The 114,830-nt window shown below is 43.0% G+C and carries 118 protein-coding genes, 1 tRNA gene, 1 riboswitch and 1 other annotated feature (2 of these 121 running past the window's edge); of the genes, 85 read left to right on the top strand and 34 right to left on the bottom strand.

The window, feature by feature from the left end; genetic code table 11:
* The 6 genes from IGJ25_RS12390 to IGJ25_RS12365 form a co-directional block, all read right to left on the bottom strand.
* Window positions 1–412, bottom strand: partial view of an IS3 family transposase gene (locus IGJ25_RS12390; protein WP_413118969.1) — the 5' portion only. It extends 464 nt beyond the left edge of the window; only the first 412 of its 876 coding nucleotides appear in the window; the start codon lies at window positions 410–412; the stop codon falls past the left edge of the window.
* Entirely contained in the window at window positions 382–948 is a 567-nt protein-coding gene (locus tag IGJ25_RS12385; RefSeq protein ID WP_016249835.1) for a helix-turn-helix domain-containing protein, read from the bottom strand. Before IGJ25_RS12385 ends, IGJ25_RS12390 begins: the two co-directional genes overlap by 31 nt.
* Before the next feature lie 92 nt (window positions 949–1,040).
* Window positions 1,041–1,847: an ABC transporter ATP-binding protein gene (locus tag IGJ25_RS12380; protein ID WP_015510090.1), complete on the bottom strand. Its 807-nt coding sequence runs from the start codon at window positions 1,845–1,847 to the stop codon at window positions 1,041–1,043.
* Entirely contained in the window at window positions 1,847–2,767 is a 921-nt protein-coding gene (locus IGJ25_RS12375; RefSeq protein WP_005229245.1) for an ABC transporter permease, read from the bottom strand. The genes IGJ25_RS12380 and IGJ25_RS12375 overlap by 1 nt, the downstream gene beginning before the upstream one ends.
* 29 nt (window positions 2,768–2,796) lie before the next feature.
* The gene (locus IGJ25_RS12370) at window positions 2,797–3,774 is read right to left on the bottom strand and encodes an ABC transporter substrate-binding protein (RefSeq protein ID WP_010749214.1); all 978 of its coding nucleotides are present in this window, start codon (window positions 3,772–3,774) and stop codon (window positions 2,797–2,799) included.
* 498 nt (window positions 3,775–4,272) lie between these two features.
* Entirely contained in the window at window positions 4,273–5,433 is a 1,161-nt protein-coding gene (locus tag IGJ25_RS12365; RefSeq protein WP_438779331.1) for a hydroxymethylglutaryl-CoA synthase, read from the bottom strand.
* A gap of 192 nt (window positions 5,434–5,625) precedes the next feature.
* On the opposite strand from IGJ25_RS12365, the gene IGJ25_RS12360 reads away from it, so the two are divergent.
* A complete protein-coding gene (locus IGJ25_RS12360; RefSeq protein ID WP_225001222.1) occupies window positions 5,626–8,100 on the top strand; it encodes a hydroxymethylglutaryl-CoA reductase, degradative in 2,475 nt (824 codons plus the stop codon).
* Between the two features lie 38 nt (window positions 8,101–8,138).
* Here IGJ25_RS12360 and IGJ25_RS12355 read toward each other — a convergent pair whose 3' ends face one another.
* From IGJ25_RS12355 to IGJ25_RS12345, 3 genes are all read right to left on the bottom strand, one after another.
* Window positions 8,139–8,858, bottom strand: a complete 720-nt coding sequence (locus IGJ25_RS12355; RefSeq protein WP_225001223.1) for a hypothetical protein — start codon at window positions 8,856–8,858, stop codon at window positions 8,139–8,141.
* A gap of 114 nt (window positions 8,859–8,972) precedes the next feature.
* Entirely contained in the window at window positions 8,973–9,254 is a 282-nt protein-coding gene (locus tag IGJ25_RS12350) for a hypothetical protein (RefSeq protein WP_015510084.1), read from the bottom strand.
* Between the two features lie 26 nt (window positions 9,255–9,280).
* The gene (locus IGJ25_RS12345) at window positions 9,281–10,126 is read right to left on the bottom strand and encodes an aldo/keto reductase (protein ID WP_375352071.1); all 846 of its coding nucleotides are present in this window, start codon (window positions 10,124–10,126) and stop codon (window positions 9,281–9,283) included.
* A 163-nt stretch (window positions 10,127–10,289) separates the two neighbouring features.
* Here IGJ25_RS12345 and IGJ25_RS12340 point away from each other — a divergent pair, with 163 nt between their 5' ends.
* Window positions 10,290–11,294, top strand: coding sequence for a nucleoid-associated protein (locus IGJ25_RS12340; protein ID WP_005229284.1), 1,005 nt, complete (start codon window positions 10,290–10,292; stop codon window positions 11,292–11,294).
* 195 nt (window positions 11,295–11,489) lie between these two features.
* On the opposite strand, the gene IGJ25_RS12335 is transcribed toward IGJ25_RS12340, so the two are convergent.
* Complete coding sequence (locus IGJ25_RS12335; protein WP_015510082.1) at window positions 11,490–11,849, bottom strand: YxeA family protein; 360 nt, start codon at window positions 11,847–11,849, stop codon at window positions 11,490–11,492.
* Between the two features lie 246 nt (window positions 11,850–12,095).
* On the opposite strand from IGJ25_RS12335, the gene tuf reads away from it, so the two are divergent.
* The 14 genes from tuf to IGJ25_RS12265 all read left to right on the top strand — a co-directional run bounded on the left by tuf (window position 12,096) and on the right by IGJ25_RS12265 (window position 26,179).
* On the top strand, window positions 12,096–13,283 hold the full coding sequence (gene tuf / locus IGJ25_RS12330) for an elongation factor Tu (protein WP_005229289.1): 1,188 nt from the start codon (window positions 12,096–12,098) through the stop codon (window positions 13,281–13,283).
* A 212-nt stretch (window positions 13,284–13,495) separates the two neighbouring features.
* Window positions 13,496–14,125: a lysozyme family protein gene (locus tag IGJ25_RS12325; RefSeq protein WP_225001225.1), complete on the top strand. Its 630-nt coding sequence runs from the start codon at window positions 13,496–13,498 to the stop codon at window positions 14,123–14,125.
* A gap of 158 nt (window positions 14,126–14,283) precedes the next feature.
* Window positions 14,284–16,119 (top strand): DNA primase, encoded by a 1,836-nt coding sequence (gene dnaG / locus IGJ25_RS12320; RefSeq protein ID WP_438779330.1) that lies wholly within the window; start codon window positions 14,284–14,286, stop codon window positions 16,117–16,119.
* Window positions 16,120–16,142: 23 nt separating this feature from the next.
* The gene (gene rpoD, locus IGJ25_RS12315; protein WP_005229298.1) at window positions 16,143–17,249 is read left to right on the top strand and encodes an RNA polymerase sigma factor RpoD; all 1,107 of its coding nucleotides are present in this window, start codon (window positions 16,143–16,145) and stop codon (window positions 17,247–17,249) included.
* A gap of 308 nt (window positions 17,250–17,557) precedes the next feature.
* Window positions 17,558–19,453, top strand: coding sequence for a cell division site-positioning protein MapZ family protein (locus tag IGJ25_RS12310; protein WP_225001227.1), 1,896 nt, complete (start codon window positions 17,558–17,560; stop codon window positions 19,451–19,453).
* 118 nt (window positions 19,454–19,571) lie between these two features.
* Entirely contained in the window at window positions 19,572–20,279 is a 708-nt protein-coding gene (locus IGJ25_RS12305) for an AzlC family ABC transporter permease (RefSeq protein ID WP_225001228.1), read from the top strand.
* Window positions 20,272–20,589 (top strand): AzlD domain-containing protein, encoded by a 318-nt coding sequence (locus tag IGJ25_RS12300; RefSeq protein ID WP_010749225.1) that lies wholly within the window; start codon window positions 20,272–20,274, stop codon window positions 20,587–20,589. The genes IGJ25_RS12305 and IGJ25_RS12300 overlap by 8 nt, the downstream gene beginning before the upstream one ends.
* A 34-nt stretch (window positions 20,590–20,623) precedes the next feature.
* Window positions 20,624–21,487, top strand: a complete 864-nt coding sequence (locus IGJ25_RS12295) for a CvfB family protein (RefSeq protein ID WP_081116293.1) — start codon at window positions 20,624–20,626, stop codon at window positions 21,485–21,487.
* 109 nt (window positions 21,488–21,596) lie between these two features.
* Window positions 21,597–22,046 carry a ferric iron uptake transcriptional regulator gene (fur, locus tag IGJ25_RS12290; RefSeq protein ID WP_015510076.1) on the top strand — a complete coding sequence of 150 codons (450 nt, stop codon included), beginning with the start codon at window positions 21,597–21,599 and terminating at the stop codon, window positions 22,044–22,046.
* A gap of 234 nt (window positions 22,047–22,280) precedes the next feature.
* Window positions 22,281–23,171, top strand: a complete 891-nt coding sequence (gene xerD / locus IGJ25_RS12285; protein WP_015510075.1) for a site-specific tyrosine recombinase XerD — start codon at window positions 22,281–22,283, stop codon at window positions 23,169–23,171.
* A gap of 14 nt (window positions 23,172–23,185) precedes the next feature.
* Complete coding sequence (locus tag IGJ25_RS12280) at window positions 23,186–23,935, top strand: segregation/condensation protein A (protein WP_005229314.1); 750 nt, start codon at window positions 23,186–23,188, stop codon at window positions 23,933–23,935.
* The gene (gene scpB, locus IGJ25_RS12275) at window positions 23,928–24,512 is read left to right on the top strand and encodes an SMC-Scp complex subunit ScpB (RefSeq protein WP_005229316.1); all 585 of its coding nucleotides are present in this window, start codon (window positions 23,928–23,930) and stop codon (window positions 24,510–24,512) included. Before IGJ25_RS12280 ends, scpB begins: the two co-directional genes overlap by 8 nt.
* A 2-nt stretch (window positions 24,513–24,514) precedes the next feature.
* A complete protein-coding gene (locus tag IGJ25_RS12270) occupies window positions 24,515–25,231 on the top strand; it encodes a pseudouridine synthase (RefSeq protein ID WP_081116291.1) in 717 nt (238 codons plus the stop codon).
* A 79-nt stretch (window positions 25,232–25,310) separates the two neighbouring features.
* A riboswitch (FMN riboswitch) is annotated at window positions 25,311–25,435 on the top strand.
* A gap of 150 nt (window positions 25,436–25,585) precedes the next feature.
* Window positions 25,586–26,179 (top strand): ECF transporter S component, encoded by a 594-nt coding sequence (locus tag IGJ25_RS12265; RefSeq protein ID WP_010749232.1) that lies wholly within the window; start codon window positions 25,586–25,588, stop codon window positions 26,177–26,179.
* Window positions 26,180–26,238: 59 nt separating this feature from the next.
* On the opposite strand, the gene IGJ25_RS12260 is transcribed toward IGJ25_RS12265, so the two are convergent.
* Window positions 26,239–26,454 (bottom strand): ferredoxin, encoded by a 216-nt coding sequence (locus IGJ25_RS12260; protein ID WP_005229322.1) that lies wholly within the window; start codon window positions 26,452–26,454, stop codon window positions 26,239–26,241.
* Between the two features lie 26 nt (window positions 26,455–26,480).
* Between IGJ25_RS12260 and IGJ25_RS12255 the strand changes: the two genes are divergently transcribed.
* The 15 genes from IGJ25_RS12255 to IGJ25_RS12185 all read left to right on the top strand — a co-directional run bounded on the left by IGJ25_RS12255 (window position 26,481) and on the right by IGJ25_RS12185 (window position 43,521).
* The gene (locus IGJ25_RS12255; RefSeq protein ID WP_081116290.1) at window positions 26,481–27,476 is read left to right on the top strand and encodes a helix-turn-helix domain-containing protein; all 996 of its coding nucleotides are present in this window, start codon (window positions 26,481–26,483) and stop codon (window positions 27,474–27,476) included.
* Window positions 27,470–28,852 (top strand): RecQ family ATP-dependent DNA helicase, encoded by a 1,383-nt coding sequence (locus tag IGJ25_RS12250; protein ID WP_010749234.1) that lies wholly within the window; start codon window positions 27,470–27,472, stop codon window positions 28,850–28,852. Before IGJ25_RS12255 ends, IGJ25_RS12250 begins: the two co-directional genes overlap by 7 nt.
* A 72-nt stretch (window positions 28,853–28,924) precedes the next feature.
* Window positions 28,925–29,548, top strand: a complete 624-nt coding sequence (locus IGJ25_RS12245; RefSeq protein ID WP_015510072.1) for a LysM peptidoglycan-binding domain-containing protein — start codon at window positions 28,925–28,927, stop codon at window positions 29,546–29,548.
* A 105-nt stretch (window positions 29,549–29,653) separates the two neighbouring features.
* Complete coding sequence (gene cmk, locus IGJ25_RS12240) at window positions 29,654–30,325, top strand: (d)CMP kinase (protein ID WP_225001229.1); 672 nt, start codon at window positions 29,654–29,656, stop codon at window positions 30,323–30,325.
* Between the two features lie 212 nt (window positions 30,326–30,537).
* Window positions 30,538–31,752 (top strand): 30S ribosomal protein S1, encoded by a 1,215-nt coding sequence (gene rpsA, locus IGJ25_RS12235; protein ID WP_438779329.1) that lies wholly within the window; start codon window positions 30,538–30,540, stop codon window positions 31,750–31,752.
* A 163-nt stretch (window positions 31,753–31,915) separates the two neighbouring features.
* Window positions 31,916–33,226, top strand: a complete 1,311-nt coding sequence (der, locus tag IGJ25_RS12230; protein ID WP_081116288.1) for a ribosome biogenesis GTPase Der — start codon at window positions 31,916–31,918, stop codon at window positions 33,224–33,226.
* Between the two features lie 233 nt (window positions 33,227–33,459).
* Window positions 33,460–33,735: an HU family DNA-binding protein gene (locus IGJ25_RS12225; protein ID WP_003126821.1), complete on the top strand. Its 276-nt coding sequence runs from the start codon at window positions 33,460–33,462 to the stop codon at window positions 33,733–33,735.
* A 568-nt stretch (window positions 33,736–34,303) separates the two neighbouring features.
* A complete protein-coding gene (gene ilvD / locus IGJ25_RS12220; RefSeq protein WP_015510070.1) occupies window positions 34,304–35,992 on the top strand; it encodes a dihydroxy-acid dehydratase in 1,689 nt (562 codons plus the stop codon).
* Window positions 35,993–35,994: 2 nt separating this feature from the next.
* The gene (gene ilvB / locus IGJ25_RS12215; RefSeq protein WP_081116287.1) at window positions 35,995–37,695 is read left to right on the top strand and encodes a biosynthetic-type acetolactate synthase large subunit; all 1,701 of its coding nucleotides are present in this window, start codon (window positions 35,995–35,997) and stop codon (window positions 37,693–37,695) included.
* A 4-nt stretch (window positions 37,696–37,699) separates the two neighbouring features.
* The gene (ilvN, locus tag IGJ25_RS12210) at window positions 37,700–38,176 is read left to right on the top strand and encodes an acetolactate synthase small subunit (RefSeq protein WP_005229349.1); all 477 of its coding nucleotides are present in this window, start codon (window positions 37,700–37,702) and stop codon (window positions 38,174–38,176) included.
* 50 nt (window positions 38,177–38,226) lie between these two features.
* Entirely contained in the window at window positions 38,227–39,216 is a 990-nt protein-coding gene (gene ilvC / locus IGJ25_RS12205) for a ketol-acid reductoisomerase (RefSeq protein WP_081116286.1), read from the top strand.
* Window positions 39,217–39,227: 11 nt separating this feature from the next.
* Complete coding sequence (ilvA, locus tag IGJ25_RS12200; RefSeq protein ID WP_081116285.1) at window positions 39,228–40,481, top strand: threonine ammonia-lyase IlvA; 1,254 nt, start codon at window positions 39,228–39,230, stop codon at window positions 40,479–40,481.
* Between the two features lie 163 nt (window positions 40,482–40,644).
* A complete protein-coding gene (locus IGJ25_RS12195) occupies window positions 40,645–41,694 on the top strand; it encodes a hypothetical protein (protein ID WP_081116284.1) in 1,050 nt (349 codons plus the stop codon).
* Window positions 41,695–42,954, top strand: coding sequence for a tetratricopeptide repeat protein (locus IGJ25_RS12190; RefSeq protein ID WP_005229356.1), 1,260 nt, complete (start codon window positions 41,695–41,697; stop codon window positions 42,952–42,954).
* A 9-nt stretch (window positions 42,955–42,963) separates the two neighbouring features.
* On the top strand, window positions 42,964–43,521 hold the full coding sequence (locus tag IGJ25_RS12185) for a YpiB family protein (protein ID WP_005229358.1): 558 nt from the start codon (window positions 42,964–42,966) through the stop codon (window positions 43,519–43,521).
* A 44-nt stretch (window positions 43,522–43,565) separates the two neighbouring features.
* Here the strand turns inward: IGJ25_RS12185 and IGJ25_RS12180 are convergent, their stop codons facing one another.
* A complete protein-coding gene (locus tag IGJ25_RS12180; protein WP_081116283.1) occupies window positions 43,566–44,471 on the bottom strand; it encodes a YitT family protein in 906 nt (301 codons plus the stop codon).
* A gap of 137 nt (window positions 44,472–44,608) precedes the next feature.
* On the opposite strand from IGJ25_RS12180, the gene IGJ25_RS12175 reads away from it, so the two are divergent.
* From IGJ25_RS12175 to IGJ25_RS12160, 4 genes are all read left to right on the top strand, one after another.
* Window positions 44,609–44,959: a nucleotide pyrophosphohydrolase gene (locus IGJ25_RS12175; RefSeq protein WP_005231912.1), complete on the top strand. Its 351-nt coding sequence runs from the start codon at window positions 44,609–44,611 to the stop codon at window positions 44,957–44,959.
* Window positions 44,946–46,160, top strand: a complete 1,215-nt coding sequence (locus IGJ25_RS12170) for a CCA tRNA nucleotidyltransferase (protein ID WP_156236081.1) — start codon at window positions 44,946–44,948, stop codon at window positions 46,158–46,160. Before IGJ25_RS12175 ends, IGJ25_RS12170 begins: the two co-directional genes overlap by 14 nt.
* A gap of 7 nt (window positions 46,161–46,167) precedes the next feature.
* Window positions 46,168–46,536 (top strand): thioesterase family protein, encoded by a 369-nt coding sequence (locus IGJ25_RS12165; RefSeq protein ID WP_005229366.1) that lies wholly within the window; start codon window positions 46,168–46,170, stop codon window positions 46,534–46,536.
* A 67-nt stretch (window positions 46,537–46,603) separates the two neighbouring features.
* Entirely contained in the window at window positions 46,604–47,062 is a 459-nt protein-coding gene (locus IGJ25_RS12160) for a hypothetical protein (protein ID WP_005229368.1), read from the top strand.
* A 34-nt stretch (window positions 47,063–47,096) separates the two neighbouring features.
* Here IGJ25_RS12160 and IGJ25_RS12155 read toward each other — a convergent pair whose 3' ends face one another.
* From IGJ25_RS12155 to IGJ25_RS12120, 8 genes are all read right to left on the bottom strand, one after another.
* A complete protein-coding gene (locus tag IGJ25_RS12155) occupies window positions 47,097–47,372 on the bottom strand; it encodes a hypothetical protein (protein WP_005229370.1) in 276 nt (91 codons plus the stop codon).
* Window positions 47,373–47,515: 143 nt separating this feature from the next.
* On the bottom strand, window positions 47,516–48,910 hold the full coding sequence (locus IGJ25_RS12150; protein ID WP_225001231.1) for a Y-family DNA polymerase: 1,395 nt from the start codon (window positions 48,908–48,910) through the stop codon (window positions 47,516–47,518).
* 254 nt (window positions 48,911–49,164) lie between these two features.
* A complete protein-coding gene (locus IGJ25_RS12145; RefSeq protein ID WP_081116279.1) occupies window positions 49,165–49,551 on the bottom strand; it encodes a VOC family protein in 387 nt (128 codons plus the stop codon).
* A gap of 64 nt (window positions 49,552–49,615) precedes the next feature.
* Window positions 49,616–50,026 carry a FosX/FosE/FosI family fosfomycin resistance hydrolase gene (gene fosX, locus IGJ25_RS12140; protein ID WP_060792282.1) on the bottom strand — a complete coding sequence of 137 codons (411 nt, stop codon included), beginning with the start codon at window positions 50,024–50,026 and terminating at the stop codon, window positions 49,616–49,618.
* Window positions 50,027–50,096: 70 nt separating this feature from the next.
* The gene (locus IGJ25_RS12135; RefSeq protein WP_081116278.1) at window positions 50,097–50,348 is read right to left on the bottom strand and encodes a hypothetical protein; all 252 of its coding nucleotides are present in this window, start codon (window positions 50,346–50,348) and stop codon (window positions 50,097–50,099) included.
* Window positions 50,349–50,667: 319 nt separating this feature from the next.
* Entirely contained in the window at window positions 50,668–50,871 is a 204-nt protein-coding gene (locus tag IGJ25_RS12130) for a hypothetical protein (RefSeq protein ID WP_081116277.1), read from the bottom strand.
* Window positions 50,872–51,141: 270 nt separating this feature from the next.
* A complete protein-coding gene (gene rpmG / locus IGJ25_RS12125) occupies window positions 51,142–51,291 on the bottom strand; it encodes a 50S ribosomal protein L33 (protein ID WP_005229384.1) in 150 nt (49 codons plus the stop codon).
* 137 nt (window positions 51,292–51,428) lie between these two features.
* Window positions 51,429–52,388: an ABC transporter substrate-binding protein gene (locus IGJ25_RS12120; protein ID WP_081116276.1), complete on the bottom strand. Its 960-nt coding sequence runs from the start codon at window positions 52,386–52,388 to the stop codon at window positions 51,429–51,431.
* 202 nt (window positions 52,389–52,590) lie between these two features.
* Between IGJ25_RS12120 and IGJ25_RS12115 the strand changes: the two genes are divergently transcribed.
* The 9 genes from IGJ25_RS12115 (at window position 52,591) to IGJ25_RS12075 (ending at window position 58,848) form a co-directional block, all read left to right on the top strand.
* Complete coding sequence (locus tag IGJ25_RS12115) at window positions 52,591–53,382, top strand: ABC transporter ATP-binding protein (protein ID WP_015510060.1); 792 nt, start codon at window positions 52,591–52,593, stop codon at window positions 53,380–53,382.
* A complete protein-coding gene (locus IGJ25_RS12110) occupies window positions 53,379–54,359 on the top strand; it encodes a FecCD family ABC transporter permease (RefSeq protein WP_081116275.1) in 981 nt (326 codons plus the stop codon). The genes IGJ25_RS12115 and IGJ25_RS12110 overlap by 4 nt, the downstream gene beginning before the upstream one ends.
* A complete protein-coding gene (locus IGJ25_RS12105) occupies window positions 54,359–55,336 on the top strand; it encodes a FecCD family ABC transporter permease (protein WP_225001232.1) in 978 nt (325 codons plus the stop codon). The genes IGJ25_RS12110 and IGJ25_RS12105 overlap by 1 nt, the downstream gene beginning before the upstream one ends.
* A 90-nt stretch (window positions 55,337–55,426) precedes the next feature.
* Window positions 55,427–55,966 carry a 5-formyltetrahydrofolate cyclo-ligase gene (locus IGJ25_RS12100; protein ID WP_010749307.1) on the top strand — a complete coding sequence of 180 codons (540 nt, stop codon included), beginning with the start codon at window positions 55,427–55,429 and terminating at the stop codon, window positions 55,964–55,966.
* Between the two features lie 12 nt (window positions 55,967–55,978).
* Window positions 55,979–56,647, top strand: coding sequence for a rhomboid family intramembrane serine protease (locus IGJ25_RS12095; RefSeq protein ID WP_005229393.1), 669 nt, complete (start codon window positions 55,979–55,981; stop codon window positions 56,645–56,647).
* A 30-nt stretch (window positions 56,648–56,677) separates the two neighbouring features.
* Window positions 56,678–56,887 (top strand): YqgQ family protein, encoded by a 210-nt coding sequence (locus tag IGJ25_RS12090; protein ID WP_005229394.1) that lies wholly within the window; start codon window positions 56,678–56,680, stop codon window positions 56,885–56,887.
* Window positions 56,887–57,858 (top strand): ROK family glucokinase, encoded by a 972-nt coding sequence (locus tag IGJ25_RS12085; RefSeq protein ID WP_005229395.1) that lies wholly within the window; start codon window positions 56,887–56,889, stop codon window positions 57,856–57,858. The genes IGJ25_RS12090 and IGJ25_RS12085 overlap by 1 nt, the downstream gene beginning before the upstream one ends.
* Before the next feature lie 83 nt (window positions 57,859–57,941).
* Window positions 57,942–58,343: a rhodanese-like domain-containing protein gene (locus IGJ25_RS12080; RefSeq protein ID WP_005229396.1), complete on the top strand. Its 402-nt coding sequence runs from the start codon at window positions 57,942–57,944 to the stop codon at window positions 58,341–58,343.
* Window positions 58,344–58,491: 148 nt separating this feature from the next.
* Window positions 58,492–58,848, top strand: a complete 357-nt coding sequence (locus tag IGJ25_RS12075; RefSeq protein ID WP_010749308.1) for a DUF488 domain-containing protein — start codon at window positions 58,492–58,494, stop codon at window positions 58,846–58,848.
* 56 nt (window positions 58,849–58,904) lie between these two features.
* On the opposite strand, the gene IGJ25_RS12070 is transcribed toward IGJ25_RS12075, so the two are convergent.
* A complete protein-coding gene (locus tag IGJ25_RS12070; protein ID WP_017144401.1) occupies window positions 58,905–59,072 on the bottom strand; it encodes a DUF3042 family protein in 168 nt (55 codons plus the stop codon).
* Window positions 59,073–59,222: 150 nt separating this feature from the next.
* Here IGJ25_RS12070 and IGJ25_RS12065 point away from each other — a divergent pair, with 150 nt between their 5' ends.
* The 10 genes from IGJ25_RS12065 (at window position 59,223) to argS (ending at window position 70,157) form a co-directional block, all read left to right on the top strand.
* The gene (locus tag IGJ25_RS12065; protein WP_010749309.1) at window positions 59,223–60,380 is read left to right on the top strand and encodes a galactokinase; all 1,158 of its coding nucleotides are present in this window, start codon (window positions 59,223–59,225) and stop codon (window positions 60,378–60,380) included.
* A gap of 41 nt (window positions 60,381–60,421) precedes the next feature.
* Window positions 60,422–61,420: a UDP-glucose 4-epimerase GalE gene (galE, locus tag IGJ25_RS12060; RefSeq protein WP_005229400.1), complete on the top strand. Its 999-nt coding sequence runs from the start codon at window positions 60,422–60,424 to the stop codon at window positions 61,418–61,420.
* Window positions 61,421–61,423: 3 nt separating this feature from the next.
* A complete protein-coding gene (galT, locus tag IGJ25_RS12055; RefSeq protein ID WP_225001233.1) occupies window positions 61,424–62,908 on the top strand; it encodes a UDP-glucose--hexose-1-phosphate uridylyltransferase in 1,485 nt (494 codons plus the stop codon).
* A gap of 32 nt (window positions 62,909–62,940) precedes the next feature.
* Window positions 62,941–63,921, top strand: a complete 981-nt coding sequence (locus IGJ25_RS12050) for a LacI family DNA-binding transcriptional regulator (protein WP_060792273.1) — start codon at window positions 62,941–62,943, stop codon at window positions 63,919–63,921.
* A gap of 263 nt (window positions 63,922–64,184) precedes the next feature.
* Complete coding sequence (gene tsaB / locus IGJ25_RS12045; protein ID WP_231472623.1) at window positions 64,185–64,910, top strand: tRNA (adenosine(37)-N6)-threonylcarbamoyltransferase complex dimerization subunit type 1 TsaB; 726 nt, start codon at window positions 64,185–64,187, stop codon at window positions 64,908–64,910.
* A complete protein-coding gene (rimI, locus tag IGJ25_RS12040) occupies window positions 64,894–65,436 on the top strand; it encodes a ribosomal protein S18-alanine N-acetyltransferase (RefSeq protein ID WP_225001235.1) in 543 nt (180 codons plus the stop codon). Before tsaB ends, rimI (IGJ25_RS12040) begins: the two co-directional genes overlap by 17 nt.
* Window positions 65,429–65,902: a ribosomal protein S18-alanine N-acetyltransferase gene (gene rimI / locus IGJ25_RS12035; protein WP_225001236.1), complete on the top strand. Its 474-nt coding sequence runs from the start codon at window positions 65,429–65,431 to the stop codon at window positions 65,900–65,902. Before rimI (IGJ25_RS12040) ends, rimI (IGJ25_RS12035) begins: the two co-directional genes overlap by 8 nt.
* Window positions 65,895–66,914, top strand: coding sequence for a tRNA (adenosine(37)-N6)-threonylcarbamoyltransferase complex transferase subunit TsaD (gene tsaD, locus IGJ25_RS12030; protein WP_225001237.1), 1,020 nt, complete (start codon window positions 65,895–65,897; stop codon window positions 66,912–66,914). Before rimI (IGJ25_RS12035) ends, tsaD begins: the two co-directional genes overlap by 8 nt.
* A gap of 137 nt (window positions 66,915–67,051) precedes the next feature.
* On the top strand, window positions 67,052–68,065 hold the full coding sequence (gene argF, locus IGJ25_RS12025; protein ID WP_225001238.1) for an ornithine carbamoyltransferase: 1,014 nt from the start codon (window positions 67,052–67,054) through the stop codon (window positions 68,063–68,065).
* Window positions 68,066–68,144: 79 nt separating this feature from the next.
* Window positions 68,145–68,338: a binding site (T-box leader), on the top strand.
* Window positions 68,339–68,465: 127 nt separating this feature from the next.
* Window positions 68,466–70,157 (top strand): arginine--tRNA ligase, encoded by a 1,692-nt coding sequence (gene argS, locus IGJ25_RS12020; RefSeq protein ID WP_005229423.1) that lies wholly within the window; start codon window positions 68,466–68,468, stop codon window positions 70,155–70,157.
* Between the two features lie 82 nt (window positions 70,158–70,239).
* Here the strand turns inward: argS and IGJ25_RS12015 are convergent, their stop codons facing one another.
* Entirely contained in the window at window positions 70,240–70,710 is a 471-nt protein-coding gene (locus IGJ25_RS12015; RefSeq protein WP_005229424.1) for an arginine repressor, read from the bottom strand.
* 303 nt (window positions 70,711–71,013) lie between these two features.
* Between IGJ25_RS12015 and rpsB the strand changes: the two genes are divergently transcribed.
* From rpsB to IGJ25_RS11970, 9 genes are all read left to right on the top strand, one after another.
* Window positions 71,014–71,802, top strand: a complete 789-nt coding sequence (rpsB, locus tag IGJ25_RS12010) for a 30S ribosomal protein S2 (protein WP_005229426.1) — start codon at window positions 71,014–71,016, stop codon at window positions 71,800–71,802.
* Window positions 71,803–71,912: 110 nt separating this feature from the next.
* Window positions 71,913–72,794 (top strand): translation elongation factor Ts, encoded by an 882-nt coding sequence (tsf, locus tag IGJ25_RS12005; protein WP_005229432.1) that lies wholly within the window; start codon window positions 71,913–71,915, stop codon window positions 72,792–72,794.
* 147 nt (window positions 72,795–72,941) lie between these two features.
* On the top strand, window positions 72,942–73,664 hold the full coding sequence (pyrH, locus tag IGJ25_RS12000; protein WP_005229433.1) for a UMP kinase: 723 nt from the start codon (window positions 72,942–72,944) through the stop codon (window positions 73,662–73,664).
* A gap of 1 nt (window position 73,665) precedes the next feature.
* A complete protein-coding gene (gene frr / locus IGJ25_RS11995; RefSeq protein ID WP_005229434.1) occupies window positions 73,666–74,223 on the top strand; it encodes a ribosome recycling factor in 558 nt (185 codons plus the stop codon).
* 191 nt (window positions 74,224–74,414) lie between these two features.
* The gene (locus IGJ25_RS11990; RefSeq protein WP_225001239.1) at window positions 74,415–75,215 is read left to right on the top strand and encodes an isoprenyl transferase; all 801 of its coding nucleotides are present in this window, start codon (window positions 74,415–74,417) and stop codon (window positions 75,213–75,215) included.
* Complete coding sequence (locus IGJ25_RS11985) at window positions 75,212–76,018, top strand: phosphatidate cytidylyltransferase (protein ID WP_010749318.1); 807 nt, start codon at window positions 75,212–75,214, stop codon at window positions 76,016–76,018. Before IGJ25_RS11990 ends, IGJ25_RS11985 begins: the two co-directional genes overlap by 4 nt.
* A gap of 149 nt (window positions 76,019–76,167) precedes the next feature.
* A complete protein-coding gene (gene rseP, locus IGJ25_RS11980; protein WP_225001240.1) occupies window positions 76,168–77,436 on the top strand; it encodes an RIP metalloprotease RseP in 1,269 nt (422 codons plus the stop codon).
* Between the two features lie 68 nt (window positions 77,437–77,504).
* On the top strand, window positions 77,505–79,214 hold the full coding sequence (locus IGJ25_RS11975) for a proline--tRNA ligase (RefSeq protein ID WP_225001241.1): 1,710 nt from the start codon (window positions 77,505–77,507) through the stop codon (window positions 79,212–79,214).
* A gap of 118 nt (window positions 79,215–79,332) precedes the next feature.
* On the top strand, window positions 79,333–83,682 hold the full coding sequence (locus IGJ25_RS11970) for a PolC-type DNA polymerase III (RefSeq protein ID WP_438779328.1): 4,350 nt from the start codon (window positions 79,333–79,335) through the stop codon (window positions 83,680–83,682).
* A 126-nt stretch (window positions 83,683–83,808) separates the two neighbouring features.
* Here the strand turns inward: IGJ25_RS11970 and IGJ25_RS11965 are convergent, their stop codons facing one another.
* The 5 genes from IGJ25_RS11965 to IGJ25_RS11945 form a co-directional block, all read right to left on the bottom strand.
* The gene (locus IGJ25_RS11965; RefSeq protein ID WP_413118969.1) at window positions 83,809–84,684 is read right to left on the bottom strand and encodes an IS3 family transposase; all 876 of its coding nucleotides are present in this window, start codon (window positions 84,682–84,684) and stop codon (window positions 83,809–83,811) included.
* Window positions 84,654–85,220, bottom strand: a complete 567-nt coding sequence (locus tag IGJ25_RS11960) for a helix-turn-helix domain-containing protein (protein WP_016249835.1) — start codon at window positions 85,218–85,220, stop codon at window positions 84,654–84,656. The genes IGJ25_RS11965 and IGJ25_RS11960 overlap by 31 nt, the downstream gene beginning before the upstream one ends.
* Window positions 85,221–85,515: 295 nt before the next feature.
* Window positions 85,516–86,457, bottom strand: a complete 942-nt coding sequence (locus IGJ25_RS11955; RefSeq protein ID WP_225001434.1) for an AEC family transporter — start codon at window positions 86,455–86,457, stop codon at window positions 85,516–85,518.
* Between the two features lie 106 nt (window positions 86,458–86,563).
* Window positions 86,564–87,493 carry a membrane protein insertase YidC gene (gene yidC, locus IGJ25_RS11950; protein WP_010749323.1) on the bottom strand — a complete coding sequence of 310 codons (930 nt, stop codon included), beginning with the start codon at window positions 87,491–87,493 and terminating at the stop codon, window positions 86,564–86,566.
* Window positions 87,494–87,617: 124 nt separating this feature from the next.
* Window positions 87,618–87,896: an acylphosphatase gene (locus tag IGJ25_RS11945; RefSeq protein WP_010749324.1), complete on the bottom strand. Its 279-nt coding sequence runs from the start codon at window positions 87,894–87,896 to the stop codon at window positions 87,618–87,620.
* 95 nt (window positions 87,897–87,991) lie between these two features.
* On the opposite strand from IGJ25_RS11945, the gene IGJ25_RS11940 reads away from it, so the two are divergent.
* Both IGJ25_RS11940 and IGJ25_RS11935 read left to right on the top strand, forming a co-directional pair.
* A complete protein-coding gene (locus IGJ25_RS11940; protein WP_225001435.1) occupies window positions 87,992–88,753 on the top strand; it encodes a TrmH family RNA methyltransferase in 762 nt (253 codons plus the stop codon).
* 123 nt (window positions 88,754–88,876) lie between these two features.
* The gene (locus tag IGJ25_RS11935) at window positions 88,877–89,386 is read left to right on the top strand and encodes an HD domain-containing protein (protein WP_438779327.1); all 510 of its coding nucleotides are present in this window, start codon (window positions 88,877–88,879) and stop codon (window positions 89,384–89,386) included.
* Between the two features lie 48 nt (window positions 89,387–89,434).
* On the opposite strand, the gene IGJ25_RS11930 is transcribed toward IGJ25_RS11935, so the two are convergent.
* Window positions 89,435–90,634 carry a YdcF family protein gene (locus IGJ25_RS11930; protein WP_225001437.1) on the bottom strand — a complete coding sequence of 400 codons (1,200 nt, stop codon included), beginning with the start codon at window positions 90,632–90,634 and terminating at the stop codon, window positions 89,435–89,437.
* Between the two features lie 124 nt (window positions 90,635–90,758).
* Between IGJ25_RS11930 and IGJ25_RS11925 the strand changes: the two genes are divergently transcribed.
* Complete coding sequence (locus tag IGJ25_RS11925; RefSeq protein WP_225001438.1) at window positions 90,759–91,271, top strand: GyrI-like domain-containing protein; 513 nt, start codon at window positions 90,759–90,761, stop codon at window positions 91,269–91,271.
* A gap of 52 nt (window positions 91,272–91,323) precedes the next feature.
* Here the strand turns inward: IGJ25_RS11925 and IGJ25_RS11920 are convergent, their stop codons facing one another.
* The 3 genes from IGJ25_RS11920 to IGJ25_RS11910 all read right to left on the bottom strand — a co-directional run bounded on the left by IGJ25_RS11920 (window position 91,324) and on the right by IGJ25_RS11910 (window position 93,627).
* Window positions 91,324–92,658 carry a serine hydrolase gene (locus IGJ25_RS11920; protein WP_438779326.1) on the bottom strand — a complete coding sequence of 445 codons (1,335 nt, stop codon included), beginning with the start codon at window positions 92,656–92,658 and terminating at the stop codon, window positions 91,324–91,326.
* Window positions 92,659–92,903: 245 nt separating this feature from the next.
* Window positions 92,904–93,068, bottom strand: a complete 165-nt coding sequence (locus IGJ25_RS11915) for a hypothetical protein (RefSeq protein ID WP_005229460.1) — start codon at window positions 93,066–93,068, stop codon at window positions 92,904–92,906.
* 214 nt (window positions 93,069–93,282) lie between these two features.
* The gene (locus IGJ25_RS11910) at window positions 93,283–93,627 is read right to left on the bottom strand and encodes a DUF4828 domain-containing protein (RefSeq protein WP_005229462.1); all 345 of its coding nucleotides are present in this window, start codon (window positions 93,625–93,627) and stop codon (window positions 93,283–93,285) included.
* 183 nt (window positions 93,628–93,810) lie between these two features.
* On the opposite strand from IGJ25_RS11910, the gene sfsA reads away from it, so the two are divergent.
* From sfsA to IGJ25_RS11855, 11 genes are all read left to right on the top strand, one after another.
* Complete coding sequence (gene sfsA, locus IGJ25_RS11905; protein WP_128432506.1) at window positions 93,811–94,536, top strand: DNA/RNA nuclease SfsA; 726 nt, start codon at window positions 93,811–93,813, stop codon at window positions 94,534–94,536.
* Window positions 94,537–94,554: 18 nt separating this feature from the next.
* The gene (locus IGJ25_RS11900) at window positions 94,555–95,556 is read left to right on the top strand and encodes a Gfo/Idh/MocA family protein (RefSeq protein WP_081116266.1); all 1,002 of its coding nucleotides are present in this window, start codon (window positions 94,555–94,557) and stop codon (window positions 95,554–95,556) included.
* A gap of 14 nt (window positions 95,557–95,570) precedes the next feature.
* Window positions 95,571–96,845 carry a DEAD/DEAH box helicase gene (locus tag IGJ25_RS11895; RefSeq protein WP_438779325.1) on the top strand — a complete coding sequence of 425 codons (1,275 nt, stop codon included), beginning with the start codon at window positions 95,571–95,573 and terminating at the stop codon, window positions 96,843–96,845.
* A 66-nt stretch (window positions 96,846–96,911) separates the two neighbouring features.
* A complete protein-coding gene (locus IGJ25_RS11890) occupies window positions 96,912–99,626 on the top strand; it encodes a sigma 54-interacting transcriptional regulator (RefSeq protein ID WP_225001441.1) in 2,715 nt (904 codons plus the stop codon).
* Between the two features lie 134 nt (window positions 99,627–99,760).
* Entirely contained in the window at window positions 99,761–100,078 is a 318-nt protein-coding gene (locus IGJ25_RS11885) for a PTS sugar transporter subunit IIB (protein ID WP_005229471.1), read from the top strand.
* Between the two features lie 37 nt (window positions 100,079–100,115).
* Window positions 100,116–100,433: a PTS lactose/cellobiose transporter subunit IIA gene (locus IGJ25_RS11880; RefSeq protein WP_005229473.1), complete on the top strand. Its 318-nt coding sequence runs from the start codon at window positions 100,116–100,118 to the stop codon at window positions 100,431–100,433.
* Between the two features lie 81 nt (window positions 100,434–100,514).
* Window positions 100,515–101,951, top strand: coding sequence for a PTS sugar transporter subunit IIC (locus IGJ25_RS11875; protein WP_010749334.1), 1,437 nt, complete (start codon window positions 100,515–100,517; stop codon window positions 101,949–101,951).
* Window positions 101,952–102,038: 87 nt separating this feature from the next.
* On the top strand, window positions 102,039–102,260 hold the full coding sequence (locus IGJ25_RS11870; RefSeq protein WP_010749335.1) for a hypothetical protein: 222 nt from the start codon (window positions 102,039–102,041) through the stop codon (window positions 102,258–102,260).
* A gap of 42 nt (window positions 102,261–102,302) precedes the next feature.
* Window positions 102,303–102,488 (top strand): DUF3188 domain-containing protein, encoded by a 186-nt coding sequence (locus tag IGJ25_RS11865; RefSeq protein ID WP_010749336.1) that lies wholly within the window; start codon window positions 102,303–102,305, stop codon window positions 102,486–102,488.
* Entirely contained in the window at window positions 102,488–102,901 is a 414-nt protein-coding gene (locus IGJ25_RS11860; protein ID WP_015510041.1) for a DUF3284 domain-containing protein, read from the top strand. The genes IGJ25_RS11865 and IGJ25_RS11860 overlap by 1 nt, the downstream gene beginning before the upstream one ends.
* Before the next feature lie 60 nt (window positions 102,902–102,961).
* Window positions 102,962–104,143, top strand: coding sequence for a GNAT family N-acetyltransferase (locus tag IGJ25_RS11855; RefSeq protein ID WP_142965312.1), 1,182 nt, complete (start codon window positions 102,962–102,964; stop codon window positions 104,141–104,143).
* Between the two features lie 76 nt (window positions 104,144–104,219).
* Here the strand turns inward: IGJ25_RS11855 and IGJ25_RS11850 are convergent.
* Window positions 104,220–104,291: transfer RNA gene (locus IGJ25_RS11850), tRNA-Arg, on the bottom strand.
* A 69-nt stretch (window positions 104,292–104,360) separates the two neighbouring features.
* Here IGJ25_RS11850 and IGJ25_RS11845 point away from each other — a divergent pair.
* Window positions 104,361–105,293, top strand: a complete 933-nt coding sequence (locus IGJ25_RS11845; protein ID WP_010749339.1) for a DUF7916 family protein — start codon at window positions 104,361–104,363, stop codon at window positions 105,291–105,293.
* A 206-nt stretch (window positions 105,294–105,499) separates the two neighbouring features.
* Here the strand turns inward: IGJ25_RS11845 and IGJ25_RS11840 are convergent, their stop codons facing one another.
* Window positions 105,500–106,687 (bottom strand): IS110 family transposase, encoded by a 1,188-nt coding sequence (locus IGJ25_RS11840; protein ID WP_438779324.1) that lies wholly within the window; start codon window positions 106,685–106,687, stop codon window positions 105,500–105,502.
* A gap of 322 nt (window positions 106,688–107,009) precedes the next feature.
* Between IGJ25_RS11840 and IGJ25_RS11835 the strand changes: the two genes are divergently transcribed.
* The 4 genes from IGJ25_RS11835 to IGJ25_RS11820 all read left to right on the top strand — a co-directional run bounded on the left by IGJ25_RS11835 (window position 107,010) and on the right by IGJ25_RS11820 (window position 110,156).
* The gene (locus IGJ25_RS11835; protein WP_225001423.1) at window positions 107,010–107,705 is read left to right on the top strand and encodes a ThuA domain-containing protein; all 696 of its coding nucleotides are present in this window, start codon (window positions 107,010–107,012) and stop codon (window positions 107,703–107,705) included.
* 107 nt (window positions 107,706–107,812) lie between these two features.
* Entirely contained in the window at window positions 107,813–108,937 is a 1,125-nt protein-coding gene (locus IGJ25_RS11830) for a baeRF6 domain-containing protein (RefSeq protein WP_225001422.1), read from the top strand.
* Between the two features lie 276 nt (window positions 108,938–109,213).
* Complete coding sequence (locus IGJ25_RS11825; protein ID WP_003126918.1) at window positions 109,214–109,414, top strand: cold-shock protein; 201 nt, start codon at window positions 109,214–109,216, stop codon at window positions 109,412–109,414.
* 109 nt (window positions 109,415–109,523) lie between these two features.
* Window positions 109,524–110,156: an HD domain-containing protein gene (locus IGJ25_RS11820; RefSeq protein WP_225001421.1), complete on the top strand. Its 633-nt coding sequence runs from the start codon at window positions 109,524–109,526 to the stop codon at window positions 110,154–110,156.
* 98 nt (window positions 110,157–110,254) lie between these two features.
* Here IGJ25_RS11820 and IGJ25_RS11815 read toward each other — a convergent pair whose 3' ends face one another.
* Window positions 110,255–111,025: an SDR family oxidoreductase gene (locus IGJ25_RS11815; RefSeq protein WP_231472629.1), complete on the bottom strand. Its 771-nt coding sequence runs from the start codon at window positions 111,023–111,025 to the stop codon at window positions 110,255–110,257.
* Between the two features lie 212 nt (window positions 111,026–111,237).
* Here IGJ25_RS11815 and IGJ25_RS11810 point away from each other — a divergent pair, with 212 nt between their 5' ends.
* The 3 genes in view from IGJ25_RS11810 to IGJ25_RS11800 are tightly spaced (at most 50 nt apart) and all read left to right on the top strand, a layout consistent with a single transcriptional unit that may run on beyond the window.
* The gene (locus tag IGJ25_RS11810) at window positions 111,238–113,994 is read left to right on the top strand and encodes a helicase C-terminal domain-containing protein (RefSeq protein WP_225001419.1); all 2,757 of its coding nucleotides are present in this window, start codon (window positions 111,238–111,240) and stop codon (window positions 113,992–113,994) included.
* 48 nt (window positions 113,995–114,042) lie between these two features.
* On the top strand, window positions 114,043–114,543 hold the full coding sequence (locus IGJ25_RS11805) for a cell wall elongation regulator TseB-like domain-containing protein (RefSeq protein WP_015510034.1): 501 nt from the start codon (window positions 114,043–114,045) through the stop codon (window positions 114,541–114,543).
* A 50-nt stretch (window positions 114,544–114,593) separates the two neighbouring features.
* On the top strand, window positions 114,594–114,830 hold the beginning of the coding sequence (locus IGJ25_RS11800) for a pyridoxal phosphate-dependent aminotransferase (protein WP_225001418.1). The gene runs 957 nt beyond the window's last position; only the first 237 of its 1,194 coding nucleotides appear in the window; it begins with the start codon at window positions 114,594–114,596; the stop codon falls past the right edge of the window.

Here is a 114,830-nt window from a genome sequence, read left to right as displayed (position 1 = left end):
TGTCTACTTCATAATACTTAAACTCTGTGGTATCAGTTGTAATTTTTTGGTGACAGATATTTGTATAAAACCGACGATGAATACGATTTTTGGCGACAGTACCAACCTTCCCACGATAAGAATTGTACCGTCGAGATTTTCGAGTGTAAGACTTTACTTCGATACCTAGTTTTTTTATCAGACGTTGAATCTTCTTTTTATTGACATGAATCCCTTGATTCTCTAATTCTTTTTTTAGTCGCAGACAGCCATAGTCTTTATGCTCTTTGCGAATTTCAAGCATTTTTTCTTCAATTTCTTGGTCTGGGTTTGGTCTGTCAAACCGTTTCTGCCAATACATATAGGTTGCTTTAGGAAATTTCAATGTTTCAAGAAGCTCAACTAGTTTGAATGATCCTCGGAGGCTGGCGATGATTCGTGCGATTGATTCTTGCGTCTTTGCTGGGCTTCCTGTTTTCGCAGCTTCCTCAACTCTTTTAAAAAGGCATTCTCAATTTGAAGGGATCGGACTTGCTTTTCTAATGCCTTGATACGATCGCGTTCTTCAGTTGTTGTATTTTCTTTTTTGTTTTCTTTTTTTCTAGTCAAAGTAAGTGGTCGCCCTTTCTCTTTTGAGAGCCCCTCAATACCTGCTTCTCTGAAATTACGCATCCAATTGGCAATAAGCGCAGGGTTGTTCATTTCTAAAGTGCTAGCAACTTCTCGATAGGACATCTCACTTGTTTGATATAACTCTAGCGCATTTAACTTAAATTGAACAGAATATTTCTGATTTTGATGCTTTCTCAATAGACCTTCCTCTCCGTATTCACGATAGGCATTCACCCAATTACTTACTTGAGACTTGCTTGAAATACCGTATTTGTTGGCAAGATACCGATATCCGCCCACGCCACTAAGATATTCTTTAACGATTTTTAGTTTTAATTCAAAAGGATATTTTGCCATACAAATAACGACCCCCAAAAGTTAGATTATTTTGGTCTAACTTTTGGGGGTCGCTTCAAAAGGAGATTCTTTCTACGTGCCTTTTTTGCTTATTAAGAGCGTAAGAGCAGTTGGTCATCTTTCAACTCAGCACCACTATTTTGATGGAACATTTCCATCAATTCAGGGACCGTCAAATGCTGCTTTTGCTCACCGGCAATGTCTACGACGATCTTGCCTTGATGAAGCATGATCAGGCGATTGCCATAACGAATGGCATCTTCCATGTCATGAGTGACCATGAAAGCCGTCAACTGTTGGGACCGAATCAACTGATCGGTCAATGCCATGACCGTCAATGAGGTCTTAGGATCAAGGGCTGCGGTATGCTCATCTAATAAAATCAATTTAGGCTGCTGCAACGTTGCCATCAAGAGGGTGATAGCTTGCCGCTGTCCGCCTGATAGCAAACCGATCTCAGCAGAAAGGCGATTTTCTAAGCCTAAGTTTAAGCTGGCTAACTTCTCTTGGAAAAACGCGCGGTTTTTCGCTTTGACGCCTGTCGCAAATCCGCGGACTTGGCCGCGTTTGTAAGCCAATGCTAAATTTTCTTCAACGGTCAAACGAACCGCGGTCCCCATACGTGGATCTTGAAAGACCCGACTAATATCTTTTGACCGTTTGGTCACGGATAAACGGGTAATGTCTTTCCCATCTAAGGTGATTTTTCCTTGTTCTGTTGGGATCGTTCCTGCGATACTGTTTAAGAGGGTCGATTTTCCAGCACCATTCCCACCGATGATCGTAATAAAATCACCGGTATTCATCGTCAGGTCAATGCCTCGCAAGACATGGTTTTCATTGATCGTTCCTTTTTCAAAGGTTTGGTGTAGATTCTCGATTGTTAAGACTGAAGTCATTAGGATTGGCCTCCTTTGGTTTTTGGCAGCATCTTTTTAAGTCCTAGTTTTGAACGAAGCTGCGGTAAGGAGAGGCAGATGACTAAGACGATTGCAGATGCCAATTTGATATCGTTGGCCTCGACATTGAATTCGAATACGACGGCCAAGATAAAGCGATAAACGATTGCCCCGATCACGATGGTGATCAATCGCAAAAGCAAAGATTTATTGGCAAATAAAACTTCTGCAATAATGATCGATGCTAAACCGATCACGATCGTACCGATCCCTGAGTTCAAATCAGCGAAGCCATTGTTTTGGGCTAAGAGGGCACCAGAGAGGGCGATACAGCCATTAGAGATCATATAGCCGATAATCTTCATGTTATCAGTGTTGATGCCGTTGGCCTCGCTCATAGCTAAATTATCGCCCGTCGCTCGCAATGCTAAGCCGATCTCTGTACGGAAAAAGAGGAACAAGCACAAAATGACGATTGCCGCGAAGAGAAAGCCTGCAAGAATCACGGCATTGTTTTTGGTCAGTCCCATGGCTTGAAATTGGGTGAAGACCGTGTCTTGCCCCAGCAAGGCGATGTTGGGAGCACCCATCACACGATTTGTGATGGAATACAGTCCAGTCATCGTGATGATCCCCGCCAATAAGGCAGGGATTTTTAGTTTTGTGTGCAGCAGGCCAGATACTAAGCCGGCTACCATGCCGCCGCCAAAGCCCATCAGACTCGCTAAAATAGGCGAGAGACCATTCGTAATACTGATTGCTGCGATCCCAGCGCCTAAAGGGAAACTCCCTTCAGCAGTTAAATCAGCGATATCTAAAATACGAAAGGTTAAAAATACACCAATCGCCAGCAATGCCCAAAGGATCCCTTGAGAGGTGGCAGATTGTAGTAAGAGCAAGAATGTGTCGACTAAATTCATATGATTTCCTCAAATCTAAGTTAGTATGGTTATTCTGGTGCAGTGATGCTGGCAGGATCAATCCCTAAAGCAGCAGCCATCTCTTCATTGACGACTAACTCTAAATTATCCGCTGTTTCAACGGGCGTCGTTGCTGGCTCTGCATCGCCATCCAAAATTTTCGCTGCTAGTTTCCCTGTTTGAATGCCAAGGGATTTATAATCAATACCGTAAGTTGCTAGGGCACCATCATCGACTTGTTCTACGGAACCAGCGACGATCGGTGTTTTGGTTTCTTTGGCCACTTCGCCGACGATTGCAGCAGCAGAGGCAAAGGTATTATCTGTTGGAACATAAATGCCGTCAACATCTTTTGCAAGGCTGGTGGTTACTTGTTGCACATCATTGGTTGTATTGGCGGTCAATACTTTTACATCAACGCCCGCAGCTTTTAAGGCTTCTTCTGCCAAGTCAGCTTGGATTTTTGAATTGGCTTCACCTGCGTTATACATAATGCCGATCGTTTTGGCATCAGGCACGATGCTTAACAGCAAGTTGATCTGTTGCTCAATCGGCACCATGTCTGAAGTACCGGTGATGTTGCGACCAGGTTCTTCATTTGAATCGGCCAATTTCGCTCCAACTAAGTCAGTGACGGCAGTAACTACGATTGGGGTGTCGGTGGTTTCATTTGCTAAAGATACAGCAGCAGGGGTGGCAATGCCTAATAAAAGATCTGGTGAGGCATTCACTAGGCGTTCGCTCATACTTTTTAAATTGTCTTGACTGTTTTGCGCATTTTGGTATTCGATCGTTAGGTTTTCACCTTCCGTGTAGCCCGCTTCTGCTAAGCCTTCTTTGAACCCTTCGTAGGCTGCATTCAAGGAGCCATGTTCGACCAATTGTAAGACACCGACTGTTTTTGTTCCGTCGTTTTCTTCCGAAGTGTTGCTTGATTCTCCGCAAGCTGCCAATGCCAGTAGGGAAGCTGTCAGTAACCCAGTCGTGATCCATTTTTTCATTTTCATTGTAATTCCTCCTATGATCGTCTCTTTTTTTATGGGGGTTTACCTGAACAAAAAAATCCATTCAGACAATCGTCTAAATGGATTCGATCCTATACCAAGCGTAATCGTCTATTGGCAACCATTTAGAAGATTTTCTACATGGCTGCAAGTTCAAGTTAAAATGCTTTAGCCATCATAGATACAAACAAAACTCGTTTTTGGTTTGCATCCATAATGTGATATGAATACAAACTATCTAAAGTAGCTAAAGTAAAAGGTATTCAGTTGTGGGGATACGGTCGTGTTTAACATAAAAAGTTCCTCCAAACTTGAATTGATTTTAGTATAGACAAAAAAAAGCGTACTGTCAAATGTTTTTCCTGAATTATCTGAAAATTTTTGAATAACATGCAGAAAATGTTTGGAAAACAAGTTTTGTTTCAATCATTTTCAAAGAAAGAAAAAAACTTTGTTCCTTCAAGCTTTTTAGCTAAAAAAGAAGCAAAGTTTTTTTCAGGGTCATTCGTTTTCTTCTTTATAATAACGAATGGTATTTTTGATTTCACGAATACTATAAAGCAGATCATCTTCGAAGGATTGATCTTGATCGATATCGATCGTCTCATTGAACATCGCTTCGTATTCAGCGATCGTTAGTTTTTGACGGTCATCGAGCAACGCTTGGTGGGCCGCTTGCGCCAACTGTTTTTCATAGCCAGGTACCAACAAGCCGCTGAAAAATTCAGCAACCGCTCCAGATCCGTAGCTAAATAATCCGATTCGATCATTTGCTTGCAGGCTAGAGGAATTTTCCAATAAAGAGATCAAGCCCAGATACAGTGAACCAGTATACAAGTTGCCGGTACGACGACTGTAAACGATTGATTCTTCATAGCGAGCCATCAGGCGTTTTTGTTCTGTTTCATCTTTTTCGGCAAAAACAGCCAACAAGGCTTTTTTACCCATTTTTGTATAAGGGATATGGAAGCTCAAAGCCGCATAATCTTTTGCTGTCCGCTGATTTTTTTCGCAATGGGCTTGCCAAACTTGTTTGAAAGAATCGATATAAACGGCATTTGACAAATGACCATCTACCATTGGATATTGATGTCCTACTGGACGCCAAAAATCATAAATATCTTGCGTCAACATCAAATTATCATTTTCAAGCTGCAAAATTGCTGGATCCGCCGAGATCAACATAGCAACAGCTCCCACACCTTGAGTGGGCTCGCCACCAGAAGCTAAGCCATAACGGGCGATATCTGAAGCCACGACCAAAACTTTGCTTTGTGGATTGGCTTGTACATGGGCTTTGGCAAATTGTAAGCCCGCCGTTGCGCCGTAACACGCCTCTTTGATTTCAAAGGACCGTGCAAATGGCTGGATACCTAATAGGCGATGCAAAACCACTGCCGAAGCTTTTGATTCATCGATGCCAGATTCTGTTCCGACGATCACCATATCAATTGCTTGTAAATCTTCTTTCGAAAGGATATCTTTTGCCGCGTGCATGGCAAAGGTGACGATATCTTGTGTTTTTTTATTGACCGCCATTTGATCTTGACCGATCCCGATCGTAAATTTATTCGGGTCTACCTCTCGGGCGTGAGCTAGATCAACCATATCTATAAAATAGGGGGGGACAAAAAAATTTATTTTATCAATACCAACGTTCATTCCGTCGCTCCTTTATGTTCTACATACTTAGTAGGCTACACGTTCTAAGGTATCATATTTTTTGAAAAAAATGAAAAAGAATTGATTAGAATTTAAACTTTATTAAAGAAAGTAGAAAAGGGTGCGACAACCGAATGTGGGGTATTCTTTTTTGGAGAATTTAATGATATATTTCAAGAGGAGGTGACGTACGTGGAAGAAGTTGTCATTATCGACGCACTAAGAACGCCAATTGGCAAATACCATGGGTCATTAAAAGAATATACAGCGGTAGAATTAGGAACAGTCGCTGCAAAAGCCTTGTTGGCAAGAAACCAACAAGCAAAAGAACATATCGCACAAGTGATTATCGGAAATGTGCTACAAGCAGGCAGTGGTCAAAATCCAGGACGCCAAGTTTCCTTGCAAAGTGGACTTTCCTCAGATATTCCAGCCTCAACGATCAACGAAGTATGTGGTTCGGGAATGAAAGCGATTCTAATGGGGATGGAGCAAATTCAATTGAACAAGGCATCCGTCGTATTGACTGGTGGGATTGAAAGTATGACGAATGCGCCGCTCTTTAGTTATTATAACAAGGCGGAAGATCAGTATTCAGCCCCGGTGTCAACAATGATGCATGACGGATTAACAGATGCATTCAGTAGCAAGCCAATGGGACTGACGGCTGAGACGGTAGCAGAAAGATACGGGATCACTCGCAAAGAGCAAGATGAGTTTGCCTACCACTCACAAATGAAAGCTGCCAAAGCGCAAGCAGCAAAGAAATTTGATCAAGAGATCGTGCCGTTGACTGAAAAATCGGCGACCGTTCTTCAGGACGAAGGCATTCGCGCCGCTACGACAGTCGAAAAATTAGCTGAATTAAAAACAGTTTTCAAAAAAGACGGTACGGTGACTGCTGGGAACGCCTCAACCATCAATGATGGGGCGGCCATGGTCTTGATCGCGTCAAAAAGCTATTGTGAAGAGCATCAGATTCCTTATCTGGCAGTGATCAAAGAGATCGTCGAAGTCGGTTTCGCCCCAGAGATCATGGGAATCTCACCAATCAAAGCAATCGATACGTTACTGAAAAAGCAAGCACTGACGATTGAAGATATCGGTATTTTTGAGATCAATGAAGCCTTTGCAGCTTCTTCGATCGTAGTAGAACGTGAACTTGGTTTGGATCCGAAGAAAGTCAACCGTTACGGCGGGGGCATTTCACTGGGACATGCCATTGGAGCGACTGGCGCGCGGATCGCAACGACCGTCGCTTATCAGCTAAAAGACACCCAAGAGCGCTATGGAATCGCCTCTTTGTGTGTCGGTGGCGGATTAGGGCTAGCGATGCTGTTAGAAAATCCTTCGGCGACAGCAAGTCAAACGAATTTTGATGAAGAGTCGGCATCAGAAAAAACAGAAAAAAAAAAGTTTTACGCCCTCGCGCCTAATGAACGATTAGCCTTTCTTGAAGCACAAGGAGCGATCACAGCAGCAGAATCCTTGGTTTTTCAAGAAATGACGCTAAACAAGGAAACTGCTAATCACTTGATCGAAAACCAAATCAGTGAAGTAGAGATCCCGTTAGGCGTAGGGCTGAACCTGCAGGTGAATGGCAAAGCATACAATGTCCCGTTAGCCACAGAAGAACCCTCGGTGATCGCAGCGATGAGCAATGGAGCAAAAATGGCTGGGCCCATTACAACGACCAGTCAAGAACGTTTGCTTCGAGGCCAGATCGTCTTTATGGATGTTCAGGATCCGGAAGCGATTTTGGCAAAAGTTGAATCCGAGCAAGCAACGATCTTTGCAGTGGCGAATGAGACGTATCCTTCCATCGTGAAACGCGGCGGTGGATTGCGAAGAGTGATCGGTCGGAACTTCTCGCCAGCAGAATCTGACTTAGCAACCGCTTATGTGTCGATCGATTTAATGGTTGATGTCAAAGATGCGATGGGCGCCAATATCATCAATTCGATTTTAGAAGGAGTGGCAGAGCTTTTTCGAAAATGGTTCCCAGAAGAAGAAATTCTCTTTAGTATTTTAAGCAATCTCGCTACGGAATCGTTAGTAACAGCCACTTGCTCGGTACCTTTTGACAAATTGAGCAAGACCGGAAATGGCAGACAAGTTGCCGGAAAAATTGTTCATGCAGCTGATTTTGCCAAGATCGATCCATATCGTGCCGCTACCCATAACAAAGGGATCATGAATGGCGTTGAAGCGCTGATTTTGGCTACCGGAAACGACACTCGCGCCGTTTCTGCCGCTTGTCATGGCTATGCTGCCCGTAATGGCCGCATGCAAGGGTTGACTTCCTGGACCATCATAGAAGACCGTTTGATTGGTAGTATCACACTGCCGTTGGCGATCGCCACAGTCGGGGGTGCCACAAAAATATTGCCAAAAGCCCAAGCTGCGTTGGCATTGACTGGTGTTGAAACGGCGAGTGAGTTAGCTTCGCTGGCGGCAAGTGTCGGGTTGGTTCAGAATCTGGCAGCGTTGCGAGCATTGGTTTCAGAAGGTATCCAGCAAGGCCATATGAGTATGCAAGCCCGTTCATTAGCTATTTCAGTTGGAGCAAAAGGAAACGAGATTGAACAGCTTGCAGCTAAGCTGCGAGCTGCGACTCAAATGAACCAAGAGCAAGCCCGTAAATTTTTAACCGAAATACGCAATTAAAAAAGGTTCTCTAGGCATTTGTCTAGAGAACCTTTTGTTTATCGTTTCGAAATCGCCGTGTGGGCATACGCCTCGATCAATGGAATGACTTCTAATTTTACTTTGTATTTGCGCTCTAGCGCAGTTTCGATGGTAAAAGTATCACTTTCTGTTTCAGAAATCGTTGCTAGAACACGATCTTCTTTCGGGGAAGCTTCGATCACGATCGTTTCTCCTGAAGATTGTTTGGCAGAAAATTTAGGGAATGCTGCAATTTTTTCAGCAAATGCTGAAAAAGTCATTGTGTCGTCAGCAGTATCAGCCATTGTTTCAGTTGCTTTTTCTACTTCTTTAGTTGATGCAGAGGTAGTCGGTGCAGCCGCTTCAGATGGTGCTGATTCTTCCTTCACTTTCGCTGGTTCTTTTGCAGGAGCGGGTGCCGCACTTTCTTGCGTATTGGTCGGCAACCAGTAAGCAGCGATCTCATCGACTAAGTTATCGCTGAAACGATCAAGCAAACCAGCTTCTAGCCGTTGGATTCGTTTCACAACGATCTTGAAATTTTCATCTAAAGGAACAGCGATTTTTTGCTCTTTTGGCGTTTCCTTCAACAATTCAATCAATAATTCCTCTTGGTTTTTAGGATTGATATACACAGTCGTCGGAAGGTCAAACTTATCTGCTGTTTTGCGCTCGATCGCTGTAAACAACTGTTGTCGAGCTGTTTCATAAGACGGGCGGAATTGTTGTTTCAATTTTGCTAATTGTTTCTTTTTCATAATCTTCTCCTCTCGATCACTATCGATTATAAGGAAAATTTGCAGAAAAGAACAGTGATTCTCATGAAAAAATACAAAAAAATTTATATACTTCCTGAAAAAACACCAACGCTGCTAAAAAAGCGGCGCTGGTGTTTCTACTAGATCATTGATTTGATGGTACTTAGGCATCAGGACCAAAAGGTCATTTTCTCCAGTGGCGACTAAGTAGTTTTCCCAAAGAAAAAAGCGTGGTTCCCCAGTAAGTTTCTCGGTCAGCATCTGCTGATAGTCGCTGGTCGTCCATTGACGTGCTGGAAAGTGTTGGACTTTGTCTGGCCAAACGAGAAAAACAAAATCAGCATGTAAGGCTTTTTGAACAGCAGGGGAGAGGTGATTCAAATCAGTTTTTTTCATAGGCTTCTCCTTTATAGAGAGTGAAATTAAAACCCTGTCGTATCTGGATTGGTCGCTTTCCCAACCACACCATCTAATTGATCGATCGTTTTCATGTCCTCTTCAGATAGCTCAAAATCAAAGACGTGAATGTTTTCTTCGATCCGACTTGGTGTGACTGATTTTGGTAATGGCAAGAAACCATGTTGTAAAGACCAGCGTAATGCAACTTGAGCGATTGATTTTTGATGCTTTTCAGCTAATGCTTTCATTTCTGGTACATCAAAGATCTTCCCAGTACCTAATGGGCTGTATGCTTCAAGCAATACATCGTGTTCTTGGCAATAAGTCACGACTTCTTCTTGTAACTCGCCAGGTGCAAGGAAAATTTGATTGACCATTGGGAAGATAGTCGCTGTTTTTTTCAATTCTTCAAAATGATGTGGTAAGAAGTTGCTGACGCCGATCGCTTTGATTTTACCTGCTTGATACAACTCTTCAAAAGCACGCCATGTTTCTGCGTTCGCTGTTTGCCAATTGTCGCGAAAAGCCACTGGATTTGGCCAATGGATCAAGAAAAGATCGATATAGTCTGTTTGTAATTTTTCTAAAGATTCTTCAAAAGAGGACATCACAAGATCATAAGAATGGTTCGCATTCCATAATTTTGTAGTCAAGAAAAGCTCTTCGCGGGGAATGCCGCTTTCTTTGATCGCTTGACCAACACTGGCTTCATTTTTATAGCCTTGTGCTGTATCAATATGGCGGTAACCTACGTCCAGTGCTTTTTTGACTGATGCTACGGCAACGTCGCCGTCTGGTGTTTGCCATGTGCCAAAGCCTAGCTCAGGGATGGTCACATTGTTTGATAACGTATAGCTGTTCATGTTCATTCCTCCGTTTTCTGTGATACTTCTAGTTTAGCAGACGAGGCAGGAATTTCCAATGATTGCACCTTTTAAAAAGAAAGCGAATGTTGAAGGAAAATGCCGATTCGCTCTTGTCAGTTCGCCTATTTATTTTGTACACTAGACAAATGGATAAGGAGCGTAACCAATGGATATTTATTTGAAACATGCGATTTTACACATTGTGGACCGTCAAACAGGCGATCCAGTTTTTTCTCAAGTTGAACTTGATTTAACAACGGAATACATTCGTGATTATTTGACGAAGAAAATACAGAAACTTGCTACACCGCAAACCAAAACAGGTCGTTTACTCGAAACTTCAACGATCGCTCAATTGGTCAAACAAGCACCAGACGACTTTATCGCAGCCAGTGAAGCGATCGTGCAACGCTGGTATGAAGCGTACAAGGAAAGTGAAGATGCGCCAAGTGCGGATGCGTTTGTCGTCTTATATGAATTAGATACAAGAATGCAGCTGGCTTTTTTGAAGGTCAATTATCAAGATGGCTATACGCATTTTATTGATAATGGGGAGGCTGGGATCGAAAATAATTTGATTTTGCATCGTGCCTTACTAGCAGGTAAAACCCAAAAGGCAGATGAAGGGATCACGATCGATGTGGAGAGCTTAGACTTTGAACTGATTGAAAAGAAATATAGCTTTTCAGGTGAAAAATACGCCTACTTTTCAACAAAAGTCATTGATGCCGAACCGATCCCATCTTTAGAAGAAAATGTCAAAGTCATCAAAAAAGTAGCCGAAAAAATTGGTCAGAAATTTGAAACACCCACCTATAACGTCGTTGCCGATTTGAAAGAAGCGGTCTACGATACGATCGAAGAGTCTGGTCATATCGATGTGAGTGAAGTGGCGCAAAAAGTTTTTAAAGACAACATTACTGCTCAGCTTTCATTTCAAGAAGAAGTGGTTGAAAAAGGATTCGTCAATCAAGCACCGATGATGCGGGATGTTCGTGAAATCTCGGAGAAAAAATTTGGTAAGCAAAAACTAAAATTATCGAATGGAATCGAATTGATCGTTCCTTTGGATGTTTACCGAGATCCGAATTTGATCGAATTTATCAATAATCCCGATGGCACGATTTCCGTAACGATCAAAAATGTAGAAGAAGTGATCAATCGGATGTAACAAGAGCTGTTTCTAAGCAGACGATGGCAGAACAAGTACAAAAAAGCGGCTCTTTGTCAATAATGAAAATGGAGCTGAAGAATCAATTCTGATTCATCAGGCCCATAATTAATAGAGCACAAAAAGCAGGGCGTCCTCATTTAGAAAGAGGACGCCCTGCTTTTTTACAGACGCTTGCTTGATCGACAGCAGCAATTATTGAGGGGTCAACTTTTCGAGAGCCGCTTGAGGAACGTCTTCTTCAGAAACTTCTTCCCAGCTTATAACGCCTTTGTTTGGATTGACCAATAGTTTCAAATAGGCGCCTTCTTTCAAAGGAGCGGAACGATGTTCATTCATTTTGACCGTTTTGACGTCACCAGAGGCGCTGTAGGCTGTTTGTGTATAACGATAGATGTTTTCAACGACCCCCTCGTCACTGACCTCGGTATCGTGTTCCCCCGCATCGTTGATAACTGTATAGTAGTCACTTCCACCATAGTAATAATCATAAGTAAGGAAGCAGCCGCCAAGGAAAATTGCTGTAAAAACCAGCGCTGCAATGATTTTCTTCACATTTCTCACCTCATCTTCTATTATTCATAAAAACTAGGCTTGCGTCCAATGGATCACAAAAAGCAAAGAAATTCTTAGGGATTAGTTGCCGAGACCTCTTGCTTGACTTTGACTAATTTTGACCTATAATAAGGGTAGATTTAAACTTACAAAAAATAAGTTAATCCTTATCTCTTTGGAAGCGTAAATCGCAAAAATATGATTCGAGTCAACCAACGACTCAACTTTCTCTAGGAGGGAAACAATATGGCAAAACAACATTATGATCGTAGCAAACCCCATGTCAACATCGGAACGATTGGACACGTCGACCATGGGAAAACCACCTTGACTGCTGCAATTACGACAGTTCTTGGGAAAAAAGGGCTTGCCAATCCGCAAGATTACGCAAGTATCGACGCGGCTCCTGAGGAACGCGAACGTGGTATCACAATCAATACTGCTCATGTGGAATATGAAACGGAAAAACGGCACTATGCCCATATCGATGCACCGGGACACGCGGATTATGTGAAAAATATGATTACAGGGGCTGCTCAAATGGACGGCGCAATCTTGGTCGTATCAGCGACAGATGGCCCAATGCCACAAACACGGGAGCATATTTTGCTTTCTCGTCAAGTGGGTGTGAAACATTTGATCGTCTTTTTGAATAAGACGGACCTTGTCGATGATGACGAGTTGATCGATTTAGTTGAAATGGAAGTCAGAGAATTGCTGACTGAATATGATTTTCCTGGCGACGACATTCCTGTGATCAAGGGCTCTGCGTTAAAAGCCTTGGAAGGTGACCCAGATGCTGAAGCAGCGATCTTAACGCTGATGGATACAGTAGATGAATATATCCCAACGCCTGAACGAGATACTGACAAACCATTGTTGTTACCGATCGAAGATGTCTTTTCGATCACAGGACGGGGAACCGTTGCTTCTGGTCGGATCGATCGCGGCATGGTAAAAGTCGGGGATGAAGTAGAAATCGTCGGAATCAAACCTGAAACACAAAAAGCAGTCGTGACAGGGGTAGAAATGTTCCGCAAAACGATGGACTTCGGAGAAGCTGGCGATAACGTAGGGGTATTGTTACGGGGCATCACCCGTGATGAAATTGAACGTGGCCAAGTGTTAGCAAAACCAGGTTCTATCACACCGCATACGAAATTCCAAGCGGAAGTCTATGTGTTGACAAAAGAAGAAGGCGGTCGCCATACCCCATTCTTTAATAACTATCGCCCACAATTTTACTTCCGTACAACGGACGTAACTGGGAATATCGTTTTACCAGAAGGAACGGAAATGGTGATGCCTGGTGACAACGTAACGATCGATGTGGAATTGATCCATCCGATCGCTGTAGAAAATGGAACGACCTTCTCGATTCGTGAAGGTGGACGAACAGTCGGTTCTGGTATTGTTACCACGATCGAAAAATAATGATGAGTGAAACAGTGCTTCCTTTTGAAGAAGCGCTGTTTCCTTTTTCTTGTCGAAAGATCGCCAATCCCTCGGTCAGCTTAGGATTGCTTGTTTTTTTCTAAATAATCTTGTGATTTTATTAAGGATTTTTTAGGAGAGAAAAAATTCTAGTCAGCCCGTTCATTTCATAGTACGATAGATTCTGACTTAGAAAAGATGGGATGTATTTGATGAGAAAAATTCGACGTTTCCTAGGATTTATACTGAAGCTGGCCCTCGTGCTGCTGCTGATCGGGGCAGGGGTTTGGGTCTATCGAAACTACACGGCATTGAAAGCTGTCTATGCGTATGAAGAAGCAATCGCGCAACAGACGCAAGCCCACGACATCTCTGAATATCAGTCATTAGCCATGAGCATCATGCTGACGGAGTCAAAAGGACAAGGCAACGACCCGATGCAAAGTTCTGAAAGTGTTTATGGAAAACAAAATCAGTTCGATACGCCAGAACAAAGCATCGAACAAGGTGTTTCCTATTTAGCTGAGTTGATTGAAAAAGCCGAGCAAATGAACTGTGATCTTTGGACCGCCGTACAGGCGTATAATTTTGGTACAGATTATATTGATTATGTCGCTGGCCGAGGGGGAGTGAACACCTTAGAGTTAGCAGAAACATATTCCAGAGAGGTTTTATCTCCATTGTTAGGCAATGATACGGAACAAACCTATCGTTACTGGGGCATCCAATCCGTATTTTATAATGGTGGTCACCTGTATCATAACGGCGGCAATTTATTCTACGCTGATTTAATAAAAATGAATCAATGGAAGATCAATGTTACGGCGCGTTTCTTTTCATAAGCGTTGTAAAATAAGTGAAACAAAAAAGCTTGAAATACAAATAAAATATGGTAAAATCATTATGAGTGATTCTGTCTAATTATTCTTCGCACTGATATCTATTAGTGCGTTTTTTTACCTAGTAAACCGATGAATACTTACCAAATGGAGGTGAGTGGATGGCACGAATTCCTCAAACGGTCATTGACGACATTCGCGAACGTAGCAATATCGTCGATATCGTGGGACAGTATGTCCAGTTAAAGAAGTCTGGAAAAAATTATTTTGGTTTGTGTCCGTTCCATAATGAAAAATCACCTTCTTTTTCCGTTGCAGAGGACAAACAAATTTTTCATTGCTTTGGTTGTGGTCGTGGTGGAAATGTGTATGGTTTCTTACAGGAGCTTGAAGGGATCAGTTTTCCAGAAGCAGTCGTCAAAGTAGCAGAAATGAACGATATTCCTCTTGATCCGCAATATCAGCAGTCTGAAGGCATCAATGAAGCGACCTCACAAACGAGTCAATTGGTTGCGTTACATGAAAAAGCCGCCGAAGTCTATCATCACATGTTGGTGAATACGGCTGCTGGACAAGAAGCACTTGATTATTTATTAGATCGTGGATTGACGATGGCACTGATCGAAGAGTTCAATATTGGCTTTGCACCGAATGAACGCTCGTTTTTGGAGAAAGTTTTTTTGAATGAAAAAGCCAAAGCAGAGTTTTTTCCTGATACAGGACTCTTTGTTCAGCGCAACGATGGCTCACTGGCGGATCGCTTTTACCAGCGAATCATGTTTCCGATCCGCAATCCTCAGGGGAAAACGATTGGTTTTTCTGGTCGGTGGTTAGCAAGCGAAAAAGTCGGTGATCAAGACCAACCAAAATATTTAAATAGTCCTGAAACGATTCTTTTCAATAAACGCGAGGTTCTTTTCAACTTTGACAAAGCGCGACGAGCGATGCGTAAAGATGGCCAAGTGTATTTATTTGAAGGATTTATGGACGTGATCGCCGCTTGGCAAGCAGGGATCGAAAATGGGATCGCCTCGATGGGGACCAGCCTGACCAATCAGCAGATCGCCCACATCGAGCGAGTGGCACAAGAAGTGATTCTTTGTTACGATGGAGATAGTGCAGGGGTTGAAGCCACGAACCGTGGGATCGATCTTTTGCAAAACAATAGCCGCTTGAAATTATCTGTGGTTCGAGTGCCGGAACGGATGGACCCAGATGACTATTTGCGCAAATATGGGACAGAAGCTTTTTATAAATTAGCTGTACATGGGAAAGAAACCGTCTTTGCTTTCAAAATGGATTACCATCGAGCGAATCGAAATTTGGCCAATGAGAAAGAGCAGCTAGATTATGTCCAAGTCGTTTTAAATGAATTACAGCGGGTAGATTCTTTGTTGGAGCAAGACCGTTATTTGACTCAGCTGTCCACAGAGTTCAACTTGAGCCGTGAGACCTTGCAGCAGCAGCTCAAGCAAAACCGGCAAGAGCAGCAGCTGCGGCAAGATGCACCGCCGCCAGCGCCAACAACCAATCCTATGGTCTTCACGCCGCCTACGCGGCAGCAGCCCAAAACACAGGTAGAAAAAGCACAAGAATTATTATTGTACCGTTTGTTTCATGACAGTACGTTAAACCATCGCTTTCGAGCGAGTGGCATATCCTTTATCCATGATCGTTACCAACAGCTTTATCTGCTGTTTGATGCGTATATGGAAACAGAAGAACACTTTGTTTTAGCAAAGTTCTTAGATTTTTTAAAAGAAGATTCAATGAAAAAAATGGTGATCGATATTGCAGATCTTAAAGCTTCTGAGGAAGGGACTGAACAAGAATTTCAGGACATTCTGCAGGTATTTCAAAAGTCGGGCATTGCTGAAGAAATCAATCAAAAACGAATCCAGCAGCAAGAAGCAAGACAAAAAGGAAACCAGCAATTAGAACTTGAACTTGCGATCGAAATCATTGATTTGACCAAACGGTTGAAACAAGCTAAATAGCGAACTGAAAGGGGCTTTCTTTCATGGCAGAAGAAACAAAAAAAACGTATGACAAAGCAGTTGCCGAATACATCCGAGAAAACAAAACAAAGGGGCAAGTTGTTTACGATGACATTACGAATCGTTTAGCAACGCCGTATACTTTGGATGCTGATGCAATGGACAAATTAATTCAAAAACTGGAGGATTCAGGCATCAGTGTCGTGGATGAAAATGGAGAGCCTTCAGTCCATAGTCTAAAGAGCAATGAAAAACGACAAGAAACACAACCTCAAGAAGATCTGTCTGCACCAACTGGTGTGAAAATCAATGACCCCGTTCGGATGTACTTGAAAGAAATCGGTCGTGTGCCGTTATTGACCGCAGAAGAAGAAGTGGCTCTCGCACTGAAAATCGAAGAAGGCGACCAAGAGGCAAAACAGCGTTTGGCAGAAGCCAACCTACGTTTGGTCGTTAGTATTGCCAAACGTTATGTGGGTCGAGGAATGCAATTCCTTGATTTGATCCAAGAAGGAAACATGGGCTTGATGAAAGCCGTTGAGAAATTCGACTACCGCAAAGGGTTCAAATTCTCGACGTATGCGACCTGGTGGATCCGTCAAGCGATCACCCGTGCGATCGCTGACCAAGCGCGAACCATTCGTATTCCTGTGCATATGGTGGAAACCATCAACAAATTGATCCGTATTCAACGGCAATTGCTGCAAGACTTAGGGCGCGAACCGACACCAGAAGAAATCGGCGCAGAAATGGATCTGCCGACGGAAAAAGTTCGTGAAATCTTGAAGATCGCTCAAGAACCTGTTTCATTAGAAACACCGATCGGCGAAGAAGACGATTCTCATCTAGGTGATTTTATTGAAGACCAAGATGCCACAAGTCCAGCAGAGCATGCGGCTTATGAGCTGTTGAAAGAGCAGTTAGAAGATGTACTGGATACGTTGACTGATCGTGAAGAAAACGTGCTGCGCTTGCGTTTCGGAATCGATGATGGTCGTACTCGGACATTAGAAGAAGTCGGCAAAGTCTTTGGGGTAACGAGAGAACGGATTCGTCAGATTGAAGCAAAAGCATTACGGAAACTACGCCATCCATCTCGTTCAAAACAATTGAAAGATTTCTTAGAATAATCAAGGTTTATCGACTTTCCAAAGGAACCCTTTGGAAAGTCTTTTTTATTCAGATTCTGTCCTCTCGACACAAGATTGGTAAAGAACTTAATAAAAACGTAACCAAGCAAGTGTTGGCTAATTGCCAAGAATGTGATAAATTTAATTTTGTGCATCTGCATCAAAACGTAACAAACAACGAAGTGTCAAAAAAGTCCCATTATTTGCTGGTCTAAAAAAAGAAGCAGTAGGTACAGCAAGCGTCTGATAAAAGAGGCAACTGCTTTATAAAAGGAAATGCAAAAAACAAAAGGAGTCAGTTTGAATCAATGAAGAAGACATGTCCTGAATGTGGATTTCAAGCAATAGAAGAAACACCCGTTTGTCCCAATTGCGGGTTCCAATGGAACCAGGCAAAGGAGAATGAACTGGAACCAACATCTGACTCTTCCGTTACGCCAGAAGAGCCCCAGAATAAAAATGATGATATTCGCTGGTCAGACTTTAAAAACGTCCCAATCGGAAAAATGGAGGAGCACTTAGGTGATCGGCCATCCTCAAATGAAGAAACGATCGACCTCGCGCAGCAAGGGACTCTTTCCGATGAGCAACACGTACCCCCCACATCAGCCTCTAAGAAAGAAGCTGAGGAAAAAACGGAAGTAGAAAGCTCTAGCGCAACGCAAGAGCAAACGACATCAGCCAGTGAGGAAGCAAGTGAAACCGATGCATTAAGTACGGAGGAACAGCATGACGCTGATATTTTGGCTGCTTATATCCGCCAACACAAACTTGATGAAGAAGAAAAAGCCGCTGCTCTAGAAGCAGAAGCCGACGCTGATGATTTGTCTGCTACTGAAGAAGAAAGTCAGGAACAAGCCAGTGAGGAACCTCTACTGATAAGCGAAGATGAACCAGTGACGGATCCAGTCATTAAAGAAGCGAAGAAGCAGCCAGAACCAGTGATCGATCCAATTCCTGAGCCGATCACCGCAGCGGATGAAGCACCGAAAAAGGCGACTACTGAAGAAAAAACGTCGACGCCTAGCGAAAAAAAGAAGAGTCCTCGCAAAGCACTCTATATTACAGCGGCTTGTTTATTAGTGGCAGCTGGTGGCGGTTGGGCGTACTACTATCAACAGCAGCAACAAGAAACTGCCCGCCAAACGCAACTGGCGCAAGAAAACCGTACACTCGATCAAATTGAAAATGAGCTGAATGATTTTTATACAAATGATGAACGAGTGTTCATTAAAAGCGACAAGACAGCAGAACAGCTGACGGCTGTGACGAATCAGTTGGCAGAGTTTCAAGACCATGAACGGTACGATGCCTTGTCACAAGAAGCAGCGACGATCGCTGACAAACTAGCAGCTTTGACCGAAATCAACAGCTATTTTAGCAGTCCTGCCGTTGTGGAGGATCAGTTGGAAGAAGTTTCATTGAAAGAAGCAGCTGCTGTCACAATGGCGAAGCGCGAGAACGGGGATGCCTTTGATGAGTTGATCAATCAAGCCATCGACATGGGACAAAAAGAGTTCAGCGCGAACGAGGAAGTTCAAAATGCAGTGAAGAGCATGGTGGCTTTAAGTGGTGATGGTGAAGCACCTGCAAGTGTCACCCGTGAGAACTACAATGCCTTGATGAAAAAAGTCCAAGCTTTACCGATCGATTCATTGGTGGAAAGTCTCACTGCTGATCTGCGCAAAGTCGATACTGCGTTGACGAAGCGTGAAACCGCTACGCAAGAAGCAGCGGCACAACAACAAGCGGCCCAAGAAGCAGCACAAGCGGCGGCTTCTGAGAACAACGCTTCCGCTTCAAGCGGCGGTTCTACAAGCGCTGCGACGCCTGCACAAAGCACGTCTGAAGAAGAGTATGTGCTTTCGCCAAATACGCCAACAAATACCAATAATCAGCCAATTATTCCAGCCCGTCAAAGTGATTTGAATGATGTAAACAATAGCGCTTGGGTGTGGGCAGATGGTGTCCAAGAAAAAATCATTGCCACAGCGATTGCCCGTGGTTACGTGGTTGATGGTGGTTATACTTTTGAACGCGTGCGGATCGTCAACGGCGAAGGCTATTACAATTTTTATGCGACAAATGCCCAAGGCAGCTTGCTTAAAGGAACGGATGATTCAGCGTTCCCGCTATACTTATTTACGGTAAACGCCAAAACTGGCTATTTCAGAGGCAATGGGAACGATCACACCGTTCGCTAAGTCTCCTGAGTCACTAGAAAACTTTCAGAGTTATTACATGCACATGTGAAAAATACTTGTTTCCCCTCCCTGTTTTCGATATGATGAAAGATAATCGTTCAAACAGGGAGGGTTTTTTGTGCAGAAAATAGAAAGATATGATCGCTTTGAAGATGGGGTCATTGCTTGTGTACCAACGATTCTTGGGTACTTAGGGATTGGTTTTGCGATGGGGGTCGTAGGAAAAGGTGTTGGGTTGTCGATTCTTGAAATTATTTTAATGTCTATTATTGTCTATGCAGGCAGTGCTCAATTTATTATTTGTGCATTACTCGCGATTCAAGCACCTTTCATGACGATCGTCGCAACCGTCTTTTTAGTGAATTTACGACATTTCTTAATGAGCTTATCAGTGGCTTCCTATTTTAAAAAGACTCCTTTGCTTTCTGCTATTGGGATTGGGACGCTTTTGACTGATGAGTCCTATGGTGTTTTGACGACGGCACTGCAACAAGACAAACCAGTCACAGCGAAATGGACCCATGGGTTGAACGTGATGGCGTATTTGAGTTGGATCTTCGCAACCTTTTTGGGCGGACTATTAGGCTCGTTTATTCCAGATCCAGAAGCGTTAGGCTTAGATTTTGCCTTGGAAGCCATGTTTGTTGGTCTTTTTTTATTTCAAGTAGAGCGACCCCTCAAGAAGAAAACCCAGCAAACGCTCTTAGTACTCGGGGCAGTTGTGGGGACATTGATTTTATTTATGCGTTTTTCTACTGCTGAGATCGCGGTAATTGCTGCGACCTTGGCAGGATGTTTGGTTGGGACGGTGACACATCATGACTAATTTTGTTATACTAATGCTAGCATGTGGGTTGGTTACTTGGATTCCGCGGATCGTTCCTTTTTTATTTTCTAAAAAGCTCGTATTTCCGAAACCTTTCACCATCTTTTTGAGTTACTTGCCGTTGTGTATTTTGGCGGCATTGTTGGTTCAAAATTTGCTGATCTTTCGAGAAGGGCAATTTCCCATCTTGAAAGTCAAAGAAACTGTTGCCTGTATCCCAGCATTGTTGGTGGGGTATTATACAAAAGATTTGATGAAGATCGTTATCACAGGCGTTATTGCTATGGCACTGCTGCGTTTCTTTTTCTAGCAACGGGCAGTTTTTATGAAGAAGGAGAGAATAGATGAAAGACTTATTAGCATCCGTATTTAGCGGATTGATCATTGATGAAAATGAACAGAATTATTTTGTTCAAAAAGGCGGGGTTACCTTCCGACTAGCCAAGGAAGAAGGCGAACATCATTTAGGTGAAGCCGTCGAAGGGTTTGGCTATCAAAACCAAAAGCAAGAAAATGTACTCACTACGAATATTCCGAAAAGCCGCAAAGGGCATTATGCCTTTGGTACAGTCACAGGAAGCCGTCGCGACTTAGGCGTTTTCGTCGATATCGGTTTAAAAGACAAGGACATGGTGGTTTCATTAGATGAATTGCCAACAATGCGGGAACTTTGGCCCAAAAAAGGCGATCGTTTGATGGTCAGCTTGCGCGTCGACGACAAAGAGCGTATATGGGCTTCGTTAGCAGATGAGAAAATCTTCAAGGCACTGAGTAAGAATGGTACGGAACAGATGAAGAATCAAGATGTTACAGGTACCGTGTATCGCTTAAAACTAGCGGGAACCTACTTATTGACGGATGATTTTTATATTGGCTTCGTCCACCCATCAGAGCGCTATCAAGAGCCGCGTCTTGGGGAAGTTGTCAAAGGACGAGTGATTGGGATTCGTCCAGATGGCGTCTTGAACCTTTCGTTGAAACCAAGAGCCCACGAGGCGATTTCAAATGATGCCGCCATGGTCCTAACCTTTTTAGAACGAGCACCAGAAAATAAAATTCCTTTTACCGATAAATCAGCACCAGAAGAGATTTTACAAACGTTTGGTATTAGTAAAGGCCAATTTAAACGGGCGTTAGGAACCTTGATGAAACAGCGTTTGATTGAGCAAAAAGATGGCTTTACGATTCTTGTTAAAAAACCTAATTGAGAATACTTGTTTCTTTTGCTGTTCTAATTTATAATGATTACAATGTTTGTCTTGGGTGATTCTCACTCAAATTAGAATCGTTATAAATTAGCGGCATACGGAGGCAACTATGAACACAACAGCAGCGTTAAAAAAGACCAAGAAACAATTGCACGAGTCGGGGTTCAAATTAACTCCTCAGCGAGAAGCGACGTTGTTGGTCTTATTAGAAAATGAGAAAGATCATTTATCCGCCGAAGAGATTTTCTTCTTTGTGCGCAAAAAAAATTCTGAGATTGGCTTAGCAACCGTCTATCGAACATTGGAGATTTTGACGGATTTGAAAATCGTCGATAAAGTCAGTTTTAATGACGGTGTCGCTCGTTATGACCTACGTAAAGAAGGCGCCAAACATTTCCATCATCACTTGTTGTGTTTGGAATGCGGCAATATCGAAGAGGTTGAAGAGGATCTGTTGGGCACAGTCGAAGAGATCGTCGAACAAAAGTACCATTTTTTAGTAAAGGATCATCGGTTGACATTTCATGGTGTCTGCCAAAAATGCCAAAACAAAGCCTAGTGTCTGTAGCTGGGTAATTTGAAAAAAATTTGTTATCACCCGAATGATAGTCAGATGGTTTCGATAGGAAGAGTGCTCTTTTTTCCAATTTGAAAGAAACCAAAAAATCTGCTATGATTCGGGTGTTTCCTTGGGAAAAAGATACGGGTAGATGCCTCTTTTTTTGTTGGCAAGCTACTATCTAAACGAGCCAGAATTTGATATGATAAAAAAGCTGAAAGTAGAGGAAGCCCCATGAACGAACAAATTATTGATTATCTTCATTATTTGACCATTGAGCGCGGGCTATCCCAAAATACCCGTGCCAGCTACCAGCGGGATCTGCAACAGTATCTTGCGTTTTTACAAAAAAAACAAGTGACGCAGTGGCAACAGATCGACCGAGTGATCGTTTTGTCTTTTTTGCAAAGTTTGCAAGAGGCGGGAAAATCCTCGGCAACCGTGATTCGGATGGTTTCCAGTTTGCGAAGATTCCATCAATATTTGCGTCAAGAACGGTTGACAGATCATGATCCGATGCAGCATATTGATTCGCCGAAAAAACAGCAGAAGCTACCTGACACTTTGAGTTTGCAGGAAGTGGAGCGCTTGATCGAAACACCAGATACTCGAGCGGTGTTGGGCATTCGCGATCGAGCGATTTTGGAAGTGATGTATGCGACAGGTTTGCGCGTCAGCGAGTTGATCGGTTTGAAATTGAATGATTTGCATTTAAGTATGGGCTTGTTGCAAACAACCGGGAAAGGCGACAAAGAACGGATCGTCCCATTAGGGGATTTAGCGATTCAATGGATCGAAACGTATCTCAGCGATGCACGTCCGTATTTGACGAGAAAAACACCGGATGAAAGCCACCTGTTTGTAAACAACCATGGCACGCAGCTGTCTCGTCAAGGAATCTGGAAAAATTTAAAAGCCTTGGTTCGACAAGCTGGGATCACCAAAAATGTGACTCCCCATACGTTGCGCCATAGTTTTGCGACCCATCTATTAGAAAACGGGGCAGATCTGCGAACGGTTCAAGAGCTGTTAGGACACGCAGATATCTCGACCACTCAGATTTACACGCATATAACGAAGAAACGGATGACGGAAGTGTACAAGCAGCACTTTCCGCGCGCCTAGAAATCGAGGATGGAATGGAAGAAATCAAAATAAAATTAGCTGTCTTTGAAGGACCGTTGGATTTGCTGCTTCATTTGATCAAAAAACTGGAAATCGATGTTTATGACATTCCAGTTGCAACCATCACCGAACAATACATGCAGTATATCCATGCCATGAAAATTTTAGAATTAGAAGTCGCTGGTGAATATTTAGTCATGGCGGCAACTCTGATGGCGATCAAAAGCCAGATGCTGTTACCGAAACAAGAGCTGATTGCTGAAGTGGAAGAGTACGAAGAAGATCCACGGGATATGCTGGTGGCACAGCTGCTAGAATACCGCAAATTTAAGTATGCAGCCGAGCAGCTTTCCGAAAAAGCGGAAGAGCGCAGTTTGTATTATACGAAAGATCCGATGGACGTCGATGAATACAAAGAGGAAGAAGATCAGTTAAGAGCCAATCAATTCAATACGATCGATCTCTTTTTGGCTTTTCAAAAAATGATCGAGAAAAAGAAAAATCGCCAAGTACTAGAAACAAAAATTTCTCCTGATGAAAGCACCATCGATGAAAAGATGGCGGCGATTCAGCTGGAGATGCAGCATGTCAGTGCCAAAAAAGGCCGCAGCTTTGATTCGTTTTTTACGACCTACAATAAAACAGAAGTTGTGGTAACTTTTATGGCACTGTTAGAATTAATGAAAAAAGGAACGATTCGAGTAGAGCAAACAGACAATTATGCGTCGATTCTGCTCTATCCAACAGGTAAAGAAGATGAGTAAATATAGTGAATTAGAAGCGATCTTATTCGTCGTCGGTGATGAGGGGATCGGACTTGAAGAATTGAGTTACTTAGTCAAAAGCAATACTGCCAGTGTCTATCAGCATTTGCAGGAACTAAATCAGCAATATGAAGAAAATGAACATACTGCGTTGCATATTCTTGAAGTGGGCAATCATTTTATTTTGACCACCAAGAAACAATTTGCCCCTTTATTGAAGAAATATGCTGAATCACCGATGGGCAGCTCGTTGTCGCAGGCCGCTTTAGAAACGTTGTCGATCATTGCTTACAAGCAGCCGATCACTCGGATGGAAGTAGAAGAGATCCGCGGCGTCCAATCTAGCGGATCGGTTCAAAAATTGGTGGCAAAACGACTGATTGAAGAAAAAGGCCGCGTTGACGGACCAGGACGAGCGATCCTATATGGTACGACGGAATACTTTATGGATTATTTTGGCTTAAAAAGTTTGGCTGAATTACCCGATATCCAATCCATGGAAGATGAACTTGAAGAAGATGCACCGTTTGATCTTTTTTACGACCGCTACAAACAAGCAGAAACAGAAGGAGAATGAAGATGGAACGTTTGCAAAAAGTGATTGCCCATGCTGGCATCACCTCAAGAAGAAAAGCTGAAGGATTGATAACCGAAGGCCGAGTGCGTGTCAACGGGCAAGTGATCAAAGAATTAGGGGTCCAAGTTAGCTCAAAAGATGTTGTTGAAGTCGATGGTGTACCAATCGAACAAGAACAACACGTCTATTATCTATTCTACAAACCTCGTGGTGTGATCTCAGCTGTAACGGATGATAAAAAGCGCAAAGTCGTTTTGGATTATTTTGCTGAAGTTCCTGAACGGGTGTATCCCGTCGGGCGCTTGGACTATGATACCTCTGGTTTGTTATTGCTGACAAATGATGGGGAATTGTCACAGACACTGATGCATCCGAAACACGAAGTCGACAAAGTGTACGTTGCCAAAGTCAAAGGGATTGCGGATAAAAAGCAGCTGCTCCCATTGACAAAAGGGATTCGGATCGAAGGCCGTAAGACGGCACCTGCTCGCTTTGAGATCTTGTCGACAGATCAAACGACGCAATCTAGTATTGTGCAATTGACGATCCATGAAGGACGCAACCATCAAGTCAAAAATATGTTAAAAGCAGTTGGTTTGCCTGTGCAAAAATTAAAACGGGAAAATTATGGTCCGTTAGATTTGAAAGGTCTTCGTCCAGGGGAATATCGAGAATTGTCGAAGAAGGAAGTCAGTCAGCTGAAAAATAGTGCAAAATAGTTGAAAAGTATCTGAAAACGTAACTATTGTTAATTTTTAGATTTTGTGTATAATAGGACATGTAATAAATAGAATAAAGGTTCGTCTTCAGGGGCAGGGTGCAATTCCCGACCGGTGGTTATAGTCCACGACCTATTTCTTCGGAAATAGCTGAATCGGTGAAATTCCGATACCGACAGTACAGTCTGGATAAAGAAGATAGAGCGTATTTGATTTGCTTATGGCTATTTCGAATGCCCTCTTTTTTCCCTGTGGAAAAAAGAGGGCATTTTTTGTCTGGCGCCGACAAGAAAGCCGAGGAAATTTAATAGGTTCGTTTGAAGAGGAATCCTGAACTTAGGAGGATTTATACTGATGAACAACAAAACAAGAAAAATGGTGACAATCGCCATGTGTGCTGCTATGGGAACAATTTTGCAATTTATCGCTTTTCCGATTTTCCCAGCATTCAGCTTTTTAAAGATCGATTTTAGTGATATTCCCGTGATGATCATGATGTTTTTATTTGGTCCTTGGAGTGGGGTATTGACTGCTTTCATTCGTTCGGTGCTGCATTTGTTCTTATCTGGTTTTTCACCTGCTGATATGGTGGGGGATACGGCAAGCTTTTTAGCATCATGTGCCTTTACTTTGCCAATGTACTACTTTTTCCGCAAAGGTATTCACACCAAAAACAAAATGGTTGGTGTCATCAGCGGTATCTTGTCGGTAACGATTTTTATGAGTGTGGCGAACCTATTTGTGATCACACCGCTTTACCTGCGCTTTTTCGGGGTCACAGCCGATCAATTTTTAGGAATGTCTTTGCCGCAATATGTGGCGATCGGGATCTTACCTTTCAATTTGGTAAAAGGCGCAATCGTCAGTGCCGTCTTTTTAGCACTTCACGCCAAACTGTTGCCATGGTTGGCTCGTAAGCAGCCCCATCATTCTGCTATAGGAAAATAAAAAAATGAGCCGACTTGCTGTTGCAGACGAAAGGTCTGTCAATGGCAAGTCGGCTTTTTTTATTTTTCCATGATAATCGCACGGGTAGGGCATTTGCGATAAGCAGTTTTGACTTTTTCTTGTTGGTCTTCTATGATAAACTGTTGCCGAGCATTCGGTTCTTGGGCAAATAAAACGATCCCGTCTTCATCATAATCGAAGATCTCGGGGGCATAGATCGCACATAGGCCACAAGCAATGCAGCGCTCAGGAATAATTTTACAGCGTTGTGACATTTTTTAGTCCTTTCTGGAGGGGAAATATGGATTCTTTTATTTTAGCGCTGTTTTCTGATACTGACAAGCTGCGCCCATCAACACTTTATCAAATTCTCATTGGTAAGCGTACTAGCTCTGTCTTGAGTTATGCCTTTTTTTATGATCGCTTAGGTCTCTTTCAATCGTTGCCCCAGTTGAATGAGAAAGCGTATCAACAGACGCTCGCTGACTTGATCCAACGAGGGGCTCTAAGTCGAGATTCAGATGGTCTGCTGCTCAAAACGACCGCTAGAAACAGCCAGCAGCCAGGTGAACGATTGTTGCGTTATGCGAATTACTTTCGTTATGGACGAACGACGGAGGAGGCTTGGCGTTTTGTTCGGCTGCTGGTTCAAGCAGCTGCGTATCAAGGCGTGACCAATCAGTATATTCCCGTTGAAAACACGCCACTCTATACAGAACCTGTCCGTCAGCTGATCCGTCACAATCCTGACATCAAAAAGTGCCTGTATCAAGAGCTATCAGCAATTTTTGACCAGCTTCCCGCAGAAATGGCAGATTTTTTAGCGGGCACCTTATCTGGTCCAGATATTCTAGGGCAGGCGTTTTTTCAGCTTTTACCAGAAAATGTTCAAAGTAAGCCTTGGGACACTCTTTATGTAGGAGCTTCGATCCATCAATTTTTAACCTTGATCGAAAAAACGCCCCAGACGATCCTGTTTCGAGGCTTGTCGCCTTTTCTAAAGAGAAATTTAAACCAAAGTATGGTGGAAAGCCGAGCATTGTTTTTGCGAGGCGATTCTGTCGAGCAGATTATGGAAAAAAGAAGGATCAAACGAGGAACTGTTAATGATCATTTGATTGAGTGGGCATTGCTTGATCCAACGTTTCCTTTTCAGCGCTTTGATACAGCGTTGTTGAAAAAGCTGCCAGAAGCTTCTTGGAAAAATAGCTATCAAGAATTACAGGCGCTTCTTACGACTGATTTTTTGACGATTCGTTTGTTACAGATTGCTCAGAAGCGGGGGATTCGATGTTAGAAGATGCACTGAATCAGTATTTTGGTTTCAAAACATTCCGCCAAGGACAAAAAGAAGTCATCGAAAGTGTTTTAGCACAGCAAGATACGTTAGCGATTCTGCCTACTGGGAATGGCAAAAGTCTGTGCTATCAGCTGCCAGGGTACCTAGTAGACGGGATCGTGATCATTATCTCGCCGTTAGTCTCTTTGATGGAAGATCAAGTCTACGGCTTACAAAAGCAAGGGGAAAAACGCGCGATTGCGTTTAATAGTCAATTGGACCTTGCCGATCGCCAGTATGTGATGCAGCATTTGCAGAAGTACAAGTTTTTGTTTTTAAGTCCAGAAATGATCGTACAAGAAGCTGTTTTGCATCAATTGGAACAGGTTAAGATCGCCATGCTCGTGGTGGATGAAGCCCATTGTGTTTCGCAATGGGGCATTGATTTTCGACCAGAGTACTTGCAGCTTGGTGAAGTAAAGAAACGCTTGAAGGCACCCGTTACGTTAGCCTTGACGGCTACTGCAACAGCACAAGTGGAAGCAGACATACGGCAAGTATTATTAGCAAAGAACGCCAATGTCTACCGTTATTCGATGAACCGCAGCAATATCGGCTTGTTCGTAGAGCAAACGACAGACAAAGATGCGGCATTAGCAGACTATCTCAGCCGCTTAGGCGGGGCTGGGATCATCTACTGTTCCACAAGAAGCAAAGTCGAAGAAGTCTATAACAAACTGCGTCAGCGCTATTTGGTAGGCTATTATCATGGTGGTCTCGCGAGTGATCAAAGAAAAACGTTGCAGCAGCAGTTTTCTCAGAATAAATTAAAATTACTCGTTGCTACCAATGCGTTTGGGATGGGGATCAATAAGGAAGATATTCGCTTTGTGATCCATTATGATCTACCTGATTCGTTAGAGAATTACAGTCAAGAAATCGGGCGAGCTGGTCGTGATGGCAAACAAAGCAATGCGATTTTGCTTTATCAGGAACATGATGAGCAGATCCATTACTTCTTTCAGCGAGAAAATAAAGAAGAACGCCTTGCTTTAGAACGAATGGTTCAGGAGAAGAGGAAAGAACCCTTGACACCGTTGCAAGAAAAGTGGCAGCAAAAAATGAAAGAGTTGGGGACTTCCTTTTGGCTGGAAACATTGAAACGCAATGAACAGCAAAAACAAGAACAATTACAGAAAATGTTGGCTTATATTCATTTTACAGGTTGTCGCCGGCAATTTTTACTGGCGCATTTCGGAGAGGAAGCCCAGGAGAATCCTTATTGTTGCGACAATGACGGGATCGAAATAGCGGGTGAAGAACAGCTGCCCGAGAAAAAGGAAGCCCATCATTGGCAGGAACGTTTAATAAAAATTTTTAAAGATATTAATTGAATCGTATTTTGTAGGACAGTTTTTATTTACCTATGGTATAATACATCGGAAGGAAACTAGGAGGGAATACGAGTGAGCAAGAAAGACAATGACTACAATTCAGAAAATCAAGAACCGTGGGAACAACCAATCTATGATACAGAATACGATGATTCTGCATCAAGATCCCAACAAAGAAAACAAAAGCGTGGGAATTCACTCTTTTTGACGATCGTTTTAGTTTTGCTTTTCTTGATCGTGGCAATTCCGGTTGGTGCCGGTATTTGGGTATTGAACCATAACAATGATGCCCCAACCACAGCAAGTTCGAGCAGTACTGTAGAAAGTACGACAGAGTCTTCAACAACCGAATCATCAACGACGGAATCATCCACTACGGAATCGACAAGTGAAACGAGTTCGTCAACAAGTGAATCAAGTTCTTCATCAAGTAGCAGTAGTTCTGCACCAGCTTCAACGACGCCATCAAGTAGTGAACCGGCGCAACAAGAAAACAATGCGGGACAAGAGAATACGCAAACTGATCAAGGTCAAGGCGCAACTGGTACCGAGGAATACACGACAGTCCAAGCTGGCGAAGGTCCTGAACAAGTGGCAGCCCGTACAGGCATCTCAGTTGAAACCCTATATCAATTAAATGGGATTGATCCAAACAACTACATGCTTTACCCTGGCGACACCTTACGAATTAAATAAAAAACCGCTTTGGCGGTTTTTTTTCTTGAAAGAAAGAAGCCAAGGTGGGCGATAAGCAGAAACGATGAAGGAATACACATCGTTGGGAAACGAGGAGTAAGAAAAATGAAAAAAATCAACATCGCTATTGATGGTCCTGCGTCATCTGGGAAAAGCACAGTGGCAAAAATCATCGCGAATGACCTGGGATTTATTTATACGGATACTGGTGCCATGTATCGAAGCATCACGTATTTAGCTTTAAAAACGGGCTGTTCACTTGAAGATGAAGCGGCGGTCGCTGCTTTGATCGATCAATACCCCATCACTTTTGAACCGACTGAACACGGTCAAGAGGTCTTTGCAGGAGGAGAGCAAGTCACCGAAGCGATCCGTCAGCCAGAAGTAACCAACGCAGTTTCGAAGGTGTCGGCATACCCTGCGATCCGCGAAAAACTCGTCCAACAACAGCAGATGATCGCTAAAGATGGCGGTGTCGTGATGGATGGCCGCGATATTGGTACGGCGGTTTTACCACAAGCAGAAGTCAAGATTTTTCTGGTAGCAAGTGTGGAAGAACGCGCACAGCGCCGTTTTAAAGAAAATCAGCAAAAAGGGATCAAAACCGATTATGAGACGTTGAAAGAAGAGATCCAGCAAAGAGATTATCTGGATTCTCACAGAGAAGTCTCCCCTTTGAAACAAGCGGAGGATGCGGTTCGAATCGATACGTCTGGTTTAACGATCGAGCAAGTCGTCGAAGCAATCAAAAAAACCATCAAAGAAAAAATTGATTAACAAAAACAATGGGTGTTCCCCATTGTTTTTTTATTTTTCGAAACCAAAAGATGAAAGTGAGTAAGAAAACAGAGGTGAAAAGACTTTTTTAACGAAAAAACCGTAGTTTTTTAGGAAAATAAGAGAAATCGCTTTATTTTTTTTTCATTCTATTTTAAACTAAAAGATGTAGTGCAATTATTGCAGAATTGTTGGTTAGGAGGACATGAGAGATGACAGAATTTGAAAATAATCAGGTTGAGAGTGGAAATGAATCAATGGAAGCCGCTTTAGACAATTTCCAAGAAGTAAAAGTTGGAGATATCGTTAAAGGTGAGGTATTGGCCATTGAGGATAAACAAGCGATCGTAGGGATCGAAGGCGCCGGCGTTGAAGGCGTTGTTCCTGCAAAAGAATTATCAACTTTACCTGTTGAAGACATCAACGAAGCAGTCAAAGTTGGGGATGTCTTAGAATTGGTTGTGATTTCAGCAATTGGTAAAGACAAAGAAAACGGCAGCTATCTCCTTTCTAAACGTCGCTTAGACGCGAAAAAAGTTTGGGAAGATATCGAAAAAGATTTCCAAGAAGGAAAAATCATTGAAGCACCAGTCACCAACGTCGTTAAGGGCGGGTTAGTGGTTGATGTAGGTGTTCGTGGGTTTGTCCCAGCATCAATGGTCGAAGACCATTTTGTTGCGGATTTCGAAGATTACAAAGGGAAAACATTGACCTTCAAAATCGTTGAGATCGAGCCTTCAGAAAACCGTTTGATCCTTTCTCATAAAGCAGTTGTCGAAGCAGAAAAAGCAAAACAAAAAGAAGCTTTATTAGCTGATTTATATGAAGGACAAGAAGTAGAAGGAAAAGTAGCGCGTTTGACCGACTTTGGTGCCTTCGTAGACCTTGGCGGCATCGATGGACTTGTCCATGTCTCTGAAATTTCTCATGGACATGTTGGCAAACCGAGTGATGTTTTATCTGTTGGCGATACCGTCAATGTCCGGATCTTATCTGTTGATGCAGACAAAGAACGTGTGTCACTTTCGATCAAAGACACATTGCCTGGACCTTGGACCAATATTGAAGAGCAAGCGGCTGTTGGCAGTGTCTTGACGGGGACTGTTAAACGCTTGACAAGCTTCGGTGCGTTTGTGGAAGTCTTCCCAGGTGTTGAAGGGCTGATCCATATTTCACAAATCTCCCATAAACACATTGCGACACCACATGAAGTCTTACAAGAAGGCGATGAAGTGCAAGTGAAAGTGCTCGAATTGAACCCTTCAGAACACCGAATCGCATTAAGTATCAAAGCATTAGAAAAAGCCGAAAATACCAATGAAACACAAGAAGTTTCAGAGGACGACTATCAATTGCCAGAAGAATCAACTGGGTTTACCATGGGTGATATCTTAGGCGATGCCTTAAAAGACAGCGACGAAGAGTAATTGTATGCCATCAGCTTATAACGATTCGATGTTTGAATTTGTTATAAGCTGGTTTTTTGTTTGCCAGGAAAGCTTGCAACTTTCCATGGCTTTAGGTAAACTAAGTAAGATTGAATACAAGAAGCAGCGTACAAGGACTGCTTTTTTAAATGGAGGGTAAAAAATGACAAATCCAACAATAGCGATCGTTGGACGTCCGAATGTGGGGAAATCGACCATTTTCAACCGGATAGCTGGAGAACGAATTTCGATCGTTGAGGATACTCCAGGAGTGACCAGAGATCGTATTTATGCCACTGGTGAATGGCTAGGCCGTGAGTTTAGCGTAATCGATACAGGTGGGATCGATTTAAGTGATGAGCCGTTTATGGATCAAATCAAGCATCAAGCAGAAATCGCCATCGATGAAGCAGATGTCATTGTTTTTATTACGAGTGCTCGTGAAGGAGTAACAGATGCTGATGAGCTTGTGGCTCGTTTGTTATACAAAAGCAACAAACCCGTGATTTTAGCGGTCAACAAAGTTGATAATCCCGAGATGCGTACCGACATCTATGAATTTTATGGTTTGGGTCTAGGCGATCCATACCCAATCTCAGGAAGTCATGGATTAGGGATCGGGGATGTTCTTGATGAAGCAGTCAAACACTTTACCAATGAAGCGGAAGAAGAAGACGATTCTATCATCAAGTTTAGTTTGATCGGTCGACCAAACGTCGGGAAATCCTCTTTGATCAATGCGATTCTAGGGGAAGAGCGAGTGATCGTTTCAGATATCGAAGGAACGACTCGTGATGCGATCGATACCCATTTTACCAGCGAAAGCGGTCAAGAATTTACCATGATCGATACCGCCGGCATGCGTAAAAAAGGGAAGGTCTACGAATCTACTGAAAAATACAGTGTGATGCGGGCGATGCGGGCCATTGAACGTTCAGACGTCGTCTTGATGGTCTTGAACGCCGAAGAAGGGATTCGCGAGCAAGACAAACGGATCGCTGGCTATGCCCATGAAGCAGGCCGTGGAATCATTATCGTTGTCAATAAATGGGATACATTGAAAAAAGAAACGAATACGATGCGTGATTTTGAAGAAGAAATCAGAGATGAATTCCAATATTTGGATTATGCACCAATCATTTTCGTTTCCGCAGTGACGAAACAGCGCTTGAATAAGTTGCCGCAGTTGATCGAAGAAGTCAGCATGAATCAAAACATGCGTATTCCATCTGCGTTGTTGAATGACGTCATTATGGATGCGGTGGCGATCAATCCAACACCAACAGACAAAGGCAAACGTTTGAAGATTTTTTATGCGACGCAAGTGGCTGTCAAACCGCCAACTTTTGTTATTTTTGTCAACGAAGAAGAACTGATGCATTTCTCTTATGCACGTTTCTTAGAAAATCAAATCCGCAAGGCATTCACTTTTGAAGGAACGCCGATTCGGATCATTCCTCGCAGAAGAAAATAGAGATTTTATCATACTTTGTTTCTTTTTACAAAGAAATCTGTCCTTTTCTAGAAAAATGGGAAAAAACCAAAAAAAACCCCCTAAAAACGTTAAAATCCTTGATATTACAAGGTTCTTATGATAACGTTATATCAGAATATTGATGGTAATCAATATTTGACAAAAACCTTGGACCACTCAAGATTTTTGTTGATGCATGACATCAAAAAAAATATCAGGAGGTGAAACTATCCATGGCAAATAAAGCAGAATTAATCGAAAAAGTTGCAGCAGCTACTGACTTAACTAAGAAAGACGCAACTGCAGCAGTAGACGCTGTATTCTCAACAATTCAAGACGCTTTAGCTAACGGTGAAAAAGTTCAATTGATCGGCTTTGGTAACTTTGAAGTTCGTTCTCGTGCAGAACGCAAAGGACGCAACCCACAAACTGGTGAAGAAATCAAGATCCCTGCTAGCAAAGTACCTGCATTCAAACCAGGTAAAGCTCTTAAAGACGCAGTGAAATAATTGAGTCTTGTAGAAACCCTTGAGTAATCAAGGGTTTTTTCTTTTGTCTAACTAGGGACTGCCACCATGCAGGCGGATCGAATGGGAAAAGAAACGGTTATTATTGTCAGAAAATTCAAAAATATTTTTTGTTTTTCTTTTGGTCTAAAAAAAAACAAGGGTTGCGGGCACACTTTAATTCTCAAGCAAGAATAAAGGTGTTTTAAAAGTCATTTTTATCAAAAGAAGCAAGCGATTAAATGACATCTAATGTGAGAAAGGGTTCCTTGGAATTGTCATTATTGAAAAAAAATTCAGAAAATTCGTTGACAAGTGTTTTTGCAAAGGGTATATTGGTAAACAATTACAAGAACGTTACTATTTCTAATGAAGGAGCCATTTTCTATGCGCAATTTTAATCAATATTTATTAGTCATTATTATTGATACCAGGACTTAGAACACGGAAGCAAAAATTATCCGTTTGTTTGAGTCCTATTTGCGTAAGTAAAATGGGATTCTGGCAAAGCATCCCAGTTTTTTATAACCGGGATGCTTTTTTTTATTCCAAAATGCAGGAGATGATGAGTGTGAGAAGTGATCAGATTAAAAAAGGGATCGATGCAGCGCCAGCTAGGAGTCTGCTCTATGCCACAGGACAAGTAAAAAATATCCATGACATGAACAAGCCATTTATTGCGATATGTAATTCCTATATCGATATTGTGCCTGGACATGTGCATTTACGGGAGTTAGCAGATATCGCTAAGGAAGCGATTCGTGAAGCTGGCGGCATCCCTTTTGAGTTCAATACGATCGGTGTGGATGATGGCATTGCGATGGGCCATATTGGCATGCGTTATTCGCTACCCAGCCGAGAATTGATCGCTGATTCCGCAGAAACCGTGATCAATGCTCACTGGTTTGACGGCGTATTTTATATCCCGAATTGCGACAAGATCACTCCTGGCATGATTTTAGCAGCGATGCGGACGAACGTACCGGGGATCTTTTGTTCTGGCGGTCCAATGAAAGCCGGTATTGATCCACGGGGCCACCAGATAACCTTGTCTTCCATGTTTGAAGCCGTGGGGACTTACAAGACTGGCAACATGACGAAAGAAGACTTTGAATTTATGGAGCAAAATGCCTGTCCGACTTGTGGTTCCTGTGCAGGGATGTTTACTGCCAATTCAATGAACTGTCTCCTAGAGATCTTAGGATTGGCAATGCCAGGCAATGGTACGATCCTCGCCGTGTCTGAAGAACGACGAGAACTAGTTAGACAAGCCGCCTTTAAGTTGATGGATCTTGTTGAAAAACAAGTGAAACCTCGAGACATCGTGACCAAAGAAGCTATTGATGATGCCTTCGCTTTAGACATGGCGATGGGGGGTTCCACCAACACAGTGCTACATACCTTAGCGATCGCCAATGAAGCTGAGATCGACTATGACTTAAGACGGGTCAATGAAATCGCTAAAAGAGTGCCTTATCTCTCAAAAATCGCGCCATCATCAGCCTATTCGATGCACGATGTTCATGAAGCTGGCGGCGTTTCGGCAATCATAAGGGAGCTTTGTGATATCGAGGGAGCGATTCATCCTGATCGACCGACTGTCACAGGCAAGACGTTACGAGAAAATGTCGCTGAAGCGAAGATCCACAACGAAGAAGTTATTCATCCCAAAGAAAACCCGTATAGTCCTGTGGGTGGTCTATCGATCTTGTACGGTAATATCGCCCCAGAAGGCAGTGTTATCAAGGTCGGTGGGGTCGATCCAAGTGTCCAAGTGTTCAAAGGCAAAGCGATCTGTTTTGATTCACATGATGAAGCAGTTGCTGCCATCGACAATCATACCGTACAAAAAGGACATGTTGTAGTGATCCGCTATGAGGGACCAAAAGGAGGACCAGGTATGCCAGAAATGCTGGCGCCTACCTCAAGCATCGTTGGACGTGGGTTAGGCAAAGATGTCGCCTTGATCACCGATGGTCGCTTTTCAGGAGCGACCCGAGGAATCGCCGTTGGCCATATTTCGCCAGAAGCCGCTGCAGGGGGTCCATTAGGCCTTGTCAACGATGGCGATGAAATCATTATCGATTTACCAAATCGAACGCTGAATCTACAAGTATCCGATGAAGAGCTTGCCCAGCGTGCGCAAGAACGACCGAAGTTTCGTTCAAAAGTGAAAAAAGGATGGCTTGCACGTTATACCGCTTTAGTGACTTCTGCCAATACGGGCGGGATTATGCGAGTACCTGATGAGGAGGAGTAGCAATGGAAAATATCGAGTATCAAGCATCGCATCTAAGGACTGGCGCACAAGTATTAGTGGACAGCTTACAAGAGCAAGGCGTCGAAATGATCTTTGGCTATCCGGGCGGCGCCGTCCTGCCGTTATATGATCAATTATATGATGCAGCGATTCCGAATATTTTGACGCGTCACGAGCAAGGCGCGATCCACGCCGCTGAAGGCTATGCCAAAGCTACTGGCAATGCTGGGGTCGTTTTAGTGACTAGCGGACCAGGTGCTACAAATGTCGTCACGGGCATTGCCGATGCTATGAGTGATTCCGTACCATTGGTAGTTATCACAGGGCAAGTGGCGGTACCAGGAATTGGCAAAGATGCCTTCCAAGAGGCGGATATTCTGGGTATCACGTTGCCGATCACGAAGCACAACTACCAAGTCCGCTGTGTCGATGAGCTGCCAAAAGTGATCGCTGAAGCCTTTCATATCGCTTCCACAGGGCGAAAAGGACCGGTTGTCATCGACCTTCCGAAAGATATTACCTTACAAGAAACCGCTGAAACCTGCTCATTGCCGATCACAAGGAAAAGTTATCAGCCGACGGCAGAGCCATCCCGTCTGCAAATCGAAAAACTGATGCAAGTCTTGGAAAAAGCTCAGCGACCAGTGGTATTGGCGGGTGCAGGCGTGATCGCTGCCGAAGCTGCGGCTGAACTAAATGCATTTATTGCCAAGTACAAGTTGCCGGCAGTGACAACGTTGCTTGGCTTAGGCTTACTGCCAAGTGATCATCAATTTTTCTTAGGCATGGGCGGTATGCATGGCACCTATGCGGCGAACATGGCTTTATCAGAAGCCGATTTGATTATCAATATCGGCTCTCGCTTCGATGATCGCTTAGCAACGGCCGGCAGTCAGTTCGGCAAGCAGGCCATCGTTGCTCATATCGATATTGACCCAGTGGAGATCGGCAAGATCGTAGAAACAAAGATCCCAATCGTCGGCGATGCCAAGGCTGCTTTGCAGCAAATGCTGCGGTACCCACCAACAAGAGGAACCTGGACGACTTGGTTGGATCTATGCCAAAAACGGAAAAAGGAAAAACCTTATCGCTATGATCGCACTCAGACACAAGAGATCAAACCACAAAAAGTCATCGAAGAAGTAGGGCGTTTGACCAAAGGAGAGGCTTACGTCATCACCGATGTTGGTCAGCATCAAATGTGGGTCGCGCAGTATTATCCTTTTCGCTTTCCTAAACAATTGATCACCAGTGGCGGACTAGGGACGATGGGCTATGGCATCCCTGCAGGAATCGGCGTTCAATTTGCTCATCCAGAAAAAATGGTCGTGGTGTTCGTTGGTGATGGTGGATTTCAAATGACGAACCAAGAATTTGCGATTTTGAATGAGTATGGCTTGAATGTCAAATTTGTGTTATTGAACAACTGCTCTTTAGGAATGGTTCGCCAATGGCAAGAAACATTCCATGGCAAGCGGCGCTCTGCCTCCGTTTTTGCGCAGCAGCCTGATTTTGTCAAACTGGCACAGGCTTATGGCATTGAAGGCTGTCGGATCGATGCCCCAGAGCAACTGGTTGATCAATTGGCAGCAGCTTTTTCTCAAGCAGGGCCGCAGCTTATCGAAGTAATGGTCTCGCCATCTGAGCATGTGCTGCCGATGATCCCACCGGGGAAAGCCAATCATGAAATGATGGGGGTCTAAGGGGATGAAACGGGTATTAGCAGCAATCGTCCATAATGAAGCAGGTGTTTTGAGCCGTATCACGAGTGTCTTGAACCGTCGTCAAGTCAATATCGAGAGTATCTCTGTCGGTACGACAGAACGACCAGAGTTTTCACGTATGACGATCATTGTCAACGTGAACGATTTGGCAGAAACAGAACAAGTGACTAAGCATCTGAACAAGCAGATCGATGTCTTGAAGGTTTCTGATATTACAGAAGTTCCTCATATCGAACGGGAGCTGGTGCTGATCAAAGTCAATGCGCCAACCACAAGCCGTTCGGAGATCCAAGCAGTGATCGATCCATTTCGAGCACACATTGTCGATGTGGCACTAAAAACAATCGTTGTGCAAGTTGCTGGCGATACGAAAAAGGTAGAAGCGTGCATCGAGGTTTTACGTCCATACGGCATCAAACAATTGGCACGGACGGGTGTCACTGGCTTTACAAGAGGGTAAGTGCAATTTTGAATTGCTTAAAATAAAGAAAGAATTCGGAGGAAACAAGTATGGTAAAAGTATATTACAACGAGGAAGTTACAGATAATTTAGGAGACAAGAAGATTGCAATCGTCGGTTACGGCTCTCAAGGGCACGCTCATGCGCAAAATTTACGGGACACAGGTCATGAAGTCTTTATCGGCATTCGTGAAGGAAAATCAGCGGAAGCCGCAAGAAACGATGGATTTGATGTTTTCCCAGTAGCTGAAGCCGTTCAAAAAGCGGATGTAGTCATGATCTTGGCACCCGATGAGATCCAAGGATCGTTGTATAAAAATGAGATCGAACCGAATCTTTCAGCGGGCAATGCATTGGCATTTGCTCATGGTTTCAATATTCATTTTGATGTGATCGCGCCACCAAAAGAGGTGGATGTTTTTCTAGTTGCGCCAAAAGGACCAGGTCATTTGGTGCGTCGAACCTTTACCGAAGGGTTTGCGGTACCAGCCTTGTTTGCAGTTTATCAAGATGCGACTGGCAACGCACAAGCAACGGCTTTATCCTATGCAAAAGGCATTGGTGCCACACGGGTCGGCGTTTTGGAAACGACCTTTAAAGAAGAGACCGAAACCGATCTTTTCGGTGAGCAAGCCGTACTTTGTGGCGGTTTGACCAGTATGATCGAAGCGGGCTTTGAAACATTGGTAGAAGCGGGGTACCAACCGGAATTGGCTTATTTTGAAGTTTGTCATGAATTGAAACTGATCGTTGACTTGATTTATGAAGGAGGCTTCAAAAAAATGCGCCATTCGATCTCGAATACGGCTGAGTATGGTGACTACGTTTCTGGTGCTCGGGTGATCACTGCACAAGCCAAAGAAAACATGAAAGCCGTATTGACAGACATCCAAAACGGCCAATTTGCGAAAGGATTCATTGAAGACAATCAAAACGGCTTCCCTGAATTCCATAAAATGCGTGAGGAAAACGGCAATCATCAAATTGAAAAAGTCGGCAGCGAGTTACGGAAAATGATGCCGTTTGTTGCGAAAGATTAGGAGGGACGCGTTTGTTGGTGACAGTTTCTGCAATCGAACAAGCCTACGAGCGACTGCGGGGAGCAGTTAGTCATACGCCGCTGCAGTATGATCGCTTTTTATCTGAGAAGTATCAAGCGACGGTCTTGTTGAAGCGAGAGGACTTGCAAAAAGTCCGCTCCTTCAAATTACGCGGTGCCTACTATGCGATCACCCAGGCAGATCCTGAACTGACTCGTCGTGGCGTCGTCTGTGCCAGTGCCGGGAACCATGCGCAAGGTGTTGCTTATACCTGTCAAGAACAGCAGATCCGAGCGGTTATTTTCATGCCGACAACGACGCCACAGCAAAAAATCGCGCAAGTCCTCTTTTTCGGTGGAGATTATGTCAAAATCGAATTGGTGGGAGATACGTTTGATGCGGCAGCCCAAGCGGCTAAACACTTTGCAAAAGAACAGCAAATGGCTTTCATTGCTCCCTTTGACGATCCTAATATTATCGCAGGACAAGGAACCGTTGCTGTGGAGATGCTGGCGGATGCTGAAAAAAAACAAGTAACGATCGATCTGGTCGTGGCAGCGATTGGCGGGGGCGGCTTGATCAGCGGAACCGCAGCCTATTTGAAAGAAAAGCAACCGAAGATAAAAATTGTTGGAGCAGAACCTGTAGGGGCAGCCTCGATGCAAGCCGCCTTTGATCATCAAGGACCAGTGGCACTGGAGCATATTGAAACCTTTGTGGATGGTGCAGCGGTCAAACAAGTCGGAGCTCAAACCTATGCCCATGCCAAACGCTACGTGGATCAATTGGTAGCTGTGGAAGAAGGCGCAATCTGTCAAACGATTCTGGAATTGTACAGCAAGCAAGCGATCGTCGCTGAACCAGCTGGTGCCTTGAGTGTGGCAGCTTTGGATCTGATCAAAGAGCAAATCAAAGGCAAAACAGTCGTCTGTATTGTGAGTGGCGGTAACAATGATAGTTCCCGTATGGCAGAGATCGAAGAGAAATCACTGATATATCAAGGATTGAAACATTATTTTATCGTCAATTTCCCACAACGTCCCGGTGCGTTGAAGGAATTTGTTAGCCATGTATTAGGTCCCGATGATGATATCACTAGGTTTGAATATACAAAAAAAATCAATCGTGGAACAGGACCAGTAATGCTGGGAATCTTGTTGAAACACAAAAAAGATCTCCCCGCATTACTGTCACGAATTGAACAGTTTGACCAAAACTATATCAACCTTCAGCAAAATCAATCACTCTACTCACTTTTGGTTTAAGAAAAAACATGATTTTCCTTTGGAAGAAGAGGAAATCATGTTTTTTGCTTTTTATCGGATCATTGAACCAATCACAGGAAAATACTTCCTAATCATTAGCGATTTAGTAGGTGTTTAAGCGGCTTCTTGTTATAATAGGAAGTAGTAGCAAAGGAGTGAGCCGATGGAAGCTGTTTTTTTCCGAAATGAACAAGAAACCCAAATTTCTTATGGTGAAACACTAGCATCGGTCATGAGAGAACAGTCGATCGAGCCGCAGCAGGTGATCATTTTGACGAATCAGCGCTATTATGACCGCTTTTCAGAAAAATTGACCCGCCTGTTTTTGCCACGAGAGGTCAATTGGTATATTTGTACCAATCAAATGTATTGCAACAACTTTAGTGAATTTAAAGCTGCAATGGATTTCTTCGGCCGCTTTTCAAAACAGGAGCCGCAGCTGATCGTCGGTTTTGGCAATGAAGGCGTGTTGGCATTGAGCAGTTTTATCCACGCGACGTCGGTTCTGACGACACAGCTTTGGCTGATTCCCGTTTCCTTGCGGGCCTTAGCTAAAAGTGTGAAAGAAACAGCGATCGTTGTGAAAAAGCCAGATATCCCGATGCTGGAAAATCCTAATACACCCGAATTTGTTATTTACGATCAGACGATCGCAGAAAAACAGATCGATGGGAAATTGGTCGATTTTTTGACACTGATTCGTTGTGGCGTGCTTGCCGATAGTGAGTTTTTAAAAGAGCTTTATCGAACCTATCCCAGTCATCAGGCGTTGATGAGACATTCGTTGGCTGCGTATACCGATCGGTTGATCCAACTATACCAGCAATCAGGCAGCGAATTGGAGGAGTTTGGCCAACTCTTTGCTGATGCTGCTTATCGAACGGAAAATGGGCACTTGCTGTCTGATGCGATGAAATTATTCTTTGGCTTTTTGTTTCATTTTATGTGGACCGTCCAGCAGCAGCAATTGACTGTCGATCTGCCCGTGTTCTGCCAATGGCTTGCCCGATTAGGCTTTCCCATCGAATTGCCCGAGTCTTTTTCATTAAGCGAATATTTCAGTCATGTACTAGAATTGCAGCAAAAAGAAAAAAAACTGTTATTTTTGGCAAAAGTTGGTACAATAGGGGGCAGAACGAAAATCGAGGAAAAAGATCTCGTCCAGACGATGGAGACTTATCAGCGATTAATCAATGAGATTCGAGGGGTTTAAATGGAAACATATAGTGAAAAAATGTTAAAAGCATTAGCCGCGGAAGAACTGGCTGAAGCACAATTAAATTTTACCGAAGCTCTGCAAAAAGATGATGATGAGACATTAGGCGCTTTAGGTGATGAACTATTGCAGATCGGCTTTTTGGAAGAGGCGAAAACGTTATTTGAAACCTTGCAGCAACGACATCCTGATAATGAAGCTTTGCTGCTTCCTTTAGCAGAAATTGCGATGGAAGAAGACCAGATCGAAACGGCTTTTGCCTATATTGATCAAATACCACCGACCAGTGAAGCGTATTTGCAAGCCTTGCTATTGAGTGCGGATCTTTACCAATTGATCGGTATCCCTGAAGTTAGTGAAGCCAAACTAAAAGAAGCGCAAAGCATTGTGCCAGATGAACCTTTGATACGGTTTGCCTTAGCTGAGTTAGCCTTTTCGACTGATCGCTATCAAGAAGCCGTTGACCTTTATCAAGGTTTGCTGGAAGAAGAAATCACGGATATTTCGGGGATCTCGATCGTTGAACGGACTGGTACATCATTGAGTATGGCGGGCAAGTTTGAAGAGGCATTGGAATATTTTGAAGCAAGCCTAGAAGACGAACAGACCGATGAGCGTCTTTTTCAAACAGCTTTAGTCTATTTGCAGCTAAAAGAAAATGAACAAGCGATTCGCTACTTGCAGCAGTTGCGGGTCATGAATCCGCAATACCGTGCCTTGTATCTTTATCTTGCAGAAGCATTGCAAGAAGAAGAGCAGCTGGAAGAAGCGCAGCGTGTGATCGAAGAAGGGATTCATGAAGATCCATATCAAGTGGATTTCTATCATTTTGCTGCCGAGAATGCTTACCGACTTCATGACAGTGAAGCAGCAGAATCATTTTTACTAAAAGCATTGGAGACTGGTGACAAAGAAGATGATACGTTACTGACCTTAAGTAATTTATACTTGAATGAAGAGCGTTGGCAAGAAGCGATCTTGACCATCGAACGAATGGAAGACAATGAGCAGCCGCATGCCCTTTGGAATTTGGCGCAAGCGTATAATGCGCTGGAAGATTTTGACAAAGCAGCAAACTATTACGAAGAAGCCAATGCTGATTTGCACCATGAGCCAGCATTTATGAAAGAATATGGCATTTTCTTACGTGAAGAAGGGCGTTTACCTGAAGCACTTCATTTGCTGCAACATTATTTGGCGCATGAGCCAGGTGATTTAGAAGTACAGTCGATCGTGGAGGACTTATTAGAAAGATAGGTGAGAGAAATGAACATCAATGTACAAGAAAAGAAAAAGTTTCTTAATTGGTTAGTTTCGACCGTTTCCTTCAGCCGCCGAGAAGTCTCTTGGGTGTTAAACTATCTGGCGAACCATGAAGCGATCTTGACCAATGTTCATTTTGTAGAAGGGGCAGCCGCAGCCAAACGGGGCTTGAGTGTCCGCAGTACAGAAATTGGGGGCGAACCGTTTGTCTTGAGCATCGAAGGGCAGACCTTTTATGACATTGATCAGATTTTTCATGAGATTCGCATGAATTGGAAACAACCCTTGTATCTTGAATGTCTCTTCCCAGATTCTTGGTCGCAATCCTTTTATTTAGCAGTTTTAGAAGACAATCCTTATGAACGTTGGAACGACCACTTGGATCAAGAAATGACCCAACATGTTACCCAGTATCTTGAAAAAGAAGAAACAAAAACCAAAATCGATACCTTGTATCGGCAAATCGATCTAGCCTTGGAAAATGGGGATCGTGATGCCTTCTTAGAACTTTCGGATGAAGTAAATCGACACTTGCTCCAGCAAAAAGAAGAAAGCCGGTAACAAGCAAAAAGCAGCCCTTTAACCGGGGCTGCTTTTTTCAGTCTTTATTTTGTTTTAGAAACAGCGGTTTTGCGCTGTAAGAACCGCGACTTAGGTCTTAAGTAGGTAAAGCCTTCACCTTCGACTTCATGGACATTGATGACAGAAACAAACGCTTGCGGATCAAAGTCATGAACGATGCGCTTGACTTCAGAAATCTCCCGCCCGCTGACCACCATATAAATGATTTGTTTCGCCACTCTTGAGTAAGCCCCTTCGCCCTGTAAAAACGTGACGCCTCGTTCTAATTCATCCATTAAAACAGGAGCCATCTCTTCGCTGTGATTGCTGATCACTAAGATCCCTTTGGCTGAATAGCCGCCATCTAGGATCGAATCGATCACGCGCGTGAAGACATAAGAAAAAATCAAGGTATACATCATGCGGTTCAAATCTATATAAGTCAAAGAAAGCAACAGGACGAACACATCAAAGATCAAAAGCGAACGACCGATCGTCACCCCAAAGTTTTTCTCTAAAATACGTGCCAATACATCGACTCCGCCAGTCGTTCCCCCGACCTTGTAGACGATCCCACTACCGATCCCTGCAATCAAACCAGCCAAGAGCGCAACGATCAGCAGATCGTGCTGCAGATCGATCAACAGGGGAACACTCTGCCAAAATGCCAACCAAAAAGACAAACCAAAAGTTCCTAATATCGTATACACTAATGAGCGTCGACCAAGAATTTTGCCACCGATCAAAATGATCGGAATATTTAAGATCAGTGTACTGATGGCAGGATTGATTCCCCATAAGGCTCGCAGGATCAAGGTGATCCCCGTCACACCGCCTTCTGCTAAGTCATTTGGGATATTTAGATAGACTAGACCGAAGCCATAGATACTTGTACCAAAAATAATCAAAACAATATCGCGAATCGTTCGCCATGAAAAAAATGCCCGCATCCTGTTTCCTCCGTTATTCAACTTCCACAAGTATCAATGTAGCACGAAATCATTGAATGCACAACAAATCCTGAAGGGGGCTCTATCTAGGCAGGCAGCCATTCTTTTGGTAAGATAAACGAGAAAGGGTGGAGAAAATGACAGAAAAACGTTCTTTGGCATCGATGCAAGAAGAAGTCGATGCGTATATTCAGCAATTCAAAACTGGCTATTTCAGCCCCCTCGCCCAAATGGCTCGTTTGACCGAAGAAGTCGGCGAATTGGCGCGAGAAGTGAATCACTATTACGGGGAAAAAAATAAAAAAAGCGATGAAGTTGAAAAAACAGTGGCAGAAGAACTCGGTGATGTACTCTTTGTGACGATGATCATGGCCAATTCACTAGACATCGACCTGACTGAAGTGTTTGAGGAAAATATGGCAAAATTCAATCAGCGGGATGCGTATCGTTTTGAAAGAAAAGATGGGAAAGTAAATGAAACTGACTAAACTACCAAAAGAATTTGCAGAAGCTGCACCGCTTTTAAAAAAAATCGAAGCCGCAGGCTATGAAGCATACTTTGTCGGCGGCAGCGTGCGAGACACGATCTTAGGCCAGCCGATCCATGATGTCGATATTGCTACCAGTGCATTTCCAGCCGAAATCAAGGCGCTTTTTCCTCGAACCATTGACATTGGCATCGAGCATGGGACGGTGTTGGTTTTGTGGGAGCAGGCGCAGTATGAGATCACTACGTTTCGAACGGAAGCAGCCTATCAAGATTACCGCAGACCCGACAAAGTGGATTTTGTCCGTTCCCTGAAAGAAGATCTAAAACGGCGGGACTTTACCATCAATGCGTTGGCACTTCAAGAAGATGGTGTCATCATTGATCTTTTCGATGGTCTGGCAGATATCGATAATCAGATTTTACGAGCAGTGGGTCACCCCCAGGAACGTTTCCATGAGGACGCCCTACGAATGATGCGGGGGCTGCGTTTTGTCAGTCAATTGGGCTTTGTTTTAGAAACAGAAACATTGGCTGCTATCCATGCGAATCATGCCTTGTTGGGAAAAATCTCTGTTGAACGGATCATGATTGAATTCGTGAAATTGCTGTTAGGCAATCATCGGAACCAAGCACTACGGGCGCTAGTAGAAACCGAATGCTATATCTATTGCCCAGGCTTGCGGGGATACGGTGAGGCGTTACTGCGGATGGCAGACCTGCCAGCGATCCCATTAGAAAACGAAACGGCGGCCTGGGTTTTGCTCATTGACCAAATGGGTTTAGCGCCAGAGGCAGTCCGCAGCTTTTTAAAAGCTTGGAAATGTTCTAATGACTGCATCCGCCAAGTACACACGGCTTATCAAGCACTGCTCGCGCGTCGAAACGGCGAATGGAATGACCTAGTGTTGTATCAGTTCGGTCTAGAAGCAACCTGTTTAGCCGAAGGATTATTGCGTTATGACAATCAGCCCAACGATCCAGCAAAAATCAGTCAGCGCTATCAGCAGCTGCCGATCCATTCACTGAAGGAGTTGGCGATCAATGGACGTGATTTACTACAAACGATCGATCGTTCTTCTGGTCCGTGGCTCAAAGAAGTCTTGACCGCTGCCGAAGCTGCAGTCATCACACGAAAAATCCCTAATGAAAAAGAAGCACTATTAGCGTTTGTCCAAGCGTATTTAGCAAAGGAGGGATAACTGAAAAATGGAAAGCAAAAAAGAATTTATCGTGGGACAGCAAGACACTGCGGCTGTTTTGGGTTCTGGGGGATTAGACGTTTTAGCAACCCCACGATTGGTAGCAATGGTGGAAAACACCTGTTGGGAAGCCCTTGAGCCTACTTTAGATAAAGGGTTTACTACCGTCGGTACAAAGTTTTCGATCAATCATTTGAAGCCTTCACCAGTTGGAGCGACAATCACAGTTCTTGTGCAGTGGGAAAAAGAACAGGGGCTCCAATTTCATTATCAGGTAATAGACGCGAAACAACAGATCATTGCCAATGGGACGCATCAACGAGCAGCAGTGGAAATCTCTCGGTTCATGAAAAAAGTCAACGAAAAACAAAGTTAATTTGTGTCCCGATGGCGACTATGTGTTAGAATTAAAGTGTATTACTAATAAAAAGGAGCGTTTTGTCATGGCTAGAGAAATGAAAGCTTTAAAATTTTATTTCCGTAATGGAGAAACATGGACGATTGAGCGCCGTTACATCGGTGACTTGTGGATCAAACAAATCACGACCAGTTTTGGCCGCATCCACGGAAGCGAATTTGTTGAGATTCATCCATGTGCTGGGTTCAAAATTGAAATCTTCCAAGAAGGCGATCATGTGGCAACGCATGACATCAACTTAGGTGGGCTTGAATTAGGGATGTTTGCCCGTGCGTTGAAATATGAAGATATCGAACGGATGGAAATTCTTTACCGTAACGGTACACCGGATCTTGTGTATTTCCCATATAAGGACAAAGATACGGAAGGATTGGATAACGTATACCAATCAACAAAAATCAGTGAGAAAACGAAGAGCCTTTATATCGTGATCGACCCGAACCAGACAGTCGATGATGTTTATAAAGAACATTTCGAAGAATAAGAAAAACGCAGAACCAGTTGGTTCTGCGTTTTTTTTAGAATGATTCTTGGAACATATCCGTATACTTTTTTAATAAAAGATAATCTTCGGCATATTCATCTTTTAAAACGATCGTATCGCCAAAGAAACTCTTACGCGCATGTTGGATGATACGATGCTGAATATCTTTTTCTAAAAGGTAATCGATCTCAGACTGTTTCAGGTTTTGTGCAGCAGTCGCCCGATTCTTTTCTAAATATTGCAGCAAATCGTACTCAAGGTGTCCCGCACCGTTGATGACTCGTTTGTATTCGATTTTGTCAATTTTCATCTGCTCACACTCCTTGCTATTAAAGTACCTTAGAAAAGAACAAAGGGGGAGGTGGGCGAATCGAAATTACATAAATCTTTAAAAAATGGACCGTTTGTTAATGTTATCTTAAGATTTGTCAGCAAAAAGGAAAGAAAAACGAATCAAGTGCCAGTATTTTTCGAACCATCAGCAAATGGTTCTTTTTCCTTTTGCTGATGGACGGGTCCTATATTAGCGATCCCATCTAGACCACCGGCATGTCCGCCGACTAATTTGCTGCGAGCAATGGCGCGAGCGCCTTCCATTCGGCTTGTGGCATGAACGATCGAAGTGAAGCCATATTTCTCACGAATCTTATCGATGATCAAATCTAATTTACGCTGGCGCAACTGCGCTTCTGCTTGCTCAAAAAGATCCAGCTGGACATTTTCTGTATAAACCAATTTTGAATAGGTAATACCAATGTGGCGAACGACTTGCCCCGTATAAAATTTTCGAAAGAGAAACAGGCAATGAGCCACAAGTTTGCGGGTATTGTCAGTTGGCGGGATCTTCATTTGTCGGGAAAAACCAGAGGCAGTTTCACTAAAGGCTACGCCGATGTAAACATTGATACAAGCGGTCTGACAATGATGACGGCGAATCCGAGCGGCAACTTGTTCCGCCATTTCCTTGATGACGATCTCGATTTCTTCTTGTAAATAATAATTGCGATGTAGGACTTGGCTATTGCCGTAGCTTTTTTCCATCACTTGTGGTGTCGGTTCAGATAAAATCGTGCGATCAATGCCATGGGCGTGATGATAGAGCTGCTCGCCAATGATCCCCATGCGACTGCGTAAAAGATCAGGACTGGCGTGAGCCAATTGCTCGATCGTTTCAATCCCCATCAAGTGAAGTCGTTTTTCTGTGCGCCGACCGATCCCCCAAAACTCTGTCATAGGGGCGATCTGCCAAACTTTTGTCGGTACATCGTCATAGGTCCATTCAGCGATCAAGGAACGATTGTGTTTGGATTCGTTATCTAAAGCTAGTTTTGCTAACAATGGATTGTCGCCAATGCCGATGGTGACATACAATTTCGTTGTTTCGTAAATGTCTTTTTGAATTTGCTGGGCAATCAACCAACGTTTTTCTTCGCGAGAGATCGTTTTATCGGGAATGAAAAGATCCAATGTACGGGTCAGATCCATCATCGTTTCGTCGATCGAATAGAGCAGCAAGTCGTCTTGTCCAACATATTTGCGAAAGACATTATTGACTTTGGTGTTTTCTTTGATATAAAAACTCATACGCGGTGATGCTTTGTACAAATCGGGATGTGTCGGCAGGTTGTCATTGCGAGTCACATTTGAAATTCCCAATACCGATTTTGCCTTTGGGGAAGCTGCTAAGACTAAGCCGTTACCAGTATTGTCAGAATGTGACATGACGACCAGCATCGCTTGGATAGGATCTAATCCACGAGAGATGCATTCTACAGAAGCATAAAAACTTTTGACATCAATAAATAAGATATCGCGTTTTGGCTCGAGCGCATAATTAAAACCACCCATTTTTATCACTCCTTACCGAAATTATACGAACGTTTGTTCTTTTTTGTCAAGCGAACAGGAGCGGATGAGGGGGATTTGTTTTTTTATAGAGAAGTTATTTTTGTTTTATAATGATGGGAAACGTTGGTTTATAAGGAATACATTCATTTCAGATTATCAGAATTCGATTGGACATACATACGGGGTTTTGTCTTTTTACCCGAAAAACGGATAAAAAAACAGCCGATCCATTGGACCGACTGTCGTAGCTTAAATCAATTTTCGGCAGGTAGAGTTGCAAACAAACTTAAGAGATTGCCGTCTATGTCTTTGACAATGGCATAGCGTTGTCCCCAAAAGGCAGACCAAGGTTCTTTGAAAGACTGATACCCAGCAGCAACGACTTTTGCATGAAGGGCATCAACTTCTTCAGGAGAATCACATAAAAAGGCTAATTCAATCGTATCACCCACAGTCATTGGTGCATGTCCGTAGATCCCAGCAACCATCTTGCGGCTATTCAAGGAGATGCGAACCCCGTCGTTTGCTAATTCCATATAATCTTCTGAGTGCTGACCTAATGGCGTGAAGCCAAGTACTTGATAAAAAGCCAGTGCCTGTTCCATGTTTTTTGTGATAATACCGACCATATCTAGTTTCATTGTTTTCTTCCTTTCATGTGGGCGTTCTTTACATAACAGTCAATGCAGTTGCTAGTAATGATGATCACCTCGTTTCTGTCAGACGGTAATGGTGCAACCGTTCAGCCAACGTACCAGTGTGTAGTTCAAACAAATGGTTGTCATCGTCATAAAAATAAATAGAAGCACCTTCGCCTTTGATGCGGGAACGATCTTTTTCGATCTTCAATCCTAGTCCTTGGATGCGCGTAATCAAGGAATCGATTTGAGCTTGATCGATTTTAAAGGCAATATGGTTATACGTTTTCGGCAGCTTCTGGGAGGCATCCTCCATAACAGCAAGCCATAAGCCATCGATCAAAAAGAATTTTTCTGGGAAGTAAGAATGGGCCTGATCTTGACTATCATAAACTTCCTCTGCATCAAACAATGTTTCCAGCATCGTTGTCGTCTTTGCTAAATTCTGTACGATCAACGTGATATGGGAAATCTCCATCGCATCAACACTCCTTTGCTATGACGAAATAGGGGAAAGAGAAACAATCAGTATCAAAAGAAGCATTATGTTAGTGATTGTGAAATACCAAGAGGAAGAGCAGAACATAAAACAGTGTATCTGTTGCGCAAGGAATAAGTTTCTTCGTGTATTTTGTCCAAAAGAAGACATTTATTAAGAAGAGGACAATCACCGTCGGTAGGCTAAAGGTCCAAGCAGGGTGTTTGATGAAAATGAAAAGCATATTTCCAATAAGAGCAAAAAGAAAAGCGCCATAAAACAGACGATAGTTACTAGGTAGATACGCAAAATTGCCAAGCATGGGTTCACCTCCTATAGGCAGTATAGCATGAAAGGGTCGATCGGAGATCAAAGTATACAGAAAAGGTGGCAACGGGAGAGAGCGGCTTCATATTATGGTTATTGCCAAAATCATCTCGCGCATAATCGCGGGAGAGATACTGCAAAAAATTTCGGAAAATAAAGCTGCCGCTTAATCGCCCCTGAAATCTTTGTTGCTGCTCATGCGTTCTCCTGATGCTTATTCAAAAAAGCAGCAGTGCATTCACTAAGTGAATTTGGCTACTGCCTGCTTTTTTTATGATGGACAAAGAGAGACAATAAAACGATGAAAAGAATAGTTATTCGATGTGTTCCAGGAGAAGCTTTTCTGAGCAATTTAGGCAAAGGATCGGCGCGTTTATCAGTGCTAATTCTTTTCTGGGTTTTAGTTGGTAAGCAGAAGCTTTCGGCGGAAACGGCCATTTTGTCCAAACGACTTCCCCTGTGTCGATCACTTTTTTGCAATGGTTGCAACGAAACTCTTTTTCTTCTTTGATAAACATTTAGTTTCTCCTTTTTTATATACATTATACATTAAAATTTATTTTTGTGACTTTACAAAGAAATGGCCTAAAAGTCCAAAGAAGAGAAGTCAAGAAGTAGCTAAAACAAAGAGCAATCAAGGAGACGATGCAATTACTATCTAAGTTTGAAAGAACAAGGGCTAATAGAAAGGGAGTTCCATTCAAAACTATCACCTCAAAGCTAGTTTTTACAAAAAAGAAGTTCGCAAACGCCTTGGTTATCAGCGTTTGCGAACTTCTTAAATAGTATTATTTTGTTTCGCGGTGTAAAGTAACTTTTCTTTCACGTGGGCAATATTTTTTCTTTTCCAAACGATCAGGATTGTTACGTTTGTTTTTGTTTGATAAGTAGTTGCGTTCTTTACAAGAAGTGCACTCTAATGTGATGTTTACGCGCATGATTTTCCCCCCTAACGATACAAGAATCCTCTAAGAAATCTCTCAGACTAAAATATAATAGCATGTTTTGTGCGGGAATGCTAGCTTTTTCCTGAAATTTGTTAAGTAGTTTTACTTGACGAATTACTTGAAACGCATTAGTCCAATTTGCTCTGGATATCTTCGATCATTTTGGTATAGGCGATAGGACCGTTGTAGAGCCAGCTTGATTCAGGACCGAATTCCCATAAATGATTGTTTTTGACTGCATCAAGATTTTGCCAGACTTGTTCGCTGAAAAAATCAGCGCCTTTATCACTATTCACTAAAATCAAGTAATCGGCATCCAATTCTGCTAATTTTTCCAGAGAAACGGCAGACCAGTCAGCAGTGGCACTTTCACTGATTTCCGAAACCAGTGAGGGAACTTCAAAACCGAGTTCGTGATACAGCAGCTGACCGCTTGATTTTGTTTCTGAAACCATGAAGACAGAGTTATTGACCACCCATAATACAGCGATCGACTTGCCTTGGATTTGATCAGCATACGTTTCCTTGGTAGCAGCGACTAATTCATCATAATCAGCTTCTACTTGGGCAGCTTGCTCTTCTTTGTGTAACACCTTTGCGATATCTGTCAGACGTTCCCGCCAGGTCACGTCTTCGCCATTTGTGACCACATAGGTCGGCGCGATTTTACTGTACTGATCATATTTGTCGCCTTCCACCATGGAATTGCTATCCATCAGCAGCAGGTCTGGCTCAAAGCTCAAGACATCTTCAAAGGGCAGATCGTAGTTGATCCTTGGAACCTCCGCTAGTTTGTCTTGCAAGTATGCTTGATCACTGTCATTACCGACGGTCCATTGAGCAACCGGTGTTACCCCTAAAGCGACCAAATAATCTTCCAAATAACTACCGATCACCCGTTGTGGGTTTTCGGGAACAGTGACTTCATTTCCCATCGCATCGGTAAAGGTTGTTGCTATTTCTGAAGAAGTAGTGGCTGATCCACTGCTATCCGTTGAGTCATTATTCGTGCTGCAAGCACCCAGTAGGGTAAGGGAGCAGGCAGCTAGCAGGGTAAGCCAAGTACTTCTTTTTGACCATTGTTTCATAGAAACACTTCCTCCTTTGTTACATGTTGAGCACTTATTATTTTAATTGAGAATAGTTCTCATTTGCTGATAGCTATTATCACGAAGAAACGCTCCTTTGTCAATCTTATTTTTTTATTTCCTTTTTTTAGAACTATTGACGAATAGTAGGATTACATTCATAATTGATAAGCATTATCAATCATTTATTTTGGGGACGAATATGGCGAAATTACGAACAGTTGACTTGAGTGTCGGCTATCAAAAACAAAAAATTGTGCAAAATCTAACAATTGAGATGCCAGAAGGGAAAATCATCGGCTTGATTGGTCCGAACGGCAGTGGGAAATCGACGTTTTTAAAGGCACTTGCCCGAATTTTACAGCCATTGTCTGGTGAGGTCCTCTTAGATGCACAAAACCTGCAAAACATCAAAACTAAAGAAGTAGCGAAAAAGATTGCGCTGCTCTCACAAGTTAGCGATTCATCGATTGGCTTGACGATTCGCGAAATTGTTTCTTATGGTCGTTTTCCCTATCAAAAAGGACTAAATAGTTTATCGGAACAAGATCTTGCGGCGATCGACTGGTCCTTGCAGGCAACGGGTTTGACAGCACTAGCAGATGAAACGATCAGCACGCTGTCAGGGGGACAAAAACAGCGCGTTTGGATTGCCATGGCACTTGCGCAAGATACGGATATCGTGATTTTAGATGAACCAACGACCTTTTTAGATCCAGCGCATCAATTAGAAATTTTGCTCTTATTACAGCAAATCAATAAAACCTACGGAAAAACGATCATTATGTCGATTCATGACCTGAATCATGCCTCACGTTTTTCTGATTATATTTATGCATTAAAAGGTGGAGAACTGTTGGTTTCTGGTACACCAGAAACAGTGCTGACCAAAGAGTGGCTGCAGCGTTTGTTTGAGATCGATGCCATGTTAGGTACCTTTCCTAATAGCACAAAGCCATTGGTCTTGACCTATGAGTTAGGAGCCCAAGCATGAAAAAGTTTCCTTGGTTGCTGCTGCTTTTTAGCGGCTGCTTTATTATCTGTTTCTTTTTGGCGATCACCCAAGGCGCTACAGACCTTTCCTTTGAAACGATCTGGGATGCTATCTTTGCTTTTGATTATGAGAATCAGCTGCATCAAATCTTGCGCAATATTCGATTGCCCCGTGTGTTGGCTGCTTTTCTAGTAGGAAGTTGTTTTGCTGTTACGGGAGCTATCATGCAGGGAATTACGAAAAACGCTCTGGCAGATGGCGGTCTTTTAGGTGTCAACAGTGGGGCTGCGATGGGATTAGCGATCGCATTTATCCTATTTCCTAGTGTGCAACCGAGTCAAGCGGCGCTATTTTCCTTTTTTGGTGCCTTTGCGGCAACTGCGCTGCTTTTTTTACTGACTCGCTATGCCAAATTGGGTATGTCACCTACAGGCTTGATTTTGGCTGGTGTGGCATTAAGTTCTTTTTTCTCAGCCATCAGCCAGACCCTGTCACTGCAATTTGATTTAAATCAAGAGCTAGCCTTTTGGTTTATCGGTGGTGCCGCAAATGTGACTTGGCAGCAACTGCGTTTTGTGGGCCCCATCTATCTGATTGCCATCGTTTTTGTGCTACGTCTAGGAAAAGCGTTGAATCTGTTAGCGCTAGGAGATGACACCGTCATTTCATTAGGCAAGCACCCGCATCTGATTCGGGCATCTGCCTTACTGTTAGTCGTAGTTTTGGCGGGAATGGCGGTTTCGCTTGTTGGACCGGTCAGTTTTGTCGGCTTAATGGTTCCTCATGTCGTGCGGGGAATGGTGGGCAAAAACTATCAACTGATTTTGCCTTTGACGATCCTTGTAGGGGGAACACTGGTGATGGCCGCTGATCTGGCTGGCCGCCTGATCAATCCGCCCTTTGAGACACCCTTTGGGATACTGATGGCATTGATTGGTGTGCCTTTTCTATTGATCAAGATACGGAGGGAAGGCTGATGAAAAAAACACTCTCTGTTTTTTTCCTACTGCTGATGGTCGCTTTTCTAGGAAGTGTCATGGTGGGAAAAACAATTTTATCCTTTCAGGCATTAGGGGCAATCTTTCAAGGAACGGCATCTTCGAGTCAAGTACTGACGTTTACTGAGTTTCGACTACCACGGGCTTGTCTATCGCTGATCGCTGGTGGTGCCTTTGGTTTTTCTGGGTTTGTCTTGCAAGGAGTAACGAGAAATGAGTTGGCTGATGCAAGTATCGTAGGAATCAACAATGGGGCAGGGCTCTTTGTGATGATCTACTTAGGTTTTTATACCCAAGGATCTCAGCTTTTGCCTGTCGTTGGGATCATCGGTGGTTTATTAGGTGCTGTACTGGTCTATTTGATTGCCTATAAGCACCGCCAATTGTTATCGATGGAGCGAGTACTGCTGGCGGGAATCGCCGTCAATGCAGGGCTGGCGGCGGTTACCTTACTCTTTACGGTGGAATTATCAAAAGACCGCTATCGCTTTGTAACAGCGTGGCTTTCTGGTTCGATTTGGGGAACTTCTTGGCAGCAAATCACCAGCCTGCTTCCTTGGGTCATCGTATTGTCTGCCGCAGCTTTCTGGACCGTACCAAGGCTTAACTTACTTGGCTTTGGCGAGGAGCAGGCAATTAGCTTAGGGGTTTCTTTGACCCGTTTGCGGACGTGGTTTTTAGTGATCGCGGTTGGTTTAGCTGCCAGTACGGTTGGCTATACTGGTAATTTAGCCTTTGTGGGCTTATTGGCGCCTCATATCGCTAAGGGACTCATCGGCAGAGAATCTCGCAGTGCCTTTTTCTTAGCGGGAATGATCGGCAGTCTGCTAGTCTTAGTCAGTGATACGATCGGTCGTTTGCTATTGACAAGCGGCGAGATCCCAGCTGGTATCATCATTTCTATCGTAGGGGCACCATACTTTGTCTTTTTGCTGATCCGACGTAAAGAAGGATGAGCAACTAGTCATGAACTTGTCAAGAAAACTGCGATTCTAGTTTGCTATTTGGACACAGTTTTTGGTACTATTTCTGAGAGGAGTGATCCAATGGAAAAACCAGTCATTAGAGAGCACATGATCCAAACATTAAAACAAATGCCAATCAAACAAAAGCAGCAGAAAGAAACGCTGATTTTGCAGTTGCTGTTTTCTTCTCAGATTTGGCAAACAGCTGAGTCAGTAGGTGTGATCCGTTCGTTGCCATTTGAATTTGATACAGCGGCTATTTTTGCTAAAGGATTTGAACAAAACAAACGAATCGCAGTGCCGAAAGCACAACAGAAAAAATTGCAGTTTTATCATGTGGAGCCGACAACACGTTATGAAGCGTCGGCATTTGGAGTTGAAGAGCCGATCAGTGAGCAAGAAGCCCATCACTTGGATTTGCTGATTGTTCCCGGTTTGGCGTTTTCTAAAAACGGCTATCGCATCGGCTTTGGCGGTGGCTATTATGATCGTTTCTTGTCAGCTTTCGATGGCAAGACCGTTTCTTTGGTCTTCGGAGAGCAATTCAACGATCAATGGACACCAGATGTATTCGACATCCCAATCGATAAAATCTATACGGATTCTCTTATTCGCACGTAAAGGAGCACGTCAATGAATTCTCAAATGAAAAGATGGCTGAATCAGCCGGTCTTCACGTATCTGTTTTTAGCTATCCAAACAATTGTGTTTATCTTAGGTTATTTTAGTCCCTCTATTCAATCAGGCGGGGTGATGTTTGGTCCGTTTGTCGTTTATTTAAATGAATATTGGCGTTTCGTTACCCCGATCTTTCTACATTTCGGTTTGGCTCATTTTGCGATCAATTCTGTGATTCTGTATTATATGGGGCAGCAAGTAGAAGCCATCTATGGTCATAGCCGTTTTTTTGCCTTGTATTTGCTAAGCGGCATCATGGGCAATACCATGAGTTTTGCCTTCAACCAAATAGGGGTTCAATCAGCAGGCGCTAGTACTTCTTTATTCGGACTTTTCGGGGCATTTTTGATTTTAGGTTGGCATTTTAGAAATGATTACCGCATCCAAGCAATGGTACGGCAATTTGCCCTATTCGTTGGATTGAACCTGGTTTTTGGGGTGTTTGATCAAACGATCGATATGTGGGGACACATTGGGGGGATCCTCGGTGGGTTATTGTTAGGGAATCTTTTGGCATTGCCAAAGAACTATGGAAAATATTCGATCCACACCAGAATCCTCTCTGGCGTACTCTTTGTTTTCTTATTGGCTATTTTTGTGATATATGGTTTTAAAAAATATTAATTACTTGTATAATAAGCAGGAAGTGGTTAAATGGAAACGTTATATGACGTACAACAATTACTGAAACAATTTGGTGTTTACGTATATGTCGGCAAGCGGATCTACGATATAGAACTGATGCAAATCGAGCTGAAAAACTTTTATGACAGTCGCTTGATAGATCGGGATGTATATCTGACTGCCCGGCGAATTCTTACGCGGGAGCATCGAATTGAAGAAAGCCGGGAGGAAAACAAGTGATGGACAAAAAAATCATCGGAATTGATTTAGGCGGAACAACGGTGAAATTCGCTATTTTAACGAGCGAAGGCGAGATTCAGCAAAAATGGAGTATTGACACCAATATTCTTGATGAAGGCTCACATATTGTGCCAGAAATCGTGGCATCGATCAATCATCGCCTAGAATTATATGGCTTACAGCCAGAAGCATTTATCGGTATTGGTATGGGGACACCAGGAAGTGTCGATCGTGACAAAGGAACCGTTATCGGTGCCTACAATCTGAACTGGAAAACACTTCAGCCAGTCAAAGAACTGATTGAAAAAGGCACAAAAATCCCCTTTGCCATCGATAACGATGCCAATGTAGCAGCTTTAGGTGAGCGCTGGAAAGGGGCAGGGGATAACAATCCTGATGTCATCTTTATCACATTAGGTACAGGTGTTGGCGGCGGTATCATCATGGAAGGGCAATTGCTTCATGGGGTTGCTGGTTGTGCTGGAGAAATCGGTCATATCACTGTTGATCCTGAAGGGTTTGAATGTACTTGCGGCAAACGTGGTTGTTTAGAAACGGTTTCTAGTGCGACGGGTGTTGTGCGAGTTGCTCGACAGTTGGCAGAAGAATATGCTGGCGATTCGGCATTGAAACAGCAGCTGGACAATGGGGAAGATGTTTCAAGTAAAGATATTTTTGAAGCGGCTCAAGCAAACGATCCATTTGGCTTGATGGTCGTTGATAAAGTGTGCTTCTACCTTGGGTTGGCATGCGGAAACTTAGGAAACACATTAAATCCATCGAGTATCGTTTTAGGTGGAGGCGTATCAGCAGCCGGTGAATTTTTACGTGAACGGGTTGCTGCCTACTTTGCTCAGTTTACCTTCCCACAGGTAACGGAAAGTACCGAAATCAAATTGGCAGAACTTGGGAATGATGCCGGTGTGATCGGGGCAGCATCATTAGCTTTGCAATTTGCAGCAAAAGCTTAGATGCCAAGCTGCTAGGCAATGATACATTCAAGCAGCATAAATCAAAAAAAGAATGATTGTTACAATAGAGAGGAATAGAAGAAATGACACCAATTATGTGGCTAAACTTGGTTTTGGGATTAATCATCTTAGCAATCGCTTTGAACTGGGCGTATTTTCAAATCATGGGACGCCGTTCAGCAACGATCATCTCAGAAGATGAATTCAAAGCAGGAATGAAGAAAGCCCAAGTGATCGATGTTCGGGAAAAAAATGAGTTTGACAGTGGACATATTTTAGGGGCGCGTAATATTCCTTTTACTGTTTTGACGAATTCCTTCAGCGCATTTCGTAAAGATCAACCGATCTACTTATATGACACGCGTAAATCGTTGAGTATTCGCGCAGCGAATAAATTACGTAAAGAAGGCTTTACCAATGTCTATATCCTAAAAGAAGGATATGAAGGCTGGAGCGGCAAGACGAAAAAGAAAAATAGTTTATAAAATAGAGAACTCAAGGCAAAAGAACACAAGCAAATTTGAATGAGTGACGAAACACCAAACGGAGTGTTTCAAGTAAGTCATTGTTCAATTTACATTGTGGGCTTTTGCCTTTATTTGAACTTAGGTCTATTAATAAGGAGAGTGTGCGTTGATCAAGCGAAAAAGAATTTATGAAGCGGCGGAAACGACAGATGGCTATCGGGTATTGGTGGATCGCATCTGGCCTAGAGGGATGAAAAAGGAAACAGCTCAGATCGATCTATGGCTCAAAGCAGTCGCACCAAGTACTGAATTGCGCAAATGGTTTGGGCATGATCCTGAACGTTTTGATGCGTTTAAAGACCGCTATCTACAAGAATTAGAGAAAGCGCCCGCTAAAGATGCCTTGGCACAGTTAAACGCGTTGGTTGCTGAACAAGAGACCGTGACCTTACTATACGGAGCGAAAAATGAAGAACAAAATCAAGCCGTGATTTTGCAGGACTTATTGGAGAAGGAAGAATGATTACCTAAAAGAGCCGCCAGCCTATTGAAGGCTGACGGCTCTTTTGTAGCTAATGATTAACGGGCAACGCTTTTACGCATCGCACGTTTCCGTTTTTCATCATGATCCGCTTGTTGTTCATCAATTGGATCAATCACTTGTTTCTTGACCGTCATAACAACACTTGCAGCTGCAGCAACCGTTGCGACTGTTCCTACTAAAAATCCTGAAAGAAATCGTTTCATCATTAAACACCTCGCCTTTAGTTATAGGTTCATTATGAATGAAAACGGAAAAAATATCAAAAAAAATCACTTTTGGGACTGAAAACGCTTGAAATAATTTAGTAAATATTTTACAATAAGTTTACTAAAAAGAAAGTGGGAGTGAGAGAAATGGAGCAATTGCAACAGATATTTATTGATAAATTTGGAACAGAAGGCACAGGCATGTATTTTGCACCAGGGAGAATCAACTTGATCGGTGAACACACGGATTACAATGGCGGTTATGTTTTCCCGGCGGCGATCACATTAGGGACGTATGCAGTAGCACGAAAACGTGAAGACCAGTTGATCCAACTCTATTCAGAGAACTTTCCAGAAAAAGGCGTGATCTCCTTTTCGTTAGATGAGCTGGATTACCGAAAAGAAGATGATTGGACAAACTATCCGAAAGGAGTCGTTCGTTTCCTAAAAGAAGCGGGGCAAGTGATCGATCGAGGCTTTGACATCGCTTTTTATGGCAACATTCCGAATGGCGCAGGTCTTTCTTCTTCGGCATCGATTGAATTGCTGACGGGGGTTTGTCTAAAAGATCTCTTTGATTTAACCCTGACGACCTTGGACTTAGTTAAAATCGGCAAGAAAGTCGAAAATGAGTTTATTGGCGTTAACTCAGGGATCATGGATCAATTTGCGATCGGAATGGGTCAAAAAGACCATGCATTGCTTTTAGATACGAACACGTTAAATTATGAAGTCGTACCAGCGGCATTTGGCGATTATGTCGTAGCGATCATGAATACCAATAAGCGACGCGAATTGGCTGATTCTAAATACAATGAACGACGTGCAGAATGTGAAGAAGCATTGGCTCGTTTGCAAAAATCATTAGCCATTGATTCATTGGGCGCATTAGACGAAGCAACCTTTTTTGCAAATACAGCATTGATCGATGATCCACGCTTGATCAAACGGGCGAAACATGCGGTGACGGAAAACCAACGGACATTGAAAGCAAAAGCTGCTTTGACTGCTGGTGATCTTGAAGAATTCGGCCAGTTATTAAATGCCTCCCATGCTTCATTGCGAGATGATTATGAAGTGACAGGGCATGAACTAGATACACTAGTCGCAGCCGCTCAAGCGCACCCTGCTGTTCTAGGTGCGCGGATGACGGGTGCGGGCTTTGGCGGGTGCGGGATCGCATTGGTCAAAGCAAGTGAATGGGCTGATTTCGAAGCGTCAGTCAAAGCAGCCTATTTAGCAGAAATCGGCTACGCAACCGACATTTATCAAGCAAGTATTGATGATGGTGCACGAAAACTGTAGAATAAGAAACGATGAAGGAATGAAGAAAGAAGGCTGAAAATATGGCGATTTTAGTATTAGGAGGAGCCGGCTATATCGGTTCTCATGCAGTCGATCAATTGATCGAACAAGGAAAACAAGTCGTTGTCGTTGACAATTTGCTGACAGGACATCGCCAAGCGATCCATCCAGCAGCAACCTTTTATGAAGGAGATATTCGCGACAAAGCATTTTTACAATCGGTATTTGAAAAAGAAACGATCGATGGCGTGATTCACTTTGCTGCCAGCTCTTTGGTGGGAGAATCTGTGGAAAAACCATTGAAGTATTTCAACAATAATGTGTATGGGATGCAGGTCCTCTTAGAAGTGATGAAGGAACATCAAGTGAAACATATCGTCTTTTCCTCTACAGCAGCAACTTATGGGGAACCTGACCATAGTCCAATCACGGAAGAAACCCCAACAAATCCTAAAAATCCATATGGCGAAAGCAAGTTGATCATGGAAAAAATGATGCGTTGGTGCGATGAAGCTTATGGAATGAAGTATGTCGCATTGCGTTATTTCAATGTGGCTGGCGCGAAGTCGGATGCTTCTATTGGTGAAGACCATGATCCAGAAACACACTTAGTACCGATCATCTTGCAAGCTGCTTTAGGACAACGTAAAGAGGTAGCGATTTTTGGGGAGGATTACGATACTCCAGATGGTACTTGTGTTCGCGATTATGTCCATGTCGAAGATCTGATTGCTGCTCACCTGTTGGCATTAGAATATTTACAAAAAGGCAATGAGAGCAATGTTTTCAATTTAGGCAGCAATCATGGGTACTCTGTGAAAGAAATGGTGGAAGCTGCTCGCAATGTAACGAAAAAAGAGATTCCAGCCAGAGTGGCGCCTCGCCGTGCCGGTGATCCAAGTACCTTAGTGGCATCGAGTGAAAAAGCACGAAAGGTTTTAGGCTGGAAACCAGTCTATACCGACGTCGAAGCAATCATCGAGACTGCTTGGAATTGGCATGTCAGCCATCCAAATGGGTATCAAGGGCAGGAGGAATAACCAATGACGATCAGCCAAACAATCAGCGATTTCGTCACTTTAGCAATCAAGGCTGGCGGCTGGATGGAAATGGATCGTATTTATTTGCAAAACCGAATACTAGCCATGATCGGGGAAGCTGTTTTTGAGCCCAGCGAAATTCGTTCTGTCGATCGTTCCTCCATTGATTTGATGGACGAGCTGGTGGCATGCGCTTTGAGCAATCAGCAAATTGGCGATTCTCACGCAGAAAGAGAAATCTTTGAAGCACAGTTGATGGACTTTTTGACGCCACCGCCTTCAGTAGTCAATGCTTTTTTTGCGCAGCATTATGCCAATGATCCTAAAGAAGCGACGGATTATTTCTTTGAGCTGTGCCGTCAAAATGATTACATCAAGACTCGGGCCATCGCAAAGAATATCGTGTTCCCAGTTGATACCGAATATGGGGAGATCGAGATCACGATCAATTTATCAAAACCTGAAAAAGATCCCAAGCAAATAGCTAAAGAAGGAGCTGCTGCTTCTGTAGATTATCCGAAATGTATGTTGTGTTTGGAAAATGAAGGCTACCAAGGACGAGTCAATTATCCAGCGCGGACCAACCATCGGATCATCCGTATGAATTTGGATAATGAAGCATGGGGCTTTCAATATTCACCCTATGCCTACTACAATGAGCATTCGATTTTTCTCTCTTTAGACCATCGTCCTATGAAAATCAATTTGCAAACCTTCGCTCGCTTGTTGCAGATCATTGAAGTGATGCCGCATTATTTTGTCGGGTCCAATGCCGATCTGCCGATCGTTGGGGGTTCGATCTTGTCTCATGACCATTATCAAGGGGGACGGCACACGTTTGCCATGGCAAAAGCGCCGATCGAGCAACGCTTTTCTTTAACTGGTTTTCCTGATGTCGCTGCGGGGATCGTGAAGTGGCCAATGTCGGTGATACGACTACAAGCGAAAAACAAACAAAAATTAGCCGCCGCTTGCCAATATGTGTTAGCCCAATGGCAACAGTACTCAGATCCAAGTGTTTCGATCAATGCCTTTTCAGAAGATGGAACGCCTCATCATACGGTGACACCGATCGCACGCAAGCAAGGAGAGCTGTTTGAAATGGACTTAGTCTTGCGGGATAATAATGTTTCCAAAGAACATCCTGACGGCATTTTTCATCCGCATCAAGAAGTGCAGCATATCAAAAAAGAAAATATCGGATTGATTGAAGTCATGGGCTTGGCAGTTCTCCCGCCGCGTTTAGCTTCGGAACTAGAAGAAGTGACTGCTTATCTATTGGATCAGCCCAATCAAATCGCGGCATACCATATTCCTTGGGCAGATGCGATCAAAACCCAGCACCCAGAATGCAATGCCGAAAACGTGTCGCAGATTTTACGTAATGCATTAGGGGAAGTCTTTACACAAGTATTGACGCATGCAGGCGTCTTCAAGCGAGACCAGACAGGGCAAGCGGCCTTTGCTCGCTTTATAGCTACTTTATAAAAAAGTTCCCCGCAAAAAAAGGAGGCTGGAAGATGGCAACGATTAAAGATATTGCACAACAGGCTGGCGTCTCGCCAGCCACTGTATCACGGGTGCTGAATTACGATTCAGAATTATCGGTCAGTTCTGAAACCAAAGAGAAAATTTTTAAAGCCGCAGAAGCACTCAATTACACAAAACATAAAAAAAAGAGTCAGCCAGAAACCAGTAGTATGCGCTTGATCCAATGGTTTGATACCGAGGAAGAATTAGCGGATCTTTACTACTTAGCGATCCGTATCGGGATTGAAAACAAAACCGAAGAATTAGGGATTCGTTTGCTGAAAGAACCCTACGAAGGATTGACTGATACCGCAGTCGATGGAACGATTGCACTAGGGAAATTCGATGATCACCAGATTCGACAATTGAAAAAAAGCCAATCCAATTTGTTGATGGTCGATTTTGACGCATTGGCTCAGGGCGTCAATTCTCTGGTAGTGGACTTTCAACAAGCGGTGGATTTAGTGATCGATGACTTTATTGCAAAAGGCCACCAAAGGATCGGCTTGTTATCAGGCGTTGAGTTTACCAAGGATCATCACCAAGAAATCGAAGACCCTCGGCGCCGGATTTTTGAGGAACGGCTCCGTCGGTTGAAGCTGCACCACCCGCAGTATCATCTCAGCGCACCGTTTACAGTAGAGGGCGGTTATGAGGCGATGAAAGAGTATTTGCAGCAAAACAAAGAGTTGCCAAGTGCTTTATTTGCTTCCAGTGATGCCTTAGCGATTGGCGCTATGCGTGCTTTGCAAGAAAAAAACATCAAGATTCCTGAGGAGATTGCAATTATCGGCTTCAACGATGTCAGTGTTGCAAAGTACGTCTTTCCGACGCTGTCAACCATCAAAGTTCATACGGAATGGCTGGGGGAGCTGGCAGTGACGACCTTACTGGATATCATTACGAATGCAGCTCCCGTACCTCGCAAAGTTACGATCGCAACGGAACTGATTACGCGCCAATCTTCTTAGCAACCAGTTGAATCACCGAAGGATGTCGGTACACACGTCAACTGAGTTTTAATGAATTAACAAAAAATGAATATCGCCTTACCCGAACCTTTAAACAGCCTCGTCGGTTTGCAGCTGCAGCCGCGCTTGCTTTTTTCAACGGTTCGGGTATTGTTGTCCTATTGCTTTTTTTCTAAACGCAGGCATCTTTTGGGAGACTTGGTTGGGCATTTGATTAGAATATGGTAGAATATGAGAGAGTTTTTTGAATGGGGAGAAGATAGATGAAAACATTAGCGATTGATACCTCAAACCAAACACTGGCGGTTGCAGTGGTTGATGGTCAAGAAGTGCTGGGACAAAGCCAGACGATGGCGATCAAAAACCACAGCACAGCATTGATGCCTGCCATTGATGGATTGATGCAAGCGGTGGGGATGGCACCTAAAGAGCTGGAACAAATCGTTGTTGCGAAAGGTCCTGGTTCGTATACGGGTTTGCGAATCGGCGTCACAACAGCAAAAACGCTGGCGCAAACATTGAACATCCCGCTGATTGGTGTTTCTAGTTTGAAAGCAGTCGCTGCCAATTGCGTGGGCGTATCTCAAGTGATCGTCCCGTTGTTTGACGCTCGCCGTCAAAATGTCTACGCAGGTGCCTACCAATGGCATAATGGGACCTTAGAAACAAGGATCAAAGACCAACATATCTCACTGTCTGAATTATTGACCCAGCTAAAAGCAGTCGATGGTCAAGAAGTGCTATTTGTCGGCGCTGATACCGTCAAATTTAAGGACATGATCGAGGCGGAACTGCCGACAGCCCATATCAATCAAGTGTTGTTATGGAATTACCCGAGTGGCGTTGTTTTAGCTGCTATTGCGAAAGAAGAAGCGCCGGTGGGTTCGATCCATGATTTTGTACCAGACTATTTAAAATTAGTTGAAGCCGAAGAAAAATGGTTAGCCTCGCATGAACCGGGAGTGGATGCCTATGTTGAAAAAATTTAAAACGATGACGGGAAAGTTGGCTCTTTTCCGTCAGATTAAATATCCAGAGCGTAAAAAAGAGATACGAGGGGAAACGTACGTTGTTCGTGAATTAGTCGGTGATGACATTAAAGAGCTGCTGCAGGTGGAGCGTCTCGTGTATGCTGGGGAACTGCCTTGGACCAAGAGCGCCTTTTTGTCAGAGCTTTATTCACGGGTCAAACATCTTTATTTGGGCATCTTGCATAATGAGCGGATGATTGGGTTTATCGGGGTGCGGATTTTAGGCGCTGATGCCCATATCACCAATATCGCGATCATTCCTGATTATCAAGGAAAAGGGATCGGTTCTTTCTTGCTAGGAGAAATTGAACGTTATGCGAGGAAAAACAAATGCGACCGTTTGACATTAGAAGTTCGCCTGGGCAATCGTGATGCGCAACGTTTGTATCGGACCCTCGGGTTTGTTTCACAGGCGATCAAAACGGCGTACTACACCGAAGGCAATGAAGACGCATTGGATATGGTGAAATTTTTAAATGACTAACGAACAAGCAGATCAAACGATCCCGACACCGCAAATGCTCTGGTCATTGGCAGATCAGAGCTATCCCTTTGGCTCGCCTTGGAATGTGCAGCAATTTCAACAAGATTTGCAAAACAGCAACAGTCGCTATTTGTTCCGTTATGGAAAAACCAATCAAGAGCTGATTGGGTTTCTCTGTTTTCAGCAAGTGCTGGATGAAGCAGAGCTGTTTAATGTAGCGGTTTTACCAGCGTATCAAGGTCGTGGTTTGGCGAAAGAATTGTTGAAACAAATGGAATCGCTCGTGGAACAAACCGATGGTCGGCGCATCTATCTTGAAGTGCGTGTGTCGAATTTGCAAGCACAAGCTCTTTATGTACGTATGGGCTATACAGTCATCGGTCGTAGAAAAAAATATTACAGTCATCCAGAAGAGGATGCGTTGATTATGGAAAAGAAAGTAGGCGGACAAAAATCAAATGAATGAATTGATTTTAGCCATTGAAAGCAGTTGTGATGAAACCAGTGTGGCAGTGATTAAAAACGGCGACACCATTTTAAGTAACATTGTTGCTTCGCAGATCAAGAGCCACCAGCGCTTCGGCGGTGTCGTACCAGAAGTCGCTAGTCGTCACCATGTCGAACAGATTACTTTATGTATCGAAGAAGCATTGACACAGGCCGACACCCAACCTGAAGAGTTGTCAGCTGTTGCTGTTACCTATGGTCCAGGGTTGGTTGGGGCACTGTTGATTGGGCTTTCTGCAGCAAAAGCCTTTGCCTGGGCCCGCAGCTTACCGCTGATTCCGGTCAATCACATGGCAGGACATATTTATGCAGCTCGCCTAGTGAAGCCATTGGTTTTTCCTTTAATGGCATTATTGGTCAGCGGTGGCCACACCGAATTGGTGTATATGGCAGAAGATGGCTCTTTTGAGATCATCGGTGAAACGAGAGATGATGCCGCTGGTGAAGCCTATGACAAAGTCGGTCGTATTCTGGGGTTGCCGTATCCTAGTGGGAAAGAAATTGATCGCCTGGCGCATCTAGGCAGTGATACGTATCACTTTCCTCGAGCAATGATACAAGAAGATAATTTTGATTTTAGTTTCAGTGGCTTAAAGAGTTCCTTTATCAATTTTGTGCATAATGCACAGCAAAGAGAGGAAGCATTGTCAGTAGAAAATCTAGCAGCTAGTTTCCAAGCCAGCGTTGTCGAAGTATTGGTTCACAAAACAGTGCGGGCATGCCAAGTCTATCCAGTAAACCAGCTGATCGTCGCTGGCGGGGTCGCCGCGAATCAAGGGTTGCGTGACGCTTTACAAAAAGCGATGCAGGAATTGCCGAAAGTGGAATTGTTGATTCCACCGTTGCGTCTTTGCGGAGATAATGCGGCCATGATTGGTGCCTATGCCCATGTTGCGTTGAAAAAGCAGCGCTTAGCAGATCTTTCATTGAATGCTGATCCAAGTGTCAGCTTTGCCCATACGATTTCTTAAGATGATTGCACCTAAGATCCGTTCTTAGGTGTATTTTTTTAGTTTCTTTATGAGCAAACAGAAGATTCCGTTGTATTTTATTTCATTATTTGATATCATAATGTATAATTATTAGTTAATTGGAGGGCGGGTATGCAATGACATCGGTTTTTAAAGGACGCAGTTTTTTAGCAGAAAAGGATTTTACAAAAGAAGAACTACAATATCTGATTGATTTTTCCCAGCACTTGAAAGGGATGAAGGCCAACAATCAACCACATCGCTACTTAGAAGGAAAAAATATTGCACTTTTGTTTGAAAAGAATTCGACACGGACGCGAGCAGCCTTTACGGTTGCAGCGGTGGATCTGGGGGCACATCCGGAATTTTTAGGGGCCAATGATATTCAGTTGGGGTCTAAAGAATCCGTTGAAGATACCGCCAAAGTATTCGGCCGTATGTTTGACGGGATCGAGTTTCGCGGCTTTAGCCAACAGGTTGTCGAAGATCTGGCCAGCTATTCAGGCGTACCTGTTTGGAATGGCTTAACGGATGAATGGCATCCAACGCAAATGATCGCTGACTTTTTAACCATTCAAGAAAACTTCGGTGAACTGACTGGCTTGACCATCGCATACTGTGGGGATGGGCGCAACAATGTCGCCAATTCTTTGTTAGTGACGAGTGCGATTTTAGGGGTCAATATTCATGTCGTCACCCCGAAGGCCTTGCAGCCAGAAGCAACCATCATCGCGCAGGCACAAGCCTATGCCCAGCACTCTGGCGCAAAGATCATGGTGACTGATGATGTGGATCAAGGTGTTCTAGGCGCTGATGTCGTGTATACCGATGTTTGGGTATCAATGGGTGAAGAAGAAAAATTCCAAGAACGGATCGAACAGCTGCTGCCGTATCAAGTCAACCAATCGTTGATGAAAAAAACCCAAAACGATCAAGTGATTTTTATGCATTGTTTGCCAGCATTTCATGATGATCAGACTACGTATGGCAAAAAAGCAGCGCAGGCGTATGGAATTTCTGAGATGGAAGTCACTGATGAGGTCTTTCGCAGTAAGTATGCCCGTCAATTTGATCAAGCCGAAAATCGTTTGCACTCAATCAAAGCGATCATGGCAGTGACTGCTGGAGATCTATTTATTCCTAAAGTATAAAATAATTTTTTTTGAAAATGCCAAAATCTCGCTAGCCAAACAAACATTTCTTTGCTATACTTTCTGGGAAGTAAATAGCCTTGATTTGATGAAACAAGAGAAGTAGCGATTCGAGTATCAGTTAGCGAGTTCGGGGTGGTGGAAGCCGAATTGATCAGATTGTGAAACGCACTTGTGAGAATTTGCCAAGCAAACGGAATTCTGCCGTTATCAGAAAAAAGTGGGTCCGAAAAGGACAATCAGAGTGGTACCGCGGGAAATCTCGTCTCTAGTGCATGTTATGCGCTAGAGGCTTTTTTGTTTTTATCAATCATTTCTTGCGTTAAAAACATACAGCTGTTTGCTTGCTTCAAACAACTTTTCATCAAAACATGGGCTCAGTCATTATAGGAGGGATACTATGAATAACAAAGAAATCGTCGCACAAGCCATCCATCAAGTAGTAAAAGAAGATCTATCGATCGAACAAGTTCAGCAATTACTGGAAAATCCAAAGTCAGCCGACCATGGGGATGTGGCATTCCCAGCCTTCTCGCTAGCAAAAGTCTATCGGAAAGCGCCGCAGCAAATTGCCGCAGACTTAGCAGAAAAAATCGATCAAGCGTCTTTTGAAAAAATTGAAGTGGTCGGTCCATATTTAAACTTCTTTATGGATAAAAAAGCAATCTCTGCCCACGTCTTAGAGATGGTTCTCAAAGAAAAAAATCATTTTGGCGATCAAACCATCGGCAATCAGCAAGCAGTACCCATCGATATGTCTTCACCAAATATTGCCAAACCCATCTCAATGGGGCATTTGCGTTCCACTGTGATCGGTAACTCGATCGGCTTTATTTTAGAAAAAATCGGTTACCAGCCAATTCGCATCAACCATTTAGGCGACTGGGGCACACAATTTGGGAAATTGATCGTGGCCTATAAAAAATGGGGGTCAGAAGAAGCGGTCAAAGCGGAACCAATCAACGAACTGTTGCGTTTGTATGTTGATTTTCATGAAGCTGCCGAGACAGATAAACAATTAGAAGATGATGCGAGAGCTTGGTTCAAGAAACTAGAAGATGGTGACCAAGAAGCAATGGATTTATGGCAATGGTTCCGTGATGAATCATTAAAAGAATTCAATAAAATCTATGATATGTTGGAAGTTTCCTTTGATTCATTGAATGGCGAAGCTTTCTATAATGATAAAATGACAGAAGTCGTGGAATTATTAGAGGAAAAACACTTGCTGAAAGAAGACCAAGGGGCAGAAATCGTTGATTTGGCTGCGTATGACTTAAATCCAGCCTTGATCCGCAAATCCGATGGTGCGACTCTTTACATCACCCGGGACATGGCTGCGGCGCTATACCGCAAACGGACCTACAATTTTGCCAAATCATTGTACGTGGTAGGAAATGAGCAAAGTTATCACTTCAAGCAATTAAAAGCTGTTTTGAAGGAAATGGGCTTTGAGTGGGCAGATGATATGACCCACGTACCATTTGGGTTGATCACCAAAGATGGGAAAAAATTATCTACGAGAAAAGGGAAGATCGTTCTTTTAGAAGAAGTATTGAATGAAGCGATCGATTCAGCGAAAGAACAAATCACTGAAAAGAACCCAACCCTTGAAAACAAAGAAGAAGTTGCAAAACAAGTCGGTGTCGGGGCAGTCGTTTTCCACGATTTGAAAAATGACCGTTTGAATAATTTCGACTTTACGCTAGAAGAAGTTGTCCGTTTTGAAGGAGAGACCGGACCCTATGTGCAATATTCTCATGCCCGTGCGATGAGCATTCTTGAAAAAGCCGACTTTGATCCTGCTGCTGTCAGCAGTTTGTCATTGGCAGATACTGAGAGCTGGGAAGTCATCAAATTGATTCAGCGCTACCCAGAAACCGTGCTGCAAGCAGCAGAAAAATATGAACCATCCGTCATTGCTAAACATGCCATCAAATTGGCACAGGCCTTTAATAAGTATTACGCCAATGTGAAAATCTTGGCTGAAGATGCGGAAAAAGACGCACGTCTGGCTCTAGTTTATGCAGTAACGACCTTATTAAAAGAAGATTTACGGTTGCTTGGTTTACATGCACCCGACAAAATGTAACAAAAAAAACTGTGTCCTTGTTTCGACAAGGACACAGCTTTTTTGTAGTAAAAATACAGATAGGTCACATTTGTTCGGTGTCTTATAAGACCGCGTGGTTTCTGATAAATTGATAAAAAGTTTCGGCATCTTCGTCGCTGCGGGAAATCACCGCTACTGTATCAAAGCCCGCCAACGAGCAAACTTTTTCTGGCATAGTCACTTCATCGATCGCAGCCGAAAGCAAAGGCGCATTGTCCGCAACGGTATGGATCAACGTCATAAATTGCACACGATCTACTTTAGTGACAACGTCTTCGATCATCTGTATCAATCGCTGCTCTTCTTCTTTTTCATCTTCTGACGATTGCATTCCTTGAAAAATGACAAACTTCGTCTGACCTGTTTCATCGGGCACTTTCACGATTTTCAAATCACGAATATCGCGAGAGATGGTCGCTTGCGTGGCGGAGACGCCTTGGGCTTCCAATTGCTGCAATAATTCTTCTTGCGTGCGTACAGTATGTTCAGTAATAATTTGTCTAATAAGTAAATGGCGATCAGCTTTTCGCATAGGTAAACTCCTTTAAGCATGATTGATTAAGTCAGCCTTATCATAGCAGATAAAGCCGAAAAAACCTAGATATAATAAGAAAAGAATTAGAATGTTAAAAAAAAGCTGGAGCACGTATCGTAGTTTTTTCATTTGAATCAGTTGCATTTCTTTTTTAGCTACTGTATACTGTTTAAGGCGTGAGTTTTTCACGTCAATCCCACATCTTGTTCCATCTGCGAAGCGGTGCTGATCGATTCAGTTCTTCAAGGAGTAAAAGAGCAAGAGAGGAAAACAAAAAAACCAAATTGGAGGAAACACAACATGGCAGTAATCTCAATGAAACAATTACTAGAAGCCGGCGTACACTTTGGTCACCAAACTCGTCGCTGGAACCCAAAAATGAAGAAATATATCTTCACAGAAAGAAACGGCATCTACATCATTGATTTGCAAAAAACAGTGAAATTAGTAGACGCAGCTTACGACTACATGAAAAATGTTGCTGAAGAAGGCGGCGTTGCATTGTTCGTAGGTACTAAAAAACAAGCACAAGAAGCAATCAAAGAAGAAGCAATCCGTTCAGGTCAATACTATGTTAACCATCGTTGGTTAGGTGGAACTTTGACAAACTGGGAAACAATCCAAAAACGTGTTGCTCGTTTGAAACAAATCAACAAAATGGAAGAAGATGGCACATTTGCTGTTCTTCCTAAAAAAGAAGTCGTTGGCTTGAACAAAGAGCGCGAACGTCTTGAAAAATTCTTAGGCGGTATCGCTGATATGCCAAGAATTCCAGATGTAATGTACGTTGTTGACCCACGTAAAGAACGTATCGCGATCCAAGAAGCACGCAAATTAAATATCCCGATCGTAGCGATGGTCGATACAAACTGTGATCCAGACGAAATCGATGTTGTTATCCCATCAAACGATGATGCTATTCGTGCCGTTAAATTGATCACTGCGAAAATGGCAGATGCTTTCATCGAAGGTAACCAAGGCGAAGACCAAGTAGCAGAAGAAGATTTTGCTGCTGAATCAACAGAAAACGCAACTTCAATCGAAGAAATCGTTGATGTTGTCGAAGGCGACAACGCATCAGCTGAATAATAAATGATGGAGCTGTTTCAAAGGCTAGGCGCCAAGCCTCACTCTCCTTTGAAACAGCTTTTTTTAAAGACAAGCAATCTTATTTAAAAACATTTAGGAGGAAACAAAAAATGGCAGAAGTAACAGCTAAATTAGTAAAAGAATTACGCGATATGACTGGTGTAGGAATGATGGACGCAAAACGTGCATTAGTTGAAGTAGAAGGCGACATCGAAAAAGCCGTAGACTTATTACGTGAAAAAGGTATGGCAAAAGCTGCGAAGAAAAACGACCGTATTGCTGCTGAAGGTTTAGCATCTGTAGCGATCAACGGCAACACAGCAGCAATCGTTGAAGTGAACTCAGAAACTGACTTCGTTTCTAAAAACGAAATGTTCCAAGACTTAGTAAAAGAAATCGCTGAAGTAATCGCAGCAAACAAACCAGCTGATATGGATGCTGCTTTAAAATTAGAAACTTCTAAAGGCACAATGGATGCTGCGTTGATCGAAGCAACACAAGTAATCGGAGAAAAAATCAGCTTCCGTCGTTTTGAAGTTGTTGAAAAAGATGACAATGCTGCTTTCGGCGGTTACCTACACATGGGCGGACGTATTGCTGTATTGACTGTTCTTGAAGGAACAACTGACGAATCAGTTGCGAAAGATGTTGCAATGCACGTTGCAGCGATCAACCCTCGCTACGTGAACGAAGCACAAATCTCTCAAGAAGAATTGGATCATGAAAAACAAGTCTTGACAGAACAAGCATTGAACGAAGGCAAACCAGCGAACATCGTTGAAAAAATGGTTGAAGGACGCTTGAAGAAATTTAAAGCAGAAATCGCTTTGGTTGACCAACCATTCGTTAAAGACCCAGATATGACAGTTGAAAAATATGTTGCATCAAAAGGCGCAACTGTGAAATCTTTTGTCCGCTTTGAAGTCGGCGAAGGTATCGAGAAACGCGAAGACAACTTCGTTGAAGAAGTAATGAGCCAAGTGAAAAAATAATTCTGTTCCTCGAACAGATGGGAACGCATGGAAGTGCGCTCCCTTTTTTTAAGCAAAAACGGTTTTTGAAGAAATAGTGTAGATAATTTTCAACGAAAGAGCACCAATATGCTACAATAGTATTGGAGAATGTACGGAGGAATCATGATGGGCAAACCAAAATATCAACGTGTTGTATTAAAATTAAGTGGTGAAGCATTAGCGGGTGACGAAGGCTTTGGGATCAAACCACCGACGATCCAAGAGATCGTTAAAGAGATCAAGGAAGTCCACGAATTAGGCGTACAGATGGCGATCGTGGTCGGCGGCGGGAACATTTGGCGTGGACAAATCGGCGCGCAAATGGGGATGGAAAGAGCACAAGCTGATTACATGGGCATGTTAGCGACTGTGATGAATGCTTTAGCATTACAAGACACGCTAGAAAATGCTGGTGTACCAACGCGTGTCCAAACTTCGATCGAAATGCGTCAAATCGCAGAGCCTTATATTCGTCGCAGAGCAGAACGTCACTTAGAAAAAGGGCGGGTCGTCATTTTTGCAGGCGGAACCGGAAACCCTTATTTCTCAACTGATACGACCGCAGCCTTACGGGCAGCTGAAATCAACGCTGATGTCATTTTGATGGCGAAAAACAATGTTGATGGCGTCTACTCAGCAGATCCTAAAACGGACCAAAGTGCTGTGAAATTTGAAGAATTGACTCATTTAGAAGTCATTTCTAAAGGATTGCAAGTAATGGATTCAACCGCAAGTTCATTAAGTATGGACAACGATATTCCATTAGTCGTATTCAACTTGAATGAGCATGGAAACATTCGCCGCGCCATTTTAGGTGAACATATTGGAACGACAGTAAGGGGGAAATAACATGGCTGACAAAATTTTAACAGAAGCAAAAGACAAAATGAAAAAAGCAGCAGAAAACTTGCAGCGGGAATTAGGACAAATCCGTGCTGGCCGCGCGAATGCGAGCATCTTAGACCGCGTAATGGTTACTTACTATGGTGTACCAACACCCTTGAACCAAATGGCTTCAATTACGATTCCAGAAGCAAGAATTTTGATGATCACACCTTTTGACAAAACAATGATCCAAGAAGTAGAAAAAGCTATCATGCAAAGTGATATTGGTATCACACCTGCCAATGACGGAACAGTCATTCGTTTGGTGATTCCTCAATTAACGGAAGAACGTCGTAAAGAATTAGCCAAAGACGTGAAAAAAGAAGCTGAAAATGCGAAAATCGCGGTCCGTAACATTCGCCGTGATGCGATGGAAGCTTACAAGAAACAAGAAAAAGCTGGCGATATTACAGAAGATGATTTGCGTGAATCTGAAAAAGAAGTGCAAACTGCTACAGATAACAGCATCAAAGAAATCGATGCGATCGCAGCTGAAAAAGAGCAAGAGCTACTTGAGGTTTAAAAGGAATGACGAAGAGTCGCTTCAGCGGCTCTTTTTTTATGGGCGAAAGTGGCGTATGTACTTGAATATCACGACTGTTTTTTTGTTTTTTCTTAATATGGAAATCTTTTCTTGGTTTTCATAGGCAAGAAATCTGATTATTGTTATAATGTAAAAGATGAATTTCAAGAATTGGAAGAGGAGCGAATACGATGCTGCGTTTTTTTCCACAAAAAGACAAATATATCAAAGAAGCGGCTGAACATGAATTTGATCCATCACTGCCGATTCCCCAACACATCGCGATCATTATGGATGGCAATGGCAGATGGGCGCAAAATCGGCGCTTGCCAAGAGTAGCTGGTCACAAAGAAGGCATGGAGACGGTAAAAAAGATCACGAAACATGCTTCACACCTTGGTGTGAAAGTATTGACTCTTTATGCGTTTTCAACAGAGAATTGGAAACGGCCAAACGAAGAAGTGGACTTTTTGATGCAACTGCCCGTCGACTTTTTCGATACGTTTGTTCCTGAGCTGATCAAAGAAAATGTTCAAGTCAAAGTGATGGGGTTCACGGAATCTTTACCCGAACACACACAAGAAGCGGTCAAGCGAGCGATTGGCCAAACCAAAGATAATACCGGGATGATCTTGAATTTTGCTTTAAATTACGGCAGCCGCGCAGAAATTTTGACTGCTGTCCAAGCCCTTTATGAAGAGCTTGCAGCTTCGGAGGAAGCCCTGCCCAAGCTCACGGAAGACATGCTGGCGACACATTTGATGACTGGTTTTTTGCCAAACGCGTTACGTGATCCTGAATTGGTGATTCGCACGAGTGGCGAAGAACGTATCAGCAACTTCTTGTTATGGCAGATTGCTTACAGCGAATTATTCTTTACGAAAGCGCTCTGGCCTGATTTCGATGCTGCTTTACTAGAAGATGCGATCGGGAGCTTTCAACAACGAAACCGGCGTTTTGGCGGTTTGAAAACGAAGGAGGAAGAAGAGTGAGACAACGTGTAATCACTGCGGTCGTCGCATTAGCCTTTTTCCTGCCAATTATTTACGTTGGCGGCATTGCCGTCGAATTGCTGGCAGCAGCGATGGCAGGGATCGGTGTTTATGAATTATTTCGGATGAAAGGACTAGCTGTTTTCAGTTTTGAAGGAATTCTTTCAATCATCGGTGCGGTGATTTTAGTTTTACCTCAAGAACGCTGGTTTTTCTTTTTGCCAGAGGGCACAGATAAAAGTGCCTTGTATTATGTAATCGTCCTTTTATTACTAGGGATCGCGGTTATTTCTAAAAATACGTATACTATCGATGAAGCTGGGTTTCCAGTGATCGTCAGCTTATATACTGGTGTCGGGTTTGAACGTTTCTTGACGGCACGTTCAGCAACAGATGGCTTAGTCGTTTTAGTTTTCGGTCTGTTTATCGTGTGGGCAACGGATATTGGGGCTTACATGGTGGGACGGCGTTACGGACAACGAAAATTATGGCCAGAGATTTCCCCTAATAAAACGATCGAAGGGGCCCTAGGCGGGATTGCTGCTGCGGTGGTCGTAGCCGGTTTGTATCTACTGGCATTTCCAGGGAAAGATTATTTTGGGCATGGTAGTGCCATCATGATCTTATTGACGGTCCTCTTTTCGATCGCTGGTCAATTCGGGGATTTAGTGGAATCGGCAATCAAACGTCATTATGGCGTGAAGGATTCAGGCAATCTTTTGCCAGGACATGGCGGGATCTTGGATCGCTTCGATAGCATGCTGTTTGTGTTTCCAATCATGTATTTATTCGGTGTTTTTTAGAAATTATTTAGAAGTGCAGGCTTGGCTTGCGCTTCTTTTTTTAAATTCTTGTTACAACGGGAATGTGAGTTCCTCAACGGGAATCGGTGTGATAAAATAAGGAAAGGCTGCCCTGAATGAGAGGGATGCTGTGAAAGAGAGGAACGAGCATGAAAACGATACTTGTATTTATCATTATCTTTTCCGTAGTGGTAGTGATTCACGAGTTTGGACACTACTTCTTTGCAAAACGGGCAGGTATTTTAGTAAGAGAGTTTGCCATCGGTATGGGGCCTAAATTGTTCGCGCATCAAGCGAAAGATGGGACGACCTACACGATTCGGATGCTGCCATTAGGCGGGTATGTCCAAATGGCGGGCTGGGGTGAAGATGAAACAGAATTAACACCAGGTATGCCAGTCTCCTTGGTTCAAGATGCAACTGGCAAAGTTATCAAAATCAATACGAGCAAAAAGATCCAATTGCCGCAAGCGATCCCTATGGAAGTGACCGACTTTGACTTGGAGGAAAAGTTGACGATCACAGGGTTCATCAACGGCAATGAACAAGAAGCGGTTATGTACGCTGTGGATCATGACGCAACGATCATTCATGAAGATGGCGTTGAAGTTCGGATCGCACCAAAAGACGTTCAATTTCAGTCCGCAAAGCTTTGGCAGCGAATGTTGACGAATTTTGCCGGACCGATGAACAACTTTATTTTATCCTTGGTCTTATTCACTGGGTTGGTGTTTGCACAAGGTGGTGTTGCGAATCAAGATGCAACCATCGTGACAGGAATCGAAGCAGGAACACCGGCAGCTGAAGCAGGGCTGCAAAATGGCGATGTAATCTTAGCTGTCGAAGGTGTCGATGTTTCTAACTGGTCAGAATTAACGACTGAGATCCAAAAGTACCCAGATACTCAGATTGCTCTAGCAGTCAAACGAGGATCAGAAACACTTGATTTGACGGCAACTCCTGCGAGTCAAGAATCAGGGGAGACCACGATCGGTTTCTTAGGGATCACCGCTTCCTTAAAAACTGGGATCGGAGATATCTTACTGGGTGGCTTGCAAACGACCATTGACAATTCACTGGTGATTTTTAGAGCAGTCGGCAACTTGATTGCCCAACCAGATATCAATAAATTGGGTGGACCGGTAGCGATTTTCCAACTGTCTTCTCAAGCTGCATCGCAAGGGGTAACAACGGTGATCGCGATGATGGCGATGATTTCTATCAACTTGGGGATCTTTAATTTATTACCGATTCCTGGATTGGATGGCGGTAAGCTGGTTTTAAATATTTTAGAAGGTTTGCGAGGCAAGCCAATCAGCCAAGAAAAAGAAGGCATCATTACCCTGATTGGGTTTGGGTTTTTGATGCTGCTGATGGTTCTCGTTACCTGGAATGATATCCAACGTTTCTTCTTTTAAAATAATACGCACAAGCAAATCAATTGTTGATCGGGTGAACATGATTTTTTGTAGGAAAGGAGAAAAAAATGAAACAGTCAAAATGTTTGATTCCGACATTGCGGGAAACCCCCAGCGATGCGGAAACGTTAAGTCATCAACTGTTAGTTAGGGCAGGGTATATTCGACAAGTGGCGGCAGGCATTTATGTTTACTTGCCGCTAGCACAAAGGGTGTTAGAAAAGATCAAGCGGGTCATCCGTGAAGAATTGGCACAAATCGATGCCGTAGAGATGGCGATGCCTTCTTTGCTTCCATATGAGCCATGGAAGGAGTCAGGACGTGCCTCATTGTATGGTGAGTCCTTGTATCGATTAACCGATCGAAACGAACGAGAGATTGTTTTAGGACCTACTCATGAAGAGCCGTTTACGACATTGATCAAAAACGAGATCACGTCTTATAAACGGCTGCCATTGAGCTTGTATCAGATCCAAACGAAATATCGGGACGAACAGCGGCCGCGCTTTGGATTGATCCGCAGCCGCGAATTTATCATGCAAGATGGCTATTCCTTTCATGCCGATGAAGCCAGCTTAGATCAAACCTATAATCGTTACGAAATGGCTTATCATGCAATATTGAAACGCTGTGGGATCGAGTATCGGGCAGTGGTCGGGGACAATGGCTTGATGGGTGGCAGAGATTCGAAAGAATTTTTGGCATTGTCGGGGATCGGCGAAGAGCTGATCTGCTACTCGACCGAAAGCGATTATGTCGCCAATTGGAAATTAGCAACCAGTCAATACATCGCCAAAAAATCACACGAGACCTATTTAGAATTACAAAAAGTCGTTCAGGATGAGCCTTTAACGTTAGGGGAGTTGGCGCAGGCATACGAAACAGACTTGCAAAAAATCGTTCAAGTATCTTTATTACTCGTTGACGAGCAAGTCATTATGGTGTTATTACGTGGCGATCACAGCCTCAATGAAACAAAGGTCAAGCATTACTTAGCCGCTGATCACGTGAAGGTGCTGACTGTTGAGGAAGCGGAGTCTTATCTGACGAGTGAGACGCAGCTGCGCAGTCCCATTGCGCTTGCTGATTCGATCCAGTTGTACGCCGATCAGCATGTCCAAGATATGGCGAATCTGATCGTTCCAGCGGCAGAAAAACAAAGCTATTATCTCAATGCGAATGTGGGGCGTGATTTTCAACCATTAGCCTTTGCCGATTTTCGCTTAGTTCAAGAAGGTGATCCTTCTCCAGATGGAAAAGGAACCTTAACCTTTACGCGAGGAATCGAAGTTGGGCATATCTTCAAGTTAGGAACCAAGTACAGTGAGGCGCAAGAAGCGACGGTTGTCGATGAAAACGGCGATGAGCAACCAATCATCATGGGCTGTTATGGGCTGGGGGTTTCCCGTCTGCTTTCAACGATCGTCGAACAATACGGCAATGAGTTTGGGATCGATTGGCCCCAAGAAATTGCGCCATTTGATGTGCATATCATTCAAACGTCGATTGAAGATAGCTATCAAAATGCCTTAAGTGAAGAAGTAGAAGAAATGATGAACCAAGTCGGCTATCAAGTGCTGGTAGATGACCGCAATGAACGTGCAGGGGTCAAATTTGCAGATGCCGATTTGATTGGCTGTCCGATTCGCTTGACTATCGGTAAAAAAGCCGTAGAAGGCATCGTGGAGATCAAAATCAAGCATACTGGTGCGACCGTTGAAGTGAGAAAAGAAGAAGTCGCTTCGACCCTGACGATTTTGTTAGCCAATCAGGAATAAACAGGAACGAACAAGAATGAATAGCAGATCGAGAGAGGAAATCCTTTCTCGATTTTTTAATGAAAATGAGGGCAAAAAGAGGTATACTAGTGAGTACTGAGAAAAGGAGGATCTTCAATTGTCAAAAGAAAGAGAGACCTTTGAGATATTATTAGACCAAATTGCAGCTGCCCCAAATCTTCGGCAGCATCCGTTGATGCAGACTGCCCAAATCAAACAAGTGACCGTGCATCGACAATCAAAAGCGTGGACGTTTTATTTCCAATTTGAACGTTTATTACCGGTGATGGTGTATCAGTCCTTTAAACAACATATTGAATTGGCGTTTAAAGAGATTGCGGAAGTTCGTATCATCATTGAAGCTCAAGATGGTTCCTTTGATGAGCAATTCATTCAAGAATATTGGCCATTAGCGTTAGCCAATCAAAATTGTGATCGACCATTGGTTCATCAAGTGATCAAAAACCAAATGCCTGTGCTGCAAGAGAACAAAGTGATTTTGCCAGTCAACAATGATGCGGTCATCACGATTTTGCAGCAGCAGTACTTGCCGATCATTGAGGAAAATTATAGTACCTTCGGCTTTCAAAAATTTCGGATCTTGCCGCAGCTAGACCAAGAGCAAGCGGAGGCGGCCTTAAAAGAACTTGAAGCACGCAAGGAAGAGCAAACAGCAGCGTTCCAACAACAAGCTGCTGAGAACTTAATGGCGCACGAGCAACGCAAAAAAGAAGTCAAAACAGTCGAATTTGACGGACCAATCGCCTTGGGACGTAATATTCCTGCCGATGAACCTGTGACACCGATGATCAATATCATCGAGGAAGAACGCCGAGTTACGATCCAAGGGTATGTCTTTGATAAAGAAGTCCGCGAATTGCGTTCAAAACGGAAGATTTTGATCTTGAAAATCACCGACTATACGTCATCGTTTAGTGTGAAAAAATTCTCCAACAATGAAAAAGATGAACAAGTTTTTGATGCCATCGCCAAAGGTAGTTGGGTCAAAGTACGCGGTAGCGTCCAAGAAGATACCTTCATGCGAGATCTCGTTATGAATGCGCAAGATTTGCTGGAAGTCAAACACGAAGCCCGCAAAGACTATGCACCTGAAGGCGAGAAACGGGTCGAACTCCACCTGCATTCCAATATGAGTACGATGGATGCCACCAACAACGTGGCGGATTTTGTCGCTCAAGCAGGCAAATGGGGCCATAAGGCGATTGCGATCACCGATCATGGTGGAGCGCAAGGGTTCCCTGATGCCCATCATGCAGGAGAAAAGGCTGGTGTTAAAATTCTTTACGGTGTGGAAGCCAATATCGTGGATGACGGCGTAGCGGTTGCCTACAATCCTCAGCCTGTTCCACTGACCGATGCTACTTATATCGTGTTTGACGTGGAGACCACTGGGTTGTCTGCAGTATACGACACCATCATTGAGTTGGCTGCTGTGCGGATGCATAAAGGCAACGTGGAGGCATCCTTTGATGAATTTATCGATCCAGGTCATCCGTTATCGCGAACGACCGTAGAACTGACGGGAATCACCGATGAAATGGTTCGCGGGTCAAAATCAGAAGAAGAAGTCTTACGTTTGTTCCGTGAGTTTTCTGAAGGAGCCATTTTAGTTGCCCACAATGCGTCATTTGATATGGGCTTCTTAAATACCAGTTATCGAAAATACGGTATTCCAGAAGTGGAAAATCCCGTCATTGATACATTGGAACTCGCTCGTTATTTGTATCCAGAGTTTAAGCGATTTGGTTTAGGTGTCCTTTCTAAAAAATTCGGCGTCAGCTTAGAACAACATCACCGAGCGATCTACGATGCGGAGGCAACCGGTCATTTAGCATGGATCTTTGTCAAAGAAGCAATGGAAAAACATGAGATGCTGCTGCACGAAGAGTTGAACCGACACGTGGGAGGTGAGAACTCCTACAAAGCAGCTCGACCCTTCCATGCCACGATCTTGGCTCGAACACAGGCAGGATTGAAAAATTTATTCAAGCTGATCTCGATGTCGAATGTGAAGTACTTCCATGATAAAGTCCCACGAATCCCACGTTCAGAATTGGTGAAATTGCGGGAAGGATTGTTAGTCGGAACCGCCTGTGATAAAGGAGAAGTCTTTGTCGCAATGATGCAAAAAGGGGTCGATGCAGCACGAGAACTTGCCAAGTTTTATGACTACATCGAAGTCATGCCCAAAGCAGTTTATGCCCATCTTTTGGAAACGGAACTCGTGAAAAGTGAAAAAGACCTAGAAGACATCATTCGGAATCTGGTAAAAATGGGGGAAGAGTTAGGGAAAATCGTTGTGGCTACTGGGAATGCCCATTACCTAAACGAAGAAGACGCCATTTATCGCAAGGTCTTGATCAATTCAATGGGAGGCGCCAATCCGTTGAATCGTCATAGCCTACCAGACGTGCACTTCCGTACTACGGATGAGATGCTGACCGCTTTTCAATTTTTAGGTCCAGAAGCGGCGAAAGAAATCGTGGTGACGAACCCGAATAAAATCGCCGATCTTTGTGAAAAAGTCATTCCGGTAAAAGATGATCTGTATACACCAAAGATTCCCGGATCAGAACAAGAGATCACCGACTTAAGTTACAACCGTGCCAAAGAGTTATACGGCGATCCATTACCAGAGATCGTGGAAAAACGTTTGAAAAAAGAGCTTGATTCGATCATTGGGAACGGCTTTTCCGTGATCTATTTGATCTCACAAAAACTCGTTCATAAAAGCAATGAAGACGGCTATCTAGTAGGGTCACGGGGATCAGTCGGTTCTAGTTTCGTGGCAACCATGACGGGGATCACTGAGGTCAATCCATTAGCTCCTCATTATTATTGTCCCGATTGCCAGTATTCGGAGTTTTACGAAGACGGTTCGTATGGTTCTGGTTATGATATGCCAGAGAAAAAATGTCCAAAATGCGGCACCCGTCTGAACAAAGATGGCCACGATATTCCCTTTGAAACGTTCCTTGGTTTCCACGGCGATAAAGTACCCGATATCGATTTGAACTTCTCAGGAGAATATCAGCCAGAAGCCCATAACTATACGAAAGTACTCTTCGGTGAAGAATACGTCTATCGTGCAGGAACGATCGGTACCGTAGCCGACAAAACAGCCTTTGGTTTCGTAAAAGGCTTTGAGCGCGATCATAATCTTCATTATCGAGCAGCCGAAGTCGATCGCCTGGCAAAAGGTGCCACAGGCGTCAAACGGACGACTGGTCAGCATCCGGGGGGGATCATCGTTATTCCCGACTATATGGATGTCTATGATTTCACCCCGATCCAATACCCAGCGGATGATCAAAATGCGGAGTGGAAAACGACCCACTTTGATTTCCATTCGATTCATGACAATATCTTGAAACTGGATATCCTCGGACACGATGATCCGACGGTCATTCGGATGCTGCAGGATCTATCAGGCATCGATCCAAAAACGATCCCCACCGATGATCCAGAAGTGATGCGTATTTTTGGCGGCACGGATGTGTTAGGCGTGACCGAAGAGCAGATCTATTCGAAAACCGGTACATTAGGCATCCCGGAATTTGGTACCCGCTTTGTGCGGGGGATGCTGGATCAAACCCATCCATCGACCTTTGCTGAACTCCTGCAGATCTCTGGTCTTTCCCATGGTACCGATGTATGGTTGGGCAATGCGGAAGAATTGATCCGTCGCGGAGATGCCAGCCTAGCGGAAGTAATCGGCTGTCGGGATGATATCATGGTGTATTTGATCCATGCTGGTTTAGATGACGGGATGGCCTTTAAAATCATGGAGACGGTCCGTAAAGGACAATGGAACAAGATCCCTGACGACTTGCGGGATACTTACTTGCAAGCGATGCGGGAAAACAATGTCCCAGAATGGTATATCGATTCTTGTTCGAAGATCAAGTACATGTTCCCGAAAGCCCATGCTGCGGCGTATGTCTTGATGGCGTTGCGGGTGGCTTACTTTAAAGTGTACTTCCCAATTCTCTATTACTGTGCTTATTTCTCTGTCCGAGCAGACGACTTTGATTTGATTGCTATGTCAAAAGGAAAAGATGCCGTAAAAGAACGGATGCAAGAAATCAATGACAAAGGAATGGATGCGTCAACGAAAGAAAAAAATCTGTTGACGGTTCTGGAATTAGCCAATGAAATGCTGGAGCGCGGCTATGAATTTGGAATGATCGATCTGTATAAATCCGATGCAGAAAATTTCGTGATCGATGGGAAAAAATTGATCGCACCGTTCCGAGCAGTACCGAGTTTAGGGCTGAACGTAGCGAAACAAATCGTGGAAGCACGAAAAGATGGTCCCTTCTTATCGAAAGAAGACCTCGCCAATCGCGGGAAAGTTTCTAAGACGTTGATTGAATACATGACGGATAACGGTGTTCTAAAAGATCTACCAGATGAAAATCAGTTGTCGTTGTTCGATATGTTGTAAGCCAACGGCTGTCCACTTAAAAAAATAAGCCCATCATTGCAGCATCTAGTATTGTAGTGACCCCAAAAAGTTAGACTTTTATGGAGTGGAGAAATCCACTCCTTTTTTGTACGATAAGATTAACTGTTAGACAGCTGTTTTTACAGCTTCTCGAAACTGAACCGGACTTCGCCAATTTAATTTCTTTTTGATGCGTTTATGGTTGTAATAATAGATATATTGGTCAATTTTTGTTTTCAATTCATCTAAACTCCGATAGACTTCTCCATGAAAAATCTCTTGCTTTAATAAACCAAAGAAGTTTTCCATAGGTGAGTTATCTAAACAATTCCCTTTACGAGACATACTCTGGAAGATTTTATGCTGCTTCAATTTATTCTTATAAGCATTCATTTGATAGGCCCATCCTTGATCTGAATGGAAGGTTCTACGAAATGGACAATCATTTGTCATCTGGATTGCTTCTTCTAATCCTTCCATTATGGCTAGTGCGTTTGGTTTTTCAGAAATCCGATAAGATAGAATTTCACTATTGTAGAAATCCATGAAAGGATCTAAATACAGCTTTTTCTGACGAACGACACCTGCGGTGTCTACTTCATAATACTTAAACTCTGTGGTATCAGTTGTAATTTTTTGGTGACAGATATTTGTATAAAACCGACGATGAATACGATTTTTGGCGACAGTACCAACCTTCCCACGATAAGAATTGTACCGTCGAGATTTTCGAGTGTAAGACTTTACTTCGATACCTAGTTTTTTTATCAGACGTTGAATCTTCTTTTTATTGACATGAATCCCTTGATTCTCTAATTCTTTTTTTAGTCGCAGACAGCCATAGTCTTTATGCTCTTTGCGAATTTCAAGCATTTTTTCTTCAATTTCTTGGTCTGGGTTTGGTCTGTCAAACCGTTTCTGCCAATACATATAGGTTGCTTTAGGAAATTTCAATGTTTCAAGAAGCTCAACTAGTTTGAATGATCCTCGGAGGCTGGCGATGATTCGTGCGATTGATTCTTGCGTCTTTGCTGGGCTTCCTGTTTTCGCAGCTTCCTCAACTCTTTTAAAAAGGCATTCTCAATTTGAAGGGATCGGACTTGCTTTTCTAATGCCTTGATACGATCGCGTTCTTCAGTTGTTGTATTTTCTTTTTTGTTTTCTTTTTTTCTAGTCAAAGTAAGTGGTCGCCCTTTCTCTTTTGAGAGCCCCTCAATACCTGCTTCTCTGAAATTACGCATCCAATTGGCAATAAGCGCAGGGTTGTTCATTTCTAAAGTGCTAGCAACTTCTCGATAGGACATCTCACTTGTTTGATATAACTCTAGCGCATTTAACTTAAATTGAACAGAATATTTCTGATTTTGATGCTTTCTCAATAGACCTTCCTCTCCGTATTCACGATAGGCATTCACCCAATTACTTACTTGAGACTTGCTTGAAATACCGTATTTGTTGGCAAGATACCGATATCCGCCCACGCCACTAAGATATTCTTTAACGATTTTTAGTTTTAATTCAAAAGGATATTTTGCCATACAAATAACGACCCCCAAAAGTTAGATTATTTTGGTCTAACTTTTGGGGGTCGCTTCATATAGCTAGTTTCTGTATGATGGGCTTTTTTGTCTTGTTTGTTAAATCGACCTAAGCAGTCACAATCTGGCGAAAATCAGAAAAATCGTGATCTATAGTGACAAATCATAAGGGGAGTTGCCGTTCGGACAGCGAATCAAAAGACCCATTACCATACAAAGAGAAGAAAAATACTCGTTACCGAAAGAAGCGAATGCCTTTGGTAACGAGTATTTTTCGACAAAGTTTGTTAAATTGCTAAAAAAAGAAAAAAAGCAAAACAGGCAGATACACCATGTAAAGTAAGACGGAATAGCCTAGACATGAAGTTGCAAATTCTTCATCCCCTTGGTAGTTTCGTACAAGGATCGGGACAGAGTTTTGGACGGGCATAGAGGCTTGAATAATAAACACAGAAAGCATCAATTCAGGAACAGGGATGATTCTGCTTAATAGCCATACAACGAGAGGTGAAAGAACGAAGCGACCAAACAGGACACCAGCAATGTCTTTGGTCATTCGCAAGTTCTTGAGCCCGCCAAAGTACACGATGATCCCGATAATAAACATTGATAGAGGCGTCGTTAAATCTGCTAGGTAGCTTCCAAGCCCATCAACAAAGGAGGGCAGTGGTAATGTGAACAGCATCCAGATCAAGCCGATAATGAAACCAATCAAGGCTGGCGAAAAAATCTTTTTTAGCATGACCAATGGATGAAAGGAAATGCGGGCTTCGCCGAAATCGGGGTTATCTTTTGCTAACTCAAAAATACCGATGGTCCAAAATAATGTCGTATTTACGATGTAGTACAACAACACATAGGGAACGGCTTTTTCACCAAAAATGGCTAAATTGATCGGTAAGCCGATGAAGATCGTATTGGAAAAGGTAAACATGGCGGAAAATGCCCCTTGGTGTTTGGTTTCAACTTGCGCGAAACGGCGCCATAAATAACCGGCGAAGTAAGTGATCATCATGGAAAGCAAAGGGATGATCATCCAGGAAACTAATGAGAGAAACTCGTCTTTCGTAAAGTTTTTAATGGTCGTCAAAAACATATTGGCGGGTAATGAGACATTTAACACCAGTTTTGAAAACGTATCGGCGGTTCGATTAGAAAACCATTGTTTGTAAGACAACCAATAACCGATAAACATGAGACTGAAAATGACAAAAATATTGATATATGCTTGAAACATGCGCTCACCTCTCATTTACTATAGCGAAAGGCAATAGAAGAAGCAACTGATTCCCATTTGAAAACAACAAAAAACCAAACCGCCCAATGAGCGATTTGGTCAAGAATTACTTCCGTTGCTGCTTGCCAGCGTTACGACCTTTTCCATTAGGCTTTGTCGTATTCAACGCTTTTTTGACAGCTTCTGTTTTTTCAGGCGTTACGTCTTTACGAGGCGTAACTACCGTTTTAGGCGGATTTGCTTTCATTTCCGCTTCGACTTGGGCACGAATTTTTGGTTTCATGATGACATTCGTGATAAACGTTTGGATACAACTGAAGACCCCACCAACTACCCAGTAAAGTGTCACACCAGCTGGTGCACTCATGGACATGAAAACGATCATCAATGGAGAAACGATCAACATGGTTTTCATCGTTTTTTTCTGTTCTTCAGGAATCCCGATGGTTGAGATATATCCTTGTGCCAAGTAGGAAAGACCAGCAATCGCCACAAAGAGGATGCTTGGGTCGCCTAAAGATACGCCAAAGAATTCAGAGTTTTGGATTCCTTGTGTGTAACGAGCGGTGAAATAAAGAGCAGAGAAAATCGGCATCTGAATCAGCAAAGGGAGACATCCGATACCGCCAAACATACTAACATTGTTTTCAGAGTAGATTTTTTGCATCTCCGCTTGCGCTTGCATTTGTTCTTCCCGAGTGGTTGCTTTTTTCAAGTTGGCTTGCGCAATATCCACTTGAGGTTTCAGAAACTGCATTTTTTCACTTTGAACCATCGTTTTGCGAGACTGATGGATCCCTAACGGTAAGATAATGACACGGACAACGATCGTTACCGCGATGATCGCCCAGCCGTAAGACCAGTTGAAGTTTTCAACGAGCATCGTGATCATATCCCCTAATGGTTTCACCAAAAAGCGATAAATCATTCCTGTTTCTTTCGGCGTACCATCAGCATTGGTACTGACACAGCCTGATAATGCTAATAACAGGCCAAATAATCCTGATGAAAGCAGCCATTTATTCATTTTAGACATTCTATTCTTCCTCTTCACAATAAATTTAGACAAAAATAACTATACTAAAAAAGACCGACTATTTCAATGTACAAAGAGAAATTCATTGAAAAATCAATCTTTCGACTTAGAAAACATTCAATTGTTAATAGTACACTACATCAAAACTCCTACGCTCTTTGATGGCATCGTCTGGTTGGATGTCGATCTGATTTACTTTCCCAGCGGGTGAAGGAGAATCCTTAACCCCAGCAACAAAGGCATCGATGGCTTTGTCATCGCCAATTGCTTCAATCGAAACAGAACCATCCGCTTCGTTTTTTACAGATCCGGTGACCCCCAACTGATCGGCAAGCATTTTTGTGGTATAACGAAAGCCGACGCCTTGGACACGTCCTTGCACATGGATTCGTAGTTTCTTCATGGACAATCCCTCCTCTGCTTTATATGATAGCGTTTTTTCAGTAAAAGAACAAGTTAGATCGATTGACTCATGCTATAATGAATCGAGGTGACAAGATGAAAGAAATTCAATCGAAAAAAAATACCTTTATCAAGGAAATCAAAAAACTAACACAAAAAAAACACCGGACACAGACCAATACTTATTTGATCGATGGCTGGCATTTAGTGCAAGAAGCATTGCATGCACAAGTACCAATCAAAGCGTTGTTGGTGACCCCGCGAGGGTTAAGGGAAGCCAACGGGCAACTCGATGATTATCAGGAAGAAAGCTATTTGATCACAGAGGAGATCGCAGCGATGCTTTCTGATTTGCCAACACCACAAGGGATTTTTGCTGTGGTGGAAAAGCAAGAACAAGACTTACAGACACTGACGGGCAATTGGCTGATTTTAGATAATGTGCAAGATCCTGGGAACGTTGGCACCATGATTCGAACAGCGGATGCTGCTGGGTTCAGCGGGGTTTTTCTCGGCGAAGGAACAGCCGATCTTTACAGCACCAAAGTCTTGCGCAGTATGCAAGGTAGCAACTATCATCTGCCGATCGTAGAAGGAGCGATCCCGCCATTTCTAAAGCAGCTGCAGGCAGCTGGCGTGGCGATTTATGGCACCGAGTTAAATAAAGAAGCAGTCCCTTATACCGAGCTTCCTAAAGAACAAGCGGCTGCCTTCATTTTAGGCAACGAGGGGCAAGGGGTTCACCCAGAACTGTTGGCTTTGACTGACAAAAATGTGTATATTCCCATCTATGGTCAGGCGGAATCATTGAACGTCGCCATTGCGGCAGGTATTTTGATGTATTTTGCTGTCAGCTAGATTTTTAAGGAACTGTTAAACTATTTGAATCTATTGCACCTCACCTAGAAACTTGCATGAATAGGTGTTATACTTTGTCTTGTAACAATCAAGCAGATCAAAAAAGGTGGCAGACAAAAATTTATGACAGAAAAATGGCAAGAAGATAGCGAATATATGTCTTACGTGGCTGACCTGTTAGAAACAGAAGCTGTAAAAAAATTAGCCAATTTTGTGCAGCATATGAACTCCACACGTTTGGAACATTCGATCAGCGTCTCTTATTATAGTTACAAATTGGCCAAGAAATGGGGCGGCGATGCTCGTTCAACAGCTCGTGCAGGACTCCTTCATGATTTATTTTATTACGATTGGCGTACTACAAAGTTTGACGAAGGTACCCATGCGTACATGCATCCACGAATCGCAGTAAAAAATGCCGAAAAAATCACTGAACTTAGTGATCTTGAAAAAGATATCATCTTGAAACATATGTGGGGAGCAACGATTGCACCGCCACGCTATAAAGAAAGCTATATCGTCACGATGGTGGACAAATATTGTGCGATCAAAGAAGCATCAGAACCGCTTACAGATAGCATGAAAGAAAAATGGCAACAACGCTTCTGGAAGAAACATCGCACGATTCAATAAGAAAAAAGTTCTTCGAACCAACTGGTTCAAAGAACTTTTTTTGTTTGTTTAGCCAAAAATAAGTTGGAGGATCGCTGCTCCTGCATAGAGAATCAGTAAGGTGATCAATACCGTTAAATGTCGTCTTTTGTGCATAAAAAGGATTGCCACAAATTCTCTTAAAAAGGCATTCGGTAAATAGTAAAAGGCAGTAGGTGCTCCGATACCATCCGCTTTAAGTTGGGCTTGATCCGCATAGAGACCGGCACGAAAAATATGATAATTGTTTGAGGCAAAGATTGCTTTGTAGCCCTTTGGCTTAAGCGAATCCATGATTTCTTTCGAAAATTTCATGTTTTCATAAGTAGTCGTGGAATTTGTTTCCACTAAAATCTCACCTTCTGGTACGCCTTGGGCAATCGCATATTCTTTCATAGCAACAGCTTCCGGCAGCTGCTCATCGCTTCCTTGTCCGCCTGACATCAGTAATCGAGGAGCGGTTTTTTTTGCTTTAAATTGCGCTTCGTAGAACGAGATCGCTGTATTGATGCGTTTTGCCAATAAAGGGGAGACCGTGGTGCCATTTAAAAGACCTGCTCCTAAGACGATGATAAAGTCCTGATTATAGCGAGGATGGTTGAACTGATAAATGACTGAAATCGATAAAAAGTTCAAAAAGACTACAAACAGATACAAAAGACTTAGGGGAACAATGCCGAATAAGGTTCGGATCCAATCTGGGAAAAAGTGCAAAAGGGTATCTGAAAATAGTAATACGGTCAAAACCACCGCTAAGATCAGGGTCAATAGATTGGCGATCGATCGCGATTCTCTTCGTAGAACAATAATGGAATTCCAGTAAAGAAAGACCACGAGCGTTGCCAAACCGAATAATAGTACAGCAAAGAAAATCGCTAGTAAAACAGCCAATAGGCCACCTACAAGAATATCTTGGGTTCGGTATAAATTAATGACTAAATAGCCGCCAAAAGCCAACACGAACAAATTAAAGAGTAAGCCATTTACGAGTTGATGTTTGTTGCGCCGATAAGAAAATAAAAAAAGGCCGGCGAAGGCGACGGGTATCAGAATAAAGAAACTACCTGTCCGTAATTCTGAGACAGCTAAATAAATCAGTAGGGCTAAGATCGTCCAACAACATTCAAAAAAGAAAATATCCGGATCATCTTTTTTCTTGCGCCATTTTTGAACGACGATCACGCCCGACACATAGCTGATGGAAAAAATCAGCAATTGCGTAAAATCCATGTTTTTCACTCCTTTAACGATACACTTAGTATACCGAAAAATGACAGAAATTGCTTGTTGCTAAGGTCAAAGTTGCTGAATTTCTTGCAATTCGCTAAAATGAAGGAAAGAAGGAGGAAGGAACATGCAATTAGGTGAAGTGATTCGCGTCGAACGACCCGCTTTTTATGTGATTGGAAAAGAGGGCAAGGGGTTAGCAGAAGAAGGTGCTTCTTGGGTACCAGCGCTCTGGGAACTTGCAACAAAGGATTTTGAAGAGATCGAATTTCTCGTAAGTGATCAAAAGGCAGAAGAACTGGAATTTTGGGGCTTGATGAGTGATGGCACCAATTGGTTAGAGCCTTGGCAAGAAACCGGTCGCTACTTGGCAGGCGTTCAAGTCCAGACAGAAAATTTTCCTCCTGTCGGTTGGGTCCGGTGGGAAATGCCCGCAATGACCTATCTCGTTGTAAAAACGGATGAAAAAAACTTAACGATGATGACTGAAAAAATGCTGATGGAAGTTTTACCAGAAAACAACGTCCAGTTGTCAGCAGCCATCCAAGAAAGGTATCTTCCTCATTTTCAGGAGGGGGAAGTTGAATTATTTTTCCCTGTGGAGCCATTGGCAACAGCAACGGTGGAAACAGTAGAATAAAAAAATCTGTCCGAGAAGCAGTCTTTGCTTCGGACAGATTTTTTCGTTTAGGTTAAAAAAGATTACTGAAAAAGTTGGACACGCCGCGCCAAGCACGAACAAAGATGTTGGCTTTTTCCACCGTTTGTGTTGTGATCAATCCTGCAGTCTCGTCATGATCGGAATCATCAATATAACCAAGCGTATCAGCTGGAATCGAAGCACTTACGGTACCGACTTTTGTGCCCTCAGTCAATGGCGCTTGCAGGGCAGAATCACGATAATGCTCATTAAAGTCAATGGTTGTTTCAAAGGCTGTGGCATCCATATCTCCACGTACCCATAAGGTCAAGCCTTGATTTAAGGCAACGGGCACACTCAATTCTTTCCCATCTTTGACTGCAACCGTCTGGGTATCTTCTAGTTGCGCATTTTCTGGTAAAATCTCTACTTGTTCCCAAGCATCAAACGAGTAATCCATCAAACGGCCTGTTTCAATAAAACGAACACTTGGATTTTCTGCATGACCATTGACGTTTAGCACCACGGTGATGATTCGTTGGCCATCTTTAACGGCGGTTCCGACAAAGCAGGCGCCCGCCATATCTGTCGTACCAGTCTTCAGACCGTCAACACCATCTTTCGTATTCGTAAAACCTGGAAGCATCCAGTTCCAATTGACCATCTCGACAGGCGAATAGGAACCTTCACCAAATTGTTTGGTGGAAAGGCTGGTTACTTCTAAAACGTCTGGAAAGTCTTGCAGCAAATGACGGGCAATCAATGCCACATCTTTTGCGGATAGTTCGTTTTCATCAGTGGAAGTTGATCCTGGGTAAATATTTTCCCCTAGATAAGCATTGTTTAAGCCAGAAGCATTGACGATTTTTGCATCGGTAATGCCCCATGATTGCACTTTTTCTTGCATTTGATCAACAAAGGCACTTTCAGACCCAGCAATCAGCTCCGCCAGCGCGACGATTGCTGCATTTGCAGATTGGATATAACTGGCATCATACAAATCTTTTACTGTATAGGTAACGTCTTGATGCAAAGGGACATTCGATAAGTTTGGCGACACGCTGAGATTCGCGGCATAATCTGAAATAGGGACAGGATCATCCCAAGCGATCGTTCCTTGCTCTACTTGCTCAGCGACAAGGTAGAGGCTGATGATCTTGGTGATGGAGGCAATACCCATGGCTGTCTCGCCATCTTGATCATACAACACTTTCCCTGTGTCAAAATCAATGGAGTAGGCGGCTTTGGCGTCAATCGAAAAATCTTGGATCTCTTCGATGCTCATTGCTGTATCATCAGCATATGAAACGAGGGGGATGCCGGCAGCAGCAAAGAGGATTGCCAAAGCAGCAACGAAGGAATACCCGAACTTGGTTATTTTCTGCATATATGTAGTAGCTCCTTTTAAGTTGTATCTAAGCAAAAATTTTAACAAAGAGTATCCGCTGTTGCAATACTCTAAGAGAAAACTTAGCATTTAATTGCGAGAAGACCGCTCAAAGGGGGAATGGGCGTTGTTAAACCATTTCAAACTAGAAGGCGTATGGGCAACAGACCGCAAAAAAAACTTGCCTTCCTATTTAATAAAGAAGACAAGTTTTTCTGAATTGACATCGGGTCAAACGATTTCACTTAGCGACGATTGGAATGGATTCTCGGGTTTTGGTTTTGGGCTCTGACGGGAACTTTCACTGCTCTCGTTTCTTGTTGCATGGCCAATTTTGCTAAAAAGAATGTCCCAGCTAGTAACGCAGCTAAAGCAAAGATGGAAAAGAGTGAAATAAAGGTCGTTAACATAAAAATCCCTTCTTTCTGTTTAAAATAAATGTGGAAGGTAGGAATCGAACCTACACCTTAATCTATGAACGATCAAACATCACTCAACGGAACACCTTGTTCAACCACTTGTTAAGTTAATGATAGCATGGATTGCCAGGAAATGCTGATAAAAAGTCTGAGAATTGACCGAAGAAAATGTGAAGAAAACATGAACTCGATCTCCTCACGTCCCTTAGGTGATTTTTGTCAAAGAATAGTGGCAATCTTCTGCTTCATCATATAAAGTAATAACGGAGCCTTTTTGTTCCAGAACTAAATGATAGCCAAATGTGTCCAGTAACACTAATCGCGTCGGAGTCAGTTCAACAATGGAAACAGGCAACGGTTTGCCTTCGATGGTCAATGAATAATCATTGGCAATTTCTAAAATGATATCTTCTTTTGTCTTTGAAGTAAAACGCCAATTTCCAATGAAATTTTGGCGGTTTTCATTTTTTTGTTTTTCCTTTCGCAACAGCAAGGAGCTGACCACGCCCGTTGCTAGAGATAAACCAATCAATAGAGACCTTTTCTTCATTTATACACGTCCTATCACTTACGATTCATCTAGTTGCACCATGTGAACAAGATGCCCGCTTCTGCACACTAGAAAATAATTGCCATAAGTATACCATGAGAAGGTAAAAAAGCATGGTACTTTAGTTTGAAGTTTAGAAGTTTTTATCAAAATATGCTATGATTCAAAAGAGCAGGTGAGAAAATGAATTATCCGAATACCCTCTTAGCCACGTTTCTCGTGCGAGACAACCGATTCATTGCCCGATGTCTAGTCGATGGGCAAGAAGTGATCGTCCATGTGAAAAATACGGGACGAGGAAAAGAACTATTGCACAAAGGGGCACTCGTGACCCTCCAATATTGGGACAATCCGAAACGTAAAACCAATTACGATTTGATCTCAGTCAAGAAAGAAGACCAATGGATCAATATTGATAGTCAAGTACCCAATCGGTTAGGCTATGAAGGCCTTTTGGATGGCACGATCCAGTTGCCAAATATCAAAGGGAAAATTGCCCTCTTACGGCGTGAAGTCGTCTATGGGATGTCTAAGTTTGATCTTTATTTTGAAACAGACGAACAAGAAAAAGGGTTTATAGAAATTAAAGGGATGACACTTGAAAACAAGCAAATCGGCGCTTTCCCAGATGCGCCAACGATTCGCGGCTTGAAACACGTCAATGAATTGATCCATGCCAAAGAAGCAGGCTATTATGCGGCGGTTTTGTTCATGATCCAATTTGAAGTGGTGCAAATCGCCACGATCCATCGACAGATGCAGCCGGATCTGGCCGATAAGATCGCTGAAGCGCAAAGCAAAGGTGTCGAAGTGTTTGCTTATAATTGCCAGGTAAACCAAGGGATGATCGCGGTCAAAGAACCGATCCCTTTTGATTTGAACGTCGAATTTGACGACCCCAATCTATAGGAGAAAGAAGGAAAACACATGATTCATTTAGGGATTATCGGCACAAATTGGATCACCGATCAATTTGTACAAGCAGCCCACGAAACCAAACGGTATCAATTGGTAGCCGTATACTCAAGGAAATTAGCCACAGCGCAACGCTTTGGGGAAAAATACGGGGACATCGAATATGCGACCGATTTGGCCACTTTTTTTGGGTTAGCTCATATGGACACGGTCTACATCGCGTCTCCGAATAGTTTGCACTTTGAACAAGCCAAGCAAGGGATTTTAGCAGGAAAAAATGTCATTGTGGAGAAGCCAGCCTTTTCAACACCTGAGGAAATGGCGGAGATCATTGACCTAGCAAACCAACAACAGGTTTTATTCTTTGAAGCAGCTCGCAACATTCATGAAGCGAGTTTTTCAACCGTAGCCGAATTCTTACCGACACGCGGTGCCATTCTTGGGGCGAACTTTTCTTATATGAAATATTCGTCTCGTTATGACGCTGTACTAGCTGGGGAGGAACCAAATATCTTTTCTCCACATTTTTCTGGCGGAGCTTTAGCCGACTTGGGTGTGTATCCAGTATATGCGGCGGTCGCTTGGTTTGGTAAACCGCAGGACGTTCATTATTTTGCCCGCAAATTACCGACCGGTGTAGATGGTATCGGGACTGCTGTGCTGCGCTATGCTGATTTTGATGTCACGATCCAAACAGGCAAAATCGCTGATTCAGAGTTACGATCAGAAATTTATTTTGAAGACGGGACATTAGATTTGAATGCTGTCAATGCTATTGAAGAAGCAGCATTTTATGAACGCCAAACAAAACAAACACATCCATTAGCAGTCGCTGCTTTAGACAATCCGATGATCGAAGAAGCGCAAGACTTTGCAGACATCATTGAAAACAAAGATGATCCTAAACAAGGACAACGCTATGAGGAATGGGTGGAACTTGCCCGCAGTGTCAATGAAACCGTCTCTTTGATGCGTAAGCAGGCCGACATCATTTTTGATGCAGATAAAAAATAAGGAATGGAACATTTATGACAGTATTTGAATTGACACAATTGCCAGGCGTCTGGCAGGAAAAATGGCAAGCGGCCGGGTATCACGCACCGTCCTTGATCCAAGAAAAAACCTTTGGTCCATTAAAAGACGGCGCGTCTGTCATAGGAATCTCACCGACCGGTTCAGGTAAAACTTTGGCGTATCTCTTGCCATTGTTAACGAAGGTTGAAAAAAAGCAAGGCAATCAGCTGTTGATTTTGACTTCTTCACAAGAATTAGCGATGCAAGTCACAGAAGTAGCACGGGAATGGGCCCAAGCCATTGGTTTGACCGTTCTGCCGCTAATTGGCGGCGCAAGTACAAAACGCCAAGTGGAAAAACTAAAAGACAAACCCGAGGTCTTGATCGGTACCCCAGGGCGTGTATTAGAGTTGATCAAAGCCAAAAAAATCAAGACCCAGCAGCTGCAATCGTTGGTATTGGATGAGGTTGACCAATTATTGAAAGAGGGTGCCTTCACCCTGGCAGCCAAGATCAATCAAACATTACCAAAACAAATCCAGCGTAGTTTCTTTTCAGCAACCGCGAACGAAGTGATCGATGAGATTCGACCATTCGTGTCAAAAGAGCCGCTGATCATTGATGTTACCCAAGAAGATCAGAGCAAAGGCGTCATCCATCATTACTATTTGAACTATCCGCAACGACGAATCGTGGATGCTTTAAGACGCTTTGCTCATTTACCAAACTTTCAAGCCTTGGTTTTCTTCAATGAATTAAGCACAATGGGGAATGCGGAAGAAAAGCTATTGTTTCATGGCTTGCCGGTGGCCTCTCTGGCATCTGATCAAAACAAACTTGCCCGAAAAGGTGCATTAGAGAGCTTTCGTCAAGGAAAACTAGTGGAACTATTGACGACCGATGTCGCCTCTCGCGGCTTAGATGTCGTGGATCTGCCTTACGTGATCAATACAGAAGTCCCTTTAGAAAAAGAATCCTATTTACACCGCGCAGGACGCGTTGGAAGAATGGGCAAAGAAGGAACTGTCGTTACGATCGTTCAAGACCATTCGTTGAAGGATTTGAAAAAAATCGCCAATCAGTTGTCCATAGAACTCAAGGAAGTCTATCTGCATGGGGGACAGTTACACACAGAAGCACCTGTTGTCGAAAAAGAAAGAAAGAAAGAAATGAAAACAGCAAGTGTGCAGAAAATTTCCAAGAAAACGCTTGAAAATTTACACACTCCTGTCAAAAAGAGCAAGAAAAAGACGAAAAAGCAAAAAGACAAAGGAAAAAGACGCCATTGAGCGTCTTTTTGTGTTACCATTAACGTTGTTTATTATTAGTGTGTAAAAAAATGAGGAGGCTATCGAATGAATTCGCGAAAAGAAGAGATTTTTCAAACGATCGAACTGCATAAGCAAGGGTTGACCGCAGTTGATGTCGCTAAAATCTTACAAATCGATCGCAGCAATGCAAGCCGTTATCTCAGTGAGCTTTATAAAGAAAAGAAAATCGGCAAACGTTCCGGCCGTCCGGTTGTTTATGAGCCTTTAGAAGAAATGGTCCATGTGGATGTTTCCTCTGAAGTTAGTTTTGAAAGTCTGGTTGGAGTCCAAGCTTCCTTGAAAGTAAGTATCCAGCAAGCCAAAGCGGCGATCTTATATCCACCTAGAGGACTCCATACCATTATTTTTGGTGAGACAGGCACGGGTAAATCCTTATTTGCCGAATGTATGTACCATTTTGCGGTTGAATCAAATATGTTAGAAAAAGATGCCCCATTCGTGTCCTTTAACTGTGCGGATTATGCACAAAATCCGCAATTGTTGTTTGGTCACATCTTTGGCATTAAAAAAGGCGCCTACACTGGTGCCGCAGAAGATAGTCCGGGGTTGATGGCAAAAGCCGATGGCGGCATCCTGTTCTTAGATGAGATCCATCGACTGCCGCCAGAAGGCCAAGAAATGCTCTTTACCTTCATTGATAAAGGGATCTACCGTCCTTTAGGGGAAAGTAATCAAGTTCATGAAGCCGCCGTGCAGATCATCGGTGCCACCACGGAATCATCAGAAACCTTTTTAACGACCTTCAATCGGCGAATTCCCATGGCTATTACTTTGCCAAATGTGGAAAGTCGTTCCTTAGATGAACGGTATGAAATCATTTCGTTGTTTATCAAGCAAGAGGCGACCCGTCTGAATCAACGAATCGATGTCGAACGAGATGCGATATTGGCCTTTATGCTCTATGATGCAGAAGGCAACATTGGTCAAATCAAGCGCGACCTTAAACTCGTCTGTGCGAAAGCATTTTTGCATTATCGAACCTATGGAAAAAAACACTTGCTGATTCGAAAAGGCGATTGCTCCTTGCAAGTTCAAAAAGGCTTGCTGAAGATCAAAGAAATGTCGGAACGCTTGGATCGGTTTTTGGATGGCAAAGGCGACTTTCTAAGTTTTGAACCTGGCGACCCAGATGTCGTCTGGTCTCGTGATCCACAACGGAATATGCAAGTGTATAACGAGATCGAAGAAAAAGTCAGCTCGCTGATTGAAACGGGCGTAGCCAATGTCGATCTGGAAAATTTGATCTCTAAAGATGTCGATGCGTACTTTGAAAAGTATGTCGAAGAATTGATCCAAAATCCCGTTCATAAAGAACTGATTCCAGAAGACATTTGGAAACTGACAAATGTTCTTTATGATCTAGCTGGGCAAAGATTGTCTCGAACCTATAGTGAAAAAGCCCGCTTTGCCTTTGCACTGCATTTGCAAAGTACACTGGAACGTGTCAAGGAAGGACATATGATCGTTCACCCAGATTTGAATACAGTCAGAAAAAACTTGAAATCCGAGTTCCAGGTGGCAATGGATCTATCGACCATTATCGAAGAAGAACGCCATGTCGAGATCCCCTTCGATGAGATCGGCTTTATCAGTATGTTTTTAGCGATTCAAGTCAAACAACCCTCGCAGCTGCCCCTTGAAAAAGTCGAGATCATTGTCTTGATGCACGGCAAGGCGACTGCCAGCAGTATGTTGGAAACGGCACAAGAGCTGCTCGAAACCGACCACGGCAAAGCGATGAATATGTCTTTAGATATGGAAGTCGGTCAAATGTATGAGCAGCTATTGAACTATGTCACTGACAATAAGGAAAAGATGAGCAACGGCTTATTGCTTTTAACTGATATGGGTTCCCTCAATTCATTTGCGAATTTGATTTCTGAAGAGACCGGGATTCGTACGAAAGCCATCTCGATGGTCAGTACGATGATCGTCTTAGAGGCTTTGCGAATGGCGGAAAGTGGCCGAAGTTTAGAAGACATTTATCAAAACATTCAGCGTTCTTTTGAAACCATCGTGCAAGAACAGTTCCGCACAGTTCGCGAAGCGAAGGGGAATAAAAAGGCAGTTATCGTCACTTGCTTTACTGGAGAAGGTGTCGCTGCCAAACTTTATCAACGAATTTATCCCGTCGTCGATCAATCAAAAGTCGAGATCATTCAAATGCAATTTATTGAAAAAGAAACCTTCAAGAAACATATTGATGGCTTGCTAGAAGAATATGAGATCAAAGCCATTGCGGGCACCGTCGAGATCGATTATCAAAATATCCCGTTCTTTTCCGCCTATGATGTCTTTGATGACAATCGGTTGAATGTGCTGAAGCGGATCGTTTCAGATGAAGTGCCGATTGAAAAAATCGTACGTTCATTAGAAAATACCTTAACGCATGTGGGGTCCGTCTATCATCTGATCGAAAGTCTGCAGCGAATCGTTCATCAAATTCAAAATCAATTGCATGTGATTGTTGAACCTACCGTTGATGCGGGCTTAGTGATTCATTTAGCCTTTCTAGTGGAAAGTTTATTGAAGAAGGAACATTCCCGTACCTTCCCCAATTTGGCGGCCTTCCAAAAACGCTATCGTATCGAAACAGATGTGTTGCGAACTCATTTATTGCAGATAGAGAAAAACTATCAAATCAAAATCTCTGAAGATGAGATCGCCTATTTAACACAAATGTTCTTAGAAAATGAAATAAAAAGTTATGATGAATCCGCACACAATATTAGTGTGTAATGAAAAATCCGTGAGTGTGCAAAAGGAAAATTGGTTCAGACCATTGATATATAAAGGTCTGGACTTATTTTTTTTTGGCACGCTTTTTGCTTTATAGTAAAGTGTAACTTACAACAGAAAGGAGCGGATACGCGATGGCGAAAAAAACGATTATGCTTGTTTGTTCAGCAGGGATGAGTACCAGTCTATTGGTGACGAAAATGCAAAAAGCAGCCGAAGCAAAAGGAATGGAAGCAGATATCTTTGCTGTTTCAGCTTCAGAAGCCGACCAACATTTGGAGTCGAAACCAGTCGATGTTCTTTTATTAGGACCACAAGTACGATTCATGAAATCACAATTTGAACAAAAACTAGCACCAAAAGGCATTCCTTTGGACGTGATCAACATGGCAGACTATGGCATGATGAACGGCGAAAAAGTATTGCAACAAGCAGAAACATTAATGAACTAAGATTTTTAGGATCGAAGTGTAAGGAGGATTTTTAAAGATGGATGAGCAAAATTTGGAAGCCATTATGGGATTGATCATGTATGGTGGTAATGCAAAAAGTGACGCAATGGAAGCAATCGCGGCAGCAAAAGAAGGGGACTTCGAATTAGCTGACCAAAAAATCAAAGATGCTGAAGCATCTCTTGTGGAAGCGCATCATTCGCAAACAGGATTATTGACACAAGAAGCGCAAGGCAATCATATGACCGTGACATTGTTGACAGTGCATTCACAAGATCACCTAATGACGTCAATCGCATTTACCGATTTAGCGAAAGAAATCATTGATGTCTATCGACGTCTAAATAACGAATAATCTTTGAACGGATAGAAGTAGTTATTGTCGATGAATCAAAAAATCTTCTTTGACGAATAGAACTTATAGGAGGAATTAAGAATGGATGGATTAACAAGTTGGATGGAGAAGTACATTCTCCCTGTAGCTGCAAAAATTGGAGCCCAGAAGCACTTAGTTGCATTACGTGATGCCTTTATTGGAACAATGCCCGCTACTATGGCTGGTTCGATCGCAGTAATGATCAACGCGATCATTCGTGACTTACCACCGCAATTCTGGCCGAGTTATGATGCCAGTACCATTCCAGTTATTCGTGAAATTATTAGTATCAATGGCTTCGTATGGAATGGTACATTGGCTGTTGCTGGTTTAGTATTTGCCTTTTCTTGGGGATATAATCTGGCTCGTGCTTATCGAGTGAATGATCTCGCAGGTGGGATCGTTGGGGTAGCGACACTGATTCAAGGGATTGCTTTTTCATACAGCACTTCTGTGGCGACAGCTGTTCCAACAGCTTTGATGGATGAAATCAATGCTGGGTCAGCAACTTCCGGATGGTCTGCAACAGCAGATGCGATTACAGCAGGTGGATGGGGTTGGTTGAAACTCGATCATCTAAACGGAAACGCTTATTTTACCGTAATGATCATGGGGGCTATTTCAGTTATTATTTTCTGTAAATTGATGTTAGCTGATATCACTATCAAAATGCCTGATTCAGTACCGCCAGCAGTATCGAAAGCGTTCGCTGCGATTTTGCCAGCAACAATCGCCTTATATGTCATTGCTATTATTAACTTTATTGTCGGTAAACTAACTGATGGACAATTAATTATTGATCTTGTCCAAAAATATATTGCAGAACCATTCCTGGGCTTGTCTCAAGGACTTGGCGCAGTTTTGATCGTAACTGTTTTTGTTCAAATTTTCTGGTTCTTCGGAATCCATGGTCCAAACGTACTGGCTCCAGTTTTAGAAGGTATCTGGGGACAAGCGCAGTTGATCAATATCGATATCTTCCAAAAAGGATATGAAGGACAAACTGGGACAAACGCGGTCCTTGCCGCAATCGAAGACGGCAAGGCATATATGTGGGTACGCGGATCCTTTGACTCATTTGCTTGGTTTGGCGGTTCAGGTGGTACAATTGTATTGCTGATTGCTATTTTGATCTTATCAAAACGTGCGGATTATCTAACTGTTGCAAAATTGTCAATCGGACCTGGTGTATTCAACATCAATGAACCGGTAATGTTCGGTCTGCCAATCGTATTGAATGCGATCATGTTTATTCCGTTCATTATTGCTCCGCTAGTAGCCACTTCAATCGGCTGGTTAGCAACGTACTTTGGTTTAGTAGCACCTGTTTCACAACAAGTAACGTGGGTCGTTCCACCAATGTTGCTATCATTCTTGGCAACAGGAGCTGACTGGCGTGCCCCAATCGTAACGTTGGTATGTATGGTCGTTACATTCTTCATTTGGGCGCCATTCGTTATTTCAGCAAATAAAATTGATCCAAAACTAGGCGAATAGACCTGTAGATTGTGAGGAACTGCTATGGCTTCGCTTGAAGTAAAGCAGCTCCTCCTTTTATTATTGATTATTTAGGAGGAAAAGAATATGATTTCAATAGCAAGTGCAATGCAGCAAGATGCCATCAAAGAATTACTTGAAGGATATAACGAAGATGGAATTTCTTTTACATTCAAAGAAAAACAAGGGATTAAACTTATTTTTACTACCACAGCTTCCGATTCAGAAGCGGCGGCGAAAAAAGCGAAAGAATTGATCAAAGCACAGCCTTGGGGTTCTGTTTTATACTTTCAAGCAGTTGGTGTTTGAGTAGGTTCTGTGTGGATCAACGAATAGATAGGATGATTGAAAATGATAAAAAACGGCTTGTTTATATGTAGTATCGGTCTACTCGTAGTCCTATACAGTATGAATCCAAGTAATCAGCAGTTAGATATATTCAGTTTTACAACAGGTATTTTCTTGCTTATTTCTGGCAGTCTTTTGTTCATGAAAGGAAAGAAGAAAGCCGAAGAGTCAGATAGGAGGAAGTCTTAATGAGAATTGAAAAAGATTTATCGATTCCAGCAAATGTCTTTTACGATCAAATTATGGATTCTGTTATCTTTGACGTACGAAAAGCAACTGGAAAAACACTTTCTAGAAAGCAACTGGCAGGATTTCAATATGTAAAGGAATTTTCTACTACGAGTCGTGCGAAGATAGAGATCGAAGAAATCATTGAAAATCAAGTTTATCAATTCAAAACAGAAACGACGAAAAATGAATTTGTCGCTCGCTATGAAGTAGCGCCGCTTGATGAAAAGAGCAGTAAAGTCATTTATACGGAAACCATGAAATCACATGGCTTCATGCAGCAATTGAATGACATGCTCTTAGGCACCATTCTAGGATATTTCAAACGCAAGCAATTTAAAAAAATGTTGAGTATGATGGAAGAAGCATATTAAGGGGTCGACTGACGCCTTTTTTGCGTTTCTTGCGTGTTTTCAAGTAGAGGAGATGAAGGAATGACAGATGTCAAAAAAATGACCGAATTCGGTTCGCAAGAAGTACTGGAACTGGTTTCTTATGCCTTTCAGTGGGAGTTGAATGAAACAAATATCAAGCGCTATCGCAAGCTTGCGGAGAATTCATGGAATTATGGTTCCTACGACGAGGATGGAAAACTAGCGAGCCAAATCATGGCAACTATTTTTGATGTGAATTTTCATGGAACGACCTATCCAATGGCAGGGATCGGTTTTGTGGCTTCTTATCCAGAGTATCGCAGCCAAGGTCGGATCGATCGGATCATGAAACAAATCATTAAAGATTGCTATGAACAAAAAATCGTTCTTTCTTATCTGGCACCTTTCTCCTTTGCGTTTTATCGAAGATATGGGTATGAATATACCTTTGAACGCACCGTTTATGAAGTTGATGCGCATCAATGGCCCGATGGCAAGAAAGTGAACGGAAGGATTCAACGCATGAATTGGGAGGAAGCACAGCCGATCATTCACGAGATTTATCATCAATTGCCTCGCCATCAAAAAGGTGGGCTGATTCGCCAAGCCTGGTGGGAAGAAATCAAGTTTGTTTTGCGCAGACCGTATACGTTTGCGATTTATCGCAATGAAGCGGGTGTTCCTGAAGGGTATTTGATCTACTTTGTTGAAGGAGGACGCTTTGATATTCAAGAGTGGGGCTATTTGACCGCTGACGCGTATCAAGGATTCAATCGGTTTATCGTTTCCCATGCAGATTCAGTAGCGCAGATCCATTATCGACCGGGGTTTGATGGGGAAGTCCTGCAAGTAAATGCAGCCAAACCATTGGCTCACTACCAAGTGCGCCCGGACATGATGGCAAGAGTCGTCGATGTGGAAGGGTTTCTAAAAAGCTATCCATTTACGTTGAAAAAAGCTGGTCGTTTTGCCATAGAAATTCAAGGGGATGATTATGCCCCATGGAATAATGGGTGTTATGAAGTGACGATCGAAAACGCTCAGCATCAGGTCATGAAAACGACGGACACCAAGTTGCCAAAAGCAACCTTGTCCATTCAGCGTTTTGTGCAACTGTTTTTGCAGGCACAATCCCTTGATTCCTTGGTCTTTTTCCAGCAAATGGAAACGGAGAAGGAAGCTGCAGTGATGATTCAGGAAAACTTACCAGACGGAAAGCCGATTCTGGAAGATTATTTCTAAGCAAATCGAGGCAGAGGTATTTGCTTTCCAACAAAAAAAGATTCCTTAAAAATAAGGAATCTTTTTCTTCAAAAAACGTTCCCTGCCGGAATCGAACCAGCAACTAATCCTTAGGAGGGACTTGTTATATCCATTTAACTAAGGGAACACAATAGCTATATTTTACCTGTTATTCGTGTTTCTCGCAAGATGAGAAGGAAAAGAAAGGAAGAAAAACATGGTCAAACGATTGATAAGTGCAAACTATAGTGAAATCAAAGAAATGTCGGCGCAAGAATTGAAACAATCCATTAAAGCGAGCGAAGGACGAGTGATCGTCTGTGAAACGGTGGTTCAAACCATGCCGCAAGCTGGCGACATCACCAACGCAGAAGTCGCGGCAGCTTTTGGGGCTGACTTGATTTTGTTGAATGGCTTTGATTGTTATCGTCCAGCTATTTTTGGGATGCCTGGTATCACATTGGAGCAGCTGCTTGATCCTACACAGCCCATTAAAAATCCGATTCCTCAACTAAAACAACTGATTGGACGACCTGTCGGCATCAATCTTGAGCCGATCCCAGCTACGACGGAAATGATGAGTGAAAAGATCAGCATCAGTCAAGGCCGAACAAGTTCGGTTGACACCATCAAAAAAGCCCAAGAACTCGGGGTGGACTTTCTTTGCTTTACAGGCAATCCTGGAACGGGTGTGACCAACCGAGAAATCGCTAAAGCAGTAAAATTGGCAAAAGAACATTTCTCTGGGTTGATCATCGCTGGAAAAATGCACAGTGCCGGCTCAGATGAACCTGTGGTTGATCGAGAAGCCATCATTTCTTACGCTGAAGCTGGGGCAGATATTTTGTTACTGCCTTCCGTGGGCTCGATTCAAGGCTTTCTAGAAAAGGATCTGATCGAAGCTGTTCAAATTGCCAAACAATATGACTTATTGACGATGTCAGCGATCGGAACGAGTCAAGAAAGCGCGCGTCCAGAAACGTTGCGACAATTAGCCATTATCAACAAAACTTGTGGGGTCGATCTGCAGCATATTGGTGATGCTGGCTATGGCGGCATGGCACCGACCGAAAATATTTTCGAAACATCAGTTGCAATTAGAGGTATGCGCCATACGATCAATCGTGTCGGACGTTCAATCAACCGTTAAATCAGAAAAAATTACTAGCGAAGGAAAACGGAGAATCGTTCTGCTTCGCTTTTTGCATTTTTTTCGCTAAGTTAGAAAGAAAGACTAACTATATAGAGTCAAGTGAAAATTAGCTAAATCAAAAAAATATTTTATAACAGTTAAGTCCAAAAAATGAGTACAACAAATAGACCTTTCACTATTAGATTTTTTTGATTGTTCAATAGCTAATCGGAAACAATCTTATAAGGTTCATTTTTAGTTAAAATAGCATGAATCACATAACAAAGCTTACGAGAAACAGCACCTAAGGCCGTCAGATGATGCTTTCCCTCAGAAATTTTTTTCTGATAAAACGCGCGAAAAACAGGATCACATTGAGAAGCAACTAGAGCAGCTGAAAACAAGGCTTTTCGTAAGTATGGAGATCCACGCTTGCTCATAACATTATGTGTTGCTTCGTATTGCCCAGATTGGGACACAGACGCGTCTATGCCAGCATAAGCAACCAGTTTTTTCGGATTAGAAAATTTGCGAATGTCTCCAATTTCACCAAGAATTGTCGCGCCATTTATAGGGCCGATTCCAGGGATTGTGAGAATAACAGAGTCTAAATTACTCATTATGCGCTTAATTTCTTTTTCAGTTTCTTTTACTTGGCTTTCGATGAATTTCAATTGTTCAATCATGGAGCGTAATTGAAATGTAAAAGCTTCTTGAGCAAATTTCACTCCAAAGGAGTTAGAAGCTGCTTGCTTCAATTGATCTGCTTTCTCTGGCTTTATTCGGTTCCTGCTTAACTCAGCTAAGTATTGAGCCAACGTTTCTGCCGAAATTTCTTCTAGCTCTATAGGAGAACTAAACTCAAGCAATAACTCTTTAGACGCTTTTCCGAAAATACCTTGTTTAGAAAAAATTGATGCATATTCAGGAAACACTTGATCTAGTACAGCTATGATTTTTCGTTTGAAGTCGCTTGCGGTACCTACTAAATAGGTTCGGTAACGTGAAAGTTGTTTTAACGAAAAAACATTTTCATCAGACAATACTGTTTCTACAAAGGAACCATAACGCATCAAGTCAGCAATCAAAACAGAATCAATAATATCATTTTTTCGTTTTCTGATTTCTGTTCCTTTGCGCCAGCCATCGGTTTGAAGAGGATTCACAACGTGAATCAAAAAGTTTGATTCGTGGAGGTATGAAAAGATGGAGAGCCAATAATGACCCGTAGCTTCCATTCCGACAATAAAGTCAGCGGGAGTCTCTGAATATTTTGAAAGCCGCTCAATCAGGGAATCAGCTCCTTCAGTAGTGTTAGGGAAAGAAAAACCTTTTAGGATCACTTTACCTTCTTCACTCATTAAAGAAGCCACGTGAGTTCGCTTGCCGATATCAATTCCTAAGAAGTACATACATTTGACCTTTCTAAAAAAATATTTTGGATTGAAACCCGCTCAACTGAAAAGCGTCACTACCTTGTACGAGATACGGAGTAAAGCAAAAACTTTCAACATCTAACTCATACGTAATCCACTTATCAGAGAGAGGTGCCAGTCTTTCGATTACGAGCTTCAAAACTCAAGGAGGCAACGGCATAGCCTCTCAATCCAATAAATATATTATCTCAAAATGAATGAGTTAATACCAAATTAAAATAACGATGGTTCATAGGGTTATCCAATCAAAACCGGAAGGTTAAAACCCTAACTCTAATATACAAGGAGGAAACACAAAATGAAACAAGCATTGATCATTTACGGAGGTTGGGAAGGACACACCCCAAAAGAAACCAGTCAGTTTTACCAAACGTTGCTGGAGTCAGAAGGATATCAGGTGACCCTCGCCTCAGATTTTGAACCTCTCTATCATAAAGAAGAATTAAAAAGGCTGGATCTGTTGATCATAAATTGGACGCGAGGAGAATTGCCTGATGAGCCGCTGCAAAATGTCACTCAGGCTGTAGCAGAAGGGTTAGGATTAGCAGGCGTTCATGGCGGCTTTGCCTCGGCTTTTCAAGCCAGTAAAGGCTGGTTGTTTCTGACTGGCGGCTGTTTTTTGGCACATCCTGGTGGATTGGAAACGACCTATAGCATCGATCTTACGACAGATCACTATATTACGGCAAATACTCAATCGATCCCTCAGTTGACGACGGAGCAATACTATTGTCTGGTTGATCCAGCCGTCACTGTGTTAGCTACCTCAACATTTGCCGCTAAAGATCATCCGAATGCAGCTAACCAAGACGTCATACTGCCAATGATGTGGATCAAAAAATGGGGCAAGGGCAGAGTCTTTTTCCAATCCGTTGGACACAGTCTAAAAGAGCTAGAAGAGCCCACCATTCAGACTTGGACCAAACGAGGCTTTCTATGGGCCACCAGAGATACCTTGGCTGATCCGCTGAAAAATAGCCAGTATAGTGAGTAATCAGAAAAACGAATGAGGAAATAAACGCGTGCAATCGTTTTACTTTATGGAAGAAAATAAGCATGGTACACTTTATTTGTATTTGATTAAGCAGGAGGTAATGTGGAATGGGAAAATTTGGAAAAAGTTTTTTATCGCAGGTAATATCTGACGGAATCAAAGGACCATTTGTCACGATCATGCTCAATACGCATGTCGGCCACCAGAATGTCGAAAAGGATCAAATCAAATTTAAGAACTTTGCCAAAGATGCGAAGCGCCGCTTTGAAAAGAAATACCCAGAACATTCTTGGGATCTTTTTCAAACGAAAATTGATGAACTGCTTGCAGATCAATCATTTTGGCGTAACAGTACAACGAGTGTGGCGGTGATTATCACACCAGAAGATGTACTGGTCCATCGGTTAAGTATTCGTGTGGATGATCAATATTATGTAGGGGAAACCCCGTATGTATTAGCTGTCATCAAAAACGCACAATTTAATTACCCATTTTATCTCTTAGCGTTGAATCGCGATTCAATGCAAGTCTATCAAGTTGAAAACAATCAAGTGCGTGAAGTCGAGTTGCCAGAAGAGGCACCGACAACGATCGAAAAAGCACTGGGGGAAGAAATCACAGGCGGCGGCAACTTTAATTACAGTGCCCAAGGTGGCCCTAACTCAGGGGGAGAAGGCGTCGCTTATCACGGCTTTAGTGCCAAAGATGAAGAAGTCGAGATCGATCACGTCAACTACTACCAAGCAGTTGATGCATTTTTTAAGAATGATTTTTCAAACGAAGAGCATTTACCAATGTATCTTTTTGCTTTACCAGAAAATCAAACGCTGTTTAAAAAAGTGGCAAAAACGAACTTTTTCAAAGCAGAACCAAGCATTTCCTCTTCACCAGCATCGTTATCTTTGAAAGAGATCCAAATGTGTACGCAAAAGCTGATTGCGGAGTTGACACAAAAAGAAGTTGGGGAATACGGCAAGCTGTTGGATCGGAAATTTATTGACCAATTGGTTGATATCGTACCTGCAGCTAAAGAAGGCAGGATCGCCAATCTGTTTGTAGCGACTTCCAATCTCGCCGATGGGTTTGGAGAAGATCCTGACACGGAATACGATCGTCGCCAAGTGTTAAATACGCTGGCAATCGATGTTTTAGAAAACGGCGGCGAGGTATCTATTTTGGAACAAAAAGATGCCCCAGGAGAAAAAAGTTTGACTGCGATTTTGCGCTACTAAACGCAGTTGCGTCCTTCGTAAATAAATCGTTTCCAAAAAAAAAGACTGTTGTAGATCTTTAGTGCAGCAGTCTTTTTGCGAATCATAAAAAAATAAAGGCGTTTTCATTTTTTTTGATTTTCTATTAGTCATAAAGAAGATAATGTGCTATAATACAAAGTGTAGTTTTTGTTACGGTAAATTATGGTAGCTTGTTTCATCTTAAACATCTTCCACATTTTCACCTTATACAAGTAATTGCAAAATATGTGTATAAACACAAGGAGGATTTTTATTATGGAAACAGGTACAGTTAAATGGTTTAACTCAGACAAAGGTTTTGGATTCATCACTGCAGAAAACGGTAACGATGTATTCGTTCATTTCTCAGCTATCCAAGGCGAAGGCTTCAAAACTTTAGAAGAAGGTCAAGCAGTGACTTTCGATATCGAAGACGGACAACGTGGCCCTCAAGCGACTAACGTTAACAAAGCGTAATTTGTGAATGCCTTTTAAGAGCAGCTTAGCTGCTCTTTTTTTTGTGCGCGTGATATTTGCTTGCTGAGAAAGTAGTTGTTATACTCTTAGAAAAAAAGGAGGCAGACTGATGGGATTGAATGAATTTATTCTTGGATTGGCTAATTTAGAAAAAATCCAACGAGCACCTGGATTTTTTAAGTTTACCGAGCACAGCGTGGCCGCTCATTCGTTTCGAGTAACCATGATTGCCCAGACCTTAGCCGATATCGAAGAACAAGCGGGAAATCAAGTCGATTGGCAAATTCTTTATGAAAAAGCCTTGAACCATGATTACACGGAACGTTTCATCGGCGACATCAAAACGCCAGTCAAATATGCAAACAAAGAATTGCGGGCGATGTTATCAACCGTTGAAGAAAAAATGACCGATGCCTTCATCGAAGAAGAAATCCCCCAAAGCTTTCAAGCGACGTATCGCAGACGCTTGGCGGATGGCAAAGACAACAGCCTTGAAGGTCAGCTTTTGGCAATTGCGGATAAAATCGATCTTTTATATGAATCTTTTGAAGAGATCTCAAAAAGCAACCCCGACAAAGTGTTCAAAGAAATGTTTCGTGAAGCGGTTTTGACAGTCAAAGCGTTTCAGCATCGTCCATGTGTGACCTATTTCTTTGAAGCCATTTTCCCCGAGTTATTAAATGCAGATTTTTATGGGAAGACTGCTTTTCTAGAAGAAATCGCAGCTTTGGTGGAAGAATAACTATAAAGAAAAAACGAAAAATCAAGAAAGGATCCATCTCACAGGTTTCAATGAAACAAGTGAGGGGATCAGGTTTGATTTTTCGTTTTTTTGTTGTATTAAAGCAAAGATTCTGCTCCATCAATATAGACTTCCGTTCCAGAAATATTGCCGGCAGCCTCTGAAGATAGAAAAAGCACAAGGTTGGCGACTTGTTCTGGCACGCCTGTTTCTTGCTTTAATGGTCGAGAACGTTCTGGATATTTGACGGGGATCTCAACGCGAGCAACCTCTTCTTCAATTTCTGTGCTGGCATCGATATTCGTTGCGATCGCCCCAGGGCAGATAGCATTGACCCGAATATTATAACCGGAAAGTTCCAGCGCAGCCATTTTTGTAAAGGCAACTTGACCTGCCTTAGATGTACTGTAAGCAGTCGCACCAAAATTACTGAAGATGCGGTTTCCATTGACCGAACTCGTAATGACAATGCTGCCGCCGTTTGCTTTCATAAATGGGATCGCCGCTTTGACGGTAATAAAGGTACTGCGTAAATTTGTGCTGATTGTCTGGTCCCATTCCGCCACCGTCAATTCTTCGATCGGTGTCCAAGTACCGTTGATGCCGGCATTGACGTGGAGCACATCGAGACCGCCTAGTTCTTCCACAAGACCACTCATTGCTTCTTGCAGCTTCTCTGTTTCAGTGACGTCAACGGCACGATAGTGGGTTTGTGCGTCATAGTCAGCAAGAAACTCCTGTAGCTCCTCTTCGTTGCGATCAATCAACCCAACAAGAGCACCCTGGTCTAGAAATTGTTCTGCCACCGCTTTTCCAATCCCTGAAGCAGCCCCCGTTACAATCACTCGTTTGTTTTTGAAATCATTCATTTTTTTCGCCTCCTTATAGTAAATTATAAAAAAGATCTCTTTTTTTGTCGAAAAAAGCGATCAGCGACGAGTGACAAATTCCTTTGGCTGATAAATACGGATACTAGATAGTAAGGTTCTTCTTCCTGCGAACCCTCGTATCCGATGGGAAAACAGATGTAATCGCCATTGATTTTGTAGTATAATGCAGACAGTGTGCAAGGAGGAATACAATGAAACCCATATACGCTGTGGTGGATCTTGAAACAACAGGAACCGATTCGACGATTGATCGAATTATTCAATTTGGCTGCGTCTTAGTCCAAGATGGCAAGATCATTAATCGTTTTGCCGCAGATATCAATCCTGACCGCAGAATTTCTAAGCAAATTCAACGATTGACACACATCACAAACCAGCAAGTAAGCAAAGCGCCTTATTTCGAAGACATAGCTGACACGATCTACAACTTACTCAGCAATACGATTTTTGTGGCGCATAACATTTATTTTGACTATCATTTTTTAAGCAATGAATTTGTTCGTTGCGGTCTGCCGCCTTTATCGATTCCAGGGATCGATACGGTGGAATTGGCGCAAGTGTTTTTGCCGACAGAAAGCAGCTTTCGCTTAGGTGATCTGGCAGACAGCATCGGCTTTCGTCATGACAACCCGCATCAAGCCGATAGTGATGCAGAAGTGACCGCAGCTTTATTTTTATACATTGAAGCAATTATGCGACAGCTACCACGGACGACTCTTAAACAGATTGCGCTTTTAAGCGGTCAGATGGGGATGCAAACGAGTGAGTATATTCACGGAATTTTGAAAGAAAAAGGACCAGAGTTGGCGGAAGATTTCGAAGTGATCGACGGCGTCGTCCTGCGAAAAAAAACTGTTCCGCTTTTTGAAGCCACGCATTTTCAAGAAACGTATCCGAAAGTAAAAACGGAAAAAGAACAGCGCTTTGGCGAGCACTTGATCTATCGGAAACAACAAGCACGTTTGATGAATGCGGTGTATACGCATTACACCCAACCAGAGAAAAATTTGATTATTGAAGCAGAAACGGGGATGGGAAAAACCATCGGTTACTTGTTTCCAGCCGCTTATTTAGCGACGCCAGAAAATCCATTGATCGTTAGCACCTCATCGATTCTTTTACAAAATCAGATCATTAGCAAAGACATTCCATTGGTGAACCAAGTACTGCAGCAGCCTTTGCAAGCGGTCTTGGTCAAAAGCCATCGTCATTACATTGATTTGCAGCGCTTTAAAGCGACGCTGGATCAACCGGTAGAACAAAAGCAATACGCCCAATATCAGATGGGGATCTTAGTCTGGCTGACCAAAACAGAAACAGGTGACTTTGATGAATTGAATTTAGTTCGTCTTGATCATCCTTTATTTACCGATATTCGCCATCGCGGGGTCGACTTTTTAGCCAAAGATCAACCCTTCTATGAACAAGATTTTGTTCGACATTTATATCGGCGGATGGCGCAAAGCAATGTTTTGATCGTCAATCATGCCTTTTTAATGCAGGAAAACCGACGGGCGCAGCCACTGTTGCCAACGAGTGATTATTTGTTGATCGATGAAGCCCAACAGTTGCCGCAGCAAGCAGAAGGCTTTAGTCAACATGTCTTTGACTCTGCTCATTTCAAGCGGCAGTTTTTACAGCTGAATGAAGAAGGACTATTTGAAGAAATTGCCCAGATCATTACCGAGGACGATTTTTTGCAACGGATGTTCTCGTTGTATCGAAATGCATTGTCGGTTTTGGTCGAAACACAAGAACAGTATTTTCGCACCTTATCGATCGATGCCCCAGAATTACAAGTCGTTCAGCATCATGACCTCTATGATGGGTCATTAGAGCAGGACAAGCTACATCAAAAATTGAGCCTCTATTATCAGGAAATCAATGAGATTCAACAGCAGCTGCGTCAGCGATTCGAGTTGACCAATGATCGGTGGTATGCAAGACAACGGATCGTGATTGCCCGTTTATTTGATTTCTTTAGTCAAATGGACGCACAGGAACAAACAGTGACCGCGTGGTTGACTTGGTGGCATCCTCGTTACGTTCATTGGCTGAAAAAGCATCCCCAGTCAGGAAATGCTGTGATTGAGTTAGCTGATCTAGAAGGACATTCGATCGTGGAGAGCACATGGTACCAACGCTATCAGCACATCATTTATCTAGGGGGGACATTGAAGATCCCAGGCAACAAAGAATATTTTGCCCATCAGATCGGCTTGACGGATGTGCCAGTCAAAACGATTCCTGCCTTTTATGATTACAGCAAGCAAACGCGACTGTATGTAATCAAAAAAGGTCTCTCGATCCAACAAGCATCAGCTGCCGAATACGCGGATTATTTAGTCGAAGCGTTAGTCCCGATTTTGTTTGACAATCCGCAACCAGCGCTTGTGTTGTTTACGGCGCACGAAACTTTGAAAAATGTCTATGATCGATTGAATAAAAAAGCCCTGCATTATGGCAGAGAAATCGTTGCTCAAGGGACTGGCGGAACCCGTGAGAAAATCTTAAAGAAATTTTTATTAGCGGAAAATGGTATCTTATTAGGGACTAGCAGTTTTTGGGAAGGGGTCGATTTACCAGGACAGGCACTGAAGATCGCTGTGGTGACCCGATTGCCTTTTGAGAACCCTAAACAACCCATGGTCCAAGCACGGCACGCCTTTTTGGAAGCAGAAGGCATTGATTCTTTTAAAGAAGATGCCTTACCTAAAGCGATTTTACGGCTGCGCCAAGCATTGGGGCGCTTGATCCGTTCCGAGGAGGATACCGGCGTGATGGTCGTCCTTGATCGACGCTTGCTATCGACAAAATATGGCAAACGAATGGTCAAAGGCTTACCCAAAAACTTACCTCTGATTGAAGCAAGTCCAACCGAGATCGCCGAAGACATCCAACATTTTTTTGGGCAAGAGGAAAAAGCAGCAGCCGATTTTGAAAAATGAGTTGAACATCTGATATAATGGATTTTATTTAAGATTGGAGTACGAAGTGTGAAAACAAAAGACAAAGAACATCGGCGTGTGGTTATTTTGCTGAGTGCGATCACAGTCTTACTGGTCGTTATTCTCTTCGCTTCTATTTTCTATCTCCGTTCTTCTCGTCCAATGCGACAAGCAAGAAACGAAGCAATCGAAATAGCAGAAAGATACACCGATTTAGCAGAGGTCGAACAATTTTATTGGTTTACCCGTGAGGAAACCTCCTTTAGCATTGTTGGAAAGGATACGAATAACAATGAGATCGTTGTGATCATCCCAAAAAGCGGTGAGAAGGTTTCTGTTTTTAATCAAGCGGATGGGCTGACGGAAGCACAAGCTAAGGCATTTGTTCGCGACAATCATCAAGGTCAGGAAATCCAAAAGGCCGCATTGGGTATTTTTGAAGGCGAGCCAACTTGGGAAGTCATGACGAAAGATGGCGAGGGTCGTTTGAACTATTATTTGATTGGTTTCAAAGATGGCGAAGAAATCAAAGCGATCACTGAACTATAGGAAGACGCTTATGATAGAATGAATTTTGGATCGTAGAAAGGATGATAAACATGGTACTTTCAAAAAGAGCAGAAAAATTGGAACCCTCCGCAACGTTAGCGGCATCTGCTAAGGCAAAAGCGTTAGCGGACCAAGGTGTAGACGTATTAAGTCTAACTGTCGGTGAACCCGACTTTATTACCCCGAAAAACATTCGCCAAGCAGCGATCGCAGCGATTGAGAGCGGCAAGGCTAGTTTTTACACAGCAACTGCGGGGATTCCTGAGTTAAAACAGGCGATTCTTGCT

Source organism: Enterococcus sp. DIV0240d, from assembly GCF_051711245.1.
Taxonomy (GTDB): domain Bacteria; phylum Bacillota; class Bacilli; order Lactobacillales; family Enterococcaceae; genus Enterococcus_D; species Enterococcus_D casseliflavus.
Note: the sequence above shows the minus strand (reverse complement) of the source record. Positions and strands in the feature narration are given on the sequence as shown.

Bases quoted from the DNA above. Each gene is read 5' to 3' on its own strand.
- IGJ25_RS12385 (WP_016249835.1), bottom strand. From the start codon at position 948: ATGGCAAAATATCCTTTTGAATTAAAACTAAAAATCGTTAAAGAATAT.
- IGJ25_RS12380 (WP_015510090.1), bottom strand. From the start codon at position 1,847: ATGACTTCAGTCTTAACAATCGAGAATCTACACCAAACCTTTGAAAAA.
- IGJ25_RS12375 (WP_005229245.1), bottom strand. From the start codon at position 2,767: ATGAATTTAGTCGACACATTCTTGCTCTTACTACAATCTGCCACCTCT.
- IGJ25_RS12370 (WP_010749214.1), bottom strand. From the start codon at position 3,774: ATGAAAATGAAAAAATGGATCACGACTGGGTTACTGACAGCTTCCCTA.
- IGJ25_RS12365 (WP_438779331.1), bottom strand. From the start codon at position 5,433: ATGAACGTTGGTATTGATAAAATAAATTTTTTTGTCCCCCCCTATTTT.
- IGJ25_RS12355 (WP_225001223.1), bottom strand. From the start codon at position 8,858: ATGAAAAAGAAACAATTAGCAAAATTGAAACAACAATTCCGCCCGTCT.
- IGJ25_RS12350 (WP_015510084.1), bottom strand. From the start codon at position 9,254: ATGAAAAAAACTGATTTGAATCACCTCTCCCCTGCTGTTCAAAAAGCC.
- IGJ25_RS12345 (WP_375352071.1), bottom strand. From the start codon at position 10,126: ATGAACATGAACAGCTATACGTTATCAAACAATGTGACCATCCCTGAG.
- IGJ25_RS12340 (WP_005229284.1), top strand. From the start codon at position 10,290: ATGGATATTTATTTGAAACATGCGATTTTACACATTGTGGACCGTCAA.
- tuf (WP_005229289.1), top strand. From the start codon at position 12,096: ATGGCAAAACAACATTATGATCGTAGCAAACCCCATGTCAACATCGGA.
- IGJ25_RS12325 (WP_225001225.1), top strand. From the start codon at position 13,496: ATGAGAAAAATTCGACGTTTCCTAGGATTTATACTGAAGCTGGCCCTC.
- dnaG (WP_438779330.1), top strand. From the start codon at position 14,284: ATGGCACGAATTCCTCAAACGGTCATTGACGACATTCGCGAACGTAGC.
- rpoD (WP_005229298.1), top strand. From the start codon at position 16,143: ATGGCAGAAGAAACAAAAAAAACGTATGACAAAGCAGTTGCCGAATAC.
- IGJ25_RS12310 (WP_225001227.1), top strand. From the start codon at position 17,558: ATGAAGAAGACATGTCCTGAATGTGGATTTCAAGCAATAGAAGAAACA.
- IGJ25_RS12300 (WP_010749225.1), top strand. From the start codon at position 20,272: ATGACTAATTTTGTTATACTAATGCTAGCATGTGGGTTGGTTACTTGG.
- IGJ25_RS12295 (WP_081116293.1), top strand. From the start codon at position 20,624: ATGAAAGACTTATTAGCATCCGTATTTAGCGGATTGATCATTGATGAA.
- fur (WP_015510076.1), top strand. From the start codon at position 21,597: ATGAACACAACAGCAGCGTTAAAAAAGACCAAGAAACAATTGCACGAG.
- xerD (WP_015510075.1), top strand. From the start codon at position 22,281: ATGAACGAACAAATTATTGATTATCTTCATTATTTGACCATTGAGCGC.
- IGJ25_RS12280 (WP_005229314.1), top strand. From the start codon at position 23,186: ATGGAAGAAATCAAAATAAAATTAGCTGTCTTTGAAGGACCGTTGGAT.
- scpB (WP_005229316.1), top strand. From the start codon at position 23,928: ATGAGTAAATATAGTGAATTAGAAGCGATCTTATTCGTCGTCGGTGAT.
- IGJ25_RS12270 (WP_081116291.1), top strand. From the start codon at position 24,515: ATGGAACGTTTGCAAAAAGTGATTGCCCATGCTGGCATCACCTCAAGA.
- IGJ25_RS12265 (WP_010749232.1), top strand. From the start codon at position 25,586: ATGAACAACAAAACAAGAAAAATGGTGACAATCGCCATGTGTGCTGCT.
- IGJ25_RS12260 (WP_005229322.1), bottom strand. From the start codon at position 26,454: ATGTCACAACGCTGTAAAATTATTCCTGAGCGCTGCATTGCTTGTGGC.
- IGJ25_RS12255 (WP_081116290.1), top strand. From the start codon at position 26,481: ATGGATTCTTTTATTTTAGCGCTGTTTTCTGATACTGACAAGCTGCGC.
- IGJ25_RS12250 (WP_010749234.1), top strand. From the start codon at position 27,470: ATGTTAGAAGATGCACTGAATCAGTATTTTGGTTTCAAAACATTCCGC.
- cmk (WP_225001229.1), top strand. From the start codon at position 29,654: ATGAAAAAAATCAACATCGCTATTGATGGTCCTGCGTCATCTGGGAAA.
- rpsA (WP_438779329.1), top strand. From the start codon at position 30,538: ATGACAGAATTTGAAAATAATCAGGTTGAGAGTGGAAATGAATCAATG.
- der (WP_081116288.1), top strand. From the start codon at position 31,916: ATGACAAATCCAACAATAGCGATCGTTGGACGTCCGAATGTGGGGAAA.
- IGJ25_RS12225 (WP_003126821.1), top strand. From the start codon at position 33,460: ATGGCAAATAAAGCAGAATTAATCGAAAAAGTTGCAGCAGCTACTGAC.
- ilvB (WP_081116287.1), top strand. From the start codon at position 35,995: ATGGAAAATATCGAGTATCAAGCATCGCATCTAAGGACTGGCGCACAA.
- ilvN (WP_005229349.1), top strand. From the start codon at position 37,700: ATGAAACGGGTATTAGCAGCAATCGTCCATAATGAAGCAGGTGTTTTG.
- ilvC (WP_081116286.1), top strand. From the start codon at position 38,227: ATGGTAAAAGTATATTACAACGAGGAAGTTACAGATAATTTAGGAGAC.
- IGJ25_RS12195 (WP_081116284.1), top strand. From the start codon at position 40,645: ATGGAAGCTGTTTTTTTCCGAAATGAACAAGAAACCCAAATTTCTTAT.
- IGJ25_RS12190 (WP_005229356.1), top strand. From the start codon at position 41,695: ATGGAAACATATAGTGAAAAAATGTTAAAAGCATTAGCCGCGGAAGAA.
- IGJ25_RS12185 (WP_005229358.1), top strand. From the start codon at position 42,964: ATGAACATCAATGTACAAGAAAAGAAAAAGTTTCTTAATTGGTTAGTT.
- IGJ25_RS12180 (WP_081116283.1), bottom strand. From the start codon at position 44,471: ATGCGGGCATTTTTTTCATGGCGAACGATTCGCGATATTGTTTTGATT.
- IGJ25_RS12175 (WP_005231912.1), top strand. From the start codon at position 44,609: ATGACAGAAAAACGTTCTTTGGCATCGATGCAAGAAGAAGTCGATGCG.
- IGJ25_RS12170 (WP_156236081.1), top strand. From the start codon at position 44,946: ATGAAACTGACTAAACTACCAAAAGAATTTGCAGAAGCTGCACCGCTT.
- IGJ25_RS12165 (WP_005229366.1), top strand. From the start codon at position 46,168: ATGGAAAGCAAAAAAGAATTTATCGTGGGACAGCAAGACACTGCGGCT.
- IGJ25_RS12160 (WP_005229368.1), top strand. From the start codon at position 46,604: ATGGCTAGAGAAATGAAAGCTTTAAAATTTTATTTCCGTAATGGAGAA.
- IGJ25_RS12155 (WP_005229370.1), bottom strand. From the start codon at position 47,372: ATGAAAATTGACAAAATCGAATACAAACGAGTCATCAACGGTGCGGGA.
- IGJ25_RS12150 (WP_225001231.1), bottom strand. From the start codon at position 48,910: ATGGGTGGTTTTAATTATGCGCTCGAGCCAAAACGCGATATCTTATTT.
- IGJ25_RS12145 (WP_081116279.1), bottom strand. From the start codon at position 49,551: ATGAAACTAGATATGGTCGGTATTATCACAAAAAACATGGAACAGGCA.
- fosX (WP_060792282.1), bottom strand. From the start codon at position 50,026: ATGGAGATTTCCCATATCACGTTGATCGTACAGAATTTAGCAAAGACG.
- IGJ25_RS12135 (WP_081116278.1), bottom strand. From the start codon at position 50,348: ATGCTTGGCAATTTTGCGTATCTACCTAGTAACTATCGTCTGTTTTAT.
- IGJ25_RS12130 (WP_081116277.1), bottom strand. From the start codon at position 50,871: ATGTTTATCAAAGAAGAAAAAGAGTTTCGTTGCAACCATTGCAAAAAA.
- rpmG (WP_005229384.1), bottom strand. From the start codon at position 51,291: ATGCGCGTAAACATCACATTAGAGTGCACTTCTTGTAAAGAACGCAAC.
- IGJ25_RS12120 (WP_081116276.1), bottom strand. From the start codon at position 52,388: ATGAAACAATGGTCAAAAAGAAGTACTTGGCTTACCCTGCTAGCTGCC.
- IGJ25_RS12115 (WP_015510060.1), top strand. From the start codon at position 52,591: ATGGCGAAATTACGAACAGTTGACTTGAGTGTCGGCTATCAAAAACAA.
- IGJ25_RS12110 (WP_081116275.1), top strand. From the start codon at position 53,379: ATGAAAAAGTTTCCTTGGTTGCTGCTGCTTTTTAGCGGCTGCTTTATT.
- IGJ25_RS12105 (WP_225001232.1), top strand. From the start codon at position 54,359: ATGAAAAAAACACTCTCTGTTTTTTTCCTACTGCTGATGGTCGCTTTT.
- IGJ25_RS12100 (WP_010749307.1), top strand. From the start codon at position 55,427: ATGGAAAAACCAGTCATTAGAGAGCACATGATCCAAACATTAAAACAA.
- IGJ25_RS12095 (WP_005229393.1), top strand. From the start codon at position 55,979: ATGAATTCTCAAATGAAAAGATGGCTGAATCAGCCGGTCTTCACGTAT.
- IGJ25_RS12090 (WP_005229394.1), top strand. From the start codon at position 56,678: ATGGAAACGTTATATGACGTACAACAATTACTGAAACAATTTGGTGTT.
- IGJ25_RS12085 (WP_005229395.1), top strand. From the start codon at position 56,887: ATGGACAAAAAAATCATCGGAATTGATTTAGGCGGAACAACGGTGAAA.
- IGJ25_RS12080 (WP_005229396.1), top strand. From the start codon at position 57,942: ATGACACCAATTATGTGGCTAAACTTGGTTTTGGGATTAATCATCTTA.
- IGJ25_RS12070 (WP_017144401.1), bottom strand. From the start codon at position 59,072: ATGAAACGATTTCTTTCAGGATTTTTAGTAGGAACAGTCGCAACGGTT.
- IGJ25_RS12065 (WP_010749309.1), top strand. From the start codon at position 59,223: ATGGAGCAATTGCAACAGATATTTATTGATAAATTTGGAACAGAAGGC.
- galE (WP_005229400.1), top strand. From the start codon at position 60,422: ATGGCGATTTTAGTATTAGGAGGAGCCGGCTATATCGGTTCTCATGCA.
- galT (WP_225001233.1), top strand. From the start codon at position 61,424: ATGACGATCAGCCAAACAATCAGCGATTTCGTCACTTTAGCAATCAAG.
- IGJ25_RS12050 (WP_060792273.1), top strand. From the start codon at position 62,941: ATGGCAACGATTAAAGATATTGCACAACAGGCTGGCGTCTCGCCAGCC.
- tsaB (WP_231472623.1), top strand. From the start codon at position 64,185: ATGAAAACATTAGCGATTGATACCTCAAACCAAACACTGGCGGTTGCA.
- rimI (WP_225001235.1), top strand. From the start codon at position 64,894: ATGTTGAAAAAATTTAAAACGATGACGGGAAAGTTGGCTCTTTTCCGT.
- rimI (WP_225001236.1), top strand. From the start codon at position 65,429: ATGACTAACGAACAAGCAGATCAAACGATCCCGACACCGCAAATGCTC.
- tsaD (WP_225001237.1), top strand. From the start codon at position 65,895: ATGAATGAATTGATTTTAGCCATTGAAAGCAGTTGTGATGAAACCAGT.
- argF (WP_225001238.1), top strand. From the start codon at position 67,052: ATGACATCGGTTTTTAAAGGACGCAGTTTTTTAGCAGAAAAGGATTTT.
- argS (WP_005229423.1), top strand. From the start codon at position 68,466: ATGAATAACAAAGAAATCGTCGCACAAGCCATCCATCAAGTAGTAAAA.
- IGJ25_RS12015 (WP_005229424.1), bottom strand. From the start codon at position 70,710: ATGCGAAAAGCTGATCGCCATTTACTTATTAGACAAATTATTACTGAA.
- rpsB (WP_005229426.1), top strand. From the start codon at position 71,014: ATGGCAGTAATCTCAATGAAACAATTACTAGAAGCCGGCGTACACTTT.
- tsf (WP_005229432.1), top strand. From the start codon at position 71,913: ATGGCAGAAGTAACAGCTAAATTAGTAAAAGAATTACGCGATATGACT.
- pyrH (WP_005229433.1), top strand. From the start codon at position 72,942: ATGGGCAAACCAAAATATCAACGTGTTGTATTAAAATTAAGTGGTGAA.
- frr (WP_005229434.1), top strand. From the start codon at position 73,666: ATGGCTGACAAAATTTTAACAGAAGCAAAAGACAAAATGAAAAAAGCA.
- IGJ25_RS11990 (WP_225001239.1), top strand. From the start codon at position 74,415: ATGCTGCGTTTTTTTCCACAAAAAGACAAATATATCAAAGAAGCGGCT.
- rseP (WP_225001240.1), top strand. From the start codon at position 76,168: ATGAAAACGATACTTGTATTTATCATTATCTTTTCCGTAGTGGTAGTG.
- IGJ25_RS11975 (WP_225001241.1), top strand. From the start codon at position 77,505: ATGAAACAGTCAAAATGTTTGATTCCGACATTGCGGGAAACCCCCAGC.
- IGJ25_RS11960 (WP_016249835.1), bottom strand. From the start codon at position 85,220: ATGGCAAAATATCCTTTTGAATTAAAACTAAAAATCGTTAAAGAATAT.
- IGJ25_RS11955 (WP_225001434.1), bottom strand. From the start codon at position 86,457: ATGTTTCAAGCATATATCAATATTTTTGTCATTTTCAGTCTCATGTTT.
- yidC (WP_010749323.1), bottom strand. From the start codon at position 87,493: ATGTCTAAAATGAATAAATGGCTGCTTTCATCAGGATTATTTGGCCTG.
- IGJ25_RS11945 (WP_010749324.1), bottom strand. From the start codon at position 87,896: ATGAAGAAACTACGAATCCATGTGCAAGGACGTGTCCAAGGCGTCGGC.
- IGJ25_RS11940 (WP_225001435.1), top strand. From the start codon at position 87,992: ATGAAAGAAATTCAATCGAAAAAAAATACCTTTATCAAGGAAATCAAA.
- IGJ25_RS11935 (WP_438779327.1), top strand. From the start codon at position 88,877: ATGACAGAAAAATGGCAAGAAGATAGCGAATATATGTCTTACGTGGCT.
- IGJ25_RS11930 (WP_225001437.1), bottom strand. From the start codon at position 90,634: ATGGATTTTACGCAATTGCTGATTTTTTCCATCAGCTATGTGTCGGGC.
- IGJ25_RS11925 (WP_225001438.1), top strand. From the start codon at position 90,759: ATGCAATTAGGTGAAGTGATTCGCGTCGAACGACCCGCTTTTTATGTG.
- IGJ25_RS11920 (WP_438779326.1), bottom strand. From the start codon at position 92,658: ATGCAGAAAATAACCAAGTTCGGGTATTCCTTCGTTGCTGCTTTGGCA.
- IGJ25_RS11915 (WP_005229460.1), bottom strand. From the start codon at position 93,068: ATGTTAACGACCTTTATTTCACTCTTTTCCATCTTTGCTTTAGCTGCG.
- IGJ25_RS11910 (WP_005229462.1), bottom strand. From the start codon at position 93,627: ATGAAGAAAAGGTCTCTATTGATTGGTTTATCTCTAGCAACGGGCGTG.
- sfsA (WP_128432506.1), top strand. From the start codon at position 93,811: ATGAATTATCCGAATACCCTCTTAGCCACGTTTCTCGTGCGAGACAAC.
- IGJ25_RS11900 (WP_081116266.1), top strand. From the start codon at position 94,555: ATGATTCATTTAGGGATTATCGGCACAAATTGGATCACCGATCAATTT.
- IGJ25_RS11895 (WP_438779325.1), top strand. From the start codon at position 95,571: ATGACAGTATTTGAATTGACACAATTGCCAGGCGTCTGGCAGGAAAAA.
- IGJ25_RS11890 (WP_225001441.1), top strand. From the start codon at position 96,912: ATGAATTCGCGAAAAGAAGAGATTTTTCAAACGATCGAACTGCATAAG.
- IGJ25_RS11885 (WP_005229471.1), top strand. From the start codon at position 99,761: ATGGCGAAAAAAACGATTATGCTTGTTTGTTCAGCAGGGATGAGTACC.
- IGJ25_RS11880 (WP_005229473.1), top strand. From the start codon at position 100,116: ATGGATGAGCAAAATTTGGAAGCCATTATGGGATTGATCATGTATGGT.
- IGJ25_RS11875 (WP_010749334.1), top strand. From the start codon at position 100,515: ATGGATGGATTAACAAGTTGGATGGAGAAGTACATTCTCCCTGTAGCT.
- IGJ25_RS11870 (WP_010749335.1), top strand. From the start codon at position 102,039: ATGATTTCAATAGCAAGTGCAATGCAGCAAGATGCCATCAAAGAATTA.
- IGJ25_RS11865 (WP_010749336.1), top strand. From the start codon at position 102,303: ATGATAAAAAACGGCTTGTTTATATGTAGTATCGGTCTACTCGTAGTC.
- IGJ25_RS11860 (WP_015510041.1), top strand. From the start codon at position 102,488: ATGAGAATTGAAAAAGATTTATCGATTCCAGCAAATGTCTTTTACGAT.
- IGJ25_RS11855 (WP_142965312.1), top strand. From the start codon at position 102,962: ATGACAGATGTCAAAAAAATGACCGAATTCGGTTCGCAAGAAGTACTG.
- IGJ25_RS11845 (WP_010749339.1), top strand. From the start codon at position 104,361: ATGGTCAAACGATTGATAAGTGCAAACTATAGTGAAATCAAAGAAATG.
- IGJ25_RS11840 (WP_438779324.1), bottom strand. From the start codon at position 106,687: ATGTACTTCTTAGGAATTGATATCGGCAAGCGAACTCACGTGGCTTCT.
- IGJ25_RS11835 (WP_225001423.1), top strand. From the start codon at position 107,010: ATGAAACAAGCATTGATCATTTACGGAGGTTGGGAAGGACACACCCCA.
- IGJ25_RS11830 (WP_225001422.1), top strand. From the start codon at position 107,813: ATGGGAAAATTTGGAAAAAGTTTTTTATCGCAGGTAATATCTGACGGA.
- IGJ25_RS11825 (WP_003126918.1), top strand. From the start codon at position 109,214: ATGGAAACAGGTACAGTTAAATGGTTTAACTCAGACAAAGGTTTTGGA.
- IGJ25_RS11820 (WP_225001421.1), top strand. From the start codon at position 109,524: ATGGGATTGAATGAATTTATTCTTGGATTGGCTAATTTAGAAAAAATC.
- IGJ25_RS11815 (WP_231472629.1), bottom strand. From the start codon at position 111,025: ATGAATGATTTCAAAAACAAACGAGTGATTGTAACGGGGGCTGCTTCA.
- IGJ25_RS11810 (WP_225001419.1), top strand. From the start codon at position 111,238: ATGAAACCCATATACGCTGTGGTGGATCTTGAAACAACAGGAACCGAT.